The organism is Comamonas sp. Z1 (assembly GCF_008121555.1).
Classification (GTDB): Bacteria; Pseudomonadota; Gammaproteobacteria; order Burkholderiales; family Burkholderiaceae_C; genus Comamonas; species Comamonas thiooxydans.
This window is the reverse complement of record NZ_VOQT01000003.1, coordinates 224,076-334,734: the sequence shown is the minus strand read 5'-3', so window position 1 is coordinate 334,734 and position 110,659 is coordinate 224,076. Positions and strand designations below refer to the sequence as shown.

The window sequence follows — 110,659 nt, the reverse complement described above, 5'->3', positions numbered from 1 at the left end:
GAGCTTCAGATCGTCATAGGTCATGTAGATCTTGAAGGAGGTATAGCCTTCGCGGATCAACTGGGGCAGTTCCTTCTCCAGAACTTCGGGGGTGGGGTCGCTGACGATCATGTGGAAACCGTAGTCCACGTGGGCTTTGCCGTCGGCGCGGCGGTGGTAGTCCTCCACGGCCGCGCGCAGCGACTGGCCCTTGGCCTGGGCCGCGAACGGAATCACGGTGGTGGTGCCGCCGCAGGCTGCGGCGCGCGTGCCGCTGTCGAAGTTGTCGGCCATGCGCACCGGCGGTTCCATGGGTTGGTCCAGGTGGCAGTGGGCGTCGATGCCGCCGGGCGTGACCACGCGGCCGGCAGCGTCATATTCGCGGGCGCCGGCGGGCAGGTTGGCGCCCAGCTGGACTATCTTGCCGTCGCGAATGGCTATATCGGATTCAAAGATGTCGCTGGCGGTGGCAACGCGCGCATTGCGCACTACGAGATCAAATTCGCTGGATTTCATGCTGAATATCAGAGTTTCGGGGTGTCGGTCGGGTCTGCCGGTGCTCCGGACTTGCCCTGGTGTTGTGATGCGAGTTCGAGTTCGCGCGCCAACGCCTTGTGGCGGGCGGGCGTGGGTTTGGCATGGGCCTGGTTGCTCAGTGCGGGCAGCACGTAGTCATTGACCATGCGGCGGATGGCCAGCACGTTCCGGGATTCGCGCAGGCCGCCTTCGATGGGCAGCATGCTGGTCATGACCACCACGGCATTGCGCTCGGGCAATACCACAATGAACTGGCCCTTGAAGCCCATGGCGTGGGTTTCGGGCTCGGTGGCGACGATGTCGTTGATCCACCAGTAATAGCCATACCATGGCGCCGAGGCGGGCGTGGTCATGGTCCGGACCCAGGCCTGGGAGACGATCTGCTTGCCGTCCCAGCGGCCGCTGGTCAGCACCAACTGGCCTAGCTTGGCCATGTCCACGGCGCGCAGGCGCAGTCCCCAGCCGGAGGAGACCAGGCCTTTGTCGTCAGCCCGCTCCCAGGTGTAATGGCTCATGCCCATGGGCTTGAAGAGTCTCTCCTTCGCAAAGTCCTGCAGTGGCATACCGGCGTCGGCCCCCAGCGTGGCGCTGGCCAGGATGGGGTTGACGTCGGTGTAGTCGAAGGTCGTGCCGGGCGCTACCTTGGGCGTAGTTTCGGCCGCCAGCTTGAGACGGTCGGGGGCGCCGTAGTAGATGGGGTCGTCGGTGGGCTTGACGTTATAGACCAGGCCCGTGGACATGGACAGCACATGCCGCAGTTCGATGGATTGCTTGTCGGAGAAGGCATCCTGGAGGTCGGGGCGGGCCTTGGTCAGGATGGGCGCCACTTTCTCGTCGAGCTTGCTGCGGCCCTCGTCCACCAGAACGCCGGCGGCCAGGGCCGTCACGTTCTTGGTGATGGAGTACAGCTCGTAGTTGTGGTTGCGCGTCAGGCCCTGGCTGTAGCGCTCATAGATCAGCTTGCCGTCCTTGACGACGAGAAAGCTGCGCACGTCGAGGTTTTCCTTGCGGATCATCTCGGACAACTGCACCAGAGGGCGCGAATCCACGCCTACGGACTCGGGGGCGGCAGCAGGGAAATCGGGACTCGCCTGGACGCCGACGGAGTTGCGGCTGGCTGGCGTGGCGGCATATGCGCTCAGGGTAGAGGCGATGGCCGTGGCGCAGGTCAGGGCCACGGCTCGGCGTGTGGGCAAGGGCATGGGGTTCTCCATCAAAGTGTCCAGGCGAGGCAGGGCGGTACTTAGACCGGGATCTTCTTGCTGTAGTCGATCATGATCGACGAGCAGACGAAGAGGCCTGCGCCCGCAGCAGCGAAGAGCATCATGGCCATGTCGTAGGAGCCGGTGGCCTGCACGATCAAGCCCACCAGAATGGGTACGCCGATGCCGGCGAAGTTGCCGCCCAGGTTCATGACGCCACCCAGGAAGCCGACGCGCTTGCGGGTGCCCAGAATGGAAGGAACGCACCAGAACAGACCGCACCAGCGCAGGAAGAACAGCGTTACCGACAGCAGGATCACGATGGTCACGGGGTCCTTGAAGCGGGCCACGTTGTAGATGGCGATGGTGGCGATGATCGAGGCGATACCGAACAGCGTGCGCAGCACCTTGGCTTGCGAAGCGCCCGCAGCCTTCCATTTGTCGGCAATCCAGCCGCCGACCATCTCACCGACGAAGCCGGAGAAGAACATGATGAACACGGCGCCACCCATCTGCTTGATGTCCATGCCATGCACCTTGGACAGGTAGGTGGGCATCCAGGTCAGCAGGCCGTAGAACAGCGCGTTGAAGCACATCCAGCCGAAGAACATGCCCCATACCGAGCGGTACTTGAAGAAGTCCATCACCTTGCCGCTGGCATGGGCGGGCTCGGCGGCGAGGTCGGCGGCATGTGCTTCCTCGATGAAGGCAGCTTCGGCTTCATTGACGCCGGCGTGCTCACGGGGATGGTTGCGGATATACCACCAGGCAAAGACACCCGCGATCATGGTGCCAACGCCCGCGACGACGAAGGACACGCGCCAGGAGTCGAAATGGGTCAGCAGGCCGGCGATGATCAGCGCACCCAGGGCGGCACCCAGAGGTGCGCCACCGTCCAGCAGTGTGGCGCCGCGGCCGCGTTCGTTCTGGGTCATCCAGATGCCGTTGAGCTTGCCGCCTGCAGGGTAGATGGGGGCCTCGGAAGCGCCCAGACCCAGACGGGTGATCAGCAGCGACACCCAGCCGGTGCAAGCTGCGGCGATGGCCTGGAAGAAGCCCCAACCCAGGGTGGAGCAGACGATGACCACGCGTGGGCCGAAACGGTCGGCCAGCATGCCGCCGGGAATCTGCATGAAGGCATAGGTCCAGAAGAAGGAACTCATCAGCAGGCCCTGAACAGCAGGGCTGAGATCGAACTCCTTGGCGATCATGGGCATGGCCACGGACAGCGATGCGCGGTCAATGTAATTGACCGCGATCAGGAAAAGCATCATCAGGAAGATCTTCCAGCGCACCTTGGTCGGCGCTGCCGCCGCCTGTGGCGCGGCAAGTGTGGTTGGGTTTTGCATCTCGGGTCTCGCTCCATCGGTTGGTTGATTGTTCGATGTGAGGTCGAAATCTAAATGTCGACAATATTGTCAACAATATCGTAAACACCTATTTGGGAATTTTTCTCTGAAATATGTTGTGAGGCGAAAGGCGGTGACGAAGTGAAGATTTTCTTGTCGGATAACTTTGAGCGATTGGATTTTGATTTATTGTCAACAATATTGTTGACGTTTGTTTGGGTGAGGTGAACAATGCCGGCCAACCGGTTTGCCGGTTGGCCATACAACGGAGACAAGCAAGATGACTGCAACTACGACATGCCTGGGCGTGCTCACGCCTTCTTCCAACACCGCGCTGGAGCCTCTGACCAGCGCGCTGGCTGCCAGTGCCGGCAACTGCTCGGCCCATTTTTCGCGCTTCACGGTGACTGAGATTTCGCTGGCAGAGGGGGCACTGAACCAGTTTGACGACAGCAAGATCCTGGCCGCCGCCGAGCTGCTGGCCGATGCCAAGGTGGACGTGATCGGCTGGAGCGGCACGGCCGCAGGATGGCGCGGCTTTGAGACCGATATGCGGCTGTGCGAGCGTATTACCGAGCGCACCGGCATCAAGGCCACGACGGCCATCCTGGCACTCAATGAGCTGATGGAAAAGCTCTCCGTGAAGAAGCTGGCCATCGTCAGCCCGTACACGGCGGATGTGCAGCAATGCATCGTCAACAACTACCGCGCCGCAGGCGTCGAGACCACGGCAGAGCGCCATCTGGACATCTCGGTCAACCACAGCTTTGCGCTGGTGGAGCCCGAGCAACTGCTGCAACTCATCGGCAACGTGATCGAAGAAGGCAAACCTGACGCCGTCGTGACTTACTGCACCAATTTGCGCGCTGCGCACCTGGCCGAAGAGGTGGAGCGCCGTTGGGGCGTGCCGCTGCTCGATACCGTGAGTACCACGGTCTGGGGCATGCTGCGCGCGGCCGGGCGTGATCCTTCCGCCGTCAAAGGCTGGGGCCGCCTGTTCGATATTGCATGATGAAGGCCTTAGAGGGCGACACTGACCGATTCATAAGGAGACAACCATCGTGAAACTGCTTCGCTATGGCAGCGCGGGTGCGGAGCGCCCGGGCGTGCTGGACGCCGACGGCGTGCTGCGTGATGCATCGGCCCTGGTGCCCGATTGGGGCCCGGGCCAGCTAGGTCCCGATGCGCTGGAGCGCATACGGCATACGGACTGGAGCCGTTTGCCCAGGGTTGACGGAACGCCACGCCTGGGTTGCCCCGTGGCACAGGTGGGCAAGCTGGTCTGTGCGGGTCTCAACTATGCTGACCACGCGGCCGAGGCCGGACTGCCAGCGCCGGCCGAACCCGTGCTGTTCATGAAGGCCGTGACGGCGATCTGCGGTCCGGGCGATGCGGTGCAGATTCCGCAGGGCGCGGACAAGGTCGACTGGGAGGTGGAGCTGGGCGTTGTCATCGGCAGCCGCGCGCGGCGCGTGACCGAGGCGCAGGCTCTGTCCCATGTGGCCGGTTATCTGTTGGCCAACGATGTGTCCGAGCGCGGCTGGCAATTGGAGCGTGGCGGCACCTGGACCAAGGGCAAGAGCCATGACACCTTTGCGCCGCTGGGCCCCTGGCTGGTGACGGCCGACGAAATTACCGATCCGCATCGCGTGGGCCTGTGGCTGGAAGTCAACGGCAAGCGCATGCAGAACGGCAGTACGGCCAACTTCATTTTCAGCCTGCCCACGCTCATTTCGTATATCAGCCAGTTCATGACGCTGGAGGCCGGCGATGTGATTCTCACCGGAACGCCTGCGGGCGTGGGTCTGGGGCAAAAGCCGCAGCCCGTCTTTCTCAAGCCCGGCGATGTGGTGCGGCTGGGTGCCGATGGGCTGGGCGAGCAGCGCCAGGTCTGCGTGGCAGTGAACTGACGCTGCTTTTTCCCGGAGAGCTGGTTTTTAGAGCTTTCCGGGAGAAGCCGGGCCGGAAGGCGTGCGCTTTTCTTCGGCTGGCTGGAGCTGCTGGGCCTGCTTGATATCGATTCGCCTGGCCGTGATCCTGGCCACGCATTCGAGTTTTTGCAGGTCCTTGGCCGTCAGGCTTTCATCGGCCGCCTGGCTGAAGCAGCACAGCGTGCCGTAGACCTTGCCGCTGGCCAGCACAATGGGCGTGCTCAGATGGGCGCCCACGCGAAAAGGAGTTGCAGGCAGCTTGGCAAAGGCTGGGTGGCTGGTCGCATCCTGGACCAGGCCGGGCAGAATGCCGTCGAGCACGCACTGGCAAAACGACTCTTCAAGGGGACCGCCGCCGCCAGTGGCAATCAATTCCTGGCCGGGGGCGGTATCGACATGCTGGAACATGCGCTGGCCGTTGCGGATCTCGGAGACAAAAATCACCTCCATATTGAGGTGCTGGCGCAGCTCCTGCAGGACCAGGCGCACGTTTTCATCGACCAGTTCGTCACTTCGATCTGCCGTGGCCAGCAACAATTCGCTGACCTGTACCTCCAGTGCCTCCGGTGCGTAATCCCAGTTGTGAATCGCCATCTCTCAAACCTCTGAATGTCGCGCAAACAAACCTCGGGCCATTGTGGCCGAGCAAACAGGGTTCTCAAGTTAACAATACGTAAGACCTCATAGCGAATCCTGGTCGGTCACAGGACTGGCGATGTGGTCGGCTGCAGCCGTCTGGCCGGTCTGGGGCTGAATCAGTGCCAGCACCTGGGCGTGCAGCTCGGCCGGCACGGCGATCAGCTCCATATTCAGCACACGGGCCATTTCCTGCAGAGTGGAAAAGCGCGGGTCCACATCGCCGGTTTCAGTGCGTTGTACGGCCATGCGTGACAGGCCGGCACGTTCGGCCAGATCGGCCTGGGTGATGCGGGCGGCCTTGCGGGCCTGGGCCAGAGTCGTGATGAGTTCGGAAATCATGCGTATCAATATACTCTTTGTAGCGCGGTACAAAAGCATGGCGCCTGCTGGAGGGTGTTTCCCCCGGGCAGGCGGGTCGCCGCAGTCTGCCATGCCGCTGCCATACTGCGAGGGCATGGTGGTGATGGTTCATCGAACAACAGGAGTGTGCAATTGGACTGGATAGCAATGCAGCTGAGCCACGAGAGCGTCAAGCTCTGGCTGTCCGTGGGCTGGTCGCTGTATGTCGTCGTGGTAGGCATCTGGATTCTGCTGCAGCGCAGCCAGCCGATTGCCACACTGAGCTGGCTGTTGTCCATGGCTGCGTTACCTGTGGTGGGTCTGCTGGTCTATTACTACTTCGGTCCGCAGCGCATGAAGCGCCAGCGTATCAAGCGGCTGCGCTCGCGCAAGCGTTCGCGTGTGCGCAACAGCATGCAAAAACTCAGGGAACGCATTCCGGCCCAGCAGGAGCGCCTGCGTCAGGTGGCACGGCTGGTTGGCATGACCAGCGATTTCCCGGTCAGCACGGCCACTTCCATGCAGTTGCTGGTGGGGGGCGCGGCGACCTTTGATGCGATTGCCGAGGCCGTGAGCGCAGCACGCCACCACGTGCATCTGGAGTACTACATCTACGAGCCCGATCAGACCGGCACGGCCTTGCGTGATCTGCTGATCGAGAAAGCACGTGCAGGCGTGCAGGTGCGTTTGCTGGTGGATGCTCTGGGCTCCAAGAAGCTGGGGCGAAAGTTTCTGGAGCCGCTGCAGCAGGCCGGGGCCGAGGTGCTGCGCTTTCACGATGCCAAGATAGGGCGGCGGCTGCGACCCGTGGTCAATTTCCGTACCCACCGCAAGATTCTGGTCTGTGATGGAAAAGTGGGCTTTACGGGCGGTGTGAATGTCACCGATGAAGAGAACGAGCGCATTTGTGACGATGCTTATCATGACGTGCATATCCGGGTCGAAGGCTCCGTCGTCAACTGGCTGCAGACAGTGTTTCTCGAGGACTGGGCCTACACCCGCAGCGACGATCCGCACCGGCTGCCCAACGATCTTGATGATCTGCTGCCAGATTGCGAAGACGGCCCCATCCCCATGCAGGTCGTGACCTCCGGGCCTGACGACCAGCTGGACGCCATCTATCGCTCCTATCTGGCGGCCATCAACGCGGCACAGCAACGCATCTTGCTGACCACGCCTTACTTTGTGCCGACCGAAGGCGCGCTGACGGCTCTCACCAATGCTGCACTGCGCGGTGTGGAGGTCCGCATTCTGGTGCCGAAGAAGTCTGATTCGCTGTTGGTGACGGCCGCTGCGCGCTCCTATTTTGACGAGCTGATTCGCTGCGGAGTGCATATCTATGAATATGCGGCCAGCATGCTGCACTCCAAGACCTTGGTGGTCGATGACAATATGGCGATGATCGGCACGGCCAATTTTGACTATCGCAGCTTTTTCCTCAACTACGAGGTCTGTGTGATTGGCTACGGGCCAGAGCTGAATCAGGCCATCGCTGCGCAGTTCGAGGCTGACCTGGGCCAGGCTCGAATGGTGCAATATCGCAGCGAAAAAGGTCTGCGGCGACGGCTGGTCGGTTCCGTGGCCCGATTGACATCGCCGCTGCTGTAGTGAGTGAAACCTTGAACCATTGTGTGGATGCTCTGGCGCTGTGGCGCCTGCAAGACTGGCTGCATGCGCACCCGCGTGTGGTAGTCATTGGTGGCGCCGGCTGCAGCACCGAAGTCGGCATCCCTGACTATCGGGACCGCAACGGACAGTGGAAGCGCCCCCAGCCCGTGACCTATCAGGCCTTCATGGGCGATGTGCTGGTGCGTCAGCGCTACTGGGCGCGTTCCATGCTGGGCTGGCGCGTGATGGGTCAGGCGCGGCCCGGTTCCGCCCATCAGGCACTGGCGCGACTGGAGCAGCAAGGCCGGCTGGAGTTGCTGATCACCCAGAATGTCGATGGCCTACATGATGCGGCCGGCAGCCTGAACATCGTGGACCTGCACGGGCGCATCGACACCGTGCGCTGCATGGACTGCGACAAGCGCTCTGCTCGTGCCGATCTGCAGCAGTGGCTGCTGGCGCTGAACCCGGCCTGGGTTGAACTGTATGCAGCACCGGCGCCCGATGGCGACGCCGATCTGGAAAACCAGGACTTCAGCCGCTTTGTCGTGCCGGCCTGCCCACATTGCGGAACAGGCCTGATCAAGCCCGATGTGGTGTTCTTTGGCGAGACCGTGCCGCGTGAACGCGTGCAGACCTGCATGGCGGCAGTGGCCAGGGCCGACGCCGTGCTGATCGCAGGCTCTTCATTGATGGTCTATTCGGGTTACCGTTTTGCGCTGGCAGCGCATGAGCAGGGCAAGTCCATCGTGGCCATCAATCAAGGCGTGACAAGGGCCGATGCATTGCTGGCTTTCAAGGTGGAGGCCGATGTGGGTCAGGTCCTGATGGGCCTGATCGAGGCAAGCTAGCTCATTCCCTCCGCGCAACGGATGAGGGCAGGGGGGAACAGTCTGCATGCTCCTCGGGTTCGTCGCCATCGGTCGGGTGGAAATCGCGGCGCAGCAGCGGTGCATGGTTGCGCTCCATAAAGTGGCGGGGAGTGCCAAGGGATTTGTGTGCCGCCCTTGAGCGGCTCGTGTTCTGCATAGGTGCGGGCCATGCAGCCAAAGCTCCAGCCTGAAACTCCTGGTGGAGCTCAGGCCGTCGGAATGTACGGCGCAGGTATTCCGGTTCCTGCAAACTCGGGGAAGTGTCTTGGCCGTCGACTCGGCTCACCTGCGCACAGAGGTTGGCAGTTCGTGCGGATCGCAGGTCACCGCAAAAGCCTGACCTACGTGCTGCGCTCCGTCTTCACCCTGGGGACCATCGATTTCTGTCGGATGTTTTTAGGCTGCCGACTCAAGCGCGACAACGAGCCAGTCACCAGAGCACGATCTGCGAACAGCGGAATAGCGATAGCCTACGCCCCTTGTCATCGAACAAGGTGGCCGACCACACCTGCGTTGTCCTCCCCAGATGTTCGGCCACGGCCTCCACGTGCAGGATTCCTTGCTTCGCAGTACCAAGGAAGTTGGATTTCAGCTCCAGTGTCGTGAATCCTTTCGCGCCCTCCGGTAGATGCGCCAGGGTCGCATAGCCGGCGCAGGTGTCGGCCAGCATCACCTGCGTGGCGGCATGTAGAAAGCCATTGGGAGCCATCATCCACGGCGCAATAGTCAGCTCCATGGTCATGCGGCCTTCTGCAAGTGCCAGCGGTCGCGCGCCAAAGGTATCGGGCAGTGTGCCGCGCTGGCGTTCAAGCAGACTGTCCAGGGTTTCGGTGCTACGGAGCATCATGGTTTCCTTGAGTGGAGTTGAAGTCTTGGTCTCTGTCGATACGAGCTCACAGTCTCTCCAGCACCGTAGCAATACCTTGCCCACCGCCGATGCATTGGGTGGCCAGGGCATATCGTCCCTGCCGTCGTGAAAGCAAGGCAGCTGCCTTGCCCGTGATGCGCGCACCAGTGGCGCCAAGTGGATGACCGATGGCCAGCCCGCCGCCGTCAATATTCACGGTCGCCATGTCCAGGCCGAGGTCTCGGATGCAGGCCAGCGCCTGTGACGAAAAAGCTTCGTTGATCTCAACCACGTCCAGATCGGCCACAGTGAGACCGGCACGGGCCAGCGCCTTGCGTGCGGCAGGTATCGGGCCTATGCCCATGATCGCGGGGTCCACTCCCACGGTCGCGAAGCTGCGGATGCGCGCCAGTGCCTGCAGACCATGGCGTTCGGCAAAATCGTCGCGGGTGACCAGCACGGCCGCCGCGCCATCGGTCAACGGCGACGATGTGCCCGCCGTGACCAAGCCATCTGGCCTGAAGGCGGGCTTGAGTCCGGCCAGGGCCTCCAGTGTGGTGGCTGGGCGTATGCAGCCGTCGGCATCCAGCAGCTCCCCGTCCGGTAAAAGAATAGGCACGATTTCATCGACCAGTAGACCCTGGTCGCGAGCAGCGGCGGCTTTCAGATGGGATTGCAGTGCCAGCAACTCCTGGTCGGCGCGGGTCACCTCCCATCTCTGCGCCACGTTTTCCGCCGTTTCGCCCATTGAAATATAGGCGTCGGTATTTGCCTGTAACTGGGGGTTCGGCGAGAAGTTGAAACCGCCCTGCGGAACCATCGTCATGGACTCCACGCCCACACAGAGGAAGGCGTCGCCCATGCCGGCCTCGATCTGCGCTGCGGCAATATGCACGGCCTGCATCGACGAGCCGCAAAAGCGGTTCACGGTCATGCCGCCCACGGTTTCGGGCAGGCCGGCCAGCAGACCGACGATGCGCGCCAGATTGTTGCCTTGTGCGGCCTCGGGGTAGGCACAGCCGAGGATCACATCCTCCAATAGTGCAGGATCCAGGTCGGAGCGCTTCAGCAAAGCCTGCACAACCTGGGCGGCCAGCGTGTCCGGCCGGACCTCGGCGAGGCGGCCTTTGCGGGCGAATTGGAATGGCGAGCGTGCATAAGCTGCAATAACGGCTTTCATGACTTGGGCTCCTTGCGATGGTCAGTGCGCGGCGGCGTAGCGCTGGGCGACGATGTTGCTGGACAGCTGGCCTGCCATAGCTCGGCGTGCGGCCTCATAGGCATCCCACTTCTCGCCAGCATGCAGCGAGGGGATGGAGACCTTTTCTCCTCGCTCAAACCCCAGCAGTGCTGCATCGACGAGGTCTTCGGCGCTCATCACGATGCTTGCATCCAGGTTCTCTACCGGCAATCCACCGATGGCCCAGAAGTCCGTGGCCGTAGCACCAGGCAACACTGCCTGCACCCGAACACCTTTGTCGGTCAACTCATGCTGAAGCGACTGACTGAAGGCCAGCACAAAAGCCTTGCTGGCACCGTAGACGCCATTCAGGGTCTCAGGGGAGATGGCGACGATGGACGCAATGTTGATGATCGCTCCGCGTCCACGAGCCACGAAGCCAGGAGCCGCCGCATAGGCCAGCCGCATGGGCACCGTGGCATTCAGATCGACCATGCGGGTCATCTTTTCAACGTCGCTGTGCAGCAAGGGGGTATGTGTGCCCATGCCCGCGTTGTTGACCAGCAAGGTGATGCTGGCGTCCGTGCGCAATTGCTCTTCCACGCGTGCCAGTTCATTGCGGTCGTTCAGGTCGGTCGGCAGGACTTCTACCGCACGGCCGGTGCGAGTGGTGATGCTGCTCGCTAGCGCGTTCAGCTGTTCGCGGTTGCGGGCGACCAGGATCAGGTCATAGCCACGCTGAGCGAGCTTTTCTGCATATAGCGCACCGATGCCGCTGGATGCCCCGGTAATGAGGGCGGTACCGAGATGGGTTTGTGCCATGGTGAAACTCCTTGAGGTTGATGGATGTTGTCCATGGCCTGAATGGTGCGATGTGCGTGGTTTGTCGTAAATGACGTATATAGTCATGAAAAAGGACATTGGAAAGGGCGTTTCTTATGCACCGCATCGGTTACATGCTGCCGGAAGGCTTCCAAGTCATGGCGCTGGCCACCCAGGCTGTGTTCGAACTCGCCAACCTGATGGTGGAGAAGCCCTTTTATGAGGTGGAGACCTATGCGATGAGTGGTACGGCCCGAGCTTCGGCAGGACTTGCATTGCAGGCAAAGCCCCTCACCGCACACAGCAGGGCAGACACCTGGCTGGTTGCGGGCAACCTCACTCCAAGGGACGTCGCTACGGCACCGGAACTGATCCGGCTGCTGAGCAAGGTGGCGGTATCCGCGCGGCGCGTGGCCGGTCTGTGCACGGGCGCTTTCTTGCTGGGCGACGCGGGCCTGCTTGACGGGCGCCGCGCCACCACGCACTGGTATTGGGCCGAGGCCTTGCAGCAGCGCCACCCACAGGCGCAGATTGAGGCCGACCGCATATACATCGCGGACGGACCGATCTGGACCTCTGCCGGTATGACAGCGGAGATCGACCTGGCGTTAGCGCTGGTGGAAAAAGATCTGGGCGCGAAGGTTGCACGGTCGGTTGCACATCGCCTGGTCATGCACCAGCGCCGCTCGGGAGGACAGTCACAGCATTCGGAGATGCTCAAGCTGGCACCCAAGTCAGACCGTATCCAGCAGGCGTTGGAGCATGCACGGCGCAATCTTTCTCAAGCACTGAGTGTGGAAGAGCTGGCCGAGGCTGCCAGCTTGAGTCCGCGCCAGTTCAGCCGGGTGTTCACGGCCGAGACGGGCCAGTCCCCCGCCAAAGCCGTGGAGGGCCTTCGGCTAGAAGCCGCGCGGCTGATGATTGAGGGCAGTCGGCATCCGCTGGAGGTGATTGCTCGGGAGACAGGTTTTCGTGACCGGCGCCATATGCGCGAAGCCTTCCTACGTGGCTTCGGCATGCCGCCACAGGCCGTACGGCGCGAAGCTCGGGTGGAACTGTAAAACGTCTGTGCACGCTCCGTGAAACGCGTAACTTGCACCTTGCGTGGAGCGACCAGCCGGACCCCGAGCCAACTGGCCATGATGGCAATTTGTGAACTGCGAAGTACCGCCGCAGCCGGTGGGATATGCGAGTACTTGGATGTCTGCTCTAGTGCGGGGAGGCGGTTCCCCCAGAATCCCGATCTATCATCGTCTCGAATAAAAACAGAGTTGCTGTCAGAGGTGATGGCTGGCGGGCATCACGCAGGGCTGGCCGTTGTAATGTTCCCAAGGAGCCACTGGCAGCAGGTCCTGGTGTGTGGAGTTGCTCATCGTCTACGCTATCTGTTGCCAAGCACTGAGTTATGCAACGACACCGATAGGTTCAAAAAGCGGCAGGCTTGACGCCTCACCGCCTTTGCTCACGGATCCGCTCGGAAGCTCCTTCAAAAAGTTTCCCAGTCATCGCCATTCTTATTCGTGGCCTGCTGTGTTCCAGCGATAGCAACCGGGCGACGCAGCACAGGGGATTTGGTGGCCATGAGGGGCTTTGGAGGCGACTCCGATACCTTAGCCACTGTCACCGGTTTTGTCGGGTTGACCGACGCTGCCTGCATTGCGGCAGAGGCATGTTGCTCGTGCTCTGACAACTTGAAGACTGCCACCGCTTCGACCAGCGACTGTGCTTGGTTGTGCAAGCTGCTGGCTGCAGCGGCCATTTCCTCGACCAAGGCTGCGTTCTGCTGCGTGGTTTGATCCATTTGGGTGACGGCTTCCCCAATCTGGGCCATGCCCGAGCTTTGCTCATGGCTGGCAGCGCTGATTTCACCCATGATATCGGTGACGCGCCGAATGGCCGTGACCACACCGGTCATGGTCTCGCCAGCTTTGTCCACGAGCAAGGAACCCTGTTCCACGCGCTGGACACTGGTGGTAATGAGCTGCTTGATCTCCTTGGCGGCCTCAGCCGAGCGTCCAGCCAGAGCCCGTACTTCGCTTGCCACCACTGCAAAGCCTCGTCCTTGCTCGCCGGCGCGGGCAGCTTCGACGGCGGCATTCAAAGCCAGAATATTGGTCTGGAAAGCGATGCCATCAATGACAGCGATGATGTCGGAAATCTTGTGGCTGCTTTCATTGATGCTCTTCATGGTCTCCACTACCTCTGCGACCACTTCACCGCCCTGTGTAGCCACAGAGGATGCATTCACGGCCATCTGATTGGCCTGGCGTGCGTTGTCGGCATTCTGTTTGACCGTCGCACTCAACTGCTCCATGGACGCAGCAGTTTGTTCAAGGGCACTTGCTTGCTCTTCCGTGCGGCTGGATAGGTCGTTATTGCCCATGGCGATCTGAGCACTGCCCGACGCAACTCCCTGAGCATTGCCACGCACCGCCGACACCGTGCTCACGAGGCTGTGTTGCATGCGTTGCAGCGCGCTCAGCAGTTGACCGGTTTCATCCTGAGATTTCACCGTGATCTGGCCGCTGAGATCGCCTCTGGCCACACGGTCGGCTGCTGCCATGGCCAGGGACAGGGGGCGGGTGATGGAGCGAGTGATCGTGATGGCAAGAGTCACCGCTAGAAGAATGGCGATTGCACCTGTCGCCAACACTTCCCGGAACAGATTGTCGGCAGCAGCTTCTGCCTTCTGGCTGGCCACGTCGGAGCTTTGGGTCTGGTGATCCAGCATGCTGCGGATGACCCGCTGATATTCGAGCTGGTTGGGGCGCAGCTGGGTTTCCAGCAATCTCAGCGCTTCATCTCTTTGGCCCTGATCGATCAGTCCAAGAAATTCATCACCGGATTTGAGGAAGGCAACGCGCCGCTGCTTCAGATCCTCCAGCAGCGATTGCCCCAGGCCGGAGTGAGTGTGCTTGCCCAGCGAATCCATTTCTGCAGCCAGCTCGGTGCGGGTCTTCTGAATCATGGCACGTGCCGAGGCCTGGAGCGTCTCCGTGGAAAAGATCGCGAGGTTGCGGAACTGAATTGCCTGTTCATTGGCGCCATCCGTGATGGTGTTCAGCGTGCGAATGATCGGGATTTGCTTCTGGGTGATGTCGGTGAGGGCTGAGCGCTGAGTCGACGACCCCCAAAGTGCCACCCCTCCCAGCACTAGTATCAGCACCATCAATGTCATGAACGAGAAAGTCAGCCGAGTGGAAATTTTCAAACGATCCATTTCGCGCGCCTCCTTTAGCAGCCAATGTTTTCGGTTTGAGAGCTCGTGTCAATTTGTGTCCATGCATTTAAAGTGTAACTTTTTGCAAGTTCCTGGGGCACCTTTTTATGGGTAATTGCAGCTTCTAAGCGACAGAGCCCGAGTCCTCGCCTTCTTCCACTTTGCCGAACTGGATGAGCGCTGTTCCCTGTCTACTGATCTGCGTCATCCCGTCCTGCACTTGGAGCAGCTGCCTGGACGCCAAAGCCCAGCTTTTCTTCAGGACAGGTCGAGATCTGCTCCAACTTTCGCTGGCCGGCTCCTGACCGGTTCACTGCAATGTTTCAGCCGATGCCGGAGTGCCATGCGTCGGCAGGGCAAGACCGAACTCCGATTGAATCAGGGTGGATATACGCGAAGGACTACCTTGATGACTATGTCCCATGCAGGACGTGCAGCAGCATCAGCAGCAGTGGCATGGTCACCAGGGCCAGCAGTGTGGAGAGGGCAATGCTGGCCACCACCTCATCCTCGGCAACCCGGTAGCGCTGGGTGAAGAGCAGTGCGTTGGCACCCACAGGCAAGGCCGAGCAGATCAGCATCACGCCCATGGCCGGGCCGCGCAGCTGAAGTGTCCAGGCGCAGACGAGAAACACAAGTGGGTGCACCAGCGATTTGACCAGCGTGATGCGCATCGCGGGTCGCCAGTAAGCTCCGATCCTGGTGTAGGCCAGCGTGATGCCGACGAGCAGCAACGCCATGGGGCCCATGGCCGAGCCCAGCATCTTGAGTGAGGTATCAAGCACGTCAGGCAGAGGCCAGCCGGTCAATGACCAGAGCAGGCCGGCCAGAATCGGCAAAGGCACAGGGTGGATGATGCTATTGCTCACTGCCTGCCAGACAGTGCGCCCCATGGACCGTTTGTGGTGGGTGTCGTCCGCATGTTGTTCACGGGAGGATGCCAACTCGAACACCATGGTCGCGGCCGTCAGCAATACCAGGGCGTGCACCGAGATCAAGGTGAACAGCGTCACCAGCCCCTGCTCGCCAAAGGCCAGGCCCACAAGCGGTACGCCGATCATGGCTGCATTGCTGAACATGCTGGCCAATCCGCGCGCCGCAGCCAGAGTGTTGAAGCCGTAGACCAGCATCGTTGTCACGAACACGATGATGGCCGATAGGAAATACACGCCAATCGGACGGTAATCCAATTCGCCGATATGGACCTGAGCCATGGTGCGAAACAGCAGTGAAGGCAGAAGCAATAGGAACACAAGGTTGGACATGTCCTTGACTGCTGCCTGCCGCACCAGCCCGACACGCGCCAAGCCAAACCCCGTACCGATCAACGCAATCACCGGTAGTAGTGCCGCTATTGCGGAACCATTCATTCAACTCTCCAACAAAACCGAATCGCTGCTTGCACCTTGCTCCAAGCTTGAGCATACGCACTTCTCGGGCGCTGAGCTTAACTCTTGTGCCTACTCGTTTTCGGAGCCTGCTTTCTCTGCGCGCTATCGCACAACCTGCTAAATGAGCAAGTCTTGGTTGCTATTGGGCGAGGTGAAGCCCCAGCCTGGCTTGCCCGACTCTCCGGCAAGCAGCACCGTCATATCGTGCCTTTGTTGGAGTGCGGCGGCGCGCATGACTTCCAATAGTAGGTGCGCACCCGGAATGGCTTTCTGTTCAATGGCTTGCACGATGGACCTACTTTCTGGCAATGAGGCGTGAGTCCATGTTCCCGCCTCATTCAACCCTTGACCCTGAGGGTATGGTGCACTTCCACCAAGTCCTTCTGGGCGGCCATGACGGCATCGATGTCCTTGACCAGTCGCGCCAGCAAAAGGCCGTGGTCAACGCTGCAGACCGGCTGCACAAATTTGGTTTGAATTGGGAGTAGCTCAAACAATCATATTGATAGCTGCTTTCGCTTTATCCAAAGGCGCTGAAGGCCAGAAAGGCTTTAAGTTGATGGGACTGAGCCGCAAGCCGTGCCGGTTCGCAGGCATACTTCGGGCCCATGGCTCATACCTTCTTCTGGCACGACTACGAAACCTTTGGCGCCCAGCCGCGCTACGACCGTCCCGCGCAGTTTGCGGGCATACGCACGGATGACCAGCTCAACGAAATCGGCGAGCCCGTGATGTGGTACTGCCAGCCGGCCAATGACTATCTGCCAGACCCGCAATCCTGTCTGATCACGGGGATCACGCCCCAGCGGGCGCTGGAGGAAGGGGTTGCCGAGCATGAGTTTGCAGCGCTGATCGAGGCCGAGCTGGCGCAGGCCGGCACGGTGGGCGTGGGCTACAACACCATTCGTTTCGACGACGAGATCACGCGCTTCATGTTCTGGCGCAATCTCATCGACCCTTATGCGCGCGAATGGCAGAACGGCTGCGGCCGCTGGGATTTGCTCGACGTGGTGCGCATGGTCTATGCGCTGCGTCCCGAAGGCATTCAGTGGCCGACCAAGGAAGACGGTACGCCCAGCTTCAGGTTGGAAGACCTGGCCCGCGCCAATGGACTGCTGCACGAGCAGGCCCACGATGCGCTGAGTGATGTGCGCGCCACGATTGCTCTGGCCCGACTGATTCGCGAAAAGCAGCCGCGCCTGTTTGACTTTGCCTTTGGACTGCATAAAAAGGACGGCGCTCTGCGCGAGATGGGCCTGCCCGCCACACAGGAGCACGCGCGCCCGTTTCTGCATGTGACCGGCATGATCAGCCCCGCGCGTGGCTGTCTGGGCGTGATGTGGCCGCTGGCCACCCATCCCACCAACAAGAACGAAGTCATCTGCTGGGATCTGGCGGCCGACCCGGCCGAGCTTTCGGGCATCAGCATCGAAGAGCTGCGCCTGCGCCTGTTCACGCGTCAGGCCGAGCTGCCCGAGGGCGTGACCCGCCTGCCCATCAAGAGCATCCACGTCAACAAGTCGCCCATGGTGGTGGGAAGCCTCAAGACCCTGAGCCCCGCGATGGCCGAAAAATGGGGCGTGGACATGGAGCTGGCGATGCAGCATGCGGCGATTGCCCGCGACCTGCCCGACATGAGCGCGCAATGGAAGGCCGTGTTCACGCGCGAGGCAGGTGAGCCGTTGGATGCCGACCAGGATCTGTATGGCGGCTTTGTGGGCAATGAAGACCGCCGCCGTCTGGAGCGCATCAAGCGCCTCTCGCCCCAGGAGCTGGCGCTGGACAAGACCGGTTTTGATGACGCACGCCTGACTGAGCTGGTCTGGCGCTATCGTGCGCGCAATTTCCCGCAGACGCTGGATGCCGACGAGCAGCAGCGCTGGGAGCAACACCGCGCTGCCTGCCTGATCGAAGGCCAGGGCGGGGCGCGCACGGCGGAGCAGATGTTCTCCATGATCGATGCGCTGTCGGAATCCGTGGACGAGCGCGGCGAGGAGATTCTGGGCGACCTCTACGACTACGGCAGCAATCTGGTTCCCGAAGGCTGAGCACCGCCGGTCAACTGAGCCGCATTAGTGCTCCTGCGGCAGGGCGCACCGGGCAAGCTTGGTGAGCAGGGTGATAAGCACCCGCGCCGGCTCGCTCAGGTGCCGCTCGGCGCGATGTACCAGGCCCACGTCGCGGTGGAAGGTGTGCGCCCCCAGGTCGATGGCACGCACGGCCGCGGGCCAGCGGCGCTGCGCCGTGGTCTGGGGCGCCAGGGCCACGCCCACGCCGTTGGCCACCAGCTTGACGATGGCTTCCAGCTCGTCGGCTTCGCACACTTCCTTCAGCGTGAAGTGCATGCCGCGCAGGAAACGGTCCACCTGCCGGCCGCCGAACGAGGTCCGGTCATAGCGTATGAAGGGCTGACTGGCCAGCAGCTCGGCCCAGTCGTCGCCCCGGGTGGCGCGCGGCACCAGCAACCGGAAGGGCTCGTGCGCCAGCGCCGTCCAGCGCAGATCGCTTTGCAGCGCAAAGGGCGGGCGTATCAGCGCGGCCATGTCCAGCTCGCCCGCATCCACCAGATTCATCAGCTGCAGCGATACGCCGGGAATGATGCGTGTGCGGCATTGGGGGAACTGCTGGTGGAGTCTGGCCAGCGCATCGGGCAGCAGGGAGCGCTGCAGAGATGCGATGGAGCCCAGTTGCACTGAAATGCTGGCGGGCTGCCCTTGTGCCGAAGAGCCCAGGTTGGCGTACAGACGCAGCAGTTCCTGCGCCTGCAGCAGCACCTGCTGCCCCATCTTGTTCAGACGGGCCGTGCGGCCTATGCGGTCGAACAAGGCGAACCCCAATTCACTTTCCAGGCGCTGCATCTGTGCGCTGACGGCAGCCTGGGTCAAGCCTATCCGGTCGCCCGCCGCGGCGAAGGTGCCTTCGCGGGCCACGGCGATGAAGGTGTTCAGCTCTTTCAACATTAATAAATTTTATTTGTGTATTTGGAAAAAATATATTGATTTTGTTTTTTATCAAGGTTTTTTACGATGGCTGCAGTCTCAGGCATGCGCCGGGGCCCGCAGCGACGCCGGGCATCGAGGTCCAACGCAACCAGGCCTTGCCTGCAGGCTTTTCCCGACCCTTGACTCGACCCCATAACGATTTCCGGAGTTTCCCCATGAGCCTGTCTCCCTTTCACTTGGCCATTCCCGTGTATGACCTGCCCGCGGCGCGCCGTTTCTATGGCGAAGTGTTCGGCCTGCCCGAGGGGCGTTCCAGCACGCAGTGGGTGGACTTCGACTTCTACGGCCACCAGTTGGTGATCCACGAGCATCCCAAGACCACAGCCCAGGACAGCGCCCACACCAATCCAGTCGACGGCCACGACGTTCCGGTGCCGCACTTCGGCATCGTGCTCGCATGGCCGCAATGGGAAGCCTTGGCCGAGCGCCTCAAGTCCTTTGGCACCGAATTCGTCATTGAGCCCTACATCCGATTCAAGGGCCAGGTGGGCGAGCAGGCCACCATGTTCCTGCTCGACCCCTGCGGCAATGCGCTGGAGTTCAAGGCTTTCAAGGACATGAGTCAGCTGTTCGCCAAGTAGGCGGTGAATTGCGTCCGGGCCTGTTCCAGCAGCGCCCGCAAAGCGGTGTTTTTCTCCAGGCAAGAACAAAAAGGATTGAGCGATGAAAGTCACATTGAGCCATATCGTCATGGGTGCGGCAGCCTGTCTGGCCGTCGCAGCGCAGGCCGAGACGCTGGACAGGATCAGGGATACGGGCGTGGTGACCATGGGCGTGCGCGAGGCCTCGGGCACCATGTCCTACACCTTGGGCAACGGCAAGTACGCGGGCTTCCATGTGGAGCTGTGCGAGAAGGCGCTGGCACGCATGCAGCAGCAGTTGAAGCTGCCGCGGCTGGACATTCGCTACCAGATGGTGACGGCGCAAAACCGCGTGCCCCTGGTCGCCAACGGCACGGTGGATGTGGAATGCGGCACCACCACCAACAATGCGGCGCGCCAGAAGGAGGTGGCGTTCGCACCCACGGTCTACATGGAGGAGGTGCGCACGGCAGTGCGCAAGAACTCGGGCATCACCGAGGTGGCACAGCTCAAGGGGCGCAACGTGGCCGCGACCACGGGCGCCACGGCCGTGACCCTGCTCAGGCGCTTCAGCAAGGAAAAGGGCGTGGACTTCAATGTGCTGATGGCCAAGGACAATGCCGAATGCTTCATCCTGCTGGAGACGGGCCGCGCGGATGCCTGTGTGGCGGACGGCCAGATCCTGGCGTCGGGACTGTCGCGGCTGCGTGATCCGGGGCAGTACGCCATCGTGGGCGAGCCCTTCAGCGTGGAGCCCATTGCCATCATGCTGGACAGGAAGTCGCCTGAATTCAAGAAGCTGTTCGACGCCCAGATCCGCGAGATGGCATCCAGCGGCGAAGTGGCCGCGCTCTACGACAAGTGGTTCATGAAGCCCGTGCCGCCGACGGGAGTGGCCATCAATCTGCCCGCATCGGAGGCGACGCGCGCTGCCTGGGCCGCTCCCAGCGACAAGCCGCTGGAGGACTATGCGGCGGTGCGCCTCGTGGTGGGCCGCACGCAATAGCGTCAGGCCATGGCGCGAATGACGACGCCCGCCCGTCCTAGGCCACGGCCCGCTGCAGATTGCTGCGGGCCTGTTGCTCCAGCAGGGCGTGGAAGTGCGAGGTGGCGTAGATGGTCTTGCGCTGAAGAAAGCCTTTGAGCACCTGCCTGCGCTTGAGCGCATAGATGGGGCGCGGCACCCAGGCGTATTCGGCACGCACCTGGGAGTCGTACTCGGCAAACCGGTCGGGGGCGGCACCGAGGATGGCCAGGTCGATGTCCACGAGCAACCGGGCTTCATCGTCTTCGGGCGTGGATTCATGACAGGTGGCCATGATCAGGGCCTGCACGCGCCTGCAAGCGGCCTCGTCCACGCCGCTGTTGCCCAGGACTTGGGCCGCCCAGCGTGCGCTGCGAAGCTCATTATCCTTGCCCTTGACGTCGTAGACGGCGTCATGGAACCAAAGCGCGATCTCTACTTCGCCAGGGTGCCGGGCCTGGTACGCCACGGTTTCGAAATGCGCCAGGCATTCGCTCAGATGCTGCAGCGTGTGATAGTGGCGCTGCGGCTCGGCATAGGCGGCCAGCAGGGCCTGCTTCAGGCCTTGGGGCGGTGTGGCGTGAAGCGTCTGCCAGGCACGCAGCCAGGAGCGCTCGAAGAGATGATCTGAAGCGGTCATGCTGCTTCCAGGATATCAACCAAAAAAGTGGTAGCAAACCACGATGGCGGCGACCACGCCGGCCAGCTCGGCCACCAGTGCGCAGGGTACGGCATGGCGCGCGCGCTGAATGCCCACGGCACCAAAGTACACGGCCAGCACATAGAAGGTGGTTTCGGTGCTGCCCTGAATCGTGGCTGCAGCCAGAGCCGCAAAACTGTCCACGCCCTGGCTTTGCATGGTCTCGATCAGCATGGCGCGCGCCGCGCTACCGGAAAAGGGCTTGACCAGCGCCGTGGGCAGGGCATCGACAAAGCGGGCATCCATGCCCAAAACGTCCACCGTCCAGCGGATAGCCGACAGCGCATATTCCAGTGCCCCCGAGGCGCGAAACACGCCCACGGCGCAGAGCATGGCGACCAGATAGGGCAGAAGGTTCCTGGCCACATCGAAGCCCTCCTTGGCCCCCTCGATAAAGCTGTCGTACACGGCCACCTTGCGCAGCGCGCCCAGGCCCACAAACAGCACGATCAGCGCAAATAGCGTGAGGTTACCCATGAGCGAGGAAAGCTGGGCCAGCGCCGCCGCGCTGAGCGTGGCCAGAAAGGCCATGAAGGCTGCCAGCGCCAACCCCACGGGCACCAGATAGGCCAGCACCACGGGACTGAACAGGGGCAGCCGCTGCACGAGTGCGACGCTGAACAGGCCCACCAGCGTAGAGGCGGAAGTGGCCAGCAGAATCGGCAGAAAGACCAGCGTCGGATCGGCCGCACCCTGCTGCATGCGGTACATGAAAATGGTGACCGGCAGCAGCGTCAGTGACGAGGCATTGAGCACGAGAAACAGGATCTGCGCATTGGTTGCGGTGTCGGGCTTCGGGTTCAGCTCCTGCAGAGCGCGCATGGCCTTGAGGCCCATGGGCGTGGCCGCGTTGTCCAGCCCCAACCCGTTGGCGGCAAAGTTCAGCGTGATCAGGCCCAGTGCGGGATGACCGCGCGGCACCTCGGGCATGAGCTTGGCAAACAGCGGACCCAGCATTTTTGCCAGCCATTCGACCACGCCCGCTTTTTCTGCAATGCGCAGAAAGCCCAGCCACAACGTGAGCGTGCCAAACAGCAGCACCATCACTTCGACGGACAGCCTGGCCATGGCAAATAGAGCCTGCACCATGGATGAGAACACATCTGCCTGACCGCCCAGCAGCCACTGCGCGAGCGCAGCTGCCGCTGCCACGAGAAAAAAACCGAGCCACAAGGCATTGAGCATATAAGCGCCTGTTCTGTACTGCAGCCGATTGTGGCGCGAAACCGGGGCAGCAATGGCACACTGTGGCTCCTTGGTTGCCCGGGAGAGCATGGCGGGCCCTCAGATGTTTTGAATCAGACAGGGACAGTGGACGGATGACAGCAAAGCAAGTTCTCTGGGAGCAGCCCTATGGCAAGGGGCTGGCCCTGTTGATGTGTCTGTTCGGTTTTCTTGGCCTGATGAGCGGCTGGATGTTGCTGGAGGCCGATTTTTCGGACGGCTGGCGTACTGGTGCCAGGATCCAGTGGGCTCTGGTGCTGCAGGCCATGCTGGCGCTGAATTCGGCCATGTGCTTCACGCTGGTGTGGCTGCTGTGGACGCGCAATCGTGCGGCTCTGCTGCTGGGCGTTCTCTACGTGGTGCTCGGCGTGGTCAGTCAGGCTGGCATGTTCTGGTATGTCAGCAGGCTCGGCAGCCAGGTCGATATGCTGTCGCTGGGCTTGTGGTTGGGAGAGGCCATCTTCTGGTTCTGCATTGTGGGCTATTTCTACTGGCTCAAAAGCCGCGGCGTGCTGCGCTGATCCGAACTCAAGGCTTTGCCAGCACACGCAGCAATTGTCCATTGGATGAATCGGTGAGCAGGTACAGCAGACCGTCCGGTCCCTGGCGCACATCACGTACGCGCTGGCTCAGGCGCGGCAGCAGCACTTCGGTGGCGGTGACCTTGCCATCGGCAATCTGCAGGCGCTGCAGTTGCATGGCCTTGAGTGCACCCGTGATGAAGGAGCCTTTCCAGGCCATGCCATAGCGCTCGCTGCTCAGATAGGCGAGCCCCGAGGTGGCAATCGACGGTACCCAGTAATGCCGGGGTTGCTCCATGCCCGTCTTTTCGTTGATGCCGGCACCGATCTTGCCGCCTCCATAGTTTTCGCCATAGGTGATGACGGGCCAGCCGTAATTCTTGCCCGGCTCGATGCGGTTGAGTTCATCGCCGCCTTGCGGGCCATGCTCTGTCATCCAGAGTTCGTCATCCGGCCCCAGTGCGGCGCCCTGGCTGTTGCGGTGGCCATAGCTCCAGATCTCGGTCAGCGCATCGGGCCTGCCCCCAAAGGGGTTGTCGCGAGGCACGCTGCCATCCTTGTTGACGCGCACGATCTTGCCCAGATGGGTCTGCAGATTCTGGGCCTCCTGCATGGCCTTGTAGCGCTCGCCCAGGCTCAGAAACAGCGAGCCGTCGGGCTTGCCGTTCACCTTGCGTTCCACGATGCGGCAGCCGAAGTGCAGGGCCGAATCGATCTTGGGACGCTGGCTGAAGAGAATCTGCACGTTTTCCAGGGCGCTGGCATCGGCCGAGAGTCGGGCTTTGGCCATGGCCGTGCTGTTCTTGCCCCGGTCCGCACCCTGACCAGGTTCCGAGAAGCAGAAATAGAGCTGGCGGTTGCTGGCGAAGTCGCTGTCCAGCACCACATCCAGCAGGCCGCCTTGCCCGGAGGCGGCGATGGCGGGAAGACCTTTGAGAGGGGCGTTGAGCCTGCCCCCGGCCTCCACAATGCGCATGCGGCCAGGGCGTTCCGTTACCAGATAACGTCCGTCCGGCAAAAAGGCCAGTGCCCAGGGGTGCTCCAGCCCCGTTGCCACGGTTTGCGTGCTCAGCTCGGCGGCAGCCAGGGCCTGCGAGCCGAGCAGGGCCAGCACACTGCAAGCGAGGGCGTGAATGGTGATGCGGTGCATTTTTTCCTCCTAGGTGGGCGGTGAGCCGCTTGCTGTTTGTCTGTATTTATGACCCGGACTTGATGCAGTTTGCCGACAAAAGATTGCGCGCAGGTGTATAAATCCGGCTTTTGCTCGCCGATGTTTTGGCGGGCGGCTTGCGTGTGCATAGCGCGGGTTTTGACAACATTCAACAAGGAACGCAGCCATGGGCGCGCAATGGAAAGCAAAGGGCAAGGCGCTGGTCGCCGATGCCAAGGGTAAGCTGTTTGGCAAGCTGGTCAAGGAAATCATGGTTGCTGCGCGCCTGGGCGGTGGTGATCCCGCAGCCAATTCGCGTCTGCGCATGGCGGTGGAAGCGGCCCGCAAGGCTTCCATGCCCAAGGACACGCTGGATCGTGCCATCAAGAAGGGGGCCGGCGTTGGCGCCGACGCCGTGAACTACTCCAGCGTGCTGTTTGAAGGCTATGCCCCCCATCGCGTGCCCGTGATGGTGGAGTGCCTGACCGACAATCCCAATCGCACGGCTCCCAATATGCGTGTCTGCTTCCGCAAGGGCCAGATGAGCGCTGTGGCCTGGGATTTTGACCATGTGGGCATGATCGAAGGCGAGCCTGAAAACGGCGCCGACGTCGAAATGGCCGCCATCGAAGCTGGCGCCCAGGACTTCGAGCCCGGTGAAGAAGAAGGCACGACGCTGTTCATTACCGATATTGCCGATCTGGACGCCGTGAGCAAGGCTCTGCCCGCGCAAGGCATCAAGGTGCTGTCGGTCAAGCTGGGCTACAAGGCCAAGAACCCCATCAGCATGAGCAGCCTGTCTGCCGAGCAGCAGGAAGAAGTGCAGGAATTCCTGGCCGGTCTGGAAAACGACGACGACGTGCAGCATGTCTACGCCGGTCTGGTGGACTGAAGTCATTGCCGTCTGGCAAAGAGAGCGGCCCTGGGCCGCTCTTTTTTTTGACTTTCCCCTGGCCTGCGGGCAGGCAGCGGTTTTCTATACTGCAATGCTGCTGAACTGCCTTGTGGATTGCCTTCATGTATTTTTTGCCTCGCATCCCCGCGCCTGTTTCTCTGACTGCCATGGCGGTGGTCTTGCTGCTGTCGGGCCCCGCGCCGCAGGCGGCCGAGCCTGAAAGGCAGACGGGGGTTGCGCGACAGGCGGATTCGCCTGCCGAACAGGATTCGCCTTTTTTCAAGCAGCGCCGTGCCGTGGTCGAGGCCGCGCAGGGCAAGCGTTGGGACGATGCCGTTGCCCAGGCGCGCAAGCTGCTGGACATGACGCTGCCACGCGGCAATCCTTACGAACAGCTCGATGCATCGGGTTTGCTCTACGCCTTGCTCTATCAGCAGGGACAGTATGCGCAGGCCGTGTTGCAGACCGACCGGATGATGGCTCTGGCCGCGGCCGAGGGCTACGACCCGGTCAGCGGTCAGATGCAGGCGCTGATACAGCGCGGTCTGACGGCCGCCATGATGGCCGGCGATCAAGGCGCACTGACTCGCTATCTGCAGGCGCTCAAGCAGGAGTCCAAGGCTTTTGGGCCGCTGTGGCAGTGGAATACGGCAGACCAGCAGCTGCACTACCAGGCCGCACAGCTCAGCGTGCCGCTGGTGCAGGGGCGCTGGGTGCTGGTCCAGCTGGAGCCGACCAAGGATCGCAAGGATGTCGCGAGCCTGGAGTACGTCTATCTGAAACCCGATGGCAGGCGCCTGCGGGTCCGCATGCGGCTCGGTTATGACGATGGTCTGAAAGACATGGACGCTGCAGCCAGGCAGAAGTCGTTGCAGCAGGAGCGTGGCATTTTTGCAAGCGAGCAGACGCCAGAGCCTGGGCTGAGGCTACCGGCCCTGCCGTTCGGCGACGCTGTGCAAAGCCAGCAGGCCAGCCGCGAGAAAAGAGAAGAGGGGAGGCCCGACATCCTGCATCTGGACTGGGGGCTGGTGCGCGGCAACTGGAAACTGAGCCTGCACGCCGAGCAAATGGACAGCGAGCGTGACAGCGCACTGCAGCAACTGCCCCAGCTGTGGCAGGCCATGCAATGGCCCAAAGCGCCCGAGCTGCCGCCAGAGCTACCGCGCCAGGAGCGCGAGGTGAGTCATGCCTGGCGGGTCGATGACGACTGGCCCAGGGCCGGTCAACTGGCCCGCGCGGCCTTGGCCGATGCCCAGTTCCCTGCCGAGCTGGCGCGCCTGAGTACAGTGGCTGGGATCTCGGCCTTCAAGGCCGGTCAGCAAGCCGAGGCTGGCCGCTATCTGGATCAGGCACTGAAGGCCTGGCCCTATGTCAGCCTGTTCAGGCTGGAGTCCGAGCTGGTGGACCTGGCCCAGCAATATGGGGCCGAGCTGGCGGCGCGGCAGGGCCGCGACGCCGATGCCGCGCGACTGATGCGCCAGTACCTGCGCAATGCTGGCGGGCTGCAGAACATCTGGGTGCAGGCCAGTGACCCGCAGGTGGCCGACCTGGAAAACCGGCACACCGGCATGGTGCTGCCCATGCGTGCGGCGGGCTTTCATCTGCAGGAGCCTAAGGATTCGCAGCGCGTGATGTACCGCGATCTGATGACCGGGCAGCAACTGGGTCTGACCACGGAGCTGAAGATCCCCGAGTCCGACGAAGCGCAGGAAAAGCTGCTGCGTGCAGCGCTGGAAAAGCAGTTCCGCTTGAAGGCCGGGAGCTTGAAAAAGCGCAGCTTCACTGCGCCGACGCGGTCCAGGGACCGCCGGCCTGAAGGCCGCCAATGGACATTTGAAGTGAGCCCGCAGGAGAGCAGGTCGGGCGCAACCCCCATCAAGCACGTCGTCTTCTGGATCGTTGACCAGGGTGCAAGCCGTGCCATCCTGCGCGCCTCGGTGGGAAGCCCGCGCGAGCAAACCCGGGCCGAGCAGCTGGCCCAGGCGCTGAGCTGGTAGCTTTTTAACTATCGATGCTTATTTGATAGCTGCTTCTGAAGGCTGGGCAAAGGATTGCTGCTGATTTCTATGAAATTCATCGGCAATCAGCGCCAGCCCCTGCCGGTAGCTGGTAACGACAAACCCCGGAAATGCCTGCTTGAACTTGCCGGAGTCAAACAGATTGTCGTGGGCATAGCGGGGCAGCAGCTCTCGCAGCTCTGCCACGGGCTTGGAGATCAGGCCGGCTGCGCTCAGTACCAAGCGGGGCAGCAGGTGATGGCGGGAAGACCGGGAAGAGCGGCCAAAGCTCTGGCTGGCCCAGTCGATCAGCTGCTTGTAGTTGGGGCGAGTATCGTCGCATGGCAGATGCCAGGTCTGGTCATAAGCATCGGGCGTGTTGCCCAGCAAGGCCAGAGCCCTACTGGCATCGGGGGTCCAGATCAGGGTGCGCAGGCGGTCGTCTCGCACCGGGGCCAGTGGTGTCTTGCCGGCCTTGAGCCTGTCAATCACCAAGGTGTTGGTAATGCTCTGCGTCTGGGCCGGGCCGTAGAACTCGGGCGCCCGTGCGATCAGCACGGGGATCTCCCCGCGTGCCATCTCGGACAGCACCATCTCGGCCATGGCGGCGCGCACCCGGCCTTTGCGCCCCACAGGGGCGAATGCCGTCTGCTCGGTCTGCAGCTGCGCGTTCTGCGGATACATATAGGTGTTGTCGAAATAGACAAATGGGGCCCCCGCAGTGCGGCTGGCCGCCAGGGCGTTGTGCAGCATGGCCGGAAACTGCTGCTCCCAAAGCTGGGTATCGGGAGGCAGCCCTGCGGTGAAATACACCACGCTGCTGCCCTGAACGGCTCTGGCTGTTTGCTCGGCATCGAGCAGATCGGCGGCTTCAAGCAGGTCCGTGTCATGTATCTTGCGCGGCCTGCGGCTCACCAGCTTGAGTTCATCGCTGTAGTTGCGCTTGAGTTCGCGCGCCAGCTCGGTGGCGATCTGCCCGTTGGCGCCCAATATGGTCTGCATTCCTGCTCCTAGATGAATAGCTTCACCAGCCTTGATGACCGGGAACGAGGCAAGCGTAAGCTTGAAGCGTGGTTCAAGGTCAAGCGCAGATTGCGCAGGAATGGCGGGCCCGCCTGCTTAGCTCGGAAGGCAGACAGGCTTGCAGCGGTGGCGTAAATGCTGGGCTTAGACCCGCTAACGCCGCTGCTGGAATCAAAATATCAATTAAGTTTATGGGTATTTTCCCTAGTTTTATGCGCTCGGTAACTCGTTAAATTCAAATGCATTAATGAGAATCATTCGTATTTAAAAGGAGTGAATCACATGCATAAATTAGCAAAATGTTCAGTTGTAGCAAGCATTCTTTTGGCGGCTCAGGCTCAAGCAATACCAACATATGTTCAATCCAAGAATGGAGAATTGATAAATCGCCCTGTTGCGATGGATAAAACCATTGCAGCAGATCAAACTATGGAAGTTGATCAATCCGTGGCGAATTCTAAGGATGCCGCTGCAAAAATATTGGTTAGTTGGTCTGCTGGCTGTAATGTGCTGATGAATTCACCTGACTCGCACATGATCAATGACCCAATGGCGAGATGGTATTACGGGTGTAACTAATTTAAATTATTTGGGAGGCATTGAGCGCCTCCTACTCCGTTTTTTAATAATTATTATGAATAATCAAGAAGCATGGCTCATGAATTTCAGCGAAAATAATGACGTTAAAATTAAAGATGGAGTGGTATTGATCGACCAAGTGCCTGTAGGTCTTATTTTGCCATCCGCTATTTTCAGTGATGTAGCCAATGAAATTGGCATTGTTGGTAGGAATGGAGTCGTTCAGAATAAATCAAAAAGTCAGGAGATTTTTTACCAAAGTATGATTGATGCAGGTGCAATTTGTTTCGGAACACCAGAGGAAATTGTGAAAAGTCAACTCCTTTTAAAAGATCCAGTTACTAGCCGAACTGCCTCCTACTTTTTAGCATGTAGTGGAAGCTGCACCAAGTTGGTTGATTACTATAAAAATATCAGAAAATCAAAAGTGCTCATAGTTGGCTGCGGCGGCATTGGTTCTCTTGTTGCTATTAATCTATGTGGCGCTGGAATAAATGATATTCATCTTGTTGATCACGACAAGATAGAAAGCACAAATCTCAATCGACAATTTTTTTGGACGAGAAAAGATATAGGTCGGTTTAAGTGCGATACATTAGAAGAGGTTATCGAAAGTCGATACTTCGGCATAAATATTAAAAAAACACTTTCTAAAATTACGCCAGAAACACTTCACAATTTTGGAAAAGACTACGATGCTGTTGTAGTTAGTGCTGATGAGCCATTGGGCATAAAAAAATATATCCGAGATTACTTTGATTCACTGGTAATAAATACTGGGTATATTCATAGTGACGTTTACTATACCCGATTAGGGAAATTAAATGGTGACACACCAACCTCAATATGGAAAAGAAATCCATGGTTTATTGGTCCCAGTTTTGGACCAGTCAACACGGAAATAGCAGGTGTTGTCAGTTCATTAATAATTGGTCACATTTGCGGAATATTGGCCGAATCTGACCATATGGAAGAATATTGGAATTCGATGAGTTTTCCAAGACACTCTGGAGGAAAGGTTTTTAAAAATGGTTAATGATTGTATTTTTTGTCAAATTATAAATGGAAAATCCCCCGCTCATATATTGTGGGAAGATGAGAATCATATGGCATTTTTATCAATCTTCCCAAATACGCCAGGTTTTTCCGTGGTAGTCACAAAAGAGCACCTGCCAAGCTATGTAGTTGACTTAGATGATGTGCGCTTTGCCAATTTATTTTTAGCAGCAAGAAAAGTATGCAAAATGATTGACTTAGGCGTGGATGATGTAGCGCGAACTGGAATTATTGCGGAAGGATACGGAGTCGATCATGCGCATATAAAGTTATTCCCTATGCATCAAACACCCAAAAGCTGGGCTCAAATAAAATCAAATAATAATAAAGTTTTCTCAAAATATGAGGGGTATATTTCTTCCCACGATGGACCTCGGGCAAGTGATTTAGAGCTGCAATTGATGGCAAAAAAAATCAAGGGGATTTGAAATCTGGCGCCAATCAAGCAAAGGAGTACCTTGATTTTTTACACGAATTTCCATTGGGATCGTGTCGTTTGTGGAGTGTTTAAATGTAAGTAAATAGTTCTCCCTGATCAAGTCAAAGATTAATTCTGGGGGCGGTGGAGAAGGTACTGGAGGAAAGTATCCGGCCAATCCGGTCTTCGTTGGCTTTGATGAAGAGCTGTGGTGCGCCGATCCCCCCTAATGACTTAGGTTCAGTGGCTGCTCTTGGCTGCTCTGGGCCGATCTGGGAAAGTCCCTGTAGACCCATTGCGGTCATTCACCCTCAGACTACTAACATCTGCTTTGCACTGATTGCCGTAGCTCGTAGCTGCATTGCGACCTAACGGTGACATCTCCAATTCGGCCAATCAACATGACCGCGTCTTTACTGACGCTTTTCATGTTGCCAGATCTGCCTGCAGCACCTCACGGCAATGGAGCAGGGGGAGGCTTGTTTTTAAGCAGGCAACCATTTGGGGCCCAACGCCAAGGTGAGGTTTCAGCTCACTGTTCCTGATTCTTGCCAACAGGAACAGGTATTGAGACGCCTGTTGAGAACTCATCTGGAAGCCTTGTCGGCTTTATCGTTCGCGTTGCGGGGCTGAGAAAGTCGATGACGGAGCGCTCGAATTGTTCGGGCTGATCCAGCATGACGAAGTGGTAGCTGCCATCAATGCGCTGGAAGCTGACTTGAGGCGTGGCTGCATAGGCGGATTGAAACGTGGCATCGACGTTGCCTGCGGGGATGCCGTAGCTAGTGTCGTAGGCATAAATTACATGCACAGGCACGGTGATGCGGCTGAGCTCGGGGCGCAGGTCTGAGGTCATCAACTCGTAGGTGGCATTTGCCACAGTCTGGCGGTCTGATCGGCGGCTAGCGGCGAGCAGGGAAGGACGGGCAGTTTCGGTCTTGGCGAGGCGGGCGAGGGAGGCGGTTTGCATGGCTTCCATCTGAGCGTCTGTTGCCGTGAGCAACGTGTCGCGAAATGCGGCCGCGCCCGGCGTGGCTTTCTCGCTGGTTGCAGACGGATCAAGCAGCAGGCTGTAGAAGGGCAACGCATCGACGATCATCAGGCGCGACACCCGCTCGGGATGACGCGCGCCCAGCATGAGTGCAGCCTCACCCCCCAGGGAGTGGCCGATGATGGCGGGTGTCTGTAGGTGCTCGCGTTCAATGTAGTCCGCGACGGCTTCTGCCGTGGGCCCAATCACCGGACCTTGCGGATCGTGCGCTGCGGGTGCTCCAGCAAACCCAGCCACTTGAACGAGGTGCAGGCGATGGCTTTGCTGGAGGCGCGCGGCAAGGCCACGCCAAATGTCGCGGGAAGATGCCAGGCCCGGTATGAGGATGACATCCGGCCCGCTTCCTTCTACGACCACCGAGATGCGGTCGCGCGCTGTGGGTGCTTGTTGTGCGGTTGCCGATTGGGCCAGCACAGGCGACGTGAGTGAGAAGGTGAGGCAGAAGGCTACGAGCCAGGCTGAGAAACGCATAAAGTCAGCCCTTTTGTCAGGGTGATGTTCCGAACAAGCTGAGCATTATCTGCGCTGTTTCCGGGACTGACTCAGATGTGCCTAGACCTGCCGTTGGCTGACTCGCGCCGGAGGACAGCTTCTGGCCGGTAGCAGCCTGCCGCCAAGGAATGTTCACGACCCGTTGCGGTCGTTCGCTGCGCCTTGATCAATGCCTGCAGTCTTTCATTGCGACATCGCCATCGGCGACTCCAAAGCCAGTATCTGCTACTGGACTGCCGCCGATTCATCTTCTTATGAGTTAAAGCCTCCTCAAAACCCCGGGGCGGTCCAGTGCAGGTTTTTTCGCTGGGTCGATACATCAGTTCGAATCAGCCTCTGGGTGGCCCTGAGGGCGTCTTCGAAAATTCCCAATTTTCAGCGGGCGTGATTGTTACGAGGATCGGTCCACTCAGTTCAAGTGGAGACAAAAATGCGATTCGAATTCCGTTCAATTGCCACACCGGCCCGACATGCAGTGCATGCCTTGTTCATCGCCGCGACCCTGTCTGGCGCGCTGGCGCTGGCGACCCCCTTGTCTTTTGACATGGCAACCAGCCCAGAGCAGCGATTTCAACTGGCCTTGGAAGCCCAGACTGCAGGTGACTACGCCCCTATGCTCGCGTTGCTGCGCCAGGCGGCCCGCGATGGCGAGGCACAAGCGCAGGAAACACTGGCATGGGTGCTTCTGGCCGGCCCAACCTTGTACGGCGCTGCGGTAAAGGCAGATCGCTGCGAGGCAGCTCACTGGCTGCGGCAAGCTGCCGTAAAGGGGAGTCAAACGGCCAGAAGCCAGTTGAATTTTCTGAACCGCCTGCGAAATGCACCGAGTGGCCAGACGGCCTGCGCATTCGAGTGGAAGGGGTGACATGCGCAAGATCCCTTTTCAGATCACAGCGTCATCTTCAAGCATGTGCCACATGCCCAACGTGACTGGGACACGGCACTGTGTGGCCGCTACTGGCTGCTACCGGCCGATTAACGACAGTCGAAGATCGGCCGGTAGCTTGCCTTCCAGGTTCACCCTTGCTTGACTTTGGCCTTGCTGGAACCTAAGGAGGAATGCACTGAGCTTGATCCTCGGAGTTCATTGACCACTCAAGCGCTTGCCAAATGACACCGCATAGGCCTGGGAGCGAAAGCGGAGCACCGGATCATTGGTGGGCGCAATGCCGTCGGCCATCACCATCGGATCAAAGTTGATCGGCTCGCACAAGCCTCCTTTCTGAGTCGAAGCACTCGTGATCGTCAAGGTGCCGGCCTTGAACTCAGGTCGCTGTGCGGGCCATGATTGCGTGGGGTCGTCCTGGGGATCACCCGGCTGCCCGACCGTCACCAGCATGTCCCAGCGAGCCGGTTTATTTGATGTGCTGCGGATCAAGGCGGTTTCCAGAAAGTCCGTTCCAGCCGTCTTCAGCGCCTCGTTGCTTAGCGGCTTCTCCCCTTCCTGCGGTACTAAGCGCCAGCGCACCAGAGTCACCTTGTCTTGAGCATTGATGAACTTGAAGGTGTGAATGCCAAAGAATGCGCTGCGGGTGTAGCTGTCGGGAGGGTTGTGGCTGGCCAGGTATTGCGCCTGAGCCAGGCTGTCAGGATGGGAGGCCCTGAATGCTTTGAGCTTTTCCGGGTCCGGCTTGCCGGTGGCTGGATCGGGGCGCTGAGCTTCGGTCAGGTCCAGAAACGTTCCGGGGTGGGCGGCGCCAAACATGGGGGTGTTCAGCATGGACATCTGGTGCAACTGCCCTTTGGGGAGCTTGAATTGCAGGGCCATTCCACGCGCGCTTTGGGCAACATCTGGAACCTTGGGGTTTCCTCCTGCCAGCGAGAAGCGCGCAATCACCGGAACGGCTTGGCCGGAAAACAGTGCAGAGCGCGAGTAGCTGGCGGCCTCGGCGGTAGCGGTGAATTCGCCCACCGCGCAGGTTCCCTTGATGTGATTGCGGCGCTCTCCCTGATGAACGCCAAAGGTCGCTTCCAGAGCCTGGACCACCCGCGGTGCCGTCACCTCCTGCTCGGCTGCCAGGGTGAAAACCGGCGACACCACCATGACACAGCTCAGCGCGAGCTTCATTTTTCGGAGCTTCATTGTTTCTTCCTCTTGATGATCCAGGCTTGAGTTCTCAGGGCTTGGCGATGTGCCAGCTGTTGTTGAGCAATCCATCTCCCGTTCTGTCTCCGGGCTTGGCATCCTTGGCCCAGTAGTAGAGAGGACGGCCCTTGTAGGCCCATTGCTGATCACCGTTGTCGCGGACAACCAAGCTCCAGTCACCGGTAGCCGTCGCCCCCGGGGCCACCGTCAGAGGCGGCCAGTTCGTGGCGCAGCCACCGTTGCATACGCTCTTGCCGGATCCGACGGCATCTTTGTCGAAGACATACAGCGTCATCTGGTTGGGGCCCACGAGCACGCCATTCATGGCAGAAGCGGGCGTCTGCGCCTGGGCGGCAGTTGTCACGGCACAGGCTGCCAGGAACACCGAGGTGAGGGTGGCGAAGGAAGCGAGACAGGTCATGGAGATCTCCTTGAGGTTGACCTGCTGTAAACAGTTCAAGGACGCTGTTTATTCCATTGAAAACTCTGCCCGCTCATCCTCCGAGGCTGTCCGGGCAGAAATCGCCCTACGCAGTCCAGCGCAAGGCGATCTGACCATTGGTGCCCGATATGGATCGGCGTTTTAACTCCTTGAAGCACAGGCTTTGCCGGCCTCAACGACCGGGAGTGATGCAAGCGTGAGCTTGAAGTCAGGTTCAAGGTCACGCGCGGATTGCGCGAGAATGGCGTACATGAAAATCGGAGAACTCGCCCAGCGCACAGGTCTTGCCGCATCGCGCATTCGTTTTTACGAGCGCATCGGCCTGCTGAGCGTTGCCCAGCGTCAGGCCAACGGCTATCGCAGCTATCCCGAAGAGGCGGTGCTGGCGCTCAGGCTGATTGCTACGGCGCAGCAGGCCGGCTTCAGCCTGCAGGAGCTGCGCCAGCTGCTGCCCGAGGATCTGAAACAGTGGCAACATGACGAGTTGCTGGCCACACTGCATCGCAAGCTGCAAAGCATCGATCTGATGCTGGCACAGCTGACGCAAAATCGCGCCGATCTGGGCGAGCTGATTGCCCAGATCGAGGCCAGACCCGAAGACATGGACTGCGCCGGCAACGCTCGGCGTGTGCTGTCGCAAATGCGCTTGCTGGGGCCGGACGAGGAGGCGGCGGGTCGACCCGCTCAGCCCAGCAACTGAGCCACCTGCAGGGCAGTGGCCCGGGCCGACTGGGGGTTCTGCCCGGTCACCAGCCTGCCGTCCGTCACGACCTTGGAGACAAAGGGCAGCCAGGCTTTCTCATATTGGGCACCGCGCTGGCGCATCAGCGCTTCGGCGTTGTACGGCACTTTGCTGGCCACGCCTGCCAGCCTTTCCTCCAGCCAGGAAAAGCCTGTCAGCCTGCGTCCGGCGACCAGCAGCGGGCCGTCGGACAGGCGGGTTTCTAGCAGACCGCAATAGCCGTGGCAGACCGAGGCAACGACGCCACCGCGCTCATGGAGGTCACGCGTGATGCGCTGCAGCCCCTGCGAGGATGGAAAGTCCCACATCACGGCATGGCCGCCGGTGAAATAAATGGCATCAAAGTCTTGCGCGTCCACGGCATCAGGGGCGGCCGTATTGGAGAGCAGGGCCATGCGCGCTGCATCCGCCAGCCATGCCCTGGCCGTGGTATCCCGGTTCGGCCATTTCAGCGAGCGCGGCTCCAGCGGCGAGCGGCCGCCCAGCGGGCTGACCAGGTGCTGCGCGTAACCCCGCTGGGCAAAGACTTCCCAGGCATGGCTGAGCTCCGACAGCCACAGGCCGGTGGGTTCGGCAGGGTCATCGTAATGGGCGACGTTGCTGACGACGTGAAGAATGCGACGGGGCATGGGGAGTCTCCTGTGGCTCCCAACTTAAGCTTGAAGTGCAGTTCAATGTCAAGCTCGCGGTGTGCTCGAGGTATTCCTGTTTTGATAGCTTTAATCGCTTTATAGGTAAGGGATTGGGTCGGTTTCTATTGATATTTTCCGAGCCGCGCTGCCAGCCATTCCGCTTTGTGATGGGGGCGGGCCCCAGCCTGGCTGCTGAGGTTTGCTTTATGCGTTAAGTTTCAAGCTGCTGTCCCTGAGCGTGTACATGCTTGGCGGACCTGAGTTTCCCGGATTTGTCTTGAAAGGTGCCCATGGTGCACAAGCGTTCTCTCGTAAAAGCCCTGGCAGTTGCCGCCCTGGCACCTGCCGCATTGCTGGCCCAGGCCCAGGATCTGGCCGTGACCGTCGGCGTGACGGCCGGCCCCCACGCCCAGATTGCCGAAGTGGCCAAGCAGGTTGCAGCCAGGCAGGGCCTGAAGGTCAGGCTGGTGGAGTTTGGCGACTTCATCCAGCCCAATGCGGCGCTGTCCACCGGCGATCTCGACGCCAACATCTATCAGCACCAGCCCTTTCTTGATGCCCAGAACAAGGACCGTGGCTACAAGCTGGTGCCCGTGGCCAAGGCTGTGAACCAGCAAATGGGCGTTTACTCCAGAAAGGTCAGGAAGCTGGCTGATCTCAAGAGCGGCGCGCGCGTGGGCATTCCCAACGACCCCACCAATGGCTCGCGTGCTCTGATGGTGCTGGCCAAGCAGGGATTGATCACGCTCAAGGCCGATGCCGGTGCGCGCGCTTCGGTGCTGGACATCACGGCCAACCCCAGAAAGTTCAGGTTTGTCGAGCTCGAAGCCGCCCAGCTGGCCCGCGCCCTCGATGATCTGGACGCCGCGGCCGTCAACAGCAGCTACGCCGTGGCAGCCAGCCTGTCCCCCCAGGGCGACTCGCTGGCGCTGGAAGATGTGAACACGCCTTATGTGACCGTGCTCATCGTCACGCGCGCTGGCCATGAGAACAGCAAAGGCCTGCAGGCGTTTGTGAAGGCCTACCAGTCACCCGAGGTCAAGGCCTTTGTGGAAAAGACCTTCAAGGGTGCCTACACAACTGCATGGTGAGCGCATGAATCAGCCCTGGAATCAACTGGATGAGGCGCTGTTCGAGCGCGCCAAGACTTTGCTGGACGAGGAATGGCTGAGCCGAGACGTCGATCTGGCGCCGCTGCTGCCTGTGGTGCTGGAGCGCGGTGTGGGCCAGGATTGGCACAAGGCCGGCACTTTTCGCCACCATCTGGCAGGCGTGGCGCGCTCTCTGGCGCTGTGGCAGCAACCCAGGGACGTGCGCCTGCTGGGTCTGCTGCACAGCGTCTACGGCAATGCCTTTGTCGATCTGGTCAAGTTCGATGCCGGCAATGAGCGCGATCAGCTCAAGCGCCTGATCGGCGTGCAGGCCGAGCATCTGGTCTATCTGTTCTGCACCATGAGCCGCACCCAGTTCGTGCAAAAGCTGCTGGCCGGCGATATCGCGGCGGACGGCAGCATGCAGCTGGAGCGCAACGGCCCCGAGCCGCGCGAGACCATCAGGCTCACCGCCTATGAAGTGGCTGTGTTCGCCATCGTCAGCATGGCCGACAGCATGGAGCAGTGGTTCAGCTGGCAGGAAGACATCTATTCGCGCTTCCCGGCTGTGGACCACAGTCGTCAGCAGGCCGTGCACTGGGCGGCGTCGCTGTGGCCCGGCCCCATGCGCCCGAGCAGCCGCATGCTCAGCCAGATCAGCGGCCTGGGCCAGGCGTTGCAGCATCCTGCGCTCAAGACCCAGCTGCCGCTGCCGCCCGTTTTTGCGAACTGCAGCCAGCTACTGAGCGCTGGCAACGAGGCTGCGGCCGTGGCGCTGTACTGGTCGGTGATTCAGCTCGATCAGCCGCTGGTCGATCTGGACGCTGCCACCGCCACGCTGGAGCAGGCTGTCGCGCTCAACCCCTGGGTGGGCGAGCCGCAGATGGTGCTGGCCCAGCTATACCTGAGCGCGGGCCGCAACACCGATGCCGCCCGGGCCGCCGATAGCGCGCTGCAGTGCTTTTGCGCCTGGGGCAATGCCTGGGACAAGCGCGTGCAGTGGGATGCCTGGATTGCCTGGACGCGTATCCTGCTGCAGTCGGCCCGGGAGGACAGCTGGCCTGCACGGCTGGACAAGCTCAACAATATGGCACTGCGCTAGCCTGGGCCAGCACAGGCTCAGGCTGAGCAAGCACTGCCGCCTGGGGCGGACATCAGGCAATATGAAAAAACCCCGGCAGTCGGGCAACTGCCGGGGCTCATCGACTGAGTCAGAGCTCGCTTACTTGGTGCCGAAGATACGGTCGCCCGCATCACCCAGGCCGGGCAGGATGTAGCCATGGCTGTCCAACTCGCGGTCCACGGCGGCGGTGTAGATGTCCACATCGGGGTGGGCGGCCTGCATGGTCTTCACGCCTTCGGGGGCGGCCAGCAGGCACATGAACTTGATGGACTTGGGCGCGCTCTTGTCCTTGAGCTGCTGCACGGCAGCCACGGCCGAGTTGCCGGTGGCCAGCATGGGGTCGACGACGATCACGTCGCGCTCGCCCATGTTTTCGGGCATCTTGTAGTAGTACTCGACGGGCTTGAGGGTTTCGGGGTCGCGGAACAGGCCGATGTGACCGATGCGCGCGCCGGGCACCACGTTGAGCATGCCGTCCAGGAAACCGTTGCCGGCACGCAGAATGGAAACCAGGGCCAGCTTCTTGCCGTCAATGACCTTGCCCATGGTCTTTTCCATGGGGGTTTCGATCTCGACATCCTGCAGCGGGAAGTCGCGCGTCAGCTCATAGGCCATCAGTGTGGACAGCTCGCCCAGCATGCGGCGAAAGCTGTTGGTCGATGCTTCCTTGCGGCGCATCAGTGTCAGTTTGTGCTGGACCAGAGGGTGGTCGATCAAATGCAGAGTGCTCATGTTCTTGGTCTTTGTGGTGAAGGCAGGCAGGCCCGCTTGTGGCGGACTTGTGCTTGCAAAAAATGGGATCAGGCGGATGCGGGCCGGGCCGCAACGGACGCTATTTTCGCTGTCACTCGGACAGCAGGCTGGCAAAACGCTCTAAATCCACATTGCCGCCGCTGATCACAATGCCCACGCGCTTGCCCTTGAGCGGCAAACCGCCGTGTATGGCAGCTGCCAGAGACAGCGATCCCGTGGGTTCGACCACGATTTTCATGCGCTCGGCATAAAAGCGCATGGCCTGGACCAATTGCTCGTCGTTAACGGTAAGAACTTCGTTCACTCGCTGCTGGATGATGGCAAAGGTCAGATCGCCCGGCGCCTGGGTCTGGGCACCGTCGGCAATGGTGCGCGGCGTATCGATCTTGACGATATGGCCGGCGCGCAGCGACTGCTGCACATCATTGCCCGCTTCGGGCTCAACGCCGATTACCTTGCATTGCGGAGCCAGGGCGTTTGCGGCCAGCAGGCTGCCGGAGAGCAGACCGCCGCCGCCCAGGCAGACAAACAGGTAGTCCAGATCCGGCACTTCCTCCAGCAATTCCTTGACCGCCGTGCCCTGACCGGCGATCACGTCGCGGTGGTTGTAAGGCGGGATCAGTGTCATGCCACGCTCGGTCGCCAGCTTGTGGGCGATGGCTTCGCGGTCTTCGGTGAAGCGGTTGTAGGTGACGACCTGGGCGCCATAGCCGCGCGTGGCGGCCATCTTGGAAGCCGGTGCATCCTCGGGCATGACAATCAGGGCCGGCATGTCCAGCAACTGGGCTGCCTGGGCAATGGCCTGGGCATGGTTGCCGGAGGAAAAGGCCAGGGCGCCGCCCTTGCGCTGCTCGGGTGTGAACTGCGCCAGAGCGTTGTAGGCGCCGCGAAACTTGAAAGCGCCTATGCGCTGCAGGTTCTCGCATTTGAAGAACAGGCGCGCGCCCAGCTGTTCGTCCATGGTGCGGCTGGTCAGCACCGGCGTGCGGTGGGCTACGCCCTGCAGGCGCTGGGCAGCGGCCACGACATCGTCATAAGTGGGCAGGGGGGCGGTGTTTGTGCTCATGGCAAGACAGGCTGGGGTGGTACTGAATCCATGATAACGGCGCCTCGCCCACTTCAAGCCGATTTGCTGCGTTGCGGCTCGGCTACCTGTCGATGGCGCCCAGCGGGCCATCGAGAAGATAGAGAAATACGAGCGGAAAAGGCATGCAGGCCTTTATTGGTAAGTGCTGATAGCTATTCAATCAGGAGCGATCGCCCGCTTGAGGTAGTGCTGGTGCAAACGCCTGCAGCGGCTCCAGCGGGGGGAAGTCGCCGGCGCGCTTGGCCTGCATGGCACTCACGGCCTCCATGACATGGCGGTTGCTCCAGATGCCGCTCTGCACCCAGCCCATTTGCTGCAGCGAGTCGCTCACGCTGTGGTCGCGCGCGTAGTTGATCACCTGCTTGCTGCCCCAGATGGCCACGGGCGGCTTGGCCGTGATTTCGCGCGCGCAGGCGAGAGCTGCTGTGACGGTGGCTTCGGGCGTGTCGTAGACGGCGTTGACCAGACCGTGACTGGCGGCCTCCTGCGCTGTCATGCGGCGGCCGGTGTAGGCCAGCTCCTTGACGATGCCTAGCGGCATCAGCTTGGGCAGGCGCTGCAGGCTGCCCAGGTCGGCGGTCATGCCGATATTGATCTCCTGCACGCAGAAAAAGGATTCGGCGCTGGCATAGCGTATGCAGGCAGTGGCCACCAGATCCAGTCCGCCACCCACGCAGGCGCCCTGAATGGCGCAGATCACGGGCATGCGCAGGGCTTCGATCTTGTTGAAGGTGGACTGCAACTGGGCCAGGGTGTCGATGATGGCGGCGCGGCCCTCGGGCGTGCGGTCATTGGGCGCAAAGGCGGGGTCGGCAAAGGTCTCGAGTGCCATGCCGGCGCAAAAATGCTTGCCCGTGCTGCTGATGACCAGTGCGCGCGACTGGCCGCTGCGCTGCAGTGTGTCCAGCACCAGGTCCAGCTCCTGCCAGAACCTGGGATTCAGAGTGTTGAAGGCATCGGGGCGGTTGAGCACCAGATGGGCAATATGGTCGACCAGGTCCAGGCGAAAGCTGCTCAGACCGGCGGTCAGCAAGGTGTCGTCAGAGGTATGGGGCATGCCGGCATGGTGTCTTGCTGCGTAGGCCGCGCCAGTCACACTTGCGACTGCAGACAGAAAAGCCGGTCTGGGTCAAACCTGCGGTGCCAGCCGTTCCCTCCTGGGTGCATGGAGCGGCTGGCAGAGAAGCTGGTGAAGAGATGGATGCTGTGTTCCAGCAACTTCAACCAGAATCAGGCAGTCAGGGCTGGCGCTCTGTCTGCGGTATGGACCTTGAACACGGCCACCATGCCGGTCAGGCGCTGGGCCTGGTCGCTCAGCGAGACAGCGGCAGCCGTGGATTCCTCGACCAGGGCTGCATTTTGCTGCGTCATCTGGTCCAGGTTGGTCACGGCCTGGTTGACCTGGCTGATACCGTCATGCTGTTCCGTGGCCGAGGCACTGATCTCGCCAATCATGTCCGAGACCTTGCCGACGCTGCTGACGATTTCTTCCATCACGCGGCCTGCCTGGGAGACCTGGTCTGCGCCTTCCTGGGCGGCGTCCACGGAGGTGGTGATGAGCGCCTTGATCTCCTTGGCGGCCTCGGCACTGCGGTGGGCCAGGGCGCGCACTTCGCCGGCAACCACGGCAAAGCCTCGGCCCTGTTCGCCGGCGCGCGCGGCCTCGACCGCAGCGTTGAGTGCCAGGATATTGGTCTGGAAGGCGATGGAGTCGATCACGCCGATGATGTCGGAGATGCGGTGTGCGCTGTCGCTGATGCGTCCCATGCTGCTGACCACGGACTGCACCACATGGCCGCCGCGCTGAGCGACCTGTGCGGCATTGCCTGCCAGATGGTTGGCCTGGCGGGCGGTGTCCGAGGCCTGGGCGACGGTGGCGGTCAGCTGCTCCATGCTGGCTGCGGTTTCCTCGAGATTGGCGGCGGTCTGCTCGGTGCGTGCGGACAGGTCGTGGTTACCTGTAGCGATTTCGGCCGAGGCGGTGCTGATGGAGTGCACGCTGGTACGTACATCGCTCACCAGGCTACGTAGCTGGGCTGCCATGGTCGAGACGGAGCTCAGCAGGCGGCCGAACTCGTCATGGCGGTCGTTGCCGGCGGTTACCGTGAGATCGCCCTGTGCAATGGCCTGGGTCAGCTCCACGGCTTCATTCAGAGGCTGGGTGATGGAACGGGTGAGGGCCAGCGCCAGGCCCAGGGCGGCGGTCAGCACCAGGGCCTGCACCACCCAGGACAGCCAGATCGCTCTTTGCTGGTCTTGCTGCAGCTGAAGGCTGGCGGCGTCGCGCTGCTGCTCCTGCAGCTTCACAAAGTCCTGCAGCGAATCGACATAGCGGCCGATGGCGCCCAGATATTGCAGGCGGATGAAGTCGCGCATGGCTTCGATATCGCCGCTCAGCTTGATCTCCCTTGCCTGCTTGTTCAGCGCCAGAACTTCGGCGCGCACGGCGGCGATCTTCTGCAGGGCAGCCTTGTCAGCATCGCTTTGAGCCAGTTTGATGACCTGCGCCTGCAGCGCCCCGTTGACGGCCACGCCTTCGCTGACGCGCTCGTCCATGCGCTGGGTCAGCGCTTCGTCGGTGGTCATATTGCTGGTGAGCACGCGTTCGCCCGTGGTCTCGGTCGCACCTTTCCATTGAAGGGCGAGATTGATGCGATTGTCATAGTCGGTCAGGGTCTGCATGCCGGCCTGCAGGGCCTGGGTGGATGAGTGCTGGTTCCATAGCGAGACGGCCAGCATCATGGTCAGAAGCCCGCCCAAAGTGCACCACAGCTTGGTGGATACACGCCATTGATTGAATTGCATTGGCAGAAAATTTGCAAAAGCACTGCCCGGCCCGAGCGAACTGGTGGTCTGCGGCAAGACTGGGCAGCGTGGTTAGCGTAGAGGAAAGAAGCGGCTGTGCCTGCAGGCAGCAGCACATGTCCAAGAGACTGGCGGCTGGCACCAGGGGATGGATTTATTATGTATCGACATAATGACTGCCGCCTTGAGCGCTTTCTGTGCGGCGGCCGCAAAAAAGGCCTGCTGACGCAGGCCCTTGGAGCGAGTGAGCGCGTTGGGATCAGCGCTTCTTGTTGCCCAGAATGCCGCCCAGCACGCCGCGCAGAATCTCCTTGCCCAGACTGTTGCCCACGGTGCGTACCGTGGACTTGGCCATGGTCTGCACCAGACCGTCGTGCTGGCCGCCGCGCGGGCCGGTACGGCCGAACAGCAGCTCCTTGAGTCCGTCCATCATGGAGTCCGTGGCGCTGCCTTGCGGGGACGTTCCGGCCGCTCCGGCAGCAGCCGGGGCATCGCCGGGCTTGGCGGGCGTGGCGCTCGCAGTGCGGTCGCGCAATATCTCGAAGGCCGATTCGCGGTCCACGGCTTTCTCATAGACGCCGGCGACCAGGGAACCATCGATCAGCGCCTTGCGCTGCTCGGCCGTGATGGGGCCGAGCTGGCTGCCGGGCGGAATCACGAACACGCGCTCGGTCACGCTGGGGCGGCCTTTTTCGTCGAGGAAGCTGATCAGGGCCTCACCCACGGCCAGCTCGGTGATGGCTGCGGCAATGTCCAGACCGGGATTGGGGCGCATGGTGGAGGCTGCCGAGGCCACGGCCTTTTGGTCGCGTGGGGTGAAGGCGCGCAGGGCGTGCTGCACGCGGTTGCCCAGCTGTCCGAGCACGCTGTCGGGAACGTCCAGCGGGTTCTGGGTGACGAAGTACACGCCCACGCCCTTGGAGCGCACCAGGCGTACGACCAGCTCGATGCGTTCGATCAGCACCTTGGGCGCATCGTTGAACAGCAGGTGGGCCTCGTCAAAGAAAAACACCAGCTTGGGCTTCTCGGGGTCGCCGATTTCCGGCAGCTGCTCGAATAGCTCGGACAGAAGCCAGAGCAAAAAGGTCGAGTACAGGCGCGGCGCATTCATCAGCTTGTCGGCCGCCAGCACGTTGATCACGCCCATGCCATTGGCATCGGTCTGCATCAGGTCGTTGATGTCGAGCATGGGCTCGCCAAAGAACTTGTCGCCGCCCTGGCTTTCAATGGTCAGCAGCCCGCGCTGTATGGCTCCCACGCTGGCCGAGCTGATGTTGCCGTACTGGGTGGTGAACTGCTTGGCGTTGTCGCCCACAAAGTTCAGCATGGCGCGCAGATCCTTGAGATCCAGCAGCAGCATGCCGTTGTCGTCCGCAATCTTGAACACCAGATTGAGCACGCCCATCTGGGTCTCGTTCAGATTCAGCATGCGGCCGATGAGCAGCGGGCCCATGTCCGAGATGGTGGCGCGCACCGGGTGGCCCTGCTCGCCGAACACATCCCACAGCGTGGCAGGGCAGGCCAGGGGCTGTGGCAGGTCCAGGCCGCGATCCTTGAGCGAGGCCGCCAGCTTGCCTTCGATCTTGCCGGCCTGGCTGATGCCGCTCAGGTCTCCTTTGACGTCGGCCATGAAAACCGGCACGCCGATCTGCGAGAAGCTTTCGGCCAGTTTCTGCAGTGTGACAGTCTTGCCGGTGCCTGTTGCGCCGGTGATCAGGCCATGCCGATTGGCCAGTCCGGGCAGCAGGGTACATTCTGTGGCAGAGTGCTGGGCAATCAAAAGGGGTGAAGCCATTTCGGGTTTCCTCTGGGGGGGCATGCAGTCAAAAGTAAAATCGCTCCCGCTAGGTTAAATCAAATATCAAAGGATTCCCTGTGGCAGGACACAGCAAATGGGCCAACATCCAGCACCGCAAGGGTCGCCAGGATGAAAAACGTGGCCGCATCTGGACGCGCATCATTCGTGAAATCATGGTCGCAGCCCGCCAAGGCGGCGGCGACCTGAGCGCCAACCCGCGTCTGCGTCTGGCGGTGGACAAGGCCAAGGCCGCCAATATGCCGGCCGACAATATCAAGCGCAATATCGACAAGGCCACGGGTAACCTCGACGGCGTGACCTACGAGGAAATCCGTTACGAAGGCTATGGCATCGGCGGCGCGGCCATCATTGTGGACACAATGACGGACAATCGCGTACGTACGGTGGCCGATGTTCGCCATGCATTCAGCAAGTACGGTGGCAATATGGGCACCGAAGGCTCGGTGGCCTTCCAGTTCAAGCATGTGGGGCAGATCATGTTCGCCCCCGGCACGGACGAAGAAAAAGTCATGGAGATCGCGCTGGAAGCCGGTGCCGACGATGTGATCACCGATGACGAAGGTGGCATCGAGGTGCTGACGGCCCCCGGCGACTTTGAAGCCGTGCGTGACGCACTGCAGGCCGCCGGCTTTACCGCCGACATGGCCGAGGTGACCATGCGCCCCGAAAATACAATCGCCCTCGAAGGCGATGATGCAGCTCGCATGCAGAAGCTGCTGGACATGATTGAAGACTTGGATGACGTTCAGGACGTCTACCACAACGCAGAACTATGAAAATTCTTGTGATTGGCGGCGGTGGCCGTGAGCACGCTCTGGCGTGGAAGTTGGCCGAATCGCCCAAGGCGACCAAGGTCTATGTGGCTCCCGGTAACGGTGGCACTGCCCTGGCTGGCGGCAAGCTGGAGAACCTCGACATCACCGATGTGAAGGCTCTGCGCGAATGGGCCCAGGCCGAAAAGATTGCCGTGACCGTCGTGGGGCCCGAGGCTCCGCTGGCGGCTGGCGTGGTCGATGAGTTCCGTGCCCACGGACTCAAGGTCTTCGGCCCGACCAAGACTGCAGCCCAGCTGGAGTCGTCCAAGGCTTTCTCCAAGGACTTCATGGCGCGCCACAGCATCCCCACGGCGCAATATGAAACCTTCACCGACCCGGTTGCGGCCCATGCCTATGTGGATCGCCTCGGTGCGCCCATTGTCATCAAGGCCGACGGCCTGGCGGCCGGCAAGGGCGTGGTGGTTGCCATGTCGCTGCAGGAAGCCCACGACGCCGTGGACTTCATGCTGGTGGACAACAAGTACGGTGTGCAGCACAACGAAGGCGGTGCACGCGTCGTGATCGAGGAATTCCTCGATGGCGAGGAAGCCAGCTTCATCGTGCTGTGCGACGGCAAGAACGTGCTGGCACTGGCGACCAGCCAGGACCACAAGCGTCTCAAGGACGGCGACCAGGGCCCCAACACCGGCGGCATGGGCGCTTATTCGCCGGCACCTGTGGTGACCGCCGATGTGCATGCCCGCGCCATGCGCGAAATCATTCTGCCCACCATCCGTGGCATGGAAAAAGACGGTGTGCCCTATACCGGCTTCCTGTACGCAGGTCTGATGATCGACAAGGCAGGCCACCCCAAGACGCTGGAGTTCAACTGCCGCATGGGCGATCCGGAAACCCAGCCCATCATGATGCGTCTCAAGAGCGACCTGGTGGATGTGATGCTGGCAGCCTGCGAAGGCAAGCTCGACCAGCTGGAGCTGCAGTGGGACCGCCGTACCGCATTGGGCGTGGTCATGGCTGCTGCCGGCTACCCCGAAGACCCGCGCAAGGGCGATGTCATCACCGGTCTGCCCGCCGCAGCCGACGATGCCATGGTCTTCCATGCCGGCACCCAGCTGGGCGCTGACGGCCAGCCTGTGACCAGCGGTGGTCGTGTGCTCTGCGTGACCGTGTTGGCCGACAGTGTCAAGCAGGCGCAGCAGAAGGTGTATGACGTGGCACGTGGCATCCACTTCGATGGTGCCCAGTATCGTCGTGACATCGGCTTCCGTGCCGTCAAGAAGGCCGACTGATGAACCAGACATCCTCATCTTCTGTGGCTGATCAGCTGCCTGTGGCCGAGGTGCGTGAGTACCTCATGGGTCTTCAGACCCGCATCACCGAGGCGCTGGAAGCCATCGAAGGCGAGGGTGGTGCGCGTTTCCTGGCCGACGCCTGGCACAAGGAGCCGGGCGAAAAGCTGCAAGGCAACGGTGTCACCAAGATCATGGAGGGCGGGCGCGTGTTCGAGCGCGCAGGCTGCGGTTTCTCGCATGTGCGCGGGTCGCAACTGCCGCCCTCGGCCACACAGCATCGGCCCGAGCTGGCAGGAGCGCCGTTCGAGGCCATGGGCGTGTCGCTGGTATTTCATCCGCGCAGTCCCTTGGTGCCAACGGTGCACATGAATGTGCGCATGATTTCGGCTGGCCATGAGGGGCAGCCCAAGACCTGCTGGTTTGGCGGCGGCATGGATTTGACGCCGGTATATGGCTTTGAAGAAGACGCCGTGCATTTCCATCAGACCTGCCGCGATGCGCTGGCGCCATTTGGCGATCAGCTCTATCCGCGTTTCAAGCAATGGTGCGACGAGTACTTCTTCCTCAAGCATCGCAACGAGCAGCGCGGCATTGGCGGCATCTTCTTCGATGATTTCAGCGAACTGGGCCAGCAGCAGAGCTTTGCCATGCTGCGCTCGGTTGGCGATGCCTTTCTGAAGGCCTATCTGCCCATCGTGGAACGCCGCCGGAATGCGCAGTACACGCAGCAGCAGGTGGATTTCCAGCGCTACCGCCGTGGCCGCTATGTGGAATTCAACCTGGTCTGGGACCGCGGCACGCATTTCGGCCTGCAGTCCGGCGGCCGTACCGAATCCATTTTGCTGTCCATGCCGCCTCATGCGGACTGGAGCTATCAGCGCGAGGATGCACCGGGTACCCCTGAGCGTGATTTGCTGGATAAATTCCTGATTCGCCGCGACTGGCTGTAATCAGTCTGTTTCCTTGCAGGCAGCGCATAAAGCCCTGTCAGCAAGGAAATTTTTAGAAAACTATAATTTCCATAGCTGGATGCGCGCTATCGACTGGCGCGTCAACCTTTTTCAATGCGTGAAGAGCGCAGGTCTTAGGGGCCTGAACGCAGACGCTAACCCAGCCCTGATACGGGTGTGGCGCAGCACACGCTATATTGATCCCATCATTTACTGATTCCATCGCCTGATGACCACCTCCACCAAATCGGATTCCGCAGCCAAGCGCGACGTCACCAAACTCCAGCGAGCCATTGTTGACGGCCTCGAAGACGTCAAGGCCCACGACATCCAGGTGTTCAACACCGAAGCACTGTCGCCGCTGTTCGAGCGCGTGATCGTGGCCTCGGGTACTTCCAACCGCCAGACCAAGGCACTTGCCTCCAGCGTGCGCGAAGCCGTCAAGGAAGCTGGGTTTCCCGTGCCCCGCCAGGAAGGTGAGCAGAACGGCGAATGGATCATCGTGGACTGCGGCTCGGTGGTCTGCCACATCATGCAGCCGGCCATCCGCCAGTACTACCGCCTGGAAGAAATCTGGGGCGAGACACCGGTGCGCATGAAGATCGGTGCCGCCAAGCCCAAGCCCGCCGAAGTGGCCGCCAAGAAGCTGGCTGCCAAGCTGGCAGTGGAAAAGGCAGCTGCGGAAAACACCGTGGTCGAGAAAAAGCCTGCCGCCAAGAAGGCTGCGGCCAAGAAGCCCGCCACCAAGACGGCTGCCGGTGCCAAGCCTGCGGCAAAGAAGCCTGCTGCCAAGTCCGCCGCTGCCAAGACGGTCAAGACCGTGGTCGTCAAGCCCAGCACGCCCCGTACTGCCAAGCCGGTTGCGGCCAAACCCGCAGCCAAGCGTGCTCCCCGCGCCAAGGCCTAAATGAAGCTGACCATCGTGGCTGTAGGCCTGCATGTGCCCGACTGGGCGCAGACGGCCTACGACGATTACGCCAAGCGCTTTCCGCCCGAACTCAAGGTCGAACTCAAGGCCGTCAAGACCGAGCCGCGCGGCTCCAAGACGCTGGAGACCCTGTATGCGGCAGAGCGCAAGCGTATCGAAGCCGCCATCCCCAGGGGCACTCGCATCGTGGTGCTCGACGAGCGCGGCACCAATCTGACCACCAAGGCGTTGGCCCAGCGTCTCAAGGGCTGGCAGCTCGAGAGCGATGATGTGGCCCTGGTCATCGGCGGACCCGACGGACTGGACCCCGAGTTCAAGGCCGCGGCACACGAGCGCATCCGTCTGTCCGACCTGACCCTGCCGCATGCCATGGTGCGCGTGCTGCTGATCGAGCAGCTGTACCGCGCCTGGTCGGTCAATGCCGGCCATCCCTACCATCGCGAATAAGCGCTTGTGAGCGGACTCTGCGTGCAATTTCGCGCAGTGCGTGATACTATGATTTTGATAGCCTTTTGCGCTTTATATATGGGCGCTAGAGGCCATTTTTAATAAAAATCATGGCGCCATTTCTCTATCTTGCATCCCAAAGTCCCCGCCGTCGTCAGCTGCTGGAGCAGCTGGGCGTGGCGCATGAATTGCTGCTGCCCAATGCAGCCGGCGACATCGCCGAGGATGCCGAGGCCATAGAGGCCGAGCTGGCTGGGGAAGACCCTCATGACTATGTGCAGCGCGTGACGGCCGGCAAGCTCGATGCTGCCGTGGCCCGCCATGCGCGGCGCGGTTTGCCGCAGGCGCCCATTCTGTGCTCCGACACCACCGTGGCCCTGGGAAAGCAGATTCTGGGCAAGCCCGCCGATGCCGAAGACGCGCGACGCATCCTGCATCTGCTCTCCGGGGCCGAACATGAGGTGCTGACCGCCGTGGCGCTGCAAAGCGGCGTGCGGCGTCTGCAGGCCCTGTCGGTGTCCACCGTGCGCTTTGCGTCCATGACCGAGGCGCAGATCGATGCCTATGTGCTCACGGGCGAGCCCATGGGCAAGGCCGGTGCCTATGGCATACAGGGCAGGGCGGCCGCACATATTGCAGAGATTCGTGGCAGCTATTCGGCCATCATGGGCCTGCCGGTTTATGAAACTGCCGAGCTTTTGCGCCAGCTGGGCTGGTCGCTCTGAACCTTTGGCGCAATCGGCACTCTGTTCTTGAGTCTTCCCTGCGGGAAGGTCTGCATGGCAGCTGTCTTGCGCCAGCCATGCGCGCGTCGCACACTGGGCGCAGCAAAAGCCAGGACATATAAAGAAAGAACGACAGTCAATGCAGCAAGATATTTTGATCAACTGGTCGCCGCAGGAAACGCGGGTGGCGATTGTCGAAAACGGCGCCGTGCAGGAGCTGCACATGGAGCGCCCGCTGGAGCGGGGACTCGTCGGCAACATCTATCTGGGCAAGGTCTCGCGTGTGCTTCCAGGCATGCAGTCCGCCTTCATCGATATCGGTCTGGAGCGTGCGGCCTTTTTGCATGTGGCCGATGTCTGGCAGCGTCAGGAAAATGGCGAAGCCCCGATGTTCGCGCGCAAGGACCAGCCGCTGACGCCCATCGAAAAGCAGGTGTTCGAAGGGCAGTCCATCATGGTGCAGGTCATCAAGGACCCCATAGGTACCAAGGGTGCGCGCCTGTCAACGCAGATCAGCATTGCGGGGCGTCTGCTGGTGTTTCTGCCACAGGACGACCACATCGGCATCTCCCAGAAAATTCCCCAGAACGAGCGCGATGCCTTGCGGGCTCGTCTGCAGGAGCTGGTCGGCACCAAGGAGGGGGGCGGTGGCGGCGGGTTCATTCTGCGCACCAATGGCGAGGAATCCAGCGATGCCGAGCTGGCCGATGACATCCGCTATCTGCGCAAGACCTGGGCGCGCATCAAGGATGCGGCGCAGAAGCTGCCCGTCATGTCGGTGCTGCATCAGGATCTAAACCTGCTGCAACGTGTGCTGCGGGATCTGGTCGGCGAGAACACCCAGAGCATTCGCATCGATTCGCGCGAGCAGTTTGCGCTGCTCAAGAGCTTTGGCCAGGAATACATGCCGGCGGCTGTGCCCAAGCTGGCGCTTTACAAGGGCGAGAGGCCGATTTTCGACCTCTACAACATCGACGAGGAAATCGCGCGTGCGCTGGGGCGGCGTGTGGATCTGAAGTCGGGCGGCTATCTGATCGTCGATCAGACTGAAGCCCTGACCACCATCGATGTGAATACCGGCGGCTATGTAGGTGCGCGCAATTTTGACGACACCATCTTCAAGACCAACCTGGAAGCGGCGCACGCCATTGCACGTCAGCTGCGGCTGCGCAATCTGGGCGGCATCGTCATCGTGGACTTCATCGACATGGTGCGCGAGGAGCACCAGGGCGAGGTGCTCTCCGAATTCCGCCGCCAGCTGGCACGCGACCGCGTCAAGACCATGGCTGGCGGCTTCTCTCAGCTGGGCCTGGTGGAGATGACGCGCAAGCGTACGCGCGAGTCGCTGGCCCATATGCTGTGCGAGCCCTGTGAAGCCTGCTCCGGCAAGGGCAATGTCAAGACCGCGCGCAGCATCTGCTACGAGGTGCTGCGTGAAATCCTGCGCGAAGCCCGCCAGTTCAATCCGCATGAGTTCCGCGTTGTGGCATCCCCCAAGGTGGTGGAGATGTTCCTCGACGAGGAAAGCCAGCATCTGGCCAGTCTCTCCGACTTCATCGGCAAGCCCATTTCGCTGCAGGCCGAGACTGCTATGGCGCAGGAGCAATACGATATCGTGCTGCTGTGAGTGAGAGTGCATTCAGCGTCATTTGCTCCAGTAGATCCGCTACGACAGCTGCATCGATTACCTCGTTGCTTGTTACGCAAATCGCACGTATCTGCATTGCGCAGCCGTAGCCCATGGCTTCACTTCCTGGGTTGCACAGATCGCTTATTCCACCCGAGGCGCGTGTTTGCTCGCGTGAGCGATGGCCCCGGAGTCTGCCTGGCAACTGGCCCAGGTGCGTTGTAGAGATTCAAAAAAATAGCGGTCAGCGCTTTATCCATAAGCACCAGCCGCTATTTCCATGCATTTCCTGATGGGGCGGGGCATTGCCGCCCCGCCGTCAGGTGCAGGATCAGAACAGATCCATGGGCAATGCCATTACGCTGGCCGCGCCGTTGATCACAGCATCGGCCTGACCGGACACTCGGGTCAGGATATGTTCGGCATAGAACTGTGCCGTGGCCAGCTTGGCCTGCATGAAGGCCGTGTCCTGGCTCTTGGCCAGCAGCTCCTGCGCAGCCAGCACCGAGCGGCCCAGCTGCCAGCCGGCGATCAGATTGCCGGTGAGCATCAGATAAGGAACGCTGCCGGCATAGGCTGCATTGGGGTCGGCCTTGGCCTTGGCCACGATGAAGTCCACCACCTGCACAAAGGCCTGACGGGCCTGGGCCAGATTCCTCGCGACTGCCTTGGCCGTATCGGTACCGCTGGCGATGAGAGCCGCTTCGGTCTTCTCGATCTGGGCGGCAATGGCCTTGGCGGTCCGGCCGCCATCACGCGCGGTCTTGCGGCCGACCAGGTCATTGGCCTGGATGGCGGTCGTGCCCTCGTAGATGGTCAGGATCTTGGCGTCGCGGTAATACTGGGCGGCGCCGGTTTCCTCGATAAAACCCATGCCGCCATGCACCTGTACGCCCAGGCTGGTGACTTCCAGGCTCATTTCGGTGCTGTAGCCCTTGACCAGGGGCACCATGAATTCATAGAAGGTCTGGTTGGCCTGACGCACTTCGGCGTCCGGGTGGTGGTGGGCGGCATCGTAGGCGGCAGCGGCGGTGGTTGCCATGGCGCGGCAGCCCTCGTTGCTGGCACGCATGGTCATCAGCATGCGGCGCACATCGGGGTGGTGGATGATGGTGGCGCTGGCCTTGACCGAGCCGTCGACGGGGCGGCTTTGCACGCGTTCCTTGGCGTAGGCCACGGCGTGCTGGTAGGCACGCTCGGCGACGGCCAGGCCCTGCAGGCCCACGGCATAGCGCGCTGCGTTCATCATGATGAACATGTATTCGAGGCCGCGGTTTTCCTCGCCCACGAGGTAGCCGATGGCTCCCCCGTTGTCGCCAAATTGCAGCACGGCCGTGGGCGAGGCCTTGATGCCCATCTTGTGCTCGATGCTGACGCAGTGCACATCGTTGCGTTTGCCCAAGGAGCCGTCCTGGTTCACGAGGAACTTGGGCACGACAAACAGGCTGATCCCCTTGACGCCCTCGGGCGCCCCCGCCACGCGGGCCAGCACCAGGTGGACGATGTTGTCCGCCATATCGTGCTCACCATAGGTGATGAAGATCTTGGTGCCGAAGACCTTGTAGCTGCCGTCGCCCTGAGGCTCGGCCCTGGTGCGCACCAGGGCCAGGTCGGAGCCGGCCTGGGGCTCGGTCAGGTTCATGGTGCCGGTCCATTCGCCAGTCACGAGCTTTTCCAGGTAGGTGGCCTTGAGCTCGTCGCTGCCCGCTGTCAGCAGCGCCTCGATGGCACCGTCGGTCAGCAGCGGGCACAGCGCAAAGCTCAGGTTGGCGCTGTTGAGCATCTCGATGCAGGCCGCGCCAATGGTCTTGGGCAGGCCCTGGCCGCCAAAGTCGGCAGGATGTTGCAGACCCTGCCAGCCGCCTTCGGCGTACTGCTTGAAGGCATCGGCAAAGCCGGGCGTGGTAGTGACCACACCATCCTTGAAGGAAGAGGGATTGAGGTCGCCGGGAACATTCAGGGGGGCGACCACGCCTTCGCAGAGCTTGGCGCATTCTTCGAGAACGGCCTGCGCGGTCTCCAGCCCCGCATCTTCAAAGCCGGGAATCTGGGCGACCTGTTCGATCTGGGCCAGATGCTCCATGTCGAACAGCATGTCTTTGATGGGCGCTTTGTAGGTCATCGTCTCTGTTTCCTTGAATGCTGGCCCGGCTGGCTGCCAGACCTGGGTTGTGCCTTGGATTGTTGGGGATGTTGCCTGCCACGGATGGCAGGGGCTTCCCTCGACTTCATGTCTGGCGCCTGGCAAGAATGTCAGGACCTCGCATTGGTTTGACGTTTACGTAAACGGAATGATTTTAGAGGCTGTGACGGGCTTGCCGCAGTCGCAGACGCGCAATATGGTGGCCAACGCTTGCGGCAAGCTTTCAATCAAAGAGAAACTTTATAGTTAACTTTTTTGACTTGGTGTTTACCCGTGGTGTCGCGTAAAGACAAGAGAGCGGCGCTCTCGGGAAATGTCCTGGAGCCGAATTCCCATAAATTCAGTCCAGTCTGAATGGAGGAATACCGGGGATATGGCCTAAGTCATTGATTCGTATTGCTTCTGTTCGAGGTGAGGCGGTGTGCCGTATCACCTTTTGATTGGTATCTGACTGGGAGTTTGTATGGCTAAAGTAATCCGTTATCACGAAGTTGGCGGCCCCGAGGTGTTGCGACAGGAAGACATTGAAGTCGGCCAACCCGGTCCAGGTCAGGTCCGTCTCAAGCAGGGCGCTGTGGCCTTGAACTTTGCCGATACCTATTTCCGCTCCGGTCTGTATCCCGCTCCTTTGCCCGCGGGCGTGGGCAGCGAGGCTTGCGGCACGATCACGGCCGTGGGCGACGGCGTGACGGATTTCAAGGTTGGCGACCGCGTGACCTATACCGGCGCGCTGAACACCATCGGCGCTTACGCCACGGAGCGCCTGATTTCTGCTGCCCCCCTGATCCGTCTGCCTGACAACATCAGCTTTGAAACCGCAGCAGCCATCACCATGCGTGGACTGACGGCGGCTTACCTGATGCGCCGCATCTGGGACTTCAAGAAGGGCGACACCATCTTGCTGCATGCTGCAGCCGGTGGCGTGGGCCTGCTGGTGTCGCAGTGGGCAAAGCTGGAAGGCCTGAACGTGATCGGCACAGTCTCCAGCGATGCCAAGGCCGAAGTGGCCAAGGCCAACGGCTGCGTTCACACCATCAACTACAGCCACGAAGACGTGGCCAAGCGCGTGCGTGAGCTGACAGACGGCGTGGGCGTGAATGCCGTCTTCGATAGCGTGGGCAAGGACACTTTCGAGGGCTCGCTCAACAGCCTGAAGGTGCGCGGGCTGATGGTCTGTCTGGGTACGGCTTCGGGCTCCATTGCGCCATTCAACCCGCAGATTCTGGCCGGCAAAGGCTCGCTCTTCCTGACGCGTCCTGCATCGGCGCATTACATCGCCGACCCCGCGGAGCGTGCAGAGCTGGCCAACGAACTGTTCGCCCATGTGGCCGAAGGCCGTATCAAGGTGGATATCAGCAAGCGCTATGCGCTGGAAGACGCCGTTCAGGCTCACCGCGATCTGGAAGCCCGCAAGATTGTGGGATCGGCCATCTTCACGCTCTGAGATACCAAAGGCAGCACTTCTGTATGAAAAGGGCTGAGCCATTCAGCCCTTTTTTGCATCAACCCTGGTGATTGCCCAAAGAAATAAATGCCATGACTCAAAGCTCTGCTGCAACGACATTGCAGGTCGACTTTTCGCTGGACCTGATCTGCCCCTGGTGCTGGATCGGTCTGCGCAATCTGCTGGCCGCCCGTGAGATGCTGCTGGCCAGATATCCCGACCAGCAGCTTGCAATCCATTGGCATGCAGACACTCTGCTGCCCCATATCCCGGAGCATGGAGTGCCTTACCAGGCCTTCTACGAAGCCAGGCTGGGCGGTCCCAGGGCCGTGGAGGTTCGCCGTGCCCAGGTGCGCTCGGCGGCCCATGCGGCGGGCCTGCAGATCAATCATGCGCTGATTGAAACCTTCCCCAGCACGCGCCTGGTTTGTGCGTTGGTCAACTACGCCCAGACTCTGCTCGATGGTGAATCCATGATCCGTTTTGTGGAGTCCATCTTTGCCGCTTACTTTGTGCAGGGCCGCGATATAGGCTCGGTCATGGTGCTGCAGCAGCTGGCGCACTCGGCAGCACTGGACTGGAATCCTTCCCGCTTTGATGCGCTGCGCTACCAAAGCGAGGCCGGCCATACCGGCGGCGTGCCGCATATGGTGTTCAACCAGCGTCTGCAGGTGACGGGCGCGGTGGCGCCCGCGGAGCTGCTGCGCGCCATGGAGCATGCCCGTGTTGCCGACAGCATCTTCGCCTGATACCGCATTGCTGGCCGCCGGTGCCGTGCGGGATTTGCCGCCTGGCGGGCGAAAGTTGGTCTTCACGCCTGGTGGCCAGAGCATCTTGCTGCTGAATGTCGAAGGCGAGTTCTATGCCTTGGAGAACAGCTGCCCGCATGCGGGTGCCTCCATGGCCGGCGGCAATTGCGATGCCCATGTGCTGAGCTGCCCCGCGCATGGACTCAAGTTCGATATCCGCAGCGGCAAGTGCACGGCATCGCCGCAGATGACGATTCCTCTCTACGAAGTTCTTGTCAGAGAGGGACTGCTCTGGCTCAAACCGCCTGACAACTGCTGATAAACCATCGAGCGCTGATGTGCATAGAAGAAGGCCCGCAGATTTTCTCTGCGGGCCTTCTTCTATGGTTTCAGGATTGATGTCCTCTGGCCGGCAACCGGCAGGCGCCGGTTGCCATGGATTGGACTCAGAACGTGTGGCGAATGCCGATGTCAAAGCCCGAGGCATTGCCGCCAGCGACTGGAATCGGGCCTTGCAGCGCGCCCGTGGCCACCGGCAGGTTGATGCTGCCGCGGTTGTCTACATAGGCATAGGTGCCGTAGAGTGCGGTGCGCTTGGAGAGGTTGTGCACATAACCCACTGCGTACTTGTTGGAGCTGCTGCCGCTGTTGTCATTGCGGTTCAGGCGCATGAAGCTCATGGGGATATTGCCGTTACCGACCTTCCAGATGGCACCCAGCTGCCAGTAGCGTACATGGTCGGCATTGTCCAGACCTGCCAGGCGGTTGCCAGTGCGGTGATCGGCAGCCAGAACCATGAGGCGGTGGCCCTCCCAGAGGTAGGATGCGGCGGCATTGATCTGTCTGTAATCGTCGGCCGCACGGTTCTTGGTGGACGTGATGGCGACGGCTGCATCCCAGTTGTCGCCTCCATAGCCCAGGCGTGCACCATAGACGCGGCCGTCCTGGCGGTTGGGGCCGGCATCGTTTTCACCGAATGCAGTCATCAACTGATAGAACAGGCCTTTGCAACTGGAGCTGGAGCAGCCGGGCGAGAAGTAGCCAATGCTGTTCGATGCGCGAAAGCCCGTCACCGTCGTGCCGTGCAGCACATGCAGGCTCATGCCCACGCCCAGGCGAAAGGGGTCGTAGTTGAACATGTTCCAGAAGGCGGGCACATAGTCGCGGCCCAGGCGTACCTCGCCCCATTGCTTGCTCTGCAGATAGACCAGGGCCTTGCGGTTGAAGCTCAGACCGTTGCTGCTGCCTGCCCCCGAAGGCTGGTTGTTGGTGTTGGAGGCCTGGCCGGTGCCGTTGTCGGTATTGAGACCCGCTTCCAGATCAAAGCCGGCGGCCAGACCGTTGCCGAGATCTTCACGGCCCTTGAAGCCCAGGCGGCTGGCCTGATTGCCGCTGGAGGTCAGCATCTGACGCGAGCCTGCGCCAGCGCCGCGGTAATTGGATACGGCCATATCCACCACGCCATAGACCTGCACAGAGGATTGTGCCGAGGCTGCCAGCGGCGCCAGCGTGCATGCGAGAGCGCTCAGCGCATTGAAAGCCATTTTTTTTGTAGTCATTCATGTCTCCTTGAACCGTTGAAAAAAGATGCCTGGTGGCAAACCGACGAAAAACACAGCAGGGCAAGGCCGGGCCTGGGGATGGGTTAGGGCGCAGGCAAGCCCCCAGCTCTAATCCCGCCAAAGGACTGGAGCCGGGTGCGGCCGCCCACGGTGCCAAGGGTTGGCACTGGGCAGAGGTCTTGAATCGGATAAGTAATGGAGCAGCTTGAGGGCAACTGCTCAAGGACCCGGGCCTCAGTTTTCGGGCTTGTAGCCTATGGACTTGAGCAGGGCTGCCTGTTTGCGGCTGGCCTCTTTGAGGTCGGCTGTCATTTCTGCCGTGGTAAGGGGCTGGCCGGGCTCCATGCCCACCGTGGCGAGCTGTTTGAGCACGGCCTCCTTGCGGAAATGTGCCAGCGCCACGTCCCGCAGCTTCTGCTGGATGGCTGCCGGGGTTTGCGGGTGGGACCACAGGGCAAACCAGCCTGGTTTGGAAAGCTGGGGGTAGCCCAGCTCCGTGAAGGTCGGCACCTCTGGCAAAGTCTGCAGGCGGCTCGGGTAGACGACTGCCAGCGCCTTGATCTTGCCGCTGCGAATCAGGGGTAGCGAAGTGGTGACGCCATCGAACATCACCGGGATATGACCTCCCATGAGGTCCACCAGCGCAGGGGGCGAGCCCTTGTAGCCCACATGGCGCATATTGATCTTGGCCAACTGGCCCAGCAGCATGCCCGAGGTGTGACCTTTCAGGCCCGTGGCGTAGGAGGCAAAGTCCACGCCGTCGCGTTGCTGTCTGGCGTAGCTGATGAATTCGGGCAGGGTCTGGAACGGCAAATCCTTGTTGGCGACCATGACCAGTCCGGTGCGTGTGAGCTGGGCCAGCGGCGTCAGGTCCTTGAACGGGTCGAAACTGACTTTCTGGGCCAGGGGCGCCTCGCTCAGTGCTCCGTCCTGAATTACCAGAAAGGTGTAGCCGTTTTTGCCATGGGACTTGAGGTCCTGGATGCCGATGGCCCCCGAGGCACCGGGCTTGGATTCCACGATCACGGGCTGCTTGAGCTCTTGCTGCATGCCCTCTGCCAGCAGGCGGGCCAGGGTGTCAGCCGTGCCGCCGGCAGGCCCGGTGACGATCAGGCGTATGGGCCTGGTCGGCCAGTCCACGGTCTGCTCGGCCTGTGCGGGCAAGGCCAGGCTGGCGGCCACGGCCATGACGGCCAGGCCTAATTTCCGGCGCAGTGCGCAGGCTGTCGCGGTGCGAGAACCTGCGGTGTCCACTGAATTGCGTGAGGCGGGTGTCGTTGCCTTCATTGCTTGTCTCCTTCAATGGGGAGATCTGGCTCCCCATCTGCGCGCACCTTTTATATATTGTGGGTGGCTGCGCATTCATCGTGATGGTCTTCGGGCGGTTCAGGCCGTTGGCTCGGGCTGTCGGGCTTCGATCCGAGCCTGCAAATCCTCGATCAGCTGTTTTGCCTGCGGCCAGGGGCCATGGCCCGAGGCCGGGTTCAGGTGGCCCTGGGGGCCCAGCTCCACCAGCTCGCTCCCCCAGTCGCGCGCAAAGCCGCGCGCGCGCTCCAACGCGGTCAGCGGGTCATTGCTGCTGGCTGCCAGCAGTGTGGGAAACGGCAGGCGCTGGCGCGGGATGGGCGTCCAGCCGTGGGCTGCCAGCACATCCTTGGGGGGGTAGCCGGCAGGCATCTGGGTTTCCACATCGGCGGGGGCGGCCAGCAAGGCTCCTAGAATGGGACGGGCTCGGCGCAGCGCCCAGTGCGCGACCATCATGCAGCCGGCGCTGTGCGCCACGATGATGACGGGGCCGTCGATGCTGTCCAGTGCACGGTCGATCGCGTCCAGGCGGGCATGGCAGCTGAGCTTGTCCTGCTCCAGCGGTGGAACGGTGACGCAGGGGACGGACTGCGCAGTCAGCTCCTTTGCCAGCAGCGTCTGCCAGTGCTCTTCCACATGGTCGCGCAGGCCGGGGATGATGAGAATCGTGTGCTTCAAGGTCATCTTCTGTCTCCTGGCTCAGTCCGTGGGGCCGCCGATGATGGCGGTGCGTTCCATCTTGCGGTGGCAGGGCTGGTAGTCCATCACTGCGTAGTGCTGGGTGGAGCGGTTGTCCCAGAAGGCTACGCTGTTTTTGCTCCATTTGAAGCGCACCTGGTACTCGGGAATCATGGCCTGGCTGGTCAGGTAATTGAGCAGTTGCGAGGAACCGGGCGATTTGTCCAGGCCGAAGCGCACATTGGCGGGTGTGTTGTAGTTGGTGAAATGGGTGGTGAAGCTGCTGTTGACGAACAGAATCTTCTCGCCGGTTTCGGGGTGGATGCGGACCACGGGGTGCTCGGCGTCGGGGTATTGGGCCTTGAGTGCCAGACGCTTTTCGATAGGCATGACGGCACCAAAGCTCGCTTCGATGCTATGGCGGGCACGCAGATGCTCGATCTTGACCTTGATGTCGTCTGGCAGGTTCTCATAGGCCATCACCATGTTCACCCACATGGTGTCGCCGCCCACTGGCGGGCATTCAACGCAGCGCAGCACGCAGCCCATGGGGGGCTGCTCGCGCCAGGTGGCATCGGTGTGCCATGAGTTTTCGTTGCGGTCCAGAGGGTTGTCGGGGGTCTTGTAGATCTGCACCAGGCCTGGGTGCTCGGGGTGGCTTCCCACCACCGGGTGGTCTTCCAGTTCGCCAAATTTGCGCGCAAATGCCACATGCTCGGCGCGTGTGATGTCCTGGTCGCGGAAAAAGATCACGCGGTGCTTGAGCAGTGCCTGGCGGATCTCGGTCATCAGGCCTTCGTCCTCGGCGGCCGCTCCCAGGTGAACGTTGGACAGCTCCGCACCGATGGAGCAGGTCAGAGGATTGACTTCCAGCGAGCGGGTCAAAGAGCTGGAGCGGATAAGGGCGGGTGCTGCGCCAACCTCGTTTTTCATTGGGAAGTCTCCTTATAGAATCAATGTCGCCAGTGTGAAAACTCCCCTCGATCGGCGCTTGTCATTACATGACTGGTGCTTTGCAATTAGTGCCAAGTTAGTGAAACCCCATGGCCTCTCTCGTTCGCGCCGCCTGCTTGACCAATTACGCCGAAGTCGCCCAGGCTTCGGGACTGAATGGCGCGCGCATGCTGCTCGATGCCGGCCTGAGCCCCGGTGTGCTCGACGAGCCGGATCTGATGATTCCGGTGGACAAGGTGGGGCGTTTGCTGCAGGCCTCGGCCACGCAGTCGGGCAATGAAAGCTTTGGTCTGTGCATGGCGCGCTCGCGCCTGCTGTCCAATATGGGGCCGGTGGGCCTGCTGATTCGCGATCAGGCTACGCTGCGCGATTCGCTGAACCTGCTGTTGCGTCATCTGGCCCTGCTCAACGGCGCCATGACGCTGGAGCTGGACGAGCAGGCCGACACGGTGCTGATCCGTGAGCTGTTGCTGGCCGGCCGTGCCCATGAGCCTACGCGCCAGCGCGTGGAGCTGGCGCTGGGCGTGATGGTGCGCGCCATTCGGCAGCTGATAGGTCGCGACTGGCAGCCTCGCATGGTGTGTTTCGAGCACGCCGCGCCCAAGGACCTGAGCATGCATCACCTGATGTTCGGCCCGCGCGTGGAGTTCAATCAAGAGTTCAACTGCATTGTTTGCGTCAAGGCCGATCTCGATACGCGCAACGAATTTGCCGACCCTGCCATGGTGCGCTATGCCCAGAAGCTGCTGGAGTCCGTGGCTCCCATGAGCGAGGAAGCAGTGCTGGACGATGTGCGCCGCACCATCTTGCTGCTGTTGCCCAGCGGGCGCTGCAGCATTGAGAAAGTCAGCGAGCACCTGGGTGTGGTGCCACGCACCATTCAGCGCCGGCTGACGGAAAAGGGGCAGAGCTTTTCCTCGCTGATGAACGATATCCGCAAGGAGCTGGCCGTGCGCTATGTGTTCGAGAGCAACCGCTCTTTGACCGAAGTGGCCGAGCTGCTGGGCTTTACGGCCCCCAGCAGTTTTTCACGCTGGTATCAGAGCCAGTTCGGCTGCAGTGCCAAGGACAGCCGTGCCAAGGCGCAGACCGAAGGCACGGGCGGCGCATAAAAAAGCGGGCCGTAAGGGCCCGCCAAACACACTACCAAAGTGCCACCCCAGGGAGAGGGCGGCTACGCCAGCGTCCTTCAGTTGCTGGCGATTCTGAGCTTGCTCAGAATTTTGCGGTTCTGCTCCACCGTGTTCAGCATTTTTTGTTGCAGCTCCGTCATCGTGCTGGGCTGGGGTGCGTCAAAGCCTTGGGTTTTGAGCTGCGCCTGAAACTTGGCGGATTGAGTCACCTTGTCCATTTCCTGGCGCACCTTCTGGATCAGGGCCGGGGGCGTGCTGCTCAGCACGAACAGTCCCACACTGGCATCGGGCAGCACAAAGTCGGGCATGTTCTGCTCGGCAAAGCTGGGCACATCGGGTAGCAGGCGCGAGCGGTTGGGCGAGACCACGCCCAGGGCCTTGATCTTGCCGGCCTTGACCAGCGGGGCTGCATTGGTCACCACTTCAAAAGTCAGTTGTACCTGATTGCCGATCAGATCGACGATGGCAGGGGCCGAGCCTTTGTAGGGCACGGCAGTGATCTTGCCGCCGCTTTTCTTGCTCAGCAGCTCACCGAGCATGTCGGAGCGGGTGCCGGGGCTCAGGTTGGCGATATTGATCGGGCTGCTGCTCTTTTGCGCATAGTCCAGCACCTCCTGAATCCTGTTGGGCGGGAAGCTGTTGTTGGCCACCAGCATATGCACCATGGACGCCACATCCGAGACATAGGTGAAGGTCTTGTGCACATCGAAGGGCGTCTTCACGGTGAGCGGAAAGTCGGTCCAGATGCTGGAGGGCGCAATCATCAGCGTATGCCAGTCGGCAGGTGCATTCATCACGGCGCGCTCGGCAATCACGGCCGATCCGCCGGGTTTGTTGTCGACGACCACGGGCTGGCCCAGATTGGTCTGCAGATGATCGGCCACCAGGCGCGCCACACCATCGGTGATGCCACCAGGAGGCGCAGGAACGACGAGGCGGATGGGTTTGACGGGCCAGGCGGATGCGGGGGTCTGAGCCTGTACGGCGGTGCTGGCCATTACGCCGACGCAAAGAATTGCGGCGCAGGAACGCAGGGTTCGAGGAATGTTTCGCATGTGTTGCTCCCTAAATGGAGTTGCTCAGATGGTGCTGGCGGGAGAGTCTGTAACCCGCCCATCTTCAAGAACGCAAGCATTCAGCGCTTGTCTTGCTGCGGCGCTATCGGCCCTGGCTCGCAAGACGCGAATCACGGGCATCACTTGCGGGCCGGGTGGTCCAGCAAAATTCACAGCGGTTGTCATTGATGTCTCCTGTCGTTTTTCATGGGGGCAGACATTCGGCATGACGCCGATCTCTGTCTCGCAGGGGGCAGACCCAACGAATAGGTGATCCGCTGAATCTGCCAGCATGTCCCTGCGCTCTTGTGCTTGGGGTGTAGGAATGCACCAATTCATGATGGAGGTCCGCAAGTCCGGTGACTTGGCGTTTCATGCCTGCGACTTCGCATTTGATGACTGCAGTACTCCGCACTTACCCGATGTAGGGCTGCAGCCTGCATGGCTTCGATGCGTGCTTGAGGCGCGGTATGGGCGCCTTGCAATCGGAGCCGCGAGGAGGGGGAGGTCGCAGGTTGCCGATGGTGCGCGGCAGTCGCCTGGACTTTTGCAGTGCATGAGCCGATGTTGTCTCTCTGTTGCCTGAGCCAATCACCTTCAGGCATGGTTTGCTGGTCTTGTCGCGTTTGAGAAAGCGCGTGTCTTGAAATGCAAAGTGGCATCTCGTACGGCATTTGATACTGGCTTCACGCATCGGCAATGGCCTGAAATCGGCTGATGCAGTTTGTCCAGACACTGATTTCTCGCACTCAAACCGGAGACAACAACCATGAACTTTCTTGACGGTCACCTGTATCCCGAAAACCAGCAACCGCTGATCATCACTGCTGCTCCCTACGCTCCGGGCTGGATTCCCTCGGACTTCCCCGAGGACATCCCCATCACCATGGAAGAGCAGATTCAGAAGGCCGTGGACTGCTATGAGGCCGGCGCCACCGTGCTGCATCTGCATGTGCGTGAAGACGACGGCAAGGGCAGCAAGCGTCTGTCCAAGTTCAACGAGCTTATTGCCGGTGTGCGTGAGCGTGTGCCCGAGATGATCATCCAGGTCGGCGGCTCCATCAGCTTTGCGCCCGAAGGCCCGGACGGCGAAGCCAAGTGGCTCTCCGACGATACCCGCCATATGCTGGCCGAGCTGACACCCGTGCCCGACCAGGTGACGGTGACCGTGAACACCACGCAGATGAACGTGACCGAGCATGCCGGCGAAGACGACTTCCGCGGTGTCTCGCGCGGCTTCCCGCATCTGCACAAGACCTACAAGGACATGATTGTTCCCTCGAACCCCAGCTTCGTCGAAGAACATATCCGTCGCCTGTCCGAAAAGGGCATCCAGAGTGCCTTCCAGGTCTACAACATCAACAGTTTCGAAACCATAGAGCGCATGATCCGCCGTGGCGTCTACAAGGGGCCGCTGGTCATGAACTGGGTCGCCATCAGCGGCGGCATGGACCAGGCCAATATCTACAACCTGGCCAATATGCTGCGCGCCGTGCCCGACAACGCCATCGTGACGGTGGAAAGCTCGGTGCTGAACGTGCTGCCCATCAATATGATCGGCATGGCCCTGGGTCTGCATGTGCGCTGCGGTATCGAAGACGTGCTGTGGAATCAGACCCGCACCGGCAAGATGAGCACCGTGGAGCAGATCAAGCAGCTGGTGCGCATTGCGGGCGAGTTCGGTCGCCCGATTGCCACGGCCCAGCAGGCCCGCGAGATCAAGCAGATCGGCGTGTTCTACGAAACCGCCGATGAAACCCTGGCCAAGAACGGCTTCGCACCCAACCGCAAAGGGGCCAACCAGGGCTTTCTGCGCAAGCCCATGGACGCTGTGGCCTGAGTCTCAAAGCCCGGGTGACCGGGCCCGGCTGATCTAGCCGCTGTGCGTTTGTCACGCTTGCCTGGTGGATGCGTGGCCAAGCGCCTGCCACCGCCGACTTCCTTGAGAAGTCGGCTTTTTTATTTCTCTGGATTCAAGCCCGCAGATAAAGGTCTTCGCCGCGCACGTTGCGCTCCTGCAGGATTTCTCCGACCGCCAGCAGCTCATCCAGATGCTGGGAAATGCTGCGCGTCTCGGCCCCCTGTACCCAGGGCGCATCAAAGCCTTGCGGGTAGAGCAGGCGCTGCTCCACCATCTGCGAGAGCGTCATGGGCCGCTGCGCCAGCCATTCGAGAATGCGCGCACCGCGCTCGTCAATGACCGCAGCAAAGCGCTTGAGGTCTCGAATAAACGCCTCGCGTTCCGTGTAAATGCCCTTGTGGTGCGAGGTCACCCAGACCCGGGCATCGATCTCGGGCAGCCGCGCCAGGCTGCGGCGAAAGTCCGTCAGACAGGAGCAGGCATCGCCGTAATAAGGGCCGAATCCTGTCAGGTCGATATCGCCGATAAAGGCAACACCTTCGGGCTCGATCAGCAGCACGGTATGGCCTGCCGTATGGCCAGGCATATGAATGGCGCGAATCTGCGACTGACCCAGCTCCCAGACGGCTCCATCCTCGTAGCCCCTGGCATCGGGTCTGGGGGCGTAGAAGAATTCGCTCTCCAGCTTGCTGCGCATGATGCCGGCCTGAGCCGAATCAGCCCAGCCAAAGGTGGCAACCAGGCCCTCCCAGCTTTGCAAGGCCGCCAGATCGCCCGCGTGAGCAAAGACCTGCGCGTCTGGTAGGCGGTGCAGGCCGGCCATATGGTCCTCATGCACATGACCCATCACCACCAGCTCGGTGGCATCGAACTCGGCCCCGATATGGTTGGCAACGATAGGCGTATCCAGCGCTGCCAGCGTATCGCTGCCGCGAGTCATGACCTGGTTGCCGTCCGGATACTTGCCACCCTTGGCGCCGCGAAACACCGTCACGCGGCCAAACTGGTGGCGCTGTATGTCTGTCTGGGCTGTGTCGATGGGATGCATCATGGTCTGAGTGGAGGAAAGTGAAGCCGGCTTCTGCGAAGATTAAAACCTTGGATGTATTTGCGCTGTCACCACAGCGCTTTGAAAGACGAGTCGGAGATGACCCAACAAGACAAACAGGCTCAGGAAGCCCATCTGATCGAGCACCCCATCAAAAGCGAGCTGGTGCACCAGGGCAGTTTTCTGCAGGTGAGGCTCGATACCGTGCGTCTGCCTCATGGCGGGCAGGCCACGCGCGAGTATGTGGTGCACCCCGGCGCCGTGGTGGTGATAGGCCTGCTCGACGATGGCCGCGTGCTGCTGGAGCGGCAGTTTCGCTACCCCGTGGGCCGGGTCATGACGGAGTTTCCTGCAGGCAAGCTCGATGCAGGCGAGCAGCCGCTGATCTGCGCTCAGCGCGAGCTGCTGGAGGAAACCGGCTACAGCGCGCGGGAATGGGCCTATGCCGGCCCCATGCATCTGGCGATCGGCTACTCCGACGAAGTCATTCACATCTTCTTCGCGCGCGGCCTGACTGCGGGCGAGCGCCAGCTCGATGCCGACGAGTTTCTCGATGTCTGCAGCATGACGGCTGATGAGCTGCTGGACGGCGTGCGTAGCGGCCAGGTCACCGACGCCAAGACCCTGAGCTGCTGCCTGTGGCTGCAGAACGTGCAAAGCGGTGCCTGGCCTCTGGAGTGGAAGCCAGCTTGATTTTTTGATAGCTGCTTGCGTATATTGGCAATGGGTTTCAGCTATAAAAGTTCCTGAAATTCATAGCAGTCAGGCGCTGGCTGCTTCTTTTTCGGGATTGCCTGATGCCTATCAGTGTTTGTCGTCGGGTGATGACAGGCGCTGCATGACCTTCCTATAAACTGGTGCCATGCACCATGGCGTACCACCTCTATTTGAGGGTTGCCGTCTGAAGCGGTGTTCAGGAGTGTTTCATGGAATCGTCAGAGCTTGAGGATGACAGCGTTTTCGAGAGTGCGGCCGAGCTGTTCAAAGCCATGGCTGCGCCCATGCGGCTGAAGATCATCAGCGCGTTGTGCAACGGAGAAAAAAACGTCTCCGAGCTGCTGGCTTCCATAGACACGACTCAGCCCAATATGTCTCAGCATCTGAACACGTTGTACCAGTCCGGCATTCTGGGCCGCAGGCGCGAAGGGGTCAGCATCTACTACTTCATCGCCAACGAGAAGGTCGTCCATATGTGCCGCACCATCTGCGTGCAGATTGCCATCGAACAGAACTGACGGCTTGAGCCCAAAAGAAGAAAAGGCGCACCAGGCGCCTTTTTTCATGGCCGTATGTGGTTCAGGGCTTGAGATAGACAAAGCCTTCTTTGGCCTGCAGGCGTGCGACTTCGGCCACACCGGAGGGGACGACCGAGGCCTCCATCAGCAGGCTTGAGGCATCGAGCTTGCGCGTTTGCAGCGTGTTGTTGCAGACCTTGAACTCCACGCCGCGCCCCACCAGTGCGCTGACCTGGCCGCTGAACTCGCGGCCCTTGCTGTCCTTGGCATTGTTCAGCAGAAAGTCTATGCCTGGGCCATGGGTGACCACCACGATCTTGTCCGTGGGCGAGGCATTGAGTTCGTTATTGATATTGGCGAGTATTGCGGCCGCTGTCTCCACGCCGGTGTTGACGTGATAGACCACTTTCACATCCTGAGCGGCGGCAATCGCCGTACACAGGGCAAAGCTCAGGGCAATGAACTGGCGCTTCATGGAATGTCTCCTGTGGTGTCTATGGGAATCAGGGAAGATGCCCTTGGTTAAATATTGCCACTTGCTTATATTAACGATGACGCAAACATTCAAAAATAGGGCAAGCGCTAGTGGCGACATGCAAGCATGACGCGCTGCCCATGCAAGGGAGACAAAGCCATGACAAGCTGGGCAGGAGCTGCGCTGAGGAGCTTTGTGTGGGCAGCGATTGCAGCGACAGGTACAGCGGCCGCGCATGATGCAGCCCCCAGGTCGCTCATTCCGCAAGCGGTCAGCGCGCCCGTGATGGAGTTGCAACAGGTGGCTGCCAATGTATTTTTTGTGCAGGGCGTATCGGCGCTGGGCAGCCCGGCCAATCGCAACTTCATCTCCAATGCGGGCTTTGTCATCACCCATGACAGCGTGGTCGTGATCGATGCGCTGGGTTCGCCCGCACTGGCCGAGGAGCTGGTGCAGAAAATCCGTACGCTGACGCCCAAGCCCATCAGCCATGTGCTGCTGACCCACTATCACGCCGACCACATCTATGGCCTGCAGGTGTTCGAGGCCCTGGGCGCAAAAATCGTGGCCCATGCCCAGGCGCGTGAATACATCAACTCAGAAACCGCGCATCTGCGGCTCGAGGCTTCGCGCAAGGACCTGGCGCCCTGGGTCGACCGGAGCACGCGCCTGGTGCCCGCGAGTCAATGGGTGTCGGGTGATAGCTCCACGCTGAAGGTGGGGGGCGTGGACTTTGTGCTGCAGCATATGGGGCCATCGCATACGCCGGAGGATACGGCCATCTTCCTGCCGCAAAGCGGTGTGCTGTTCATTGGCGATGTGGTGTTTCGCAACCGCATTCCCTATGTGGGCCAGGCCGACAGCCGCCACTGGATTGCCGCGCTGGACGAGTTGCTCAAGCTCCCCGTCAAGGTCATGGTGCCGGGCCACGGCCCGGCCTCCGAGCAGCCGCGCCAGGACATGCAGCTGACGCGAGACTATCTGCACTATCTGCGCGAGGCCATGGGCAAGGCCGCAGCCAATCTCGACCCGTTTGACGAGGCCTATCAGGCGACGGACTGGTCCAGGTTCTCGGCTTACCCGCTGTTCAAGGAAGCCAATCGCATGAATGCCTACAACACCTTTTTGCTGATGGAGCAGGAAAAGCCGTGATGGAAACAGCCAGCTCCTTTCGTGCCCGCAGAAGACTGTGCTTGCAGCTGCTGCTGGCGGGCGCGGCCCCGGCATGGGCGGCGCTCGATGCCTCTGAGCGCCTGCTGCCCACCAGCCAGAGTCTGCAGCACGACCTGGCCTTGGCGCTGGCCCGCAAGCAGCCGTTGGTGGTGATGGCAAGCCTGCATGGCTGCCCGTTCTGCAAGATCGTGCGCGAACATTACCTGCTGCCGTTGCAACAGTCCGGGGCTTTGGTGACTCAGATTCATTTTCAGTCGCGTGAGCCTTTGCAGAGCTGGGATGGCACGGCGACCACGCATGACGACATGGTCAGGCAACTGGGCATCGAGGTGGCGCCGACCGTGCTCTTCTATGGCGCTGCTCACAAGGAGGTGGCCGAGCGCTTGAGCGGCAGCTCCATCCCCGACTTCTATGGCGCTTATCTGGATGAGCGCATGCAGACGGCCCGCGCGGCGGTGCAGGGGCGTTGAGCCGGGTATGGGTATCGCTGTTCCTGTTCGGGAATAACGAGGGTTAGCGCGGGATCTCAAATTTGACGAGCTGTTGGATACTTTAAATAACAACATGCTTATATATAAATATAAGGAGACCAAGCGATGAAGACTGCATCCTGGCTGGGTGGCTTGACGGTGTTGCTGGGGCTGGCTGTTCCTGCACTGGCGCAGGCGGATCAGGCGCTGGCGCAGAAGAACGCCTGCATGGCCTGCCATGCGGCAGACAAGAAACTGGTAGGCCCGGCGTTCCAGGATGTGGCCAGGAAATATGCGACCCAGGCCGATGCACAGGCCTATCTGGTCAAAAGCATCAAGGCCGGTGGCTCCGGCAAATGGGGGCCGGTGCCCATGCCCGCCCAGCCAGCACTCAGCGATGCGGACACCCAGACGCTGGCGGCCTGGATTCTCAAGGGTTCCAAATGAAACAGGCGTGTCGTGCTTTCCCAGTAAGCGCCACCAACGATCAAAGAGAGAGCTTATGCAAAGCCAGTTGATGGGCAAGGTGCGCAAGGCACCCGAAAACTTTGTGCGGGCGGACGATGTAGGTACGGTGTTTGCCGAAGCCAGGGCAGGTCGGCGTGACTTCATTCGCGGGGCTTTCGCGGCCGCGGCAGCCAGCGCTGCAGCCGTCCATGCGCAGGACCGGCAGGCCGTGAGCGGCGATGGGGACCCGAATATTCTGGAGCTGCCCGCACACAGCAAGGGCCTGGGTCAGCCGGTGGTCACCGACGGCTACGGCAAGCCCTCCAGATATGAGGCCAATGTGCAGCGGCGCCAGAGCCCGGGTCTGACCCAGACCAAGCAGGCCTCGGTATCGTTTGCGCCGCTGCAGTCGCTGTTCGGCATCGTCACGCCCAGCGGTCTGCATTTCGAGCGCCACCACCAGGGCTGGTGGGACATCGACCCCTCCAAGCACAGGCTGATGATCAATGGTCTGGTGAAGAATCCCAAGGTCTTCACCATGGACGAGATCATGCGTCTGCCTTCGGTGTCGCGCTTTCATTTCATAGAATGCGGCGCCAACACCGGCATGGAGTGGGGCAATGTGGCCGTGCCCACGGTGCAGTACACACACGGCATGCTGTCGTGCAGCGAGTTCACGGGCGTGCCCCTGATTACGCTGCTGGAGATGGCCGGTGCCGATCTGAAGAAGGGCAAGTTCATTCTGGCCGAGGGGGCGGATGGCTCGTCCATGACGCGAACCATCCCCGTGGAGCTGATTACCTCGGGCGAGGTGCTGGTCGCCTACGGCCAGAACGGCGAGATGCTGCGGCCCGAGCAGGGCTATCCGCTGCGTCTGGTGGTGCCCGGCGTGCAGGGCGTGAGCTGGGTGAAATACCTGCGCCGCATCGAGGTGGGCGACATGCCTTATGCAGCCAAGGACGAGGCGATCCACTATGTGGACCTGATGCCCGATGGACAGCACCGTCAGTACTCGAGCATTCAGGAGTGCAAGAGTGTGGTCACCACGCCGTCCGGCGGCCAGATGCTGCTGGACAAGGGTTTCTACAACATCACGGGCCTGGCCTGGTCGGGGCGCGGCAAGGTCAAGCGCGTGGATGTGAGTGTGGATGGCGGTCGCAACTGGCGCACGGCCCGGCTCGAAGGGCCGGTGATGGGCAAATGCCTGACGCGCTTCAACCTGGACTGGGTCTGGAATGGTGAGGAATGCATCATCCAGAGCCGCGCCATGGATGAGATCGGCTATGTGCAGCCCAGCTACCAGCAACTGCGTGCCGCGCGCGGCACGCGCTCCATCTATCACAACAATTCCATCCAGTCCTGGGCGGTACGTGCCAACGGGGAGGTCGCGAATGTTCAGCTTGCATAAACCTCTGCTCCTGCTGACGCTGCTTGCCATGGGCGTGGCCGCCGGGCCCGCTGCAGCGCAGAGCAAGTCTGCCGAAGACCGCTATCCCGGCGTGGGCCGCAATGCCACGGGCAAGGAGGTTCTGGCCTGGGATATCGATGTGCGCCCTGACTTCAAGGGGCTGCCCGCAGGCTCGGGCTCGGTGCAAAAAGGCATGGATGTGTGGGAGGCCAAATGCGCGTCCTGCCATGGGGTGTTCGGCGAATCCAACGAGGTGTTCAGCCCGCTGGTCGGCGGCACCACGGCCGAGGACATCAAGACCGGGCATGTGGCGCGGCTCAAGGATCCGGCCTTTCCGGGCCGCACGACCCTGATGAAGGTGGCCACGGTGTCCACGCTGTGGGATTACATCAATCGTGCCATGCCCTGGAATGCGCCCAAGTCGCTGTCCACCGAAGAGGTGTATGCCGTCACGGCCTATCTGCTCAACCTCGGTGGCGTGGTGCCCGAGAGCTTCACGCTCAGCGATACGAACATTGCCGAGGTGCAGCGGAAGCTGCCCAACCGCAACGGCATGACGACCCGGCATGCTCTGTGGCCCGGCAATGAGTTCGGCAAGAGCGTCAGGCCCGATGTGCTGGCCACTGCCTGCATGAGCAACTGCGGCCCCGAGCCCAGGCTGCGCTCGGCCTTGCCCGAGCATGCCAGCAACAACCACGGCAATCTGGCCCAGCAGAACCGGCTGGTCGGTGCCCAGCGCGGCATCGAGACCGATGGCGGTGCAAGCAAGGCGGTCAAGCCTGCGGTTGACAGGAAATCGGGCAGTGCGGCACCGACGGCCTTGCTGGAGAAGAACGCCTGCATGGCTTGCCACGGCATGGCGCAGAAACTCGTCGGCCCGGCCTTCAGCGAAATTGCCAGCAAGCACGGTGGCCAGCTGGACTATCTGGCAAACAAGATCAGGGTCGGAGGCTCCGGCGTCTGGGGATCAACACCCATGCCACCCCAGCCCAATCTCAGCGATGCTGATGCCAAGGTGATTGCCCAGTGGCTGGCGGCGGGCGCCAAGCCCTGATGCAGCTTGTGTCGTGCGACTGTGAAATGAATGAAAAGGAGACAAAGATGAAACGTAGAGACGCCCTCAGGAACAGTGCGGCCGTGCTCGGCATGCTGGTGGCCGCCGGCCTGCTGCCGCAAGCAGCGCAGGCGGCCTATAACAAGACCGCTTTCGATGCCAAGACCGTGGCCGATGTGCTCAAGGCCATGGGAGCTGCTGCGCCTGCCGAGAGCAAGGACGTGACGCTGACGGCGCCCGACATCGCCGAAAACGGGGCCGTCGTGCCTCTGGGCGCCGCGACCAGCCTGCCCAATGTGAAGCAGATGCTGGTGCTGGTGGAAAAGAACCCCAACACGCTGGTTGCGGCCTTCACCGTCAACGAGGCGCTGGAAGCCAACTTCCTGACCCGCGCTAAGCTGGGGCAGTCCTCCGATGTGTATGCCGTGGCCATCACCAATGACGGCAAGGCTTTCTATGCCAAGAAGGAAGTCAAGGTCACCCTCGGTGGCTGCGGCGGTTGATTGCAAAAAGTCATCTGAAACAGGAGAAGAACATGGCTGATCCAATGCGTATTCGTGCCCAGGCTGCAGGTGACAAGACCACCGTGCGCGTGCTGATGTCCCATGAAATGGAGACCGGCCAGCGCAAGGATGCGGAAGGCAAGACCGTGCCCGCCTGGTTTATTCAGGAGGTGACGGCCGCGCACAACGGCAAGCAGGTGCTGCAGGCTGAGTGGGGGCCCGCGGTTTCCAAGAACCCGTTTCTGCAGTTCGTGGTCAAGGGTGCCAAGGCTGGCGACAAGATTTCGGTGAGCTGGAAGGACAACAAGGGCGAAACCCGCACCGATGAAGCGACCGTGAGCTGAGCACGGCAGAGACAGCGGCTGGCCGCCGGCCAGCCTTCACCCAAGTCCAGAATCAATCAAAAAACAGAGAGGTGCCCCATGAGACATTCCTCCCCGGGCCAGGCGGCTGCCGCCGTGCTGGCCTTGTGCATGGCCGCGCCGGTGCTGGCGCAAAAGTCCACAGCCGACGGCATTGCCGAGTACCGCGAGATGCTGCAGGACGGCAACCCTGCCGAGCTGTTCGAGATGAAGGGTGAGGAGCTGTGGAAGCAAAAGCGCGGCCCCCGCAAGGCGTCCATGGAGCAGTGCGATCTGGGCAAGGGGCCGGGCGTGGTCAGGGGTGCCTTTGTGGAGCTGCCGCGCTATTTTGCCGACACTGGCAGGGTGCAGGATCTGGAGTCGCGCCTGCTGACCTGCATGGAAAGGCTGCAGGGGCTGGACGCGCAAAAGATTGCGGCAACAGCGTTCGGCAAGGACGAGCAAAAGAACATGGAAGGGCTGGTGGCCTGGATTTCATCGCAGTCCAAAGGCATGAAGTTCAACCTGCCCCAAGGCCATGCGCAGGAAAGGCAGATGTACGAGGCGGGCAAGCGCATGTTCTATATGCGCGGCGGCCCGCATGACTTTGCCTGTGCTTCCTGCCATGGTGCGGATGGCAAGCGAATCCGCATGCAGGATCTGCCCAATCTGACCAGGAACCCCGGGGCTGCGGAAGGCTTTGGCGCCTGGCCCGCCTATCGGGTTTCATCAGGCGAGCTCTGGAGCATGCAGCGCCGCCTCAACGACTGCTTCCGTCAGCAGCGCTTTCCCTATCCCGGTTACGCCAGCGACGTGACGGTGGCGCTGGGGGTGTTCATGGGCGTCAACGGCAAGGGCGGGACGTCAACCGCACCGGCCATCAAGCGATAAGGAGGCCCTATGCGCAAGCAAAAACACATGCCGTACCTGGCCGTGGCCGCATCGTTGCTGGTGCTGGGCTGTGCCTCCGTCGACGGGGCGGCGGACATCGATGCCTTGACGGCCAGGATGGTGCAGACCTCTTTCCGCGACCAGGGCATCGCCAAGGTCGATCGCCTGCAGCAGGACGAATCGAATGCGGCCTGCAGCGCTGCCGATGCATCCGGCAAGCCGTTGGCACCTGCACGTGCGCAAGCCATCGAAGCTGCCAATCTCAAGACCGTCAAATGGCCTCAGGATGGCAAGCTGCTCGGCGACTGGAAGGAGGGCGAAAAGATCGCCCAGAACGGTAGAGGCATGACCTGGAGCGACAAGGCAGGCAGCGCCAATGGCGGCAACTGCTACAACTGCCACCAGATCAGCAAGGAAGAAATCTCCTTTGGCACGCTGGGCCCCAGTCTCTACAACTATGGAAAGATTCGCGGCATCAAGGATCCGTCTAGCCCCGAATCCAGAGCCATCGTCGAGTACACCTGGGGCAAGATCTGGAACGCCAAGGCCTACAACGCCTGCTCGGGCATGCCCCGCTTCGGTCACTCCGGCATCCTCACCGAAGCGCAGACACGAGATCTTGTCGCCTTGCTTGTCGATCCTGCCTCTCCCGTCAACAAATAGCTCCCTCTGAGCGGCTATGCCGCTTGCCCCTCTCTCGCATTGCTTCGCAATTCGAGAGGGGATGACCCTTCGCACCCCTTGCCTGGCGTCTGCCAAGCAGTTGCGGCGCGCAGCATTACGCACACAACTTATGCAAATTCGGATCGGGCAGGGTAGAAATGCCCGTGCTTGCCTCCTTGTTTGCATAGGTACCAACGGATATCAGCATGAGTCTTTCCAAACGCGAATTTCTGCAAGTGCTGGCAGCAGCCAGTGTCTCGGGCATGGGATTGCAGCGCTATGCCTACGCCGATCAGTCGCTGGCCGACAAGGCCTTGTATGAGGTGGCGCCGTTCGGCAATGTGTCCCTGTTGCATATGACGGACTGCCATGCTCAGCTCAACCCGATTCACTTTCGCGAACCCAGTGTCAATCTCGGTATTGCTGCGATGAAGAACCAGCGCCCGCATCTGGTGGGCGAGCATCTGCTGCGCTCCGTGGGCATCAAGCCAGGCACGGCGTCGGCCCATGCCTTCAGCTATCTGGACTTCGAGGCGGCGGCCAGGCGCTACGGCAAGGTGGGCGGATTTGCCCATCTGTCCACGCTGGTCAAGCGCATGCGCGCCTCGCGTCCTGGCGCACTGCTGCTGGACGGCGGCGATACCTGGCAGGGCTCGGCCACTTCGCTTTGGACCAATGCCCAGGACATGGTGGATGCCTGCAAGCTGCTGGGCGTGGACGTGATGACGGGCCACTGGGAATTCACCTACGGCATGCAGCGCGTGCAGGAGATCATCGACAAGGATTTCGGCACGCAGCTCGACTTTGTGGCACAAAACGTCAAGACCGCCGATTTCGGCGATCCGGTGTTCAAGCCCTATGTGATCCGCGAGATCAACGGCGTGCCCGTGGCCATCATCGGCCAGGCCTTTCCGTACACGCCGATCGCCAACCCGCGCTACATGGTGGCGGACTGGAGCTTCGGCATCCAGGACGACAATCTGCAGAAGATGGTGGACGAGGTTCGCGCCAAGGGCGCCAAGGTGGTGGTCGTGCTCTCGCACAACGGCATGGACGTGGACCTCAAGATGGCTAGCCGCGTGCGCGGCATAGACGCCATCCTGGGCGGGCACACGCATGACGGCATGCCAGTGCCCACGCTGGTGCAGAACGCAGGCGGCAAGACCATCGTCACCAACGCGGGCTCGAACGGCAAGTTTCTCGGGGTGCTGGACTTCGATGTCAGGGACGGCCAGGTGCGCGGCTTCCAGTACCGGCTGCTGCCGGTATTCGCCAACATCCTGCCTGCCGATGCCCAGATGCAGGCGCTGATCACCCGGGTGCGTGCGCCCTATGAAAGCCGGCTGGGCGAAGTGCTGGCGCGCACCGACGGCACGCTGTACCGCCGTGGCAACTTCAACGGCACGGGCGACCAGTTGCTGCTGGACGCCATGATGGAGGTGCAGAATGCGCCGATTGCCTTCTCGCCGGGCTTTCGCTGGGGGACATCGTTGCTGGCCGGGCAGGACATCACGCGCGAATGGCTGATGGACATGACGGCCACCACCTATTCCTATGCCACGGTGACCGAGATGACGGGCGCCACGATCAAGACCGTGCTCGAAGACGTGGCCGACAATCTCTTCAACCCCGACCCCTACTACCAGCAGGGCGGCGACATGGTGCGCGTGGGCGGCCTGCATTACCAGTGCGACCCGGCGGCCGGCGCGGGCCGGCGCATCAGCGACATGCGCCTGAACGGTCAGCTGCTGGAGGCCGACAAGAAATACAAGGTGGCCGGCTGGGCGCCCGTGGCCGAGGAAGCCAGGACGGCCGGCAACAAGCCGATCTGGGAGCTGGTCGAGCCCTGGCTCAAGGACCGCAAGACGCTCGGGCCGCGCAGGCTTGACGAGCCAAGACTGATCAATGTCGGCGGCAACCAGGGGCTGGCCAAGGCCTGATGAAAGCCGATTAAGACAGTGTTAGCGCGCGGGCTGGGGTATATGCCATTGCCTTGAAGCCGGGCCGCGCCGTCCAATGCCCGCATGAGTCCTGCCGAGTTTGATTCCCTGACGGCCACCGTTCTGGTGGCCATTTTGTTGCTGGCCGCTGTGCTGGGCTTTGTGATGCGCGAGACCCGCTTTTGCACCGTGGGCGCCATCAGCGATGTGGTGTATCTGCAGGACTGGGGGCGGGCACGCCAGTGGTGCATGGCCATCGCCGTGAGCATGCTGGGCTTCACGGCGCTGGCGCTGTGGGGCCAGTTGCAGGTGGGTGATGCCCTTTATGCCAGCCGTCGCCTGCTGTGGCTGTCGGCCCTGGCGGGAGGGCTGTTGTTTGGCGGCGGCATGGTGCTGGCATCGGGTTGCGGGGCCAGGAATCTGACCCGGCTGGGCAGCGGCAGCCTCAAGGCGCTGGTGGTGCTGCTGGTCATGGGCGTGGCCGCCTTTGCCACGCTCAAGGGCATTACCGCCGTGGCGCGGGTGCGCTGGCTGGACGGCGTGCATCTTGAATTCGCGGGCCCGGCCCTGCTGCCCGAATGGCTGGCCGGCCATATGGCCTGGCCCTTGACGCCATTGCGCGGCGTGCTGGGCCTGGGCCTGGGGGCGCTCTTGCTGCTGCTGGCCCTCGATCCCCGGCCCGGCGCCGAGCGCAGCCGGGTCGTGCTGCTGGGCGGGCTGCTGGTCGGCCTGTGCGTGACGGCGGCCTGGTGGCTAGGCGGCCATCTGGCACTGGTGGCCGAGCACCCCGAGACGCTGGAGCAGGTCTATGCCGCGACCTATAGCGGCCGCATCGAGGCCTTCAGCTTTGTCACGCCGGTGGCGCACACGCTGGACTGGCTGATGTTCTTCAGTGATCGCAACAAGGTGCTGACCTGGGGCATTGCCTCGGTCGCGGGCGTGGTTCTGGGCAGCTTTGTCCATGCGCTGTGGCGCAGGGACTTCCAGTGGCAGGGCTTTGCCGACCGCGGCGATCTGGCCCGTCATCTGCTGGGAGGGCTGATGATGGGCGTGGGCGGTGTGACGGCCATGGGCTGCACCGTGGGCCAGGGCATCAGCGCGATCTCCATGCTCAGTCTGGGCAGCTTTGTGGCGCTGGCCGGCATTGTGCTGGGGGCGGTGCTGATGCTGCGCCATCTGGCAGAGACGGCATGAAGAAAAGAAAATTCGATAGCTGCTTGCGCTTTCTGATCAATAGATTCAGTATGGAAACCTGCTGAAAACGAGAAAAGGAGCGCGGTAGGCGCTCCTTTTTTATGGGTCTCAGCGTTTCAGAGCTGGCGCAGGCGCGCTGCAGCCTCGATCAGGGTTTCGTCTTTCTTGGCAAAGCAAAAGCGCACCACGCGCTGGTCGAAACCGTCGCCGTAGAAGGCCGACAGCGGAATTGCTGCCACGCCGATTTCCCGGACCAGCCACTGGCAGAACTCGGCCTCGTTGAGGTCCGAGACAGAGGAGATGTCGGCACACAGGAAATAAGTGCCGGCCGTGGGCAGCAGCTTCAGGCGCGAGCCCTGCAGGCCGCCGAGGAACAGATCGCGCTTGGCCTGGTAGAAGGCCGAAAGCTCCATATAGGGCGCGGGGTCCTGCATGTACTGCGCGAGACCCGCCTGCATGGGCGTGTTCACGGTGAACACATTGAACTGGTGCACCTTGCGGAATTCGGCGCTGAGGGCGGCGGGCGCGGCCACGGTGCCGACCTTCCAGCCCGTGACATGGTAGGTCTTGCCAAAGCTGGAAACGATGAAGGCGCGCTCGGCCAGGCCCGGGTAGCGGGCGCTGCTCAGATGCTCGGCACCGTCGAAGACCATGTGCTCGTAGACCTCGTCGCTGATCAGCAGCACATTGGTGGGCGCCAGCAGGGCTTCGAGCTGGCGCATTTCCGCATCGGTCCAGATGGTGGCGCTGGGGTTGTGCGGGCTGTTGATGATCAGCAGGCGCGTGCGCGGAGTGATGGCGGCAGCGATCCTGGCAAAGTCGGGGCGGAAGCTGCCGGGTGTCAGCGGCACCCGCACGGCCACGCCGCCTGCCATCTCGATATTGGGCACATAGCTGTCGTAGCAGGGGTCGAGCACGATGACTTCGTCGCCTGCATGCACGGTGGCCAGGATGGCTGTGAGAATGGCCTGGGTGGCGCCGGCGGTAATGGTGATTTCGCTGCCCGCGTCATAGCGGCGGCCGTGCAGCGTTTCGATCTTGGCAGCCACGGCCTCGCGCAGTGCGGGCCAGCCAGCCATGGGCGGGTACTGGTTGTGACCGGCACGCATGGCGTCGTTGACAGCGTCGAGCAGCCTGGGGTCGCAACCGAAGTCGGGGAAGCCCTGGCCCAGATTGACGGCCTGGTGTTCGGCGGCCAGCGCCGACATGACGGTGAAAATGGTGGTGCCCACATTGGGCAGCTTGCTGGGGAAGTTGGGAGTCACGATAGTCTTGCAATGCATGGGCCGGACGCACAGGCACCGGCCCTTGAGGCGGGTCGGATCAGAGCCCGAAGTCGTCCACGCTGCCGTTCATGGCGCGCATGATGAGGTCTCGCGAGAGACGGTCGCTGAGCAGCTCGGCAAACCGGTAGACGAAGTTGCGCAGGTATGCGCCGCGCTTGATGGCCACACGGGCCACGCTGGTGCCGAACAGATGGCCGACGGGGCGCACCACCAGGTCGTTGACGGGATCGTCGCGCATGGCCATCTCGGCCACGATGCCGATGCCCAGGCCCAGACGCACATAGGTCTTGATCACGTCGGCATCGATGGCTTCCAGCACGATATGCGGATGCAGGCGGCGCATCTCGAAGGCATGGTCGATCTTGCCGCGTCCGGTAAACGACGGGTGGTAGGTGATCAGGGCTTCCTGGGCGATGTCCTCGAGCGTGATGCGCTCTTTCTGCGCCAGCGGGTGGCCCGTGGGGATGACCAGCACATGCTGCCATTCGTAGCAGGGCAGGGTCACCAGATCGGGGTAGTCGGCCAGCGATTCGGTGGCCATGCCGATCTCGGCGACTTCGTCGATCACCATGCGCGCGACTTCGGCGGGCGTGGCCTGGTGCAGGCTGATGGTGACCTTGGGATAGAGCTCGCGCAGGCGTGCCACGGCGGGCGGCAGCACATAGCGGGCCTGGGTGTGGGTGGTGGCGATGCTCAGCGTGCCGCTGTCCTGGGCGCTGTATTGCTCGCCGATGCGCTTGAGGTTGCCCACCTCGCGCATGATCAGCTCTATGCTCTTGAGGACTTCCTGTCCCGGCTCGGTGATGCGCTTGAGGCGCTTGCCGTGGCGCGCAAAGATATCGATGCCCAGCTCTTCTTCAAGCTCGATGATGGCTTTGGAGACTCCGGGCTGGGAGGTGTGCAAGGCCTTGGCCGCCTCGGTGAGGTTGAGATTGCGGCGGGCGGCTTCCTGAACGAAGCGGAATTGATGCAGGTTCATGACGGCATGGACTAAGAACTTGCATCATTATGCTTCAAATATCTAAAGAAGCTATTTTTTATTTGAAATCTGTATGTTTGAGCGCTTCGGTGCCGGCTGCCGCCTCTATTGCCAGCTGCGCCAGCAGGGACGTGACGCGCGGATTCTCGCCCGCCGCGGTCTGCAGATCGAACCGACAGGCGGGATGCTGCCGGCGCAATTCGTCCAGAAGGCGCGGAATGTCTTCTCGTGCATGTTTGCCAGTGCCGAGAAACAGCGGGAGCACGATCAGATGTCTGACACCTTGCGCAATCAGGGTCTGAGTGGCTGCAGGCAGATCCGGGGCGCAGGCGTCCAGATAGGCGCAGATGCAGGGCAGGTCGGGCCGCATTGCCTGTACCAGCTGGTGCACGGCCTCTATGGGTTGGCGCCAGAGAGCATCTCTGGAGCCATGGGCCAGCAGGATCAGACCGGTTTGATCTGGAGAAGGGGGTTGCTCGTCGTTCATGGCCTAGCGCCTCAGTACCAGCCAGCCAAAGGCCGAGAGCGATAGCGCGGTGTAGAGCAGGCCCGGCGCCGCGGCGGCCAGCCAGGGCCACCAGGATTGCAGGGTGCCGATATAGCCGAACACGTTGTTGAGCAGGAAGAAGCTGATGCCGGCCATCACCCCGCCAAACACATAGGCCGTGATGCCGCCCGAGCGGAAATGCAGATAGGCAAAAGGCAGGGCGAGAACCACCATCACCAGGCAGCTCAGCGGGTAGAAGACCTTGCGCCAGAACTCGATTTCGTACTTTTGCGCGGCCTGGCCGTTGTCCTGCAGATGGCGTATGAACTGGAACAGCGCAATCGTGGTCATGCGATCAGGCTTGAGCAGCGCGCCCGAGACCATGGCCGCAGTGACCTTGGTGGGCCAGTTCATGCTGGCTTCGCTGATTGGACTTAGCTTGGTGACATCGCCATCCTGGGCCACCTTGCTGCCTTGCACGCCCTGCAGCGTCCACTGCTCCCTGTCTTCATCGACCTGGGCCGACTGGGCGTTGATCTGCGCGGCGATACGGCCCTTGCTGTCGAACTCGAAGATGCGCACATTGACGAAGTCGCCAGGGCTCTTGACGGCGCCGACGTTGATGGCGACCGAGTGATCGCCTTGCTTTTCCTTGAGCCAGGCGCCTGTCGCGCCCCGGGAGATCTGGCCTTTGCTGACCACACGCAGTTTCTGGCTGAAGTTGTCGGCAGCGGGGGCAATATAGTCGCCCACCAGCACCGTGAGCAGCACAAAGCTCATGCCCAGAATCAGCAGCGTGCGCAGTGCCAGCCAGGGGCCCATGCCGCTGGTGCGCATGATGGTGAACTCCGAGCTCTGGGCGAACTTGGCCATCACGAAGATGGCGCCGATCAGCACGGCAATCGGCATCAGCTCGTAGAGGTGGCCCGGAATGGACAGGGCCACAAACAGTAGGGCGCGCGTGGCGGTGTAGCCGGCGTTGCCGCTGCCTACCCAGCGCATTTCATCGACCAGGTCGAAGAAGAAGAACAGCGCCAGAAAGGCCAGCGAGACATACAGGACGGCCTGTACGACCTCGCGATAGATCAGGTTGCGCAGGACTTTCATCGTGCCACCTCCTTGCGGGTGCCCGAGCGCTGCAGCAGATCGCGCGGCGACCAGCGGAAATGGCGCGCCAGCAGTACCAGCACGCTGACGATCAGGATGCTGCCGTGCAGCAGGCCCAGAATGCCCCACATGCCTATCTTGTTGGCGCTGACCCAGCTCTCGCCCAGTGTCATGAGGTTGTAGTAAACGATAAAGGCGAAGAGGGCGATCATCAGGCTGCTGCTATTGCCCGCACGCGGGTTCACGCTGGAGATGGCCAGGCCCAGAATGACAAAGTTGAGCGCGGCAAACGGCAGGCCCAGACGCCATGCGAGCACGGAGCGGGCAATTGGCTCGTCCTTGCCGATCAAGTCCTTGGTGGGCATGCTGCGCGCCGCCATCTCCTCGATGGCGACGGGGTTGTCGTTGTCGACCTGCACGCCGTATTCCTTGAATTCGGTGATGCGCACCGAGCCGTCGTCGCTGCGTGTCTCCATGCGCTGGCCGTCTTCGAGAATCACCATGCGCTGGCCCTTGATGACGGCCAGATGCGCGCCCTTTGCCGAGGTCACGGACTCCTTGCCGGGGTCGCGCGAGACCACGAAGACATTGCTGGCCGCCATGTCCGAGGGAGAGTCCTTGTCCACGAAGAACACGCGTGTGCCGCCGGCCGATTCCTGGAACTCGCCGGGTGCGATGCGATCCAAGTCGCTGCGCTGCTGGAACTGGGTCTTGATCTGCTCGATTTGCTGATAGGACCAGGGCAGCACGCCCAGGGCCAGGACGGCCGTGATGAGAATCACCGGCCAGGCAAAGCGCAGCAAGGGTTTGAGCAGGCTGGCCAGACCCTGGCCGGCGGCAAACCAGATGACCATCTCGCTGTCGCGGTACATGCGGGAAAGAGATCCCACAATGGCGACAAACAGACTCAGGCCCAAAATGGTCGGGAGTTGTCCGAGCACGGTGAAACCCATGACCAGCATCACGTCGGAAGGGCTGACACTGCCCTTGTAAGCCTGACCCAGGGTGCGGATCAGCATCATGGTCATCACCACAGTGATCAGAACCACGGCCGTCGCACCAAAGCTGCGGGCCAGCTCTTTGCGTATGGATGAATCGAATAACATTGGCTAAAAGGAAAACACCGATTATGAACTTTGAACTGAAGGCTCTGACCGCTGCCGCTGCAGCGCGCGAAAAATGTGATTTGCTGTTGGTGCTTGTTTCTGAACAGGCAGCATCGGGCACATTCGGCAGCGACGCCATCGGAGCCATGGTGGCTCATGCGGTGAAGCAGGGTGATTTTGCCCTGTCTTGCGGCAAGCAATTGCCTTTGTACCAAGTGCCCGCCATTGCCGCACGTCGTGTGGTGCTGCTGGGCGTGGGAGCTGGTACTCCCAAGGACGTGCGCAATGCCTTGGCTGGCTGCGGCGCGGTGCTCAAGACCGAAGGCATTGCCAAGGCTGTTGTGAGCTTTGCCTTTGATGCCGATGCCCAGGCTGTAGCGGCTGCCGTGCAGGCGGTTGCCGATGCGACCTACCTCTATACCCACACCAAATCCCAGGCCAAGCCCGTTGCGCTGACCAAGCTCGTGCTGGGCGTATCGTCCAAGACGGCTGCTGTTACCGCTGCTTTCAATACCGCAGTGGCGCAGCAGGAGGGCGTGGCCATGGCCCGCGAATGGGCCAACCGCCCGGCCAACCATGCAACGCCCACCATGCTGGCCAATGCTGCCAAGAGCATTGCCAAGGCAGCACGCATGAGCTGCAAGATTCACGGCCCTGCCGATGTGGCCAAGCTGGGCATGGGTGCTTTCATGGCGGTGGCCCAGGGCTCGCGCGAACCCCTGCGCTTCATCGAATTGCACTACAACGGTGCTGCCAAGAGCGTGGCCCCCATCGTGCTGGTGGGCAAGGGCATCACTTTTGACACCGGCGGCATATCGCTCAAGCCTGCAGCCGAGATGGACGAGATGAAGTTCGACATGGGCGGTGCTGCCAGCGTGCTGGGCGTGTTCCAGGCGCTGGCCAAGCTGCAGCCGGCCATCAATGTCGTGGGCCTGATTCCTGCATGCGAGAACATGCCCGACGGTGCAGCCATCAAGCCCGGCGATGTGGTGACCAGCATGAGCGGTCAGACCATCGAGATACTCAACACGGACGCAGAAGGTCGCCTGGTGCTGTGCGATGTGCTGCATTACGCAGCGCGTTTCAAGCCCTCTGCGCTGGTCGATATGGCCACGCTGACTGGCGCTTGCGTGATCGCCCTGGGCGGTTTGCGCAGCGGCCTGTTCTCGACCAGCGACGAGCTGGCAGCCGCGTTGCAGGCCGCTGGCGATGTTGCGCTTGATCCTTGCTGGCGCATGCCTCTGGACGAGGAGTACGCCGATGGTCTCAAGAGCAATTTTGCGGACATGGGCAACGTGGCAGGGCGCGCCGCAGGTGCGGTGACGGCCGCCAAGTTCCTGCAGAAATTTGTGGGCGATATTCCCTGGGCGCATCTGGATATCGCCGGTACTGCCTGGAAGAGCGGTGCTGCCAAGGGAGCTACGGGTCGCCCCGTAGGCCTGCTGGTGCAATATCTGCTGGGTCAGGAAGGCCGGGTTGCCGCTGCAGCAGCGACTGCTGCCAGGACCCCGGTGGCTCGCAAGAGTGCTGCCAAACCTGCGGCTTCGCGCCGCACGCCTGTGACTGCCAAGGCTTCGGCTTAAGAAAAGTCGGCAGATGCGGCCTGGTTTCAGGCCGCATCTGCCGCCAAGAGTTGTGACAGAAATTGCCTTTCATTTCAATGCACCAGACAAGCTGGGCTATGTGTGCCGATTCGCACGCAAGGCTCTGCGTCATGGTGCGCGTATCGTGGTTCTGGGGGATGGAGCTGCGCTGAGCCGGCTTTCGCCCCGTTTGTGGAGCGTGTCGGCCACGGATTTTCTCGCGCATGCTTGCGAGTCGGATGGAGCGCGGATGCTTGCTGCTTCTCCCGTCATCCTGGCCGAACACCTGCAGGACTTGCCTCATTACGATGTCCTGGTCAATCTCACGCCGCAGGTGCCGTCGGGGTTTGAGCGCTTCGCGCGCGTGGTGGAAATCGTTTCTTCCGGCGATGAGATGGATCGCCAGGATGCGCGTGCCCGCTGGCGCGACTATGCAGCGCGTGGTTTTTCCATCGTCCGGCACGATCTGAATCTCAAGGGCTAGGTCATGAACTCCTCATCCAAAGTTCCGCCACGCTTCGTCCCCACCCTGACCGAGGTGGTTCAGCCCGAAGCTGCCGCGCTTGAAGACACTGCGGACAGCGCTCAGTCGGCGCCACCGGAGCAGTCTCAGGGAGCTGCGCAGCAGGTGCTAGGCCCGCGGACGCTGGGAGACAGCGTTGTCCCTCTGGCGAGGCCGTCGTTTCACACCTCATGGCTGGCGGACGGTCTCTACGGCCGCGGCCGGCCTGCAGGTATTCCGCATCAACTGCCCCCTTTGCCGGAATCCTTGCCGCCGCAGCAGTCATTTGCGCAGAGCATGGCTGGGGAGGTGGTAGAAGCAATATCGGCCAGGCAGGTGGAGCCTGAGACTGAGTTGGTAACTGCCGAACTCGTGGAGGCATGTCCGCTCGCAGACCAGGCGGAGCAGCCATCCGTTACGGACGCAGGCCAACCCCAGGATGAAGAACTTCAACCCGGGTCTGAGGCACTCGATGAGGAAGCGGCCGAGCCACTCGTCCAGGCGCAAGATGTGGAGCAGGCTGTTGAACCCGCCCCGGTCTTTGGTGCGGCCGGCCTGCAGCAGGCACTGGATGCGCACGGTGCCGTGGTGACCGAAGAGTATCTGGTCCACAGACTCATGCAGCGGGTGGATCTGGTTCTGGAGCAGAAGCTCAAGGAAGCGATAGCGCAGGTTGTGGAAGCACAGACCCGATCCATGGTGCTGCGCCTGCGTGAAGAAGTGGAGACAGTGGTGCGTCAATCGGTCTACGAAGCCGTGGAGGCCGAGCTTGCACAGCAGACCCGGCAATAGCCGATAGCCGCTGGCCGCGGCATCCCAGCCTAGCGGTTCAGTCGCAGCGGACCGTTGAAAACCTCGGGGTTCAGAATATTGCTGGGCTGGCCGTTGGCAAAGTTCACCACGTTCTCGAACGCCGCGCGGAAATACAGCTCATAGCTGTCCTGTTCCACATAGCCGATATGGGGTGTGCATATGCAGTTCTCCAGCCTCAGCAAGGCATGGCCTTGCAGTATCGGCTCGCTTTCGAAGACATCGATGGCGGCCAGGCCGGGGCGGCCGCGGTTCAGGGCGCAGAGCAAGGCTTCGGGCTCCACCAGCTCGGCGCGCGAGGTGTTGACGAACAGGGCGGTCGGTTTCATCCGCGCCAGATCCTGTGCCGTCACGATGCCCCGCGTCGCGTCGTGCAGGCGCAGATGCAGCGACAACACATCGCATTGCTCGAAAAAGGCTTCCTTGGAGGGGGCGCTCAGATAGCCGTCGGCCTCGGCCTTGCGGCGCGAGGCTTCGCTGCCCCAGACGCAGACCTGCATGCCGAAAGCCTTGCCGTAGCCCGCCAGCAGCTGCCCGATGCGGCCATAACCCCAGATGCCCAGCATGCGTCCGCGCAGCACGCTGCCCAGCCCGAAGTTGGGCGGCATGGATGCCGCCTTGAGTCCCGACTGTTGCCAGGCACCATGTTTGAGATTGGCGATGTACTGCGGCAGGCGACGCATGGCCGACATGATCAGCGACCAGGTCAGCTCTGCCGGCGCAATCGGAGAGCCCACGCCTTCCGCGATCGCCACGCCACGCTCGCTGCAGGCCTGCACATCGATATGGGCACCCGCCTTGCCCGTCTGGGCAATCAGCTTGAGCCGGGGCAGTTTATCGAGCAACTGGCGCGAGATCTGGGTGCGCTCGCGAATCAGGACGATGACATCCGCATCGCGCAGCCGGACTGATAGCTGTCCCACACCCTTGATGGTGTTGGTGTAGACCTTGGCGTTGAAGGCATCGAGCAGCTTTGCGCAATCGAGCTTGCGAACCGCGTCTTGGTAATCGTCCAGGATAACGATGTTCACCACTGGCATCCTTAAGTAAGTGGCTGAGTTTATTGAATGAAATTCAATGCGATCAAAGGCTTAGGATTGCTCTCGTGAAAACTTACGCCAAATCGACGCCACCAGATTCCCTGCGTGCACACCCTACACACACCAGAGCTTAGCTCAGGTTTGGCACCGGTTTTGAAAGCTAGGCTGACGCATGGCATTTGCAGGCGCTTGATGACCATGTCCCAAGAAGCTCTGGGTTGCGAATGTCATTGTGATCCAGGCCGGAGACGGTCAGTGGCTTGCAGTGGCTGTGACCGGCAAAACTGGGGTTTACCGGTATGTCCGAGCTGGTACGCAGACGACCGGTGCGTCAGCGCATCGAGGCGACACGATCCGCAAATGCCGGGCTGCCGGGCACTCGTGGCATCTGCGGCTTGGCTGCTTCAGCACCGACCGTTCGAGCCTGTCCGATGTGCAGCAGCTTTGTAATATCTTCTGCCTGATTCAGAGGCCAAAGGTTTGCGCCTCCGGTCTGTTGACCAGGCGGTCATTTTCGGTGTGCTGCCAAATGCAAACCGGTTCGCAAACCGGTCCATATGGGTAAAAAGTTTGTCAAGCATTTCATATATGTCCAATCATTAACATCTCTGCCGGCCGCTTGCTCAATACCGGCGCGGATATCGATGACTGTGCGGGTGTCAGGGGCGGTCAGAAAATAATGTGTCGCAGCGTTCCCAATCAAGGTGAGAATGTGGCGATGGAGAAGAATAGTTATATTTCGTCACTTTCTGATTCTCGCCTGGATACCCAACCGCAACTGCTTGAGGTGGCTGTGGCCCAGGCATTTAATGCCGTGGTGATAACCGATGCCGAAATGGCTGGCGGTGGCCCGTTCATTAGCTATTGCAACAAGGCATTTACCAGCATGACCGGTTACGCCACAGAGGAGCTGCTGGGCCGGTCTCCGCGTATATTGCAGGGCCCCGAGACGGATCAGCAGGTGATTGAGCAATTGCGCCAATGCCTTGCCGAGGGTCGTTTTTTTCAAGGTAGCGCAGTCAACTACCGCAAGGATGGAACGCCATACCATGTGTCCTGGAATATCTCTGCCGTGCGGGATGTAGACGGGAAGATCACGCATTTTGTATCCGTGCAGCAGGATGTGACGCGGCAGGTGGAAAGCGAAAGGCAGCGGGATTTGATGATCCAGGCATTGAACTCGGCCAATGCGCCGGTATTCATTACCGATCGCAATGGCTATCTCGTGTTTGTCAATCATGCTTTTGAGCATCAGACGGGTTATTGCGCAGCCGAAGTAATGGGCCGCACGCCGGCCATGCTGCAGTCCGGCTCACATACGGCACAGTTTTATGCCGAGTTGCGCGACGCCTTGGTGCGCGGGGAAAACTTCAGCCGGACTTTCATCAATCGGCGCAAGGATGGCGAGCTCTACCATGCTGCCCAGAGCATTTCGGCGCTGCGCGATGCCAGGCACCGGATAACGCACTATGTGAGCATTTCCAAAGACATCAGCGACCTGGTTCAGCGTGAACAGGAACTGCTGGTACGGGCCTACCGGGATGATCTGACCGGCTTGCCCAACCGCAGTGCCGGAAGTTATGAGCTGGAAAATTGCCAGCGAATTGCCGAGCGTCAAGGCGTTCCCTATGCACTGATCATGTGCGACGTCGATCTGTTCAAGCAGGTCAACGATCAGTTCGGCCATGAGGCCGGCGACCAGGTTCTGCAGCAGATCGCAAAAGTCCTCAGGAGCACCGTACGGTCTTCGGAGCATGTTGCGCGCTGGGGTGGCGAGGAGTTCCTGATCATCGTACCGGGCGTCGGCCTGCAGGCGGCCCTGGAGCTGGCCGAGCGGCTGCGCCGCAGCATCGCATCGCACAGCTACGCGGCGGCAGGAACCATCACCATGTCGTTCGGCGTGGGCAGCTGGCAGGCCGGTGAAGCCTCTGCGCAACTGCTGCGCCGCACCGACATGGCCTTGTACCGGGCCAAGAGTTCGGGCCGCAATCAGGTCCGGAGGGCTCGCTATCCGGGCCGGGGCGACGAACTCGAGCGCAGCAGGGATGGCTCTCGTGACGCCTGGCCCGTCCCGCGCACCGGAGCCGGTAACTGATATTTGTCGGGAAATCGATTTCTCGGCTTTTGGACACTTGCTAACATCGCCCCGAATTCAACAGTCCACTGATCAAACGGACTCCTTCTTCCTAACCTCAGAGCATGGGTAGCCACCAATGTGTAGCCGCGCGAATGAGCTTTACTGATCGGCTGATTCATGCCTAGCAATTTGCAGCTGTACTTGTTGGTCGCGCCGGTATGCATAACGGCACTGGGCGCACTCATGGCTTTTTGCTGGCTTGCACAGCGCCGCTCAGTGTTTCTGCTCTCGACGGCTTGTGGGTTGACACTTACGGGGCTTGCCTTGGGTTGGCAGTGCTTGACACCTCACGGACAACTGGTTCGGTGGGCTGTTTACACCGGGCCCATTTATCTGCTTGGTGCCTGGCTCTGTACCTGGGGCGTCGCTCAAAAGTTTTCCGTCTCCTCATATCCCAAGATCTCGGCCCTGGTATCGATCATCGTGGTTGCTGCTCTTTACGAGTACAGCATCGTGCAGGACAACATTGCTGCGCGCGTGCTCTGGCTGAACACAGGGCTTGGCATCATTCACTTCATACCGTTTCCTGCCATTGCGCTAAAAAAAGTCAGACGTGACGGGCTGGAAAAGCTGCTTTACCGGTCCTATGGGGCCTTTGCGATCTATACAGTGCTCAGGCCCATCATGGTGCTGTTTCTGGGATTCACTGAGCTCCAGGACATGCTCAGCTCCATTTACTGGTTGGTCACCATGCTGGGCTCGCTATTGTTCAGCCTGGTGTTCTCGGGCCTCATGCTCATCGTTTCGATGAGGGATGCAATGGCCACACTCAGAGACGAGCGCAATCACGACATGCTGACTCGCGTGTTGAATCGTCGCGGCTTCTGGGAGCTTGCAGACCCGCTGGCCCGGGATCGAAAAGCGCAACCGCTTTCCATCGTGGTGGCGGATCTGGATCACTTCAAGCGGGTCAACGACAACTGGGGGCACGAATATGGAGACGGAGTACTCAAGGCCGTCGCGGAAGTCATACAGGCAAGTGTCCGTGGAACCGACCTGGTGGCTCGCTTTGGAGGCGAAGAATTTGTGCTGCTGTTGACCCATGCCGACATTGAGACTGCACAACGTGTGGCGCAGCGTATTCGTGCCGGAGCGGTCGAGATCATTGCGCCATTGCCCGATGGTCAGCGCGTGACCTTGAGCATGGGTGTCGTTGTCAGTCCATTCGGCAGCGATCTGCGCGAAGCCCTAATGAGGGCTGACCAGCAACTCTACAAGGCCAAGGAGCTTGGGCGCGATCAGGTCGTCGTGCATGGACCCGGAGACGTCGCGGCAGCGGCGTGAGATACCGGATGCACTCAGCTCTTCTTGCTGAAGAGTGACGGCCGCTCGGCGGACTGCGCTGCATCGCGCATAAATGGCGGCACGGACAGTACAAGCAAAAGAGCGGCCAGCGGAACCACGCAGATGAAGCCGATATGCTTGAAGCCCAGTGCACCGGTAATGCCGCCCAGCACAAACATCAAGATCAGCCCTGCGGACACCTTCATACGGCGCCAGTCATGACGAACCAGGGGCGACAGTTGCAGGCCGGCATTGGCGTGGCGCTTCCAGAAGAACATCTTGCCCAGTTCCATGCCCAGATCCGTGAAATTGCCGGTCATGTGCGTGGTGCGAGTGCTGCCGCCGGATGTCTTGGAACCCACGGCATTCTGCAAACCCATCATGAAGGACAGCAGCAGCACGGTCAGCGGCACTGCGAAGGGAGTGTTCCAGGTCAAGGTGACTGTGCCCATCAGGCCGAAGGCAATCAGCATGACGGCCTCCAGCATCAGTGGCAGGGCATAGACGCTGTACAGATGGCGTTTGCGCCCCCAGTTCACCAGCAACGCGCAGACGGCCGCGCCTGTTGTAAAGGCGATGATGGCACCAAGCGCATTCAGCAGCAGCTTGGCGTTCTCAAGCACCAGGCCGTCAGCCAGTTGAGAGGCAAAGCCCGTCATGTGCGAGGTATACATCCGCAGCACAAGAAAGCCGCCAGCGTTGACCGCACCTGCGTTAAAGGCCAGCAGCAGACCCAGGGCGATATTGGTGGACGGCGTGCGATGCCGGTTGGTGAGATGGCGAAGTCTGCGCATCAAGGATTCCACTGACAAAAGTGCACCCATGACGGGGTGCATCAATGCTGGCAAATTGGTTTGCCAGCGACCATACAGGAATCATTGTGGGCCAACTTGGATACGTGAGCTGCCCGGTGCGTGATGGCATTGGTCAGCGAATTCACCGGCTTACATCAGCAATGCCATGGGGTGGTCTGCCGGTAAGGTGTGTTCAAAGCTGATGTCTGGGTAAGTGCGGCCTTCCACATGAACGCGGTCTCGGCCAGCATTTTTGGCACTGTACAGCAACTGGTCGGCTTGCCTCAGTGCACCTTCAAGCTGGTCGGCATTGCTGATTGAAGTGATGCCAAAGCTCAGCGTCAGGGCTGGCCCTTTCGGCAATAGCTCCTGGTCATTTCTCAACTCCAGGCCAATGCGCTTGGCGACTTGCTCGGCACCTTGCAAATCGATCTTTGTCAGCAGAACCATAAACTCTTCACCGCCGAAGCGTGCAACCAGATCATTGCTGCGCACATTGTGCTGCATCGCTCTGGCGACAAGCTGCAAGACCTCGTCACCTTTGTCATGCCCCCAGTTGTCGTTGATGCGTTTGAAATGATCAATATCGCTGGCCAGAAGCGCCATGGGATATAGGCGTTGGTCGGCCAGGCGATGCTGTGCGGCTTCACTGAATGCGCGGCGATTCAGTATCTGGGTCAGAGCATCCAGGTCGCGTTCAGTGCGCAGTTGACGGACTGTGTCCCTGATGGTGACTGCACAGACTAAAACCGTGAAGAGCAATGCAAAAAGCAAAATACTCATCAGCGTTGTCAGCCAATAGGTTGAGTTGGCATCCATGGCATCGCCGAGACCGTTATGCGCGAAAGTCGCGACCAGCGTCGGGCGCAGCATGGTAAAGACGGCATAAAACATATAGGACCACAGCAAAATCCTATCCAGCCAGTCGTTGGTGAGGCCTCGTTTGAGGACTGCCGGCACTGGCAGCAAGAGCATCAGAGCTACGCCTATACCGAATGTGTGCAGCCTACCCACCTGGTTCTGTGCCACGTTGGCGAAATAGTAGAGCGAGGCCAGCGTCGCGGCACACAAGACAAGGGCTGCAAGCGGATATGTGGGTACACACCGACGCTCTGAAAAGCTCTTGGAAAAACACCAAGCTCCCGCCAGAAACAGTGCGTTGACGAGAACCACATAGTGATTGAGGACTTCAAACTTCAGCACGCTGCGAATGCTGATGGACATTGCGGTTAGCAGGAAAGAGGCGCACAGCCAGAGTAGAAAGCGTTGCTTGGGCTGGGTCGCCCAGCACACTCCCAGCAGGCCGGCCAGGAAGAGCAGGGACAGAGATGGCATCAACACAAAGATGTGGTCGTTGCTCGTATGCATACACACAGCCCTTCTGCTAGTGATCACCAACAGACAGGCCAGACTGGCCATATCTCTAGTCAAATCTAAATGCCAAGGCGGCCATTAATGTGTCAGCCGCTCATCTTCCGGATCACAAATTAACAACTTCTTGCGATTTCTGACAGTTCACTTTTCCTCTTTTGGAGGTGAAATAACTAAAAGTGACATTGGCTGACAGAGTGCCGCCAACATCGTCGGTGCCAACCCTTAGCCCATATGTATGAAGGAGATGAGAGATTGATGTGAGTCAGGATTTTTTGCGGCTCAATGAAAAAGGCGGCATTTGCTACATTGAGCCCATGAAAAAAGCACTTGGAACCACCAGCGCAGTACTTTCTGCACTGGCCATCAGCGGTTGTGCCCAGACTCAGTCCGCTGCGCCTGTGATCGGCATGGCCAACCCCGCATCGGTGTACTGCGCCAAGCTGGGCGGCAAGACCCGCATCGAGAAGACCACTGCCGGAGAGCGCGGCATCTGCGTGCTGCCCAACGGCACGGAAATCGACGAGTGGGAGCTGTTCCGCCGCGACCACCCTGCAAAGTAACCGAGCCGTAGTCCTAACATCAGCGGGCTCAAGTGCTAGTAGGTTCTTGGTGCACGGCGGATGACTCGGGCATTTACCTCGCTGAGGCCAAGGGGGCGGCGCGACCCATCGTGCCTCCGTGAATGGCAGACAAAAAAGCCCATACGGCGCAGGCTGGGTGGGCGGGGTCTGGACAGTTCAGCCAGCTTTATCAATGGCTAAGGCATTGGCTGTGCCCAAAATAGTCAGCACCGCGCCGTCTTGGGGCTGCGCAAAGAAGTCATACCGTTCTTGCTGCAGCTGCATTCGATCTGCTTGCTGTATGCAAATCTGAAAAATCTGTGCGAACTTGTGGCGCTTTAGATGGGCCGCGTAGGCACCACGTATGTCAAAGCATGCTTTTTGCTGTCAGCCGTGAATTGGGCGGCGCAGACAGTGCCGTGCCGCATGCAGCAATTGGTAACTGATAAGTGCTCCTGGCAATGCCATGCGAATGACGTAGTGATAAGTTTTTTCATCTGTCCTTCGGCTCACCAGCTATACCTGAAGAATTCCTTGGGGCTCGAGGTGCAGCTCTTATGAAGGAGAAAATCATGGCCACTCCAGTCAGCGTTGAGAAGCTAGAAGTCAGGTCACACAGCGAGCCTGATGAACTTCGCACACCTAGCAAAACTCGCGTGGAGCTCGTAAAGCTTCAGGGCTACACGATTGGACGGTTCAACTTTGAGCCCGGATGGCGCTGGTCCGAATGCATCAAGCCCGTGGTGAAGACTGAATACTGCCAGCTCTCGCATGTGGGGCACGTCGTTTCGGGAAAGCTCACCGTTCAAATGCAGGACGGCTCTCAGAAAATGCTCAGCGCAGGCGAGTCCTACGCCATCCCACCCGGGCACGATGCCTGGGTCGAAGGGACTGAACCCTTTGTCGGCCTTGAGGTGCTGAGTGCAGAGGTCTACGCAAAACCTTCCGAGTAACGCTCGCGCAAGTGCTTGCGGGCTTGCCATAGCAGATTGAGGTAGCGGTAGTACATGCCAACCACTTGGCAAAAAAGCCTGCTAGGTCTGGAACCTTGCGGGCTTTTGTCTGCTTGGCGGGCGCTTCCGAGCTTCTGAATTGGCGATTGCGTTGCGCCCGCCCTATCTGCATTTGAAGGTGTGCTGCAGCTGATGGCATCGTCTGGATTGAACTAGCAGTCTTGCTTTCCATAGCAGGCAGCAGCCGGCTGTGTTGGCTGTCGTGGTGCTGGAGCTGTTGCCGTTGCCGTACGGTGTCGATGGGGCATGGGCTGTTCGCGGGGGGCAGCGGGACGGTAGATCAGGGCTTTTCACGCAGGCACTGGACGGTGTGGGCGTCCAGCCATTCGGCGTGCATGCCCGGGCAGGCGAACTCGTCGCGCACGGATTTGGTGAGGGTGGTGGGTTCGTCTGCCTGGGCGTTGGGGGTGGCAAGCCACAGTACGCCCATGAAGATGGCGGCGACGAGGATCAGGGATTCGATGATCTTTTCCATGATATTTCTCCGGTCTGGCGCTTGTCAGGAAAACGCCTATGGTTATCAAAATCGATGAGGTCGACCGTTCACAGCGGCCAGGCTTCCGGGGTGGTGGCAATGACGACCGCCACGCCGATGAGGCAAAAGATACCCAGGAGGCTGAGGCTCCATTGCGCGGCGGTCAGTAGCTTTGTTCCAAGGCCGGGGCGATCAAGAGCAGGACTGTCAGGAGCAGCGCGAGCAGGGCGGTGGGGATGTGTGGCCATTTCACAGGCCTCCCTTCTCGCGCAGGCGCTGCACGAGGTCTTCATCAACGGGTTGAGGAACGGTGCTGTACAGCATGGAGTCTCCTTTTGGCGAGAAGCAGGCCCGCTGGATGGGCGGGGTCGGATAAAAAAGACCAGCGCTCTTGAGAGCAGGTGAAACCAACAAAGGTATGGTGGAGTGAATGCGCTTCGCGCTCTGGCGCAGCAAGCTGTTGCCTTGAATTTTACTGTTATTTTTATCAGTGCTGTTCATTTGTACAGTAGTTTAAATTTCCCCTGTACAGCGCGTCAACAGACATCGACCTCATGTGTTGCGTGGCTGCACTGAGCGTCTACCGGCAAAGAAAAAGCCCACCGGCGTTGGCTGGTGGGCTTGCGTGTAAAGGCCGATGCCTTGCGGCGTGCCTGGGGAAGCAGAGGGAGGGTAGAGAACCTCAGGCTCGGCAGAAAGCAATGGATATCATCACCATCTGGTGTGACCGCTCAGACCGCAGCTCACGGCTTGTGCACCACGGTATTGGTAAAGCGTATTTCAGGCCTCGATTTTGAGCAATACCTTGTACCGGGAACCATCACACCAGATGGCCCCGCTTGACCCTGCGGGGAGAGGTCGCGCTTAAGGCCCGCGGGGCCAGGAGGCTACATTTGAAAATCTCCGCGCAAAAAAAAGCCGACCGCGAGGTGGGCTGAACTCCAACTGGTTGGTGGCCGGCGCCGACCGGCCTGCGGTTCTTCTTGAGTTTGGGCACTAGCGCATGTGTGGTTGCGTGCCGGAGTTAGACAAAGGGCACACCGTAGTGGTCATAAACACGGCGGCCATAGTCGTCGGTGTATTCGGGCAATCTTCCTCCCTCGTAGTGAGGGGCGTTTTCAAGCCGCTCCTTGGTGACGGAAACCACGTACCCGCCTTGGCTGGGCTCGTATTTGAGGCTATCCCACGGCAGTGGGTAGAGATCTGAGCCTATGCCCAGGAAACCGCCAAACTGCATCACTGCATATCGAATCTTGCCGGTGAGCTTGTCGATCATCAGTGACTCGATAGCTCCCAGCTTGTCGCCGTTGGGGTTGTAGACGTTGGTGCCGTTGACACGATCGGATGAGATGACAGGTGAGGCTAATTGCATTCCTGCTCCTTTCTTTGCGTGGTACAGAACAACGCTGGTAAGCTGGGCCAGCGCTGAGGCGCTCCCTTTCACTGCTGAGGCGTTTTGTGCTGCTGCCCAGGCTGCTGTTGCTGAGCAGGGTTCTTCTGCTGTCCCGGGGTTTGCTGTTGCTGCTGGCCGGGCTGGCTGGTGCTCTGGCCTGGTTGGCGTTGCCCAGGGCTTTGCTGCTGCTGTTGCTTGTCCTGTTGGCTGGGGCTGTGCTGCTGGTTCGCTTGTTGCGTCATTTCCTTCACTCCTTCAGGTTGGTGACCAGCAAACCGGGTTGGCTTGCTGTGGGTGCATGGTCGCCGAGCCATGGAAAACCCTTCTGTAGGAGAACGTGGCGCAACGCTGAATTTTGTGAGTTCACGGCCATTACGTAGCATTTGGTTTACGTTTGAGGCGGAACTCTCGATATTCCTCACAGTATTCATCAGGACAGGCAGCAGGATATGGTGGGTTCCGGGCCCATTCAGGGTTGCGGTTTCTGCTGCCCTGGTGCAAGTCGTTCCAACCGCAGTACCCTGGATCGGGTCCACCGGCTGGCCTTATGCTTTGGTGGAGGGCGCTGCGGTGATTCCAGTCAGCCTAGCCACTTTGCCCTTGTCCGCATTCGGCAGGCCCATTGGCTTTTCTCAGAGCTAGCTGTTTTGATAGCTTCCGGCGTTTGGTGGATAAGCGCTGGAGGCTTATTTGATCCAGATTCCTGAGTGCGGAGAAAAGCCCCTGCAGCTACTGGTTGGCAGGGGTTTTTCTGTTCAGGCCAGGCAGTTCAGGTCGTAGCCCACCATGAAGAGTGAAGCTTCCATGGCGCGCATGCGATCGGGCTGGCCTGAAAACAGGCTGGGGGTCTTGCGCAGGGTTTCGGCCATTACCCAGGCCAGCCGTACCTTGGCGCCAGCCCAGCGCTGGGGCGTGCTTTGGCTGGTGTAGAGCAGGGTGCCCGGCGACGGTGGCTGGTCAAACAGGCAAGCCAGTTTGTGCTGGGGCTTCTGGCTGCCGCCGGCCAGAGGGAAGCTCAGCGTATCGGGCAGGTGGCGCGTGCCGCTACTGCGGCGCCAAAACTCCACCAGTGCAGCCGCTGCAGCACTGACCCGCGAGTCATAGATGGGCAAGCCTTCTGCCGAATAAAAGGCGTGCACCTTGGTGAGCATGGAGTTCATGAGCTGCACTGTCGGAAAGCCAGTGCGCAGGCTGGCCGAGCCAAGCGCCATCTCCTGATGGGTCTGGGCAATGTAGTGGCTGATATTCGTGCCAAGGCCCACAAGAAAGGGCCGCGCGCCTTCCTTGGGGTTGCGCTCGCCGCCCCAGTCCAGCACATCGCTACAGGCGGCCAGGGTGGCTGTCGCATCGTTGGCCTGCACGGCGGTGCGCAGCTTGGCAGAAAGAGCGCTTGTCTTGATGCACGACTCGGCCCAGTCGCCCGTTGCCAGGCCGGTCGCCCGCCAGCGGTAGTGGCGAGGTACCAGATCGGCAAAACGGGTGGTGGCTGTCAAACCCTTGGGTACGTAGCTGGAAGAGCGAATGTTCAACTGAATCTGTCGCTGGGGGAGTGTGGCTGCAAGCCAGTCGGTAAAGCCTATGACTTCGGGCTGCTGCAGAAATTCGGTGCGATTCATTGATGCCTCGTGGCCTGTCGGATTTCTTGTTTTGCTCAGTTGGTGCGGTTTTGACATTGTCGCCCGGCAAGGGAGGCTGGCGGAGCAAGCAAAGGCAGACTGCTGCAATGAGTGCACACGCCCCAGGTTTATGCTGTGGTGGTGTTGCGAGCGCTTTTTCAGGCTCAGACTCCTCATGTGGTTGAGGAGACTCCATGCGCTGAAACTGAGTGAGATCGCGCACCAGTTAATCCAGCGCTACTGAGGGCCTGACGCAGCCCGGTTCGCCCGCAGCGATTGCTGTATGTGGCATTGCAGACCGCTGGTCTGCCGGGCCGGGTATTGTCTATCCGCTGGCGGTGATCAGAACCTGAGCGTCGCTCCGACGATCGGGCCGCTCTGGCTGAAGTCCAGTCGCTTGCCATTGTCACGGTAGTCCACGCTCAGGTGGCGGTAGCCTATGGACACAAAAATGTTTTCCTTGACCTGGTAGTTCACCGAGGCATGAACCTGCCAGGTGAACTTCGAGCCCACATCCAGCCCGCCCATATCGGCATACAGCAAGCTCGACCAGCGCGGCGCAATGTCGTAGCGCCAGCGTGCGGCGACCACGGGGTCGACGAACGAGGTGTTGGACTGCGCGGACGCCACCCCTGGCACATTCACTTCGGCCTTGATCTGCCACAGGCGCAGGCCCGCCATCAGGTCGAAGCTCGACTGGGGGCTCAGCATCCAGTTGTGCCCGCCGGTCATAGTCAGCGAGGTCTGACGAATCTTGGCATTGGCACTCAGGCCCAGGGGCAGGGCGGCCTGGTCCGATGTAGCTGCGTAGCTGAAGTCGCCCTGCAGCACATATTGTCCCTTGCGTGCCGTGCCGTTCACAAAGGCTGCAGCGTCCAGGTCCTCCAGAATGTCCGAGAACGATTTGTTCACGCTCACCGTTGGCGCTCCTCTGAACGGGCGGACGCTGCCGTCCAGCCTCGTCAGCCATACATAGGGCGTGAGCTGATAGCGCCATGCATCGGCCGCCGCCTTGTCCTGCGCCCAGGCTGGCGTGCCGGCCAGCAGGCCCACGGCCAGCGCCGCCGCTGCCATGCCCGGAGTGGTGTTGATGTGCTGGGTCATTTGTCTCCCCTACAGCGTGTTCTTGTGTACCTTGCCGTCCTTCATGATCAGGCGCAGGTTCTGTTCCGGGTTGCTCAGGAAGTCCAGATTCACCGTCGGGTCGCCATCGGCCACCAAAAGATCGGCAAATGCGCCAGGGGCGATGCGGCCCAGCGGCTGGGGGTTGCGCTCGCCTGACAGGGCCAGCAGTTCGCCGTTGGTGCCCGTGGCCTGCTTCAGCAGCGTCATCGGGTCGTAAAAGCGCGTCAGCTTGGCCAGTTGCTTGCCTTGTGTGACAGTGCCCTTGGGGCTGAACAGAATGTCCGTGCCCCAGCCCGTCTTGATGCCGTACTTCTGCGCCATCTCATAGGCGCGCACCGTGCCCTGGGCCACGCGCGACTGGCTCTCGCGGCGCACTGCATCGATGTGGGGGTTGGCGTCCTCGTCCTGCAAAAACGGTTGCAGGCTCCACCACACGCCCTCGTCGCGCATCATGCGCACGCTTTCCTCGTCGGCCAACTGGCCGTGTTCGATGCTCTTCACGCCCGCCTTGATGGCCCGCTTGATGCCTTTGGGCGTGTAAACATGCGCCATCACATAGGTGTTCCAGTCTGCGGCGGCTTCCACGCCGGCGCGCAGCTCCTTCTCGGTGAACTGGGTGCTGTCCAGCGGGTCGTACAGCGATGCCACGCCGCCGCCTGCCAGCATCTTGATTTGCGAGGCCCCCAGCATCAACTGCTCGCGCACGCGGCGCAGCACCTCGGCCTCGCCATCCGCAATCATGGCCACGCCGGTTTGCTCCACCATGCTCAGCGGCTCGTTCGCTGCACGCGGAATATCACTGCGAAGGCGGAAGTCGCCATGGCCCGAGGTCTGAGAAATCATCGCCCCGCTGGGATAGATGCGCGGGCCCGGGATCATGCCCTCGTCGATCGCGCGCTTGAGCGCAAAGGCGGGGCCGCCCGCGTCGCGCACCGAGGTAAAGCCGCGCATCAGCGTGCGCTGTGCCTCCTGCGCGGCGGAGATATACAGATAGCCCAGATCTGCCGTCATGGCCGTCATCTGCGGAATGGCTGCCAGCATGGTGTGCCAGTGCGTATCGATCATGCCCGGCATCACCAGCTTGCCCTGGCAGTCGATCACTTGCGCACCTTCCACCTTTTCGCCGGCAGAGGGCAGGGCGGCAATCAGCTTGCCCTGGATCAGCACCTGGACGCCTTGGCGCACCGACTTGCCCGTGCCGTCAAACAGGCGCAGATTGGTCAGCAACACGGGGCGGTCGGCCGGCCTGGCCGCCCCGCCCTCGCCTGTCTCGGCAGCATGCAGGGTCACAAATGGCGCCATCATGGCCGCCACCCCGCCCACAAACATGCGGCGCGACATATCGCTCATCACCCGCTCATGCAGCAACTGGCACACCACGCTGCCGCAGGTGCAGGCTCTCGGGCGAATCGGGCCGGTCTGCCACGCCAGGCCGGCAGCGGTTGCGATTGCGTGACTCATCTGCTTTTCCCTTTTTTCAAAATGAACAAGAGACGCCGCTGCCGGCGTGACAAATGGAACCAAAAGCTCACAATTTGATGCACCGATGCTACACGACGATCGGCCATGAAAAAGCGCCCCACCGCACGAGGGCGATGGGGCGTTGCTTGCATTATGAGAGCGGCCGGGAAGTGGCTGCGCTGCAGTCGAGCATGCTTAAACCGGGCGGTGCACCAGAACCGGAATGCTGCTGTTGACCAGTACGCGCTGGGTCTCGCTGCCCAGCAAAATGCCGGCAATGCCCTTGCGGCCGTGTGATGCCATGCAGATCAGATCGCAGTTACCCTCCTGCGCCTGCTTGATGATGGCCTGATTGATGGAGATATTCGTGACCCGCACCGTCTGGCAGGCCACGCCCTCGGTCTTGGCAATGTCCAGGGCAGCTTGCAACACCTGATCTGCTTCCTTCTGGGCGCTCTTGTCGAACTCTGCAGAGTTGTAGGCGATCAGCGCCTCGGCTCCGTAAATCATGGCTGCGTAATCCGGCATCACATAAAGCGCCGTCACCTGTGCGCCTTGTTCCTTAGCCAGTTGTATGCCCGCGCGCAGCGCGGCCTCAGAGAGCTTAGAGCCGTCCGTAGGAATCAAAATGTGCTTGAACATATCCAGCCTCCTTGCGCATAGGTGCGCGTCTTGTTGCCAAATCAATTCGATCGATCACCGAACTCATACTCACACTCCAGGGCTGCTAATGCAACACCGTGAAATGAGTATTCAGACGGTTTCCTGATGGAAATCAAATTCATGAGGTTGCAGGTAAAATCCGCCTCAAGCCCTTATCCATAAAGCGTTGGAAGCTATCAGAAGCAGACTGTCCGAAGGTCATGCGCAGCCTGCTCTGCGGCTGTTGCCGGTCGGCAGGCTGGACTGCCTCTCGCGGTGCTGGGAGCAGGCCGTTGCCAGTTTGGCCAGTTGGGCGTCGGTCGAGCCGATGATCTCGCCGTCGGCAATGCGCCATGGCAGGCTGTCGAAGGAGGCCTGCCTCAGCTCGATCACAATCGGCTGTATATGGCGCAGGGTGGGCGACCGTAATTCAGGTTCGGCAGGTGGCTGCTGTGCGCTCATCTATCGGCATCGCCCCGTATCAAGGTCTTGAACGCAGTGCGGTGCACTTGCGCCTCAGTCTTCGCGACCAGATTGAAGGTCAGCTCCATGCGCCGAATGCCGGCAGCCTGTTGCGAACGGCCTCCATGCGCTGAAAGGCATCTATATAAGCCGGTTTGAAGGCAAGCGCCTTCTTGCCTGTAAGGGCCATGGCCAGCAGCGTAAGGTCATCACGGACGATGCGGTAATCGGGGGAGTGTGCGCCCTGCGGATCCAGTGAATTCGGCCGGGGCGTGGAGTCCTTTGAGAGTGCTAATCAGATTTCAACTGCGGCCCTTGCCGTTGGGTTGGGCGTGGGCTCGCCAATCTTGTGCAAGGTGTTGCGGTCGGTATGGGCAAAAGGCTCGCTCTGGCCGGGGATGGTCAGCGTGGTTTCCTGCTCGTACGACCAGGTGCCGTCCGAGTGCTTGGTGATGGTGATGGTATAGGCGTCGGTTCTGAAGGCGTGCTCCAGAAACGGGTTGCTGGAGATGCCGTTGACGGTGGAGCCGCGCTCGGCCCTGAGGGTGAAGCTGGTGGCGTCAGCCGTGGTCTTGCCCGTGGCCATGGCGGTCTGTCCGCGCGGGATGGTCAGGGTCTGGATGATGTTGCCGGTGGCAGGCTCCCACAGCCAGTAACCGACCTGGTCGTGAAAGGTTTCCACATCGTCGGGCTTGACGATGCGTGTGTGGTAGCGCAGGCCATAGAAGAGCTGTGGCCCGTTGGTTTGCGCATCGATGGGCTGGCACTCCATGTGCTCGATAAAGGCCTGCTTTTCGGGGCCGTCAGCCTTTGGGTTGATGTCCAGGCCGCGCTTGCCGATCCAGATACCGGCCATGCCGGTGAGGGGGCCGAGGTTGGCCAGGGTATTCACATCGGGCGTGGGCTCGGTGTAGATGTCTTTGGGAAAGTTTTCCATATTGTGTAACGGGCTTTCACTTTGAATCTGTTGAAGCCAGTTTACAAGCCATGGACTGAGGGGTTCTTGACGGCAGTCAAGCTGTCAGGTGCTTTCTTCGGTGGTGAGCGTAAAGCGTGCACTTTCGCCGCGCTGGGCGGCTTCACGCGTGAGGAAGATCAGCACGCGATAGCTGGCACCACGTTCGATGCGAAAGGTGCAGATGTTGTTGTTGGCCGAGCCTTGGCATAGAGGCTGGGCAGAGCCGTCCTTGAAGACGTTCATCTGACTGGACGGATTGTTGGTGTTGAGCGTGACGGTCATGCGCTGGAAGGGCCGCGTTTCGAGCCCGTATTGCACGATGCCGTTGCCCGTGATCTGGCCGCTGTAGGAGTTGGTGTAGCCGCCCGGGGTTGTAAAGGCGGCCTGCGCCATGGAGCTGCTGCTGAGATGTAGCGTCATGAGACTGAGCAGGGCAGCAGTTGCAAGCATCGGTTGGAAGCGGGTCATGCAACTCTCCTGAATGTGTTGGACAGGATGGCGCTCCTGGCGCAGCGACGGGTGTCTATGCCGACAGCCAATTCACCATCCTCCACCGCTGCGCCCTAGCGGCAGGAGACATTGCGCCAACTGAATTTGCCGTCGTTAAAGAACTCTGTCCATACCGACATGATGGGAGCCTGACGGTAAGAGAACGTAATCTGGTTAGGGATCTTTGGCCCTAGTGCGGCAGGCTGTCCATCCTTGTCGAAGACCTTGACGATGTAGAGCGTGACGCCTCCATCCTCGTCAGTGTGCAGGACTACCCGGTAGTCCTTGGTGAAGAGATCCCAGTCGAATTGCTTGGTCACATACGTGTGCAGACGGACAAAAGCGCGGTTCGCGTTCTTGGCGGCAGGATTAACTTTTCTCATGACGACACTCCCTGTTGCTCAACGACTTGCCGCAGGACCTGCGAGCTGACATTTCATTGCATTTGACTGATGTTGTATCAAGAGGATGTAAGGAAGTATGTAGGCACTTACAGATCGCGCTAATGGACAGAGCAGATCTGCTGTGTGAGCTTCTCTGAAGCGCTGGGGAGGTGCTTTGCCGGTGCCGCTGTCATCTTTTCTTGATGAAGTGGCCGTGCTAAGTAACTGAGTGAAAAGATAGATTTTTTTAATGAAATCTATTCTGAGCCGGCATGGGTTTGAACGTAAAAATTGCCTGATGATGACAATTTTGAGAGAGGCGCATTGAATTTCAGGATGACGATGCTCTGGCCTGAGTCAACGAAAGCAGGGCTGAATCGCCTTGCCTGAATTCCAACAGGCAAGTCATCGGTAGGTGCTCCCGAAATACTAGGCAATGCGGTGGCTGAGCAGCTGGCAAGCGTCCAAAAGCCAGCTTATCCAATCCTTGAGATATGTCACCGTGCAGGCTCAGAGTTCACCGTGGCTCTGGCAAGTCTCGCTCTGCCAGTTGTCTCTCAGGCCGGTCGTCAAGCAGTGTTAAACCCTGAACCTATTGGTGATGTAGATTTTGTTTCTGCTGCACTTTTCGGTAAATTGGGCGTAGGAAAATTCTGATTTTTGATGCGCAAGTGGCGATCTAGCCCTGTGCCCTACTGAATTCAAAAAAAGCCCATGTCCCACCACCTGCAATACACTTTTGCCTCCCGTCTAGATGCCTGGATCAGGCATATGAAGCTGGCCAAGCCTTGCCATACGCAGCAGATGGCTTATGAGTTGGTGATCGACAGCTGGGTGCAAACCAATGCAGAGCTTGGTGCTTCGCAGGAATTTTTGAAGGCCTTGCGCCGGCGTCGGCTGTGCGAGGAGCATGGCTGGCGGGGGGTGAATACGAGCGTTGCGCACTGGGATCTGGATGATGCACACACTGTGCGGATCTATCTGCACGAAGACGGCTCCATCGTGGTGCAGCAAATGGACTCGCAGAATCTCCAGATTCTGTTCACCTTGCCTGGGCATCGTGAGCGATTGGGAGAAGTATCGGAGCGATGTGCCTAGCAGCCAAAAAAATGCCCGCGCAAGGCGGGCAAGTTTTGGGGTCCTCTCGATCCGGTTCTGCAGCTCACACAGTCAATGCATTTGAATAGTTGGCAGAGGCGTTACTTTGGCCTCAATCGCCGTTTATCGCTCTTGCACTGTTGCTGACGCGTTTGAACGGTTGACAGGTTGCCCCATCGGGTGCGGCCAGCAGCTCCTGACTGGCTGGCCTGCATTTTGCAGCCATGACTTGCAAGTCGCTTGCCCATCTTGTACCGAGGCAAGCGTGCAAGATGCAGGACTGCTATTCGATATTTTTGGCTCCTTAATGTTTGCCGGTGGAGGCGGGCCGGTGTACCAGCACCGGGACATGGCTGTGCGTCAGGACGCGCTGGGTTTCGCTGCCCAGCAAAATTCCGCCTATGCCTTTGCGACCGTGTGAGGCCATGCAAATCAGATCGCACTGCAATTCCTGCGCCTGGTGAACAATGGCTTGGTAAACAGAGGCGTGGGTGACTCGCACAAAGTTGCAGGGTACGCCTTCAGGTCTGGCAATCTGGTCAACGAACTGCAAAGCCGCATCTGCATCGCTGTTGGCACTTCGCTCGAACTCTGTGCTGTTGTAAGTCAGCAGTGCGTCTGCGCCGTAGATGATGGCGCGGTAATCGGGCATGACATAAAGGCCGGTCACCTTGGCGCCTTGTTCACGCGCAAGCAGAACGCCAGCACGCACGGCAGCCTCTGACAGTTTGGTGCCATCGGTGGGAATGAGCAGGTGCTTGAACATGTTCAGCCTCCTGATGCCGGAAGATGTGCCTGAAAATCAATTTATTCCAATATTTCGAGCTGCGCAATGCCTAGTTCTTGAATGCAGCAGAGTTGTAGACAGGAGGTAAGACTCTGTAACGGGGTCGATCGCGTCGAGTTGTCTCATTCCTCGGGCGAAGGGGGAACGCGATTGAGGATTTCGCCAGTGGCCTCTATCTCGAACTGCTGTGGATTGAGCCAGTTGACCTCCTGATGATCGGCAGTTTCAAAGTAAATGGCAGACGGTCGTATGGAGACGCCATGCGGCATGTCGACCTCATCAAAACTCTGATAGACCAGAATCAGGCGCAGGTCTCCATTGGCGTCTTTGGCCTGTATGTGCTGCAAGAGCTTGCGGTAGGCACTCATAAGACGCCCTCATTGACATGTGTATATGAATGTTTCCACTGTCGAAGAGGTGCTGCAATACCCTGATCCGGGTATCCGTTCTGACGCATATTCGCGCCTGACAAGGAGTTTAGAAGGCTGCGAGGCTTGTGCGAAATGCGTTCCGGCGGACAGGCACAGGCAGAACATCAGCAAATAATTTACATAGCGATCCAGATCGTTCGGCGCCAATACGGAGGGCCTGCTCTGGCGACATCGAGTTTTTGCCTATGCACTGCTGGCAGAGTTGTCTGGCGCCATATCTGCCGGCCGATGGGCCAAGAGCGTTGAGGTGGCTTCCTGTTGGATGCAATGGAAGCTTTGTTGCATCGCCTGCAGGCCTATCGCGGGTCGGGCTCGGAGCTGCACGAGTGCAGGCAGTCAAACCTCACTGAGCTTTCAGACTTGCGGGGCTGCTTGCTCATGGAGTGCCATACGCTCCAGCGCGGCACAGACATCGGCCATGCGTCCGCAGATCAGCAGGCATTCGGGCTGACTGCGCGGCTCACGCTGCACGATCTTGAGAAGTCGTGGAGAAGCTGCTTGCCTAGACTCGTCGGTTATTGGCGATTGCAGCTCTGGTGTCGCTGCAAAGGCCTGAGGACAAAGCGTATTGCTGCCTAGACGACTGCGGCCGCGGTTGGCGCGCATGACAGGAATGCTGATCTGCTTCGCCTTTGGGCGATTGGTAGTGAAGGATACAGGTTCTGCAGCGGCTTCGCTTGCATCATCAGAGCAGAAGTTCGGGTTGAGCGACAGCGTGGCAGGCTGCCCTTTAAGGGTCAGGCGTGTCAAAGCCTGCAGTGATGTGGCGAATCCCATTTGGCAACTCCTCTTGATGACCTTGCGGCATGGATAAGGGCAGGATTGCGTTCTTCAGGCAAAGCTCCGCCCAGGGCGAAGCTCAACGGCTTCGCGCCTACCACCTGGGCTTGAGAGGGAAAGAGGCCCGGTGCCTCCGCTGCATAGGCGGAGGGACGCCGTCTGCCCGTTACATGAACATGCTGTTGCGGATAAGGCCTACGGCCAGGCCTTCGATGGCGAATGGCTCTTCAGGATCGACGTGAATGATCTTGTAGTCGGGGTTCTCGGGCAGCAGCTCGATGCCCTGAGGCGTGCGCTTGAAGCGTTTGACGGTCACGTCGTCACCGAGGCGGGCCACCACAATCTGGCCGTTGCGCGCTTCATGCGTAGCCTGTACCGCCAACAGGTCGCCGTCCATGATGCCCGCGTCACGCATGGACATTCCGCGGACCTTGAGCAGGTAATCGGGCTTGGCGGCAAACAGGCTGGGCTCGACCGAATAGCTCTGATCGATATGTTCCTGGGCCAGAATAGGCGAGCCGGCAGCGACGCGGCCGACCAGTGGAAGCACCAGCGGAGCTAGTGCCGTGAGCGGCAGCGCAAAGCTGGCACCGCGTGCCGCATTGATGGTGCGCACGGTATCGGCGCGCAGGCGAATGCCGCGCGATGTGCCGCTGACCAGATCTATGACGCCCTTGCGGGCCAGTGCCTGCAAATGCTCTTCTGCAGCATTGGCCGACTTGAAGCCAAAGGTGCTGGCAATCTCGGCCCGGGTAGGGGGCGCACCCGTGCGAGCGATGCTGGACTGGATGAGGTCCAGAATCTGCTGCTGGCGGGGAGTGAGCTTGGGGTGGTCCATGGGCATTCCTTGATCGATCGATGATGAATACTGTGTGTTCATCCAGTACCTGTATTTTTAATCAGTTTGAAGAGGACTGCAAGTGGAACCTGACAAAAATATCGTCATCCTGGGCACGGGCGGCACGATTGCCGGTGTCGCCGAGCAGGCGGGCACCAGTGTGGGCTACCGTGCGGCCCAACTGGGCGTGGCTCAGCTGCTGCAGGCCGTGCCGGACCTGGAGCGCGTTGCTTCTGCATCGCTGCAGGTGGAGCAGCTGGCGCAGCTGGACAGCAAGGATATGGATCACGCGACCTGGCATGCACTCGCGCTGCGATGTGCCGAGCTGCTCGCTCGTGATGACGTGAGCGGCATCGTGATCACCCATGGCACCGACACGCTGGAGGAAACCGCCTGGTTTCTGCAATGTGTTCTGCACCCGGCAAAGCCCGTGGTGCTGACCTGCGCCATGCGCCCGGCCACAGCCATTTCGGCTGACGGCCCCGGCAATCTGCGCGATGCCGTGGCCTGTGCGGCCGACATGCAGGCTGCTGGCCGCGGTGTGCTTGCCGTGGTGGCGGGCCGGGTGTTCAGTGCACGCCAGGTGCGCAAGGTGCATCCTTATCGTGTGGATGCCTTCGATGGCAGTGGTGCCGGCCCGCAGGGCTGGGTGGAAGAGGGGCGGCTGCGCTGGGCAACAGGCGGGCTGCCGGTCGTTGCGGCCAGCTCCACTGCAATCGCTTTACCGCCCGCAGATCACTGGCCCCTGGTGGAGCTGCTGCACAGTCATGCGGGCTGCAACAGTGCCGTAGCTCTGGCGGTGATGCAGGCCTGGTATGCGGCAGGCGTGCGTGCCGTGGTGGTGGTGGGCACGGGCAATGGCACACTCCATCAGGCATTGGGGTCAGCCCTGGACTGGGCGCAGGCGCAGGGCATGGCTTTGCGCATCACGACCCGGTGCGAGGAGGGGCAGGTGGTGCAGGCCGAGGGAGCGGGGGATGGCCGTGTGAGCAGCCTGCCGGCGGCCAAGGCCAGAATCAGCCTGATGCTGGAGCTGATGGGCTGGCCTCACGCATTGGATTGATGCTCTTGTTATGAGAGCTGCTAGCCCTCATTGATAAAGAGTATTTATGGTGTTTTGCTCTGAAATCCAATGAATGTAGCCGCGGGAAGCTATGAATATTGATGGCTCCAGCGCCATCCCTGGTACAGCTTTTCCGCACCGGACTGATGTCGGCCGGAAGGCCGGGAGCGCGAGCTTCAAAAACAAAAAAGGCCGGTGAAGACTCCGGCCTTTTTTGCCCAGAGATGCCTGGCCGCGAAAGTCGGCAAGGCTCCATGAGCGAGTGATCAGGGCGATCAGGAAGCCAGAGCGGCCAGAGCGCGTTCGGTGATTTCTTCCACGCTGCCTGTGCCGCTGATGGCGCGGTACTTGGGGGCCGCTGCTGCATCGGCCTTGGCCCAGTTGCTGTAGTAGTCCACCAGAGGACGTGTCTGGCTGCTGTAGACGTCCAGGCGCTTCTTGACGGTTTCTTCCTTGTCGTCTTCGCGCTGAACCAGGTCTTCACCGGTCACGTCGTCCTTGCCTTCCACCTTGGGAGGGTTGAACTTGACATGGTAGGTGCGGCCCGAGGCGGGGTGGCTGCGGCGGCCGCTCATGCGTTCGATGATGGCGTCGAAGGGCACGTCGATTTCCAGCACATAGTCCAGCTTCACGCCGGCGGCCTTCATGGCGTCGGCCTGGGGGATGGTGCGGGGGAAGCCGTCAAACAGGAAACCCTTGGCGCAGTCGGGCTGAGCAATGCGTTCCTTGACCAGGTTGATGATCAGATCGTCGCTGACCAGCTGGCCGGCGTCCATCACGGCCTTGGCTTGCAGACCCAGAGGGGTGCCAGCCTTGACGGCGGCGCGCAGCATGTCGCCCGTGGAGATTTGAGGGATACCGTACTTTTGGCAAATGAAGGCCGCCTGAGTGCCTTTGCCGGCGCCGGGTGCACCCAACAAAATCAGTTTCATGGAAATCCTTGAGGAGAGTAGAAATTCTTGCTGGCCCAGGCAGACGGGTGGTCGTCCGTAGTCCCCGGGCCGTATTTTTTCGCGGGCAAGGATAGCACGCACAAGACCAACACAGGCTTACACAATTCAGTCAAGGCTGTCACAAGTGCGGCCAATTGAAGGCATGTATCCGCTGCAAACGCGATTGCTGTAGTTGTAATCCAGGTGCCGAAGCCGTTACATATGCTATTCGGACTATGCGGAAAGTATAGCGATCAGCGCTTTCCTGGACTGGCCCAGGGCCCTTTGGGGTTGCTCTGGCCGACGGGGCTGCTGCCGGCTTGATGCCTGAGCAGCCCTGGAAGAAGACGGCCTGCGGACCGGTGTCGCCAAAGTGCGCAGGTCTTTTTCTCAAACAGCAAAAACAGCGCGCACGCGCTCCAGGTCTTCGGGCGTGTCGACGCCGGCACCCGGTGCATCGGGCGTAATATGCACGGCAATGCGGTGGCCGTGCCAGAGGGCGCGCAACTGCTCAAGCTGCTCCATGGCTTCGGTCGGTGCAGGTGCCAGTTGTGGGAATTCGCGCAGAAAACCGGCCTTGTAGCTATAGATGCCAATATGGCGCAGCGGTGTGAAACCTGTGTGACCGGCCCTGGGGGCAGCCGTCTGCCACCAGGCCTCATCGCCGTGGTCGCGCGAGAAAGGGATGGGCGCGCGGCTGAAATAGCTGGCCAGACCCTTGACGTCACAGACCACCTTCACCACATTCGGGTTGCGGTAATCCGTCAGGCTATCAATAGGATGGGCGGCCGTGCCCATGCTGGCTTCGGGGCGGGCCAGCAGCAGTTGCGCCACGGCCTCGATGAGCTTGGGGTCGATCAGCGGCTCGTCGCCCTGCACATTGACGACCACATCGTCACCGGACAGGCCCAGCTGCGCACAGGCTTCGGCCAGACGGTCGCTGCCGCTGGGATGATCCTTGCGGGTCAGGATGGCCTGGACGCCATGCCGGGCACAGGCCGCCACAATGCTCTCGTCGTCGGCCGCCACCACGCAGCGGGCTGCGCCGGCCAGAGCTGCGCGCTGGGCCACGCGCACCACCATCGGCAAGCCGGCAATATCGGCCAGGGGTTTGCCGGGCAGACGGGTCGAGGACAGTCGGGCCGGGATCAGTACCGTATAGCTCATGGCTTATTGCTTTTCTTCTTCCAGCTCGTCGTCGGACAGGGTGCGGGCTTCGTTTTCCAGCAGCACAGGGATGCCGTCGCGCACGGGGTAGGCCAGACGCGCGCTGTGGCTGATCAGCTCCTGATGCTCGCGGTCAAAGCGCAGCGGGCCCTTGGTAACGGGGCAGACCAGCAGTTCGAGAAGTTTGGCGTCCATGGAGTATTCCTGCAAAACGGGATGAGGGCGCCAGCAGGGGGCTGGCGCTGCAAAAAGGGGGGATCAGCCGAGGCCGATCCATAGGCTCAATGATAGTCAGGCTGGCTTGCTATCGCGGCGAATATTGGCGTTGGCCTTGGCCAACTGCGCGTCCAGCAGCTCCCAGAAGGCCTGCGGCAGCTGCAGCTCAAGGGGAACGGCCCAGGCTTCGGGATGGCTGCGCCAGAGCTTGACGGCATCTTTCTCGGTGCAAATCAAGGGCTTGTCGTTTTCCAGCGTGCGAGAGAAGCTCTCGAAATCATAGTGATCGGGCAGGGCCTGGGTTGCTGCCGGAGTGATGCCCTGGGCGGCCAGCATGGTAAAAAAGGACTCGGGGCGTGCCACCGCAGCCACGGCCTCCGGGCTCCGAGCGGCCAGGCTGCGCAGCGGGATGCTCTGGCCATGGCCGTTGTGGGCGGTGTCGGCCAGGCTGCGCTGCAGCGCGAACGCCGGTGAAGAGCCCAGTGGCCGGGGCGGCTGGCCGGCATGCAGTGTGGCCGTCACCGGGCGAGGCCAGGGCTCGCGCAACGGGCCTGCGGGCAGCAGAAAGCCGTTTCCGACTCCTTCATCATTGAAGACGCACAGCTCCACATCGCGTGCCAGGGCCAGATGTTGCAGGCCGTCGTCGCTTACGATCACGTCGACCTGCGGGTAGCGCTGGCGCAGCTCTTGCGCCGCCTCCAGACGCCTGGAGGCGACAAAGACAGGCACGCCGGTGCTGCGCGCCAGCAGGGCGGGCTCGTCGCCGACCTCGCTGGCGGGGCTGTCCGGCAGTGCCTCACGGCAATCCTGTCCGTTCTCGATCCTGCGGCCATAGCCGCGCGAGATGATGGCCGGCTGCCAGCCCCTGGCCTTGAGGTGGGCCACCACGGCCTGAGTCACAGGGGTCTTGCCCGCGCCGCCCGCAATCACATTGCCGACGACGATGACTGGCAGCCCCGTGCTTTGCTGGTGGCTGCGCATGCGCCTGGCGTTCCAGGCCTGCAGCACTCCATAGAGTAGCGATAGCGGCCACAGCAGCCAGGCACCCGCTCCACGCTGGCGCCAGAGGGCGCGCAAGCCATGTTGCGAGGAGGATGCTTGGGCGGTGTTTTGAGGCATAGGGGTTGGGATCATACGGGCGCGGCCGGAGTTCCCGCAGCCAACGGGCCTGCGTGATGCGCAAATACCGGGGCCCTGATCCCGGGAGCTCGGGATCAAAAACTGCCAAACAGGCTGCCCAGCGCCACGATGACGGCAAGGGCAGCGACGGCCGGGACGATAGCCACCATGGCAATGTCCAGATAGGACTGGCGATGCGTGAGCCCACAGATGCCCAGCAGGGTGATGACGGCGCCGTTGTGCGGCAAGGTGTCCAGTCCGCCCGTGGCGACGGCCGTGACGCGGTGCAGCAACTGGGGCGACAGGCCGGCGGCCTCGCCCATCTGCTGCCAGGTGCTGCCCAGGGTCTGCAGTGCAATACTCATGCCGCCCGAGGCCGAGCCGGTGATGCCGGCCAGAATATTGATGGCGATCGACATCGAGATCAGCGGGTTGTCCGGGTAGATGTTCAGCACCGCATCGCGTATCAGCGTGAAGCCTGC

The 110,659-nt window shown here is 60.9% G+C and carries 116 protein-coding genes (2 of these 116 only partly in view); 52 read left to right on the top strand and 64 right to left on the bottom strand.

Going from position 1 to position 110,659, the window contains the following annotated elements:
* The 3 genes in view from hydA to FSY45_RS08255 are tightly spaced (at most 29 nt apart) and all read right to left on the bottom strand, a layout consistent with a single transcriptional unit that may run on beyond the window.
* A protein-coding gene (hydA, locus tag FSY45_RS08265) for a dihydropyrimidinase (RefSeq protein WP_003062715.1) crosses the window boundary here: on the bottom strand, positions 1-495 show its 5' portion. 939 nt of this gene lie to the left of the window's left edge; only the first 495 of its 1,434 coding nucleotides appear in the window; its start codon is at positions 493-495; the stop codon falls past the left edge of the window.
* Positions 496-503: 8 nt separating this feature from the next.
* Positions 504-1,730 (bottom strand): serine hydrolase, encoded by a 1,227-nt coding sequence (locus FSY45_RS08260; RefSeq protein WP_148748023.1) that lies wholly within the window; start codon positions 1,728-1,730, stop codon positions 504-506.
* Positions 1,731-1,759: 29 nt separating this feature from the next.
* The gene (locus tag FSY45_RS08255; protein WP_003062719.1) at positions 1,760-3,067 is read right to left on the bottom strand and encodes an MFS transporter; all 1,308 of its coding nucleotides are present in this window, start codon (positions 3,065-3,067) and stop codon (positions 1,760-1,762) included.
* Between the two features lie 280 nt (positions 3,068-3,347).
* Between FSY45_RS08255 and FSY45_RS08250 the strand changes: the two genes are divergently transcribed.
* Positions 3,348-4,079, top strand: coding sequence for an aspartate/glutamate racemase family protein (locus FSY45_RS08250; RefSeq protein ID WP_046460826.1), 732 nt, complete (start codon positions 3,348-3,350; stop codon positions 4,077-4,079).
* Positions 4,080-4,128: 49 nt separating this feature from the next.
* Positions 4,129-4,977 carry a fumarylacetoacetate hydrolase family protein gene (locus FSY45_RS08245; protein ID WP_003062724.1) on the top strand — a complete coding sequence of 283 codons (849 nt, stop codon included), beginning with the start codon at positions 4,129-4,131 and terminating at the stop codon, positions 4,975-4,977.
* Between the two features lie 27 nt (positions 4,978-5,004).
* On the opposite strand, the gene FSY45_RS08240 is transcribed toward FSY45_RS08245, so the two are convergent.
* Together FSY45_RS08240 and FSY45_RS08235 are read right to left on the bottom strand one after the other, a co-directional pair.
* A complete protein-coding gene (locus tag FSY45_RS08240) occupies positions 5,005-5,592 on the bottom strand; it encodes a GAF domain-containing protein (RefSeq protein ID WP_046460827.1) in 588 nt (195 codons plus the stop codon).
* 87 nt (positions 5,593-5,679) lie between these two features.
* Complete coding sequence (locus FSY45_RS08235) at positions 5,680-5,976, bottom strand: helix-turn-helix transcriptional regulator (RefSeq protein ID WP_003062729.1); 297 nt, start codon at positions 5,974-5,976, stop codon at positions 5,680-5,682.
* A gap of 168 nt (positions 5,977-6,144) precedes the next feature.
* On the opposite strand from FSY45_RS08235, the gene cls reads away from it, so the two are divergent.
* Together cls and FSY45_RS08225 are read left to right on the top strand one after the other, a co-directional pair.
* The gene (gene cls, locus FSY45_RS08230) at positions 6,145-7,584 is read left to right on the top strand and encodes a cardiolipin synthase (protein ID WP_003062731.1); all 1,440 of its coding nucleotides are present in this window, start codon (positions 6,145-6,147) and stop codon (positions 7,582-7,584) included.
* Complete coding sequence (locus FSY45_RS08225; protein WP_052951060.1) at positions 7,584-8,435, top strand: NAD-dependent protein deacetylase; 852 nt, start codon at positions 7,584-7,586, stop codon at positions 8,433-8,435. The genes cls and FSY45_RS08225 overlap by 1 nt, the downstream gene beginning before the upstream one ends.
* 451 nt (positions 8,436-8,886) lie before the next feature.
* Here FSY45_RS08225 and FSY45_RS08220 read toward each other — a convergent pair whose 3' ends face one another.
* The 3 genes from FSY45_RS08220 to FSY45_RS08210 are packed head-to-tail and all read right to left on the bottom strand — an operon-like array spanning position 8,887 to position 11,305.
* Entirely contained in the window at positions 8,887-9,303 is a 417-nt protein-coding gene (locus tag FSY45_RS08220; protein ID WP_039050580.1) for a PaaI family thioesterase, read from the bottom strand.
* A gap of 46 nt (positions 9,304-9,349) precedes the next feature.
* Entirely contained in the window at positions 9,350-10,483 is a 1,134-nt protein-coding gene (locus FSY45_RS08215) for a thiolase family protein (protein ID WP_046460829.1), read from the bottom strand.
* A 21-nt stretch (positions 10,484-10,504) separates the two neighbouring features.
* The gene (locus tag FSY45_RS08210) at positions 10,505-11,305 is read right to left on the bottom strand and encodes an SDR family oxidoreductase (protein ID WP_003062737.1); all 801 of its coding nucleotides are present in this window, start codon (positions 11,303-11,305) and stop codon (positions 10,505-10,507) included.
* Between the two features lie 116 nt (positions 11,306-11,421).
* Between FSY45_RS08210 and FSY45_RS08205 the strand changes: the two genes are divergently transcribed.
* Positions 11,422-12,366, top strand: a complete 945-nt coding sequence (locus tag FSY45_RS08205) for a GlxA family transcriptional regulator (RefSeq protein WP_003062738.1) — start codon at positions 11,422-11,424, stop codon at positions 12,364-12,366.
* A gap of 425 nt (positions 12,367-12,791) precedes the next feature.
* On the opposite strand, the gene FSY45_RS08200 is transcribed toward FSY45_RS08205, so the two are convergent.
* The 4 genes from FSY45_RS08200 to FSY45_RS28210 all read right to left on the bottom strand — a co-directional run bounded on the left by FSY45_RS08200 (position 12,792) and on the right by FSY45_RS28210 (position 16,380).
* A complete protein-coding gene (locus FSY45_RS08200) occupies positions 12,792-14,525 on the bottom strand; it encodes a methyl-accepting chemotaxis protein (protein ID WP_003062739.1) in 1,734 nt (577 codons plus the stop codon).
* A gap of 413 nt (positions 14,526-14,938) precedes the next feature.
* Complete coding sequence (locus FSY45_RS08195) at positions 14,939-15,895, bottom strand: AEC family transporter (protein WP_046460830.1); 957 nt, start codon at positions 15,893-15,895, stop codon at positions 14,939-14,941.
* A 138-nt stretch (positions 15,896-16,033) separates the two neighbouring features.
* On the bottom strand, positions 16,034-16,204 hold the full coding sequence (locus tag FSY45_RS27800; protein ID WP_164091450.1) for a nucleotidyltransferase domain-containing protein: 171 nt from the start codon (positions 16,202-16,204) through the stop codon (positions 16,034-16,036).
* A gap of 50 nt (positions 16,205-16,254) precedes the next feature.
* Positions 16,255-16,380, bottom strand: coding sequence for a hypothetical protein (locus FSY45_RS28210; protein ID WP_255443245.1), 126 nt, complete (start codon positions 16,378-16,380; stop codon positions 16,255-16,257).
* Positions 16,381-16,524: 144 nt separating this feature from the next.
* Here FSY45_RS28210 and sbcB point away from each other — a divergent pair, with 144 nt between their 5' ends.
* Complete coding sequence (sbcB, locus tag FSY45_RS08190) at positions 16,525-17,964, top strand: exodeoxyribonuclease I (RefSeq protein WP_046460831.1); 1,440 nt, start codon at positions 16,525-16,527, stop codon at positions 17,962-17,964.
* A gap of 24 nt (positions 17,965-17,988) precedes the next feature.
* On the opposite strand, the gene FSY45_RS08185 is transcribed toward sbcB, so the two are convergent.
* Positions 17,989-18,876 (bottom strand): LysR substrate-binding domain-containing protein, encoded by an 888-nt coding sequence (locus FSY45_RS08185; protein WP_003062744.1) that lies wholly within the window; start codon positions 18,874-18,876, stop codon positions 17,989-17,991.
* Between the two features lie 197 nt (positions 18,877-19,073).
* Here FSY45_RS08185 and FSY45_RS08180 point away from each other — a divergent pair, with 197 nt between their 5' ends.
* Positions 19,074-19,499 (top strand): VOC family protein, encoded by a 426-nt coding sequence (locus FSY45_RS08180; protein WP_003062745.1) that lies wholly within the window; start codon positions 19,074-19,076, stop codon positions 19,497-19,499.
* Positions 19,500-19,581: 82 nt separating this feature from the next.
* Positions 19,582-20,505 (top strand): amino acid ABC transporter substrate-binding protein, encoded by a 924-nt coding sequence (locus FSY45_RS08175; RefSeq protein ID WP_046460832.1) that lies wholly within the window; start codon positions 19,582-19,584, stop codon positions 20,503-20,505.
* Between the two features lie 37 nt (positions 20,506-20,542).
* Here FSY45_RS08175 and FSY45_RS08170 read toward each other — a convergent pair whose 3' ends face one another.
* A complete protein-coding gene (locus FSY45_RS08170) occupies positions 20,543-21,163 on the bottom strand; it encodes a hypothetical protein (RefSeq protein WP_003062747.1) in 621 nt (206 codons plus the stop codon).
* 15 nt (positions 21,164-21,178) lie between these two features.
* Complete coding sequence (locus tag FSY45_RS08165; RefSeq protein WP_003062748.1) at positions 21,179-22,408, bottom strand: nucleoside recognition domain-containing protein; 1,230 nt, start codon at positions 22,406-22,408, stop codon at positions 21,179-21,181.
* A 134-nt stretch (positions 22,409-22,542) separates the two neighbouring features.
* Here FSY45_RS08165 and FSY45_RS08160 point away from each other — a divergent pair, with 134 nt between their 5' ends.
* Positions 22,543-22,968, top strand: a complete 426-nt coding sequence (locus tag FSY45_RS08160; protein WP_046460833.1) for a hypothetical protein — start codon at positions 22,543-22,545, stop codon at positions 22,966-22,968.
* 7 nt (positions 22,969-22,975) lie between these two features.
* Here the strand turns inward: FSY45_RS08160 and FSY45_RS08155 are convergent, their stop codons facing one another.
* Positions 22,976-24,118 (bottom strand): PQQ-dependent sugar dehydrogenase, encoded by a 1,143-nt coding sequence (locus FSY45_RS08155; protein ID WP_046460834.1) that lies wholly within the window; start codon positions 24,116-24,118, stop codon positions 22,976-22,978.
* 187 nt (positions 24,119-24,305) lie between these two features.
* Here FSY45_RS08155 and FSY45_RS08150 point away from each other — a divergent pair, with 187 nt between their 5' ends.
* A complete protein-coding gene (locus FSY45_RS08150; protein WP_003062751.1) occupies positions 24,306-25,010 on the top strand; it encodes a YebC/PmpR family DNA-binding transcriptional regulator in 705 nt (234 codons plus the stop codon).
* Positions 25,011-25,135: 125 nt separating this feature from the next.
* On the top strand, positions 25,136-27,010 hold the full coding sequence (locus FSY45_RS08145) for a hypothetical protein (RefSeq protein WP_223305643.1): 1,875 nt from the start codon (positions 25,136-25,138) through the stop codon (positions 27,008-27,010).
* An 18-nt stretch (positions 27,011-27,028) separates the two neighbouring features.
* Here FSY45_RS08145 and FSY45_RS08140 read toward each other — a convergent pair whose 3' ends face one another.
* Positions 27,029-28,012 (bottom strand): NAD-dependent epimerase/dehydratase family protein, encoded by a 984-nt coding sequence (locus tag FSY45_RS08140; protein WP_046460835.1) that lies wholly within the window; start codon positions 28,010-28,012, stop codon positions 27,029-27,031.
* Positions 28,013-28,315: 303 nt separating this feature from the next.
* Here FSY45_RS08140 and FSY45_RS08135 point away from each other — a divergent pair, with 303 nt between their 5' ends.
* From FSY45_RS08135 to FSY45_RS08125, 3 genes are read left to right on the top strand one after another with little or no spacing between them, the layout of a single operon-like run.
* Positions 28,316-28,612: a hypothetical protein gene (locus tag FSY45_RS08135; protein WP_131667121.1), complete on the top strand. Its 297-nt coding sequence runs from the start codon at positions 28,316-28,318 to the stop codon at positions 28,610-28,612.
* Complete coding sequence (locus FSY45_RS08130) at positions 28,575-29,648, top strand: ThiF family adenylyltransferase (RefSeq protein WP_080944411.1); 1,074 nt, start codon at positions 28,575-28,577, stop codon at positions 29,646-29,648. Before FSY45_RS08135 ends, FSY45_RS08130 begins: the two co-directional genes overlap by 38 nt.
* Positions 29,641-30,096, top strand: coding sequence for an HIT family protein (locus FSY45_RS08125; RefSeq protein WP_080944412.1), 456 nt, complete (start codon positions 29,641-29,643; stop codon positions 30,094-30,096). Before FSY45_RS08130 ends, FSY45_RS08125 begins: the two co-directional genes overlap by 8 nt.
* A 522-nt stretch (positions 30,097-30,618) precedes the next feature.
* Here the strand turns inward: FSY45_RS08125 and FSY45_RS08120 are convergent.
* Positions 30,619-31,608: an alpha/beta fold hydrolase gene (locus FSY45_RS08120; RefSeq protein WP_080944413.1), complete on the bottom strand. Its 990-nt coding sequence runs from the start codon at positions 31,606-31,608 to the stop codon at positions 30,619-30,621.
* Between the two features lie 451 nt (positions 31,609-32,059).
* Between FSY45_RS08120 and FSY45_RS08115 the strand changes: the two genes are divergently transcribed.
* Entirely contained in the window at positions 32,060-32,494 is a 435-nt protein-coding gene (locus FSY45_RS08115; protein WP_046460836.1) for a hypothetical protein, read from the top strand.
* A gap of 219 nt (positions 32,495-32,713) precedes the next feature.
* On the opposite strand, the gene FSY45_RS08110 is transcribed toward FSY45_RS08115, so the two are convergent.
* Positions 32,714-33,814, bottom strand: a complete 1,101-nt coding sequence (locus FSY45_RS08110) for a catalase family peroxidase (RefSeq protein ID WP_255443242.1) — start codon at positions 33,812-33,814, stop codon at positions 32,714-32,716.
* Positions 33,747-34,136 (bottom strand): hypothetical protein, encoded by a 390-nt coding sequence (locus FSY45_RS08105; protein WP_046460853.1) that lies wholly within the window; start codon positions 34,134-34,136, stop codon positions 33,747-33,749. Before FSY45_RS08105 ends, FSY45_RS08110 begins: the two co-directional genes overlap by 68 nt.
* Positions 34,137-34,407: 271 nt before the next feature.
* Between FSY45_RS08105 and FSY45_RS08100 the strand changes: the two genes are divergently transcribed.
* A complete protein-coding gene (locus FSY45_RS08100) occupies positions 34,408-34,857 on the top strand; it encodes a MerR family transcriptional regulator (protein WP_187427543.1) in 450 nt (149 codons plus the stop codon).
* Here FSY45_RS08100 and FSY45_RS08095 read toward each other — a convergent pair.
* Positions 34,842-35,528, bottom strand: coding sequence for a type 1 glutamine amidotransferase domain-containing protein (locus FSY45_RS08095; protein WP_046460839.1), 687 nt, complete (start codon positions 35,526-35,528; stop codon positions 34,842-34,844). The two genes, FSY45_RS08100 and FSY45_RS08095, sit on opposite strands and share 16 nt — an antisense overlap.
* Before the next feature lie 293 nt (positions 35,529-35,821).
* Between FSY45_RS08095 and FSY45_RS08090 the strand changes: the two genes are divergently transcribed.
* Positions 35,822-36,622: a MetQ/NlpA family ABC transporter substrate-binding protein gene (locus FSY45_RS08090; protein ID WP_046460840.1), complete on the top strand. Its 801-nt coding sequence runs from the start codon at positions 35,822-35,824 to the stop codon at positions 36,620-36,622.
* 4 nt (positions 36,623-36,626) lie between these two features.
* Positions 36,627-37,724, top strand: a complete 1,098-nt coding sequence (locus FSY45_RS08085; RefSeq protein WP_046460841.1) for a DUF6817 domain-containing protein — start codon at positions 36,627-36,629, stop codon at positions 37,722-37,724.
* A 120-nt stretch (positions 37,725-37,844) separates the two neighbouring features.
* On the opposite strand, the gene upp is transcribed toward FSY45_RS08085, so the two are convergent.
* The 5 genes from upp to FSY45_RS08060 all read right to left on the bottom strand — a co-directional run bounded on the left by upp (position 37,845) and on the right by FSY45_RS08060 (position 44,185).
* On the bottom strand, positions 37,845-38,477 hold the full coding sequence (gene upp, locus FSY45_RS08080) for a uracil phosphoribosyltransferase (protein WP_003062768.1): 633 nt from the start codon (positions 38,475-38,477) through the stop codon (positions 37,845-37,847).
* 112 nt (positions 38,478-38,589) lie between these two features.
* On the bottom strand, positions 38,590-39,564 hold the full coding sequence (locus tag FSY45_RS08075; protein WP_003062769.1) for a threo-3-hydroxy-L-aspartate ammonia-lyase: 975 nt from the start codon (positions 39,562-39,564) through the stop codon (positions 38,590-38,592).
* 181 nt (positions 39,565-39,745) lie between these two features.
* Complete coding sequence (locus FSY45_RS08070) at positions 39,746-40,642, bottom strand: enoyl-CoA hydratase-related protein (RefSeq protein ID WP_046460842.1); 897 nt, start codon at positions 40,640-40,642, stop codon at positions 39,746-39,748.
* Between the two features lie 173 nt (positions 40,643-40,815).
* Positions 40,816-42,390, bottom strand: a complete 1,575-nt coding sequence (locus FSY45_RS08065; RefSeq protein WP_003062771.1) for a methyl-accepting chemotaxis protein — start codon at positions 42,388-42,390, stop codon at positions 40,816-40,818.
* A 259-nt stretch (positions 42,391-42,649) separates the two neighbouring features.
* Positions 42,650-44,185 (bottom strand): helicase HerA-like C-terminal domain-containing protein, encoded by a 1,536-nt coding sequence (locus tag FSY45_RS08060; RefSeq protein ID WP_046460843.1) that lies wholly within the window; start codon positions 44,183-44,185, stop codon positions 42,650-42,652.
* Between the two features lie 80 nt (positions 44,186-44,265).
* Here FSY45_RS08060 and FSY45_RS08055 point away from each other — a divergent pair, with 80 nt between their 5' ends.
* The 7 genes from FSY45_RS08055 to rng all read left to right on the top strand — a co-directional run bounded on the left by FSY45_RS08055 (position 44,266) and on the right by rng (position 50,954).
* Entirely contained in the window at positions 44,266-44,985 is a 720-nt protein-coding gene (locus FSY45_RS08055; protein WP_003053891.1) for a YebC/PmpR family DNA-binding transcriptional regulator, read from the top strand.
* Entirely contained in the window at positions 44,982-46,274 is a 1,293-nt protein-coding gene (gene purD / locus FSY45_RS08050) for a phosphoribosylamine--glycine ligase (RefSeq protein ID WP_046460844.1), read from the top strand. Before FSY45_RS08055 ends, purD begins: the two co-directional genes overlap by 4 nt.
* Positions 46,274-47,227 (top strand): oxygen-dependent coproporphyrinogen oxidase, encoded by a 954-nt coding sequence (hemF, locus tag FSY45_RS08045; RefSeq protein WP_148748022.1) that lies wholly within the window; start codon positions 46,274-46,276, stop codon positions 47,225-47,227. The genes purD and hemF overlap by 1 nt, the downstream gene beginning before the upstream one ends.
* 229 nt (positions 47,228-47,456) lie before the next feature.
* Positions 47,457-48,134, top strand: coding sequence for a ribosome silencing factor (rsfS, locus tag FSY45_RS08040; protein WP_003062774.1), 678 nt, complete (start codon positions 47,457-47,459; stop codon positions 48,132-48,134).
* Complete coding sequence (rlmH, locus tag FSY45_RS08035) at positions 48,135-48,602, top strand: 23S rRNA (pseudouridine(1915)-N(3))-methyltransferase RlmH (RefSeq protein ID WP_003053899.1); 468 nt, start codon at positions 48,135-48,137, stop codon at positions 48,600-48,602.
* Positions 48,603-48,712: 110 nt separating this feature from the next.
* Positions 48,713-49,327, top strand: a complete 615-nt coding sequence (locus FSY45_RS08030; RefSeq protein WP_046460846.1) for a nucleoside triphosphate pyrophosphatase — start codon at positions 48,713-48,715, stop codon at positions 49,325-49,327.
* 139 nt (positions 49,328-49,466) lie between these two features.
* Entirely contained in the window at positions 49,467-50,954 is a 1,488-nt protein-coding gene (rng, locus tag FSY45_RS08025; RefSeq protein ID WP_003062776.1) for a ribonuclease G, read from the top strand.
* A gap of 331 nt (positions 50,955-51,285) precedes the next feature.
* Here rng and FSY45_RS08020 read toward each other — a convergent pair whose 3' ends face one another.
* On the bottom strand, positions 51,286-53,076 hold the full coding sequence (locus FSY45_RS08020) for an acyl-CoA dehydrogenase (protein WP_046460847.1): 1,791 nt from the start codon (positions 53,074-53,076) through the stop codon (positions 51,286-51,288).
* A 484-nt stretch (positions 53,077-53,560) separates the two neighbouring features.
* On the opposite strand from FSY45_RS08020, the gene FSY45_RS08015 reads away from it, so the two are divergent.
* From FSY45_RS08015 to FSY45_RS08005, 3 genes are all read left to right on the top strand, one after another.
* A complete protein-coding gene (locus FSY45_RS08015) occupies positions 53,561-54,541 on the top strand; it encodes a quinone oxidoreductase (RefSeq protein WP_003062779.1) in 981 nt (326 codons plus the stop codon).
* A 92-nt stretch (positions 54,542-54,633) separates the two neighbouring features.
* A complete protein-coding gene (locus FSY45_RS08010; protein WP_003062781.1) occupies positions 54,634-55,290 on the top strand; it encodes a DsbA family protein in 657 nt (218 codons plus the stop codon).
* Positions 55,259-55,609, top strand: a complete 351-nt coding sequence (locus FSY45_RS08005) for a Rieske (2Fe-2S) protein (RefSeq protein ID WP_050788931.1) — start codon at positions 55,259-55,261, stop codon at positions 55,607-55,609. The genes FSY45_RS08010 and FSY45_RS08005 overlap by 32 nt, the downstream gene beginning before the upstream one ends.
* A gap of 127 nt (positions 55,610-55,736) precedes the next feature.
* On the opposite strand, the gene FSY45_RS08000 is transcribed toward FSY45_RS08005, so the two are convergent.
* The 4 genes from FSY45_RS08000 to FSY45_RS07985 all read right to left on the bottom strand — a co-directional run bounded on the left by FSY45_RS08000 (position 55,737) and on the right by FSY45_RS07985 (position 59,768).
* Positions 55,737-56,849, bottom strand: coding sequence for a porin (locus FSY45_RS08000; protein WP_223305591.1), 1,113 nt, complete (start codon positions 56,847-56,849; stop codon positions 55,737-55,739).
* Between the two features lie 237 nt (positions 56,850-57,086).
* Complete coding sequence (locus FSY45_RS07995; protein WP_003062787.1) at positions 57,087-58,139, bottom strand: tripartite tricarboxylate transporter substrate binding protein; 1,053 nt, start codon at positions 58,137-58,139, stop codon at positions 57,087-57,089.
* Positions 58,140-58,238: 99 nt separating this feature from the next.
* Positions 58,239-58,841, bottom strand: a complete 603-nt coding sequence (locus tag FSY45_RS07990; RefSeq protein WP_046460155.1) for an alpha/beta hydrolase — start codon at positions 58,839-58,841, stop codon at positions 58,239-58,241.
* 15 nt (positions 58,842-58,856) lie between these two features.
* A complete protein-coding gene (locus FSY45_RS07985; protein WP_003062789.1) occupies positions 58,857-59,768 on the bottom strand; it encodes a TauD/TfdA family dioxygenase in 912 nt (303 codons plus the stop codon).
* A gap of 110 nt (positions 59,769-59,878) precedes the next feature.
* Between FSY45_RS07985 and FSY45_RS07980 the strand changes: the two genes are divergently transcribed.
* Positions 59,879-60,901 (top strand): AraC family transcriptional regulator, encoded by a 1,023-nt coding sequence (locus tag FSY45_RS07980; RefSeq protein ID WP_046460156.1) that lies wholly within the window; start codon positions 59,879-59,881, stop codon positions 60,899-60,901.
* A gap of 77 nt (positions 60,902-60,978) precedes the next feature.
* Here the strand turns inward: FSY45_RS07980 and FSY45_RS07975 are convergent, their stop codons facing one another.
* Positions 60,979-61,977 carry a tripartite tricarboxylate transporter substrate binding protein gene (locus FSY45_RS07975; RefSeq protein WP_223305592.1) on the bottom strand — a complete coding sequence of 333 codons (999 nt, stop codon included), beginning with the start codon at positions 61,975-61,977 and terminating at the stop codon, positions 60,979-60,981.
* 769 nt (positions 61,978-62,746) lie between these two features.
* Between FSY45_RS07975 and FSY45_RS07970 the strand changes: the two genes are divergently transcribed.
* Positions 62,747-63,817: a 3-keto-5-aminohexanoate cleavage protein gene (locus FSY45_RS07970; RefSeq protein WP_012838850.1), complete on the top strand. Its 1,071-nt coding sequence runs from the start codon at positions 62,747-62,749 to the stop codon at positions 63,815-63,817.
* Between the two features lie 133 nt (positions 63,818-63,950).
* On the opposite strand, the gene FSY45_RS07965 is transcribed toward FSY45_RS07970, so the two are convergent.
* Positions 63,951-64,889: an MBL fold metallo-hydrolase gene (locus FSY45_RS07965; protein WP_003062796.1), complete on the bottom strand. Its 939-nt coding sequence runs from the start codon at positions 64,887-64,889 to the stop codon at positions 63,951-63,953.
* 96 nt (positions 64,890-64,985) lie between these two features.
* On the opposite strand from FSY45_RS07965, the gene FSY45_RS07960 reads away from it, so the two are divergent.
* Together FSY45_RS07960 and FSY45_RS07955 are read left to right on the top strand one after the other, a co-directional pair.
* Complete coding sequence (locus tag FSY45_RS07960) at positions 64,986-65,579, top strand: NUDIX domain-containing protein (RefSeq protein ID WP_046460158.1); 594 nt, start codon at positions 64,986-64,988, stop codon at positions 65,577-65,579.
* A gap of 233 nt (positions 65,580-65,812) precedes the next feature.
* Positions 65,813-66,121, top strand: coding sequence for a metalloregulator ArsR/SmtB family transcription factor (locus tag FSY45_RS07955; protein ID WP_003053925.1), 309 nt, complete (start codon positions 65,813-65,815; stop codon positions 66,119-66,121).
* Between the two features lie 61 nt (positions 66,122-66,182).
* Here the strand turns inward: FSY45_RS07955 and FSY45_RS07950 are convergent, their stop codons facing one another.
* Complete coding sequence (locus FSY45_RS07950) at positions 66,183-66,596, bottom strand: DsrE family protein (RefSeq protein ID WP_046460159.1); 414 nt, start codon at positions 66,594-66,596, stop codon at positions 66,183-66,185.
* Positions 66,597-66,755: 159 nt separating this feature from the next.
* Here FSY45_RS07950 and FSY45_RS07945 point away from each other — a divergent pair, with 159 nt between their 5' ends.
* From FSY45_RS07945 to FSY45_RS07895, 11 genes are all read left to right on the top strand, one after another.
* Positions 66,756-67,748 carry an MBL fold metallo-hydrolase gene (locus tag FSY45_RS07945; RefSeq protein WP_012838846.1) on the top strand — a complete coding sequence of 331 codons (993 nt, stop codon included), beginning with the start codon at positions 66,756-66,758 and terminating at the stop codon, positions 67,746-67,748.
* Positions 67,748-68,239, top strand: coding sequence for a hypothetical protein (locus tag FSY45_RS07940; RefSeq protein ID WP_046460160.1), 492 nt, complete (start codon positions 67,748-67,750; stop codon positions 68,237-68,239). The genes FSY45_RS07945 and FSY45_RS07940 overlap by 1 nt, the downstream gene beginning before the upstream one ends.
* A gap of 126 nt (positions 68,240-68,365) precedes the next feature.
* Positions 68,366-68,686 (top strand): c-type cytochrome, encoded by a 321-nt coding sequence (locus FSY45_RS07935; protein ID WP_046460161.1) that lies wholly within the window; start codon positions 68,366-68,368, stop codon positions 68,684-68,686.
* Positions 68,687-68,741: 55 nt separating this feature from the next.
* Positions 68,742-70,094 (top strand): sulfite dehydrogenase, encoded by a 1,353-nt coding sequence (gene soxC / locus FSY45_RS07930; RefSeq protein ID WP_046460162.1) that lies wholly within the window; start codon positions 68,742-68,744, stop codon positions 70,092-70,094.
* Positions 70,078-71,148, top strand: coding sequence for a c-type cytochrome (locus FSY45_RS07925; protein ID WP_003062810.1), 1,071 nt, complete (start codon positions 70,078-70,080; stop codon positions 71,146-71,148). Before soxC ends, FSY45_RS07925 begins: the two co-directional genes overlap by 17 nt.
* Positions 71,149-71,195: 47 nt before the next feature.
* A complete protein-coding gene (gene soxY / locus FSY45_RS07920; protein ID WP_034361536.1) occupies positions 71,196-71,651 on the top strand; it encodes a thiosulfate oxidation carrier protein SoxY in 456 nt (151 codons plus the stop codon).
* Between the two features lie 32 nt (positions 71,652-71,683).
* Complete coding sequence (gene soxZ / locus FSY45_RS07915) at positions 71,684-71,995, top strand: thiosulfate oxidation carrier complex protein SoxZ (RefSeq protein ID WP_003053938.1); 312 nt, start codon at positions 71,684-71,686, stop codon at positions 71,993-71,995.
* Between the two features lie 78 nt (positions 71,996-72,073).
* On the top strand, positions 72,074-72,883 hold the full coding sequence (soxA, locus tag FSY45_RS07910) for a sulfur oxidation c-type cytochrome SoxA (RefSeq protein WP_046460163.1): 810 nt from the start codon (positions 72,074-72,076) through the stop codon (positions 72,881-72,883).
* 9 nt (positions 72,884-72,892) lie between these two features.
* The gene (soxX, locus tag FSY45_RS07905) at positions 72,893-73,546 is read left to right on the top strand and encodes a sulfur oxidation c-type cytochrome SoxX (RefSeq protein WP_003062816.1); all 654 of its coding nucleotides are present in this window, start codon (positions 72,893-72,895) and stop codon (positions 73,544-73,546) included.
* 206 nt (positions 73,547-73,752) lie between these two features.
* Positions 73,753-75,486 (top strand): thiosulfohydrolase SoxB, encoded by a 1,734-nt coding sequence (gene soxB / locus FSY45_RS07900; protein WP_003062818.1) that lies wholly within the window; start codon positions 73,753-73,755, stop codon positions 75,484-75,486.
* A gap of 84 nt (positions 75,487-75,570) precedes the next feature.
* Complete coding sequence (locus tag FSY45_RS07895) at positions 75,571-76,680, top strand: YeeE/YedE family protein (RefSeq protein WP_046460164.1); 1,110 nt, start codon at positions 75,571-75,573, stop codon at positions 76,678-76,680.
* A 116-nt stretch (positions 76,681-76,796) separates the two neighbouring features.
* Here FSY45_RS07895 and FSY45_RS07890 read toward each other — a convergent pair whose 3' ends face one another.
* The 5 genes from FSY45_RS07890 to lptF are packed head-to-tail and all read right to left on the bottom strand — an operon-like array spanning position 76,797 to position 81,645.
* Positions 76,797-77,963 carry a pyridoxal phosphate-dependent aminotransferase gene (locus FSY45_RS07890; protein WP_034361512.1) on the bottom strand — a complete coding sequence of 389 codons (1,167 nt, stop codon included), beginning with the start codon at positions 77,961-77,963 and terminating at the stop codon, positions 76,797-76,799.
* A 40-nt stretch (positions 77,964-78,003) separates the two neighbouring features.
* Positions 78,004-78,945, bottom strand: coding sequence for a CysB family HTH-type transcriptional regulator (locus FSY45_RS07885; protein WP_046460165.1), 942 nt, complete (start codon positions 78,943-78,945; stop codon positions 78,004-78,006).
* A gap of 58 nt (positions 78,946-79,003) precedes the next feature.
* Complete coding sequence (locus FSY45_RS07880) at positions 79,004-79,432, bottom strand: sirohydrochlorin chelatase (protein ID WP_046460166.1); 429 nt, start codon at positions 79,430-79,432, stop codon at positions 79,004-79,006.
* Between the two features lie 3 nt (positions 79,433-79,435).
* Positions 79,436-80,539 (bottom strand): LPS export ABC transporter permease LptG, encoded by a 1,104-nt coding sequence (gene lptG / locus FSY45_RS07875; RefSeq protein ID WP_046460167.1) that lies wholly within the window; start codon positions 80,537-80,539, stop codon positions 79,436-79,438.
* Positions 80,536-81,645: an LPS export ABC transporter permease LptF gene (gene lptF / locus FSY45_RS07870; RefSeq protein ID WP_012838835.1), complete on the bottom strand. Its 1,110-nt coding sequence runs from the start codon at positions 81,643-81,645 to the stop codon at positions 80,536-80,538. The genes lptG and lptF overlap by 4 nt, the downstream gene beginning before the upstream one ends.
* 23 nt (positions 81,646-81,668) lie before the next feature.
* Here lptF and FSY45_RS07865 point away from each other — a divergent pair, with 23 nt between their 5' ends.
* From FSY45_RS07865 to FSY45_RS07855, 3 genes are read left to right on the top strand one after another with little or no spacing between them, the layout of a single operon-like run.
* The gene (locus tag FSY45_RS07865) at positions 81,669-83,228 is read left to right on the top strand and encodes a leucyl aminopeptidase (RefSeq protein ID WP_046460168.1); all 1,560 of its coding nucleotides are present in this window, start codon (positions 81,669-81,671) and stop codon (positions 83,226-83,228) included.
* Positions 83,229-83,280: 52 nt separating this feature from the next.
* Positions 83,281-83,712 (top strand): DNA polymerase III subunit chi, encoded by a 432-nt coding sequence (locus FSY45_RS07860; protein WP_034361514.1) that lies wholly within the window; start codon positions 83,281-83,283, stop codon positions 83,710-83,712.
* Between the two features lie 3 nt (positions 83,713-83,715).
* Positions 83,716-84,522 carry a hypothetical protein gene (locus tag FSY45_RS07855; RefSeq protein ID WP_046460169.1) on the top strand — a complete coding sequence of 269 codons (807 nt, stop codon included), beginning with the start codon at positions 83,716-83,718 and terminating at the stop codon, positions 84,520-84,522.
* Between the two features lie 29 nt (positions 84,523-84,551).
* Here FSY45_RS07855 and FSY45_RS07850 read toward each other — a convergent pair whose 3' ends face one another.
* Positions 84,552-85,571, bottom strand: coding sequence for a D-2-hydroxyacid dehydrogenase family protein (locus FSY45_RS07850; RefSeq protein WP_003062839.1), 1,020 nt, complete (start codon positions 85,569-85,571; stop codon positions 84,552-84,554).
* Positions 85,572-86,199: 628 nt separating this feature from the next.
* Here FSY45_RS07850 and FSY45_RS07845 point away from each other — a divergent pair.
* Positions 86,200-87,675, top strand: a complete 1,476-nt coding sequence (locus FSY45_RS07845) for a GGDEF domain-containing protein (protein WP_255443238.1) — start codon at positions 86,200-86,202, stop codon at positions 87,673-87,675.
* A 159-nt stretch (positions 87,676-87,834) separates the two neighbouring features.
* Positions 87,835-89,001: a GGDEF domain-containing protein gene (locus tag FSY45_RS07840; protein ID WP_003062843.1), complete on the top strand. Its 1,167-nt coding sequence runs from the start codon at positions 87,835-87,837 to the stop codon at positions 88,999-89,001.
* Positions 89,002-89,015: 14 nt separating this feature from the next.
* Here FSY45_RS07840 and FSY45_RS07835 read toward each other — a convergent pair whose 3' ends face one another.
* Both FSY45_RS07835 and FSY45_RS07830 read right to left on the bottom strand, forming a co-directional pair.
* Positions 89,016-89,795: a YoaK family protein gene (locus FSY45_RS07835; protein WP_087082417.1), complete on the bottom strand. Its 780-nt coding sequence runs from the start codon at positions 89,793-89,795 to the stop codon at positions 89,016-89,018.
* 150 nt (positions 89,796-89,945) lie between these two features.
* Positions 89,946-91,163, bottom strand: a complete 1,218-nt coding sequence (locus tag FSY45_RS07830; RefSeq protein ID WP_003062847.1) for a GGDEF domain-containing protein — start codon at positions 91,161-91,163, stop codon at positions 89,946-89,948.
* A 320-nt stretch (positions 91,164-91,483) separates the two neighbouring features.
* On the opposite strand from FSY45_RS07830, the gene FSY45_RS07825 reads away from it, so the two are divergent.
* The gene (locus tag FSY45_RS07825; RefSeq protein WP_034361540.1) at positions 91,484-91,729 is read left to right on the top strand and encodes a DUF333 domain-containing protein; all 246 of its coding nucleotides are present in this window, start codon (positions 91,484-91,486) and stop codon (positions 91,727-91,729) included.
* Between the two features lie 572 nt (positions 91,730-92,301).
* A complete protein-coding gene (locus tag FSY45_RS07820) occupies positions 92,302-92,682 on the top strand; it encodes a cupin domain-containing protein (protein ID WP_034389780.1) in 381 nt (126 codons plus the stop codon).
* 340 nt (positions 92,683-93,022) lie between these two features.
* On the opposite strand, the gene FSY45_RS07815 is transcribed toward FSY45_RS07820, so the two are convergent.
* From FSY45_RS07815 to FSY45_RS07755, 13 genes are all read right to left on the bottom strand, one after another.
* On the bottom strand, positions 93,023-93,217 hold the full coding sequence (locus tag FSY45_RS07815) for a hypothetical protein (protein ID WP_003053971.1): 195 nt from the start codon (positions 93,215-93,217) through the stop codon (positions 93,023-93,025).
* A gap of 249 nt (positions 93,218-93,466) precedes the next feature.
* Positions 93,467-93,718, bottom strand: a complete 252-nt coding sequence (locus FSY45_RS27795; protein WP_167599004.1) for a hypothetical protein — start codon at positions 93,716-93,718, stop codon at positions 93,467-93,469.
* 523 nt (positions 93,719-94,241) lie between these two features.
* On the bottom strand, positions 94,242-94,589 hold the full coding sequence (locus FSY45_RS07805) for a PRC-barrel domain-containing protein (RefSeq protein ID WP_046460171.1): 348 nt from the start codon (positions 94,587-94,589) through the stop codon (positions 94,242-94,244).
* A gap of 68 nt (positions 94,590-94,657) precedes the next feature.
* Positions 94,658-94,852 (bottom strand): hypothetical protein, encoded by a 195-nt coding sequence (locus FSY45_RS07800; RefSeq protein WP_046460172.1) that lies wholly within the window; start codon positions 94,850-94,852, stop codon positions 94,658-94,660.
* 513 nt (positions 94,853-95,365) lie between these two features.
* Positions 95,366-96,226, bottom strand: a complete 861-nt coding sequence (locus tag FSY45_RS07795) for a hypothetical protein (RefSeq protein ID WP_046460173.1) — start codon at positions 96,224-96,226, stop codon at positions 95,366-95,368.
* A 342-nt stretch (positions 96,227-96,568) separates the two neighbouring features.
* Positions 96,569-97,330, bottom strand: a complete 762-nt coding sequence (locus FSY45_RS07790) for a hypothetical protein (RefSeq protein ID WP_046460175.1) — start codon at positions 97,328-97,330, stop codon at positions 96,569-96,571.
* A 9-nt stretch (positions 97,331-97,339) separates the two neighbouring features.
* Positions 97,340-98,812 (bottom strand): amidohydrolase family protein, encoded by a 1,473-nt coding sequence (locus FSY45_RS07785; RefSeq protein WP_046460176.1) that lies wholly within the window; start codon positions 98,810-98,812, stop codon positions 97,340-97,342.
* A gap of 195 nt (positions 98,813-99,007) precedes the next feature.
* On the bottom strand, positions 99,008-99,454 hold the full coding sequence (locus tag FSY45_RS07780; protein WP_003062865.1) for a universal stress protein: 447 nt from the start codon (positions 99,452-99,454) through the stop codon (positions 99,008-99,010).
* 219 nt (positions 99,455-99,673) lie between these two features.
* Positions 99,674-99,916 carry a hypothetical protein gene (locus FSY45_RS07775; protein ID WP_046460178.1) on the bottom strand — a complete coding sequence of 81 codons (243 nt, stop codon included), beginning with the start codon at positions 99,914-99,916 and terminating at the stop codon, positions 99,674-99,676.
* 79 nt (positions 99,917-99,995) lie between these two features.
* Entirely contained in the window at positions 99,996-100,172 is a 177-nt protein-coding gene (locus FSY45_RS28490) for a Rha family transcriptional regulator (RefSeq protein WP_080944364.1), read from the bottom strand.
* A 39-nt stretch (positions 100,173-100,211) separates the two neighbouring features.
* Complete coding sequence (locus tag FSY45_RS07765) at positions 100,212-100,853, bottom strand: FABP family protein (protein WP_003062870.1); 642 nt, start codon at positions 100,851-100,853, stop codon at positions 100,212-100,214.
* An 84-nt stretch (positions 100,854-100,937) separates the two neighbouring features.
* Complete coding sequence (locus FSY45_RS07760; protein ID WP_003062872.1) at positions 100,938-101,342, bottom strand: hypothetical protein; 405 nt, start codon at positions 101,340-101,342, stop codon at positions 100,938-100,940.
* Positions 101,343-101,437: 95 nt separating this feature from the next.
* Positions 101,438-101,746 (bottom strand): hypothetical protein, encoded by a 309-nt coding sequence (locus FSY45_RS07755; RefSeq protein ID WP_003053988.1) that lies wholly within the window; start codon positions 101,744-101,746, stop codon positions 101,438-101,440.
* A gap of 714 nt (positions 101,747-102,460) precedes the next feature.
* Between FSY45_RS07755 and FSY45_RS07750 the strand changes: the two genes are divergently transcribed.
* Positions 102,461-102,844: a hypothetical protein gene (locus FSY45_RS07750; protein WP_003062873.1), complete on the top strand. Its 384-nt coding sequence runs from the start codon at positions 102,461-102,463 to the stop codon at positions 102,842-102,844.
* Positions 102,845-103,148: 304 nt separating this feature from the next.
* On the opposite strand, the gene FSY45_RS07745 is transcribed toward FSY45_RS07750, so the two are convergent.
* The 4 genes from FSY45_RS07745 to lexA all read right to left on the bottom strand — a co-directional run bounded on the left by FSY45_RS07745 (position 103,149) and on the right by lexA (position 105,680).
* Positions 103,149-103,610 carry a universal stress protein gene (locus FSY45_RS07745; protein ID WP_003062875.1) on the bottom strand — a complete coding sequence of 154 codons (462 nt, stop codon included), beginning with the start codon at positions 103,608-103,610 and terminating at the stop codon, positions 103,149-103,151.
* 143 nt (positions 103,611-103,753) lie between these two features.
* Positions 103,754-103,999: a hypothetical protein gene (locus FSY45_RS07740; protein WP_003062877.1), complete on the bottom strand. Its 246-nt coding sequence runs from the start codon at positions 103,997-103,999 to the stop codon at positions 103,754-103,756.
* Between the two features lie 417 nt (positions 104,000-104,416).
* On the bottom strand, positions 104,417-104,839 hold the full coding sequence (locus tag FSY45_RS07735; protein ID WP_080944365.1) for a hypothetical protein: 423 nt from the start codon (positions 104,837-104,839) through the stop codon (positions 104,417-104,419).
* A 169-nt stretch (positions 104,840-105,008) separates the two neighbouring features.
* Positions 105,009-105,680 carry a transcriptional repressor LexA gene (gene lexA, locus FSY45_RS07730; RefSeq protein WP_003062881.1) on the bottom strand — a complete coding sequence of 224 codons (672 nt, stop codon included), beginning with the start codon at positions 105,678-105,680 and terminating at the stop codon, positions 105,009-105,011.
* An 82-nt stretch (positions 105,681-105,762) separates the two neighbouring features.
* On the opposite strand from lexA, the gene FSY45_RS07725 reads away from it, so the two are divergent.
* On the top strand, positions 105,763-106,743 hold the full coding sequence (locus FSY45_RS07725; RefSeq protein ID WP_080944366.1) for an asparaginase: 981 nt from the start codon (positions 105,763-105,765) through the stop codon (positions 106,741-106,743).
* A gap of 275 nt (positions 106,744-107,018) precedes the next feature.
* Here the strand turns inward: FSY45_RS07725 and adk are convergent, their stop codons facing one another.
* The 5 genes from adk to FSY45_RS07700 form a co-directional block, all read right to left on the bottom strand.
* On the bottom strand, positions 107,019-107,675 hold the full coding sequence (gene adk, locus FSY45_RS07720; protein WP_003062884.1) for an adenylate kinase: 657 nt from the start codon (positions 107,673-107,675) through the stop codon (positions 107,019-107,021).
* A gap of 390 nt (positions 107,676-108,065) precedes the next feature.
* The gene (kdsB, locus tag FSY45_RS07715; protein WP_046460181.1) at positions 108,066-108,842 is read right to left on the bottom strand and encodes a 3-deoxy-manno-octulosonate cytidylyltransferase; all 777 of its coding nucleotides are present in this window, start codon (positions 108,840-108,842) and stop codon (positions 108,066-108,068) included.
* Between the two features lie 3 nt (positions 108,843-108,845).
* Positions 108,846-109,037 (bottom strand): Trm112 family protein, encoded by a 192-nt coding sequence (locus FSY45_RS07710; RefSeq protein ID WP_003054006.1) that lies wholly within the window; start codon positions 109,035-109,037, stop codon positions 108,846-108,848.
* Between the two features lie 96 nt (positions 109,038-109,133).
* The gene (gene lpxK / locus FSY45_RS07705; protein ID WP_046460182.1) at positions 109,134-110,177 is read right to left on the bottom strand and encodes a tetraacyldisaccharide 4'-kinase; all 1,044 of its coding nucleotides are present in this window, start codon (positions 110,175-110,177) and stop codon (positions 109,134-109,136) included.
* Between the two features lie 95 nt (positions 110,178-110,272).
* A protein-coding gene (locus FSY45_RS07700) for a GntP family permease (RefSeq protein ID WP_046460263.1) crosses the window boundary here: on the bottom strand, positions 110,273-110,659 show its final stretch. It continues 1,023 nt past the right edge of the window; the window shows 387 of its 1,410 coding nt (coding positions 1,024-1,410); its start codon lies beyond the right edge, outside the window; the stop codon is at positions 110,273-110,275.

Bases quoted from the DNA above. Each gene is read 5' to 3' on its own strand.
- FSY45_RS08100 (WP_187427543.1), top strand. From the start codon at position 34,408: ATGAAAATCGGAGAACTCGCCCAGCGCACAGGTCTTGCCGCATCGCGC.
- FSY45_RS08150 (WP_003062751.1), top strand. From the start codon at position 24,306: ATGGGCGCGCAATGGAAAGCAAAGGGCAAGGCGCTGGTCGCCGATGCC.
- FSY45_RS07855 (WP_046460169.1), top strand. From the start codon at position 83,716: ATGAACTCCTCATCCAAAGTTCCGCCACGCTTCGTCCCCACCCTGACC.
- soxC (WP_046460162.1), top strand. From the start codon at position 68,742: ATGCAAAGCCAGTTGATGGGCAAGGTGCGCAAGGCACCCGAAAACTTT.
- FSY45_RS08085 (WP_046460841.1), top strand. From the start codon at position 36,627: ATGAATCAGCCCTGGAATCAACTGGATGAGGCGCTGTTCGAGCGCGCC.
- FSY45_RS08165 (WP_003062748.1), bottom strand. From the start codon at position 22,408: ATGCTCAATGCCTTGTGGCTCGGTTTTTTTCTCGTGGCAGCGGCAGCT.
- lptG (WP_046460167.1), bottom strand. From the start codon at position 80,539: ATGAAAGTCCTGCGCAACCTGATCTATCGCGAGGTCGTACAGGCCGTC.
- soxB (WP_003062818.1), top strand. From the start codon at position 73,753: ATGAGTCTTTCCAAACGCGAATTTCTGCAAGTGCTGGCAGCAGCCAGT.
- FSY45_RS07940 (WP_046460160.1), top strand. From the start codon at position 67,748: ATGGAAACAGCCAGCTCCTTTCGTGCCCGCAGAAGACTGTGCTTGCAG.
- FSY45_RS08240 (WP_046460827.1), bottom strand. From the start codon at position 5,592: ATGGCGATTCACAACTGGGATTACGCACCGGAGGCACTGGAGGTACAG.
- FSY45_RS07780 (WP_003062865.1), bottom strand. From the start codon at position 99,454: ATGTTCAAGCACATTTTGATTCCTACGGACGGCTCTAAGCTCTCTGAG.
- FSY45_RS08145 (WP_223305643.1), top strand. From the start codon at position 25,136: ATGTATTTTTTGCCTCGCATCCCCGCGCCTGTTTCTCTGACTGCCATG.
- FSY45_RS07765 (WP_003062870.1), bottom strand. From the start codon at position 100,853: ATGGAAAACTTTCCCAAAGACATCTACACCGAGCCCACGCCCGATGTG.
- FSY45_RS07980 (WP_046460156.1), top strand. From the start codon at position 59,879: ATGGCCTCTCTCGTTCGCGCCGCCTGCTTGACCAATTACGCCGAAGTC.
- FSY45_RS08220 (WP_039050580.1), bottom strand. From the start codon at position 9,303: ATGATGCTCCGTAGCACCGAAACCCTGGACAGTCTGCTTGAACGCCAG.
- FSY45_RS08115 (WP_046460836.1), top strand. From the start codon at position 32,060: ATGCGATTCGAATTCCGTTCAATTGCCACACCGGCCCGACATGCAGTG.
- FSY45_RS08095 (WP_046460839.1), bottom strand. From the start codon at position 35,528: ATGCCCCGTCGCATTCTTCACGTCGTCAGCAACGTCGCCCATTACGAT.
- FSY45_RS07970 (WP_012838850.1), top strand. From the start codon at position 62,747: ATGAACTTTCTTGACGGTCACCTGTATCCCGAAAACCAGCAACCGCTG.
- FSY45_RS07835 (WP_087082417.1), bottom strand. From the start codon at position 89,795: ATGCGCAGACTTCGCCATCTCACCAACCGGCATCGCACGCCGTCCACC.
- FSY45_RS07755 (WP_003053988.1), bottom strand. From the start codon at position 101,746: ATGAGAAAAGTTAATCCTGCCGCCAAGAACGCGAACCGCGCTTTTGTC.
- FSY45_RS08260 (WP_148748023.1), bottom strand. From the start codon at position 1,730: ATGGAGAACCCCATGCCCTTGCCCACACGCCGAGCCGTGGCCCTGACC.
- FSY45_RS08210 (WP_003062737.1), bottom strand. From the start codon at position 11,305: ATGGCACAAACCCATCTCGGTACCGCCCTCATTACCGGGGCATCCAGC.
- FSY45_RS07955 (WP_003053925.1), top strand. From the start codon at position 65,813: ATGGAATCGTCAGAGCTTGAGGATGACAGCGTTTTCGAGAGTGCGGCC.
- hemF (WP_148748022.1), top strand. From the start codon at position 46,274: ATGAACCAGACATCCTCATCTTCTGTGGCTGATCAGCTGCCTGTGGCC.
- FSY45_RS08010 (WP_003062781.1), top strand. From the start codon at position 54,634: ATGACTCAAAGCTCTGCTGCAACGACATTGCAGGTCGACTTTTCGCTG.
- FSY45_RS27795 (WP_167599004.1), bottom strand. From the start codon at position 93,718: ATGAACAGCACTGATAAAAATAACAGTAAAATTCAAGGCAACAGCTTG.
- soxZ (WP_003053938.1), top strand. From the start codon at position 71,684: ATGGCTGATCCAATGCGTATTCGTGCCCAGGCTGCAGGTGACAAGACC.
- FSY45_RS08125 (WP_080944412.1), top strand. From the start codon at position 29,641: ATGGTTAATGATTGTATTTTTTGTCAAATTATAAATGGAAAATCCCCC.
- FSY45_RS07840 (WP_003062843.1), top strand. From the start codon at position 87,835: ATGCCTAGCAATTTGCAGCTGTACTTGTTGGTCGCGCCGGTATGCATA.
- FSY45_RS07965 (WP_003062796.1), bottom strand. From the start codon at position 64,889: ATGATGCATCCCATCGACACAGCCCAGACAGACATACAGCGCCACCAG.
- rlmH (WP_003053899.1), top strand. From the start codon at position 48,135: ATGAAGCTGACCATCGTGGCTGTAGGCCTGCATGTGCCCGACTGGGCG.
- rng (WP_003062776.1), top strand. From the start codon at position 49,467: ATGCAGCAAGATATTTTGATCAACTGGTCGCCGCAGGAAACGCGGGTG.
- FSY45_RS07785 (WP_046460176.1), bottom strand. From the start codon at position 98,812: ATGAGTCACGCAATCGCAACCGCTGCCGGCCTGGCGTGGCAGACCGGC.
- FSY45_RS08200 (WP_003062739.1), bottom strand. From the start codon at position 14,525: ATGGATCGTTTGAAAATTTCCACTCGGCTGACTTTCTCGTTCATGACA.
- soxY (WP_034361536.1), top strand. From the start codon at position 71,196: ATGAAACGTAGAGACGCCCTCAGGAACAGTGCGGCCGTGCTCGGCATG.
- FSY45_RS08075 (WP_003062769.1), bottom strand. From the start codon at position 39,564: ATGAGCACAAACACCGCCCCCCTGCCCACTTATGACGATGTCGTGGCC.
- FSY45_RS08135 (WP_131667121.1), top strand. From the start codon at position 28,316: ATGCATAAATTAGCAAAATGTTCAGTTGTAGCAAGCATTCTTTTGGCG.
- FSY45_RS07760 (WP_003062872.1), bottom strand. From the start codon at position 101,342: ATGACCCGCTTCCAACCGATGCTTGCAACTGCTGCCCTGCTCAGTCTC.
- FSY45_RS07825 (WP_034361540.1), top strand. From the start codon at position 91,484: ATGAAAAAAGCACTTGGAACCACCAGCGCAGTACTTTCTGCACTGGCC.
- lpxK (WP_046460182.1), bottom strand. From the start codon at position 110,177: ATGCCTCAAAACACCGCCCAAGCATCCTCCTCGCAACATGGCTTGCGC.
- FSY45_RS07710 (WP_003054006.1), bottom strand. From the start codon at position 109,037: ATGGACGCCAAACTTCTCGAACTGCTGGTCTGCCCCGTTACCAAGGGC.
- FSY45_RS07945 (WP_012838846.1), top strand. From the start codon at position 66,756: ATGACAAGCTGGGCAGGAGCTGCGCTGAGGAGCTTTGTGTGGGCAGCG.
- FSY45_RS07815 (WP_003053971.1), bottom strand. From the start codon at position 93,217: ATGGAAAAGATCATCGAATCCCTGATCCTCGTCGCCGCCATCTTCATG.
- FSY45_RS08185 (WP_003062744.1), bottom strand. From the start codon at position 18,876: ATGTTGAAAGAGCTGAACACCTTCATCGCCGTGGCCCGCGAAGGCACC.
- FSY45_RS08195 (WP_046460830.1), bottom strand. From the start codon at position 15,895: ATGAATGGTTCCGCAATAGCGGCACTACTACCGGTGATTGCGTTGATC.
- FSY45_RS08090 (WP_046460840.1), top strand. From the start codon at position 35,822: ATGGTGCACAAGCGTTCTCTCGTAAAAGCCCTGGCAGTTGCCGCCCTG.
- FSY45_RS08215 (WP_046460829.1), bottom strand. From the start codon at position 10,483: ATGAAAGCCGTTATTGCAGCTTATGCACGCTCGCCATTCCAATTCGCC.
- FSY45_RS07990 (WP_046460155.1), bottom strand. From the start codon at position 58,841: ATGACCTTGAAGCACACGATTCTCATCATCCCCGGCCTGCGCGACCAT.
- FSY45_RS08110 (WP_255443242.1), bottom strand. From the start codon at position 33,814: ATGCCAAGCCCGGAGACAGAACGGGAGATGGATTGCTCAACAACAGCT.
- FSY45_RS08160 (WP_046460833.1), top strand. From the start codon at position 22,543: ATGACAGCAAAGCAAGTTCTCTGGGAGCAGCCCTATGGCAAGGGGCTG.
- FSY45_RS08015 (WP_003062779.1), top strand. From the start codon at position 53,561: ATGGCTAAAGTAATCCGTTATCACGAAGTTGGCGGCCCCGAGGTGTTG.
- FSY45_RS08175 (WP_046460832.1), top strand. From the start codon at position 19,582: ATGAAAGTCACATTGAGCCATATCGTCATGGGTGCGGCAGCCTGTCTG.
- FSY45_RS07735 (WP_080944365.1), bottom strand. From the start codon at position 104,839: ATGGGATTCGCCACATCACTGCAGGCTTTGACACGCCTGACCCTTAAA.
- FSY45_RS07985 (WP_003062789.1), bottom strand. From the start codon at position 59,768: ATGAAAAACGAGGTTGGCGCAGCACCCGCCCTTATCCGCTCCAGCTCT.
- FSY45_RS07925 (WP_003062810.1), top strand. From the start codon at position 70,078: ATGTTCAGCTTGCATAAACCTCTGCTCCTGCTGACGCTGCTTGCCATG.
- FSY45_RS08205 (WP_003062738.1), top strand. From the start codon at position 11,422: ATGCACCGCATCGGTTACATGCTGCCGGAAGGCTTCCAAGTCATGGCG.
- FSY45_RS07775 (WP_046460178.1), bottom strand. From the start codon at position 99,916: ATGAGCGCACAGCAGCCACCTGCCGAACCTGAATTACGGTCGCCCACC.
- FSY45_RS08020 (WP_046460847.1), bottom strand. From the start codon at position 53,076: ATGACCTACAAAGCGCCCATCAAAGACATGCTGTTCGACATGGAGCAT.
- FSY45_RS08000 (WP_223305591.1), bottom strand. From the start codon at position 56,849: ATGACTACAAAAAAAATGGCTTTCAATGCGCTGAGCGCTCTCGCATGC.
- FSY45_RS07750 (WP_003062873.1), top strand. From the start codon at position 102,461: ATGTCCCACCACCTGCAATACACTTTTGCCTCCCGTCTAGATGCCTGG.
- FSY45_RS08255 (WP_003062719.1), bottom strand. From the start codon at position 3,067: ATGCAAAACCCAACCACACTTGCCGCGCCACAGGCGGCGGCAGCGCCG.
- FSY45_RS08070 (WP_046460842.1), bottom strand. From the start codon at position 40,642: ATGCCCCATACCTCTGACGACACCTTGCTGACCGCCGGTCTGAGCAGC.
- FSY45_RS07830 (WP_003062847.1), bottom strand. From the start codon at position 91,163: ATGCATACGAGCAACGACCACATCTTTGTGTTGATGCCATCTCTGTCC.
- FSY45_RS07890 (WP_034361512.1), bottom strand. From the start codon at position 77,963: ATGCATTGCAAGACTATCGTGACTCCCAACTTCCCCAGCAAGCTGCCC.
- FSY45_RS08250 (WP_046460826.1), top strand. From the start codon at position 3,348: ATGACTGCAACTACGACATGCCTGGGCGTGCTCACGCCTTCTTCCAAC.
- soxA (WP_046460163.1), top strand. From the start codon at position 72,074: ATGAGACATTCCTCCCCGGGCCAGGCGGCTGCCGCCGTGCTGGCCTTG.
- lptF (WP_012838835.1), bottom strand. From the start codon at position 81,645: ATGTTATTCGATTCATCCATACGCAAAGAGCTGGCCCGCAGCTTTGGT.
- FSY45_RS07960 (WP_046460158.1), top strand. From the start codon at position 64,986: ATGACCCAACAAGACAAACAGGCTCAGGAAGCCCATCTGATCGAGCAC.
- FSY45_RS08120 (WP_080944413.1), bottom strand. From the start codon at position 31,608: ATGCGTTTCTCAGCCTGGCTCGTAGCCTTCTGCCTCACCTTCTCACTC.
- lexA (WP_003062881.1), bottom strand. From the start codon at position 105,680: ATGGACCACCCCAAGCTCACTCCCCGCCAGCAGCAGATTCTGGACCTC.
- FSY45_RS07865 (WP_046460168.1), top strand. From the start codon at position 81,669: ATGAACTTTGAACTGAAGGCTCTGACCGCTGCCGCTGCAGCGCGCGAA.
- FSY45_RS08155 (WP_046460834.1), bottom strand. From the start codon at position 24,118: ATGCACCGCATCACCATTCACGCCCTCGCTTGCAGTGTGCTGGCCCTG.
- FSY45_RS08140 (WP_046460835.1), bottom strand. From the start codon at position 28,012: ATGCAGACCATATTGGGCGCCAACGGGCAGATCGCCACCGAGCTGGCG.
- FSY45_RS07740 (WP_003062877.1), bottom strand. From the start codon at position 103,999: ATGAGTGCCTACCGCAAGCTCTTGCAGCACATACAGGCCAAAGACGCC.
- sbcB (WP_046460831.1), top strand. From the start codon at position 16,525: ATGGCTCATACCTTCTTCTGGCACGACTACGAAACCTTTGGCGCCCAG.
- FSY45_RS08005 (WP_050788931.1), top strand. From the start codon at position 55,259: ATGCCCGTGTTGCCGACAGCATCTTCGCCTGATACCGCATTGCTGGCC.
- adk (WP_003062884.1), bottom strand. From the start codon at position 107,675: ATGAAACTGATTTTGTTGGGTGCACCCGGCGCCGGCAAAGGCACTCAG.
- soxX (WP_003062816.1), top strand. From the start codon at position 72,893: ATGCGCAAGCAAAAACACATGCCGTACCTGGCCGTGGCCGCATCGTTG.
- upp (WP_003062768.1), bottom strand. From the start codon at position 38,477: ATGAGCACTCTGCATTTGATCGACCACCCTCTGGTCCAGCACAAACTG.
- FSY45_RS08065 (WP_003062771.1), bottom strand. From the start codon at position 42,390: ATGCAATTCAATCAATGGCGTGTATCCACCAAGCTGTGGTGCACTTTG.
- FSY45_RS08030 (WP_046460846.1), top strand. From the start codon at position 48,713: ATGGCGCCATTTCTCTATCTTGCATCCCAAAGTCCCCGCCGTCGTCAG.
- FSY45_RS08180 (WP_003062745.1), top strand. From the start codon at position 19,074: ATGAGCCTGTCTCCCTTTCACTTGGCCATTCCCGTGTATGACCTGCCC.
- FSY45_RS08170 (WP_003062747.1), bottom strand. From the start codon at position 21,163: ATGACCGCTTCAGATCATCTCTTCGAGCGCTCCTGGCTGCGTGCCTGG.
- FSY45_RS07995 (WP_003062787.1), bottom strand. From the start codon at position 58,139: ATGAAGGCAACGACACCCGCCTCACGCAATTCAGTGGACACCGCAGGT.
- FSY45_RS07820 (WP_034389780.1), top strand. From the start codon at position 92,302: ATGGCCACTCCAGTCAGCGTTGAGAAGCTAGAAGTCAGGTCACACAGC.
- purD (WP_046460844.1), top strand. From the start codon at position 44,982: ATGAAAATTCTTGTGATTGGCGGCGGTGGCCGTGAGCACGCTCTGGCG.
- FSY45_RS07790 (WP_046460175.1), bottom strand. From the start codon at position 97,330: ATGACCCAGCACATCAACACCACTCCGGGCATGGCAGCGGCGGCGCTG.
- FSY45_RS08105 (WP_046460853.1), bottom strand. From the start codon at position 34,136: ATGACCTGTCTCGCTTCCTTCGCCACCCTCACCTCGGTGTTCCTGGCA.
- FSY45_RS07880 (WP_046460166.1), bottom strand. From the start codon at position 79,432: ATGAACGACGAGCAACCCCCTTCTCCAGATCAAACCGGTCTGATCCTG.
- FSY45_RS08060 (WP_046460843.1), bottom strand. From the start codon at position 44,185: ATGGCTTCACCCCTTTTGATTGCCCAGCACTCTGCCACAGAATGTACC.
- FSY45_RS08235 (WP_003062729.1), bottom strand. From the start codon at position 5,976: ATGATTTCCGAACTCATCACGACTCTGGCCCAGGCCCGCAAGGCCGCC.
- cls (WP_003062731.1), top strand. From the start codon at position 6,145: ATGCAGCTGAGCCACGAGAGCGTCAAGCTCTGGCTGTCCGTGGGCTGG.
- kdsB (WP_046460181.1), bottom strand. From the start codon at position 108,842: ATGAGCTATACGGTACTGATCCCGGCCCGACTGTCCTCGACCCGTCTG.
- FSY45_RS07935 (WP_046460161.1), top strand. From the start codon at position 68,366: ATGAAGACTGCATCCTGGCTGGGTGGCTTGACGGTGTTGCTGGGGCTG.
- FSY45_RS07885 (WP_046460165.1), bottom strand. From the start codon at position 78,945: ATGAACCTGCATCAATTCCGCTTCGTTCAGGAAGCCGCCCGCCGCAAT.
- FSY45_RS07895 (WP_046460164.1), top strand. From the start codon at position 75,571: ATGAGTCCTGCCGAGTTTGATTCCCTGACGGCCACCGTTCTGGTGGCC.
- FSY45_RS07800 (WP_046460172.1), bottom strand. From the start codon at position 94,852: ATGACGCAACAAGCGAACCAGCAGCACAGCCCCAGCCAACAGGACAAG.
- rsfS (WP_003062774.1), top strand. From the start codon at position 47,457: ATGACCACCTCCACCAAATCGGATTCCGCAGCCAAGCGCGACGTCACC.
- FSY45_RS07950 (WP_046460159.1), bottom strand. From the start codon at position 66,596: ATGAAGCGCCAGTTCATTGCCCTGAGCTTTGCCCTGTGTACGGCGATT.
- FSY45_RS08130 (WP_080944411.1), top strand. From the start codon at position 28,575: ATGACCCAATGGCGAGATGGTATTACGGGTGTAACTAATTTAAATTAT.
- FSY45_RS07795 (WP_046460173.1), bottom strand. From the start codon at position 96,226: ATGAATCGCACCGAATTTCTGCAGCAGCCCGAAGTCATAGGCTTTACC.
- FSY45_RS07805 (WP_046460171.1), bottom strand. From the start codon at position 94,589: ATGCAATTAGCCTCACCTGTCATCTCATCCGATCGTGTCAACGGCACC.
- FSY45_RS07745 (WP_003062875.1), bottom strand. From the start codon at position 103,610: ATGTTCAAGCACCTGCTCATTCCCACCGATGGCACCAAACTGTCAGAG.
- FSY45_RS07975 (WP_223305592.1), bottom strand. From the start codon at position 61,977: ATGCGAAACATTCCTCGAACCCTGCGTTCCTGCGCCGCAATTCTTTGC.